Consider the following 104,908-nt stretch of genomic DNA (forward strand, 5'->3'; position numbering starts at 1 on the left):
CACTGGGCGAGTGGATATATTGCCACTCTAGCAGACCATAACATTGCACTAGGCGATGAAAACGGTAATTTTAGACCAAATGAAAACTTAACACGCGCACAATTTACAGCGTTTATGTACCGAGCACTTGGTTTATAAAACGAGAAAAAGAGAGATGTATCGTATATTCGATATATCTCTCTTTCGATTTTTAGACAAAGGTACAAAAAATGGATAAGATCCCGATGCTTTTGCGAATAAACTGAGAAGTCACAGTAAGATATTGGGAGTCTTTTTATCATAAATTTGTAACTATCTTCATATAGTATTAGTAAGCCTACGAAAGGAGTCGTTATCATGCGCATGCCGGCACTACCTAAAAAGAAGTCTCCTCCAAGGGAAGCACCAAGGTCATGGTGGAAAGTTGTGAAAGCGTACTTATCCAGAGGGAGGTTTTACCGTATACCGCCTCGGAATCGATAAATGAGATTTAAATGCAAAAAAGTCGCCTTAATAGCGACTTTTTTATCTTCTTTCAGTAAATGTTTTTTTGTAGAGAAAGTAGAGCGGCAGCTATAATTACGCCAAGCCGAAATTGATTATTGCATCTGTTCATTTTCTAATAGAAATGTATTTTTTGTTGGGCCGATTAAATAAAGCTCATGCATAGCTCGAGTGAGTGCCACATAAAGTAGCTTGCGATCGACCTTCGTATCGTAGAAAGGTGTATCGAAGGCAGCTACGATAACAGCATCAAATTCAAGGCCTTTTGCTAAATGACTCGGAACAACGAGCAATAATTCCTGATTGATGGACTCATTTTCAGTTAGGAGCTGCGAAGCAATTTTTTTGTCTTTTAATGCTCGCTGCATTGTAATCGCCTCTGCAGTCGTTTTACAAATTAAAGCAACGGAATGATGTCCATTGGCTCGAATGGCTTCAAAAATTTCTTGTATTTGCAGGGCATCAAATGATGCAGCCTGTATATAGGTTGGTACATTGCCATGGCGAACTACTGGCTCTACTAATGGAAGTTGTTCATCCATTTGGGCTAAAATCTTGTTCGCAACTTCCATAATTTCAATTGTCGTTCGGTAGCTTTTTTGCAGTGTTCTAAAGCTTGCTCTAGGAAATAGATTTTGGACAGGTTCCCAGGCAGTGAGAGAACGATAGCTGTGAATTCCTTGTGCTAAATCACCGACCATTGTAAACATATCTGTTTCAAGCCCAGTTTTTAAAGCAGCAAGCTGAAATAAACTATAGTCCTGTACTTCATCGATAAAAACAACTCGCATTTTCCATTCATCTGGAATGCCCTTTATACGAGCTTGTAAATAATAAAGTGCAGCTAAATCTTCAAGGACCCATTGTTCTTTAGCGTGTGCTTGTAAAAATTGCTGTTGCTCAAGATAATGCCATTCCGGAGCAAGCTCTGCTAAAAGCTCTGCATTTGTTAGAAGCGTACGATAGAGAGTCTTGATGTTATGTTTAGAAAAGCGTCGCATATAAACAGTTGCGGTTGACTTTGCCTCTTTTTCAATGGCAGGAATTCGTTCATCACGCTCATCAATAAACTTCGTGACAACACGACGTCGTTTGTCATCATCACGAAATCCATCAAGTGCTCTGCCAAGTGCTTCATCATATTTTTTATGGAGCGTATTTAAAATAGCCTGTTTCTTTTGACGTGCATGGCTTGCAAGCACTTTTTTAATATGTGCTAGTCGTTTTTCAATCGGCATATAAGAAAATTCATATAAAAATAGCTTCTTTAAATGGGAAGCGCGCATTATGCAATATTTTTCAATGAAAACATCCTCAAATTGATTGGCAATTTCCTGCTCGATCTTTTGAATATAACGTTCTATTACATCACGGTAATAAAGAGAGCCCTTCATTTCAGATATCCAAGAAGCTGCCTGTTGAGGTTCTCCTGCAACAAGAGATTCTAATTGCTCATTTGGATTTTGAAGTTTCAGTTTTAGCTTCGTCGCGGCTAAAACGTAATCGCTAAAGGTTGTTTGGCAAATTTTATCGACACCAAGCTCTGGTAAAACATCACCAATATAATCGATAAATAACTTATTTGGTGCTAAAATCATGAGCTGCTCAGGGTTGAAATGCTCGCCCATCGTGTAGAGGAAGTAAGATATTCGGTGTAGGGCAATGGTTGTTTTTCCACTACCAGCAGCACCTTGTACAATAATAGGCTGACGGAGATGTGCTCGAATAATTTCGTTTTGCTCCTTTTGAATGGTGGAGACGATTTCTGTCAAACGTACATCTGCCTTTCCTGCTAATGCCTCTTGCAGTAATTCATCGTTTGTTGTTAAATCAATATCCCGTAAATCAAGCAATTCACCATCATTAATTTTATATTGTCGCTTGGCAAATAAGTGTCCTTTATGGATTTCTCCGCGAACATCATATTCCATATCCCCAAGACGACCATCATAATAGACGTTTGCTACCGGTGAACGCCAATCGACGATAATAGGCTCGTGGGTTTCTCGGTGAAACAAAGAAGTTTTTCCGATATAAAGAAATTCTTCAGGATCACCTGTCTTTTGAAAATGAATTCGGGCAAAGTATGGCTTTTTTTGAATAGCCTCTAAGCCTTCCTTTTGGTTTCGAGCCATTTCAAAGAAGCGGGCGTTTGCTAAGATATTAATATAGCCCAAACTGGAATCTAAATAATCAAGATCTGCCATCGACTTACGAATATTCTCCTGAGCAGATTGCAAACCTCTTTGTGATTCATTTAAAATTTGCTGCATGTAATTTTTAGTGTAAGCTAGCCGCTCCACTTCAGCCTGAAAATCTGGATGTTGTGCAGTCATTTTTTAGCACCTCCTAAGTACTTACATTTTCAAGTAGATTCTCATACTACTATATATAATATTTACCATCAAGTGAAATTGTAATAGGCTATTAAGGGAGAAGGAAAATCGAAATATAATGGCCCACCAACTACTCTATTGAGAGGTGGGCGAAACAGGAGGTTATCGAATTTGGATATTTTTGCCCATAGAGGCGTTTCGGCACATTACCCAGAAAATACAATGGCTGCTTTTGTGGCCGCATCAAAACTACCGATTACAGGGATTGAACTAGATGTTCATTTAACCGCGGATAGGGAGTTAGTCGTTATTCATGATGAAACAATCGATCGCACTTCTAACGGCTCTGGCTTCGTAAAGGATTATACGCTACAAGAGCTTCGTGCATTTGATTTTGGTTCATGGCTTTCTTCTAAATTTGAAGGTGAAAGCATTCCAACACTAGGAGACGTTTTAGAGCTATTTGCGGGCACAAATCATCGCATTAATATTGAGCTTAAAACCGATGTATTTCCTTATAACGGGATAGAAGCTCTTGTTATTAAGGAAGTTGCTGCATATCAAATGACAGAGAGAGTAATCATTTCCTCTTTTAATCATGAATCTATTCGGATTGTCGCACAAAGAGCGCCGTACATTGAAAAAGCAGCGCTGTTTGCAGAAATTTTAGTTGATTTTAATGGCTATACAGCACAAATCCCGGCAGATGCTATACATGTCAGCTTACCTGCAGCGTATCGAAGATCAGTTCAGGAAGCTCTTAATGAAAGAGCAACTGTACGTGTGTATACAGTTAATGATGTCGAGCACGCAAAGCAATTACAGAAGCTCGATGTACAGGCAATATTTACAGATGACCCGGAAAAGATAGTGTCGGGATTGACTGAATAAAATTGGATAGAATGCCCGGGGTGGGGATAGAAATTAGAGCGATGGAAAGAAAGGTTAAAGTGGCGGATAGGAAGTCGAGAGCGACGGAAAGAGTAGCCAAGGTGACGGATAGAAATCAGAGCGACGGAAAGAAGAGTCGAAGCTACGCAAAGAATGGTCAGAGCGACGGATAAAAGTGCCGAATCTGCGGATAGAATCCCCAAAGTCGTGGATAAAACAGCCAAAATCGTGGATAGCCCGACAGATTGATGGCTAGAACCAGTCAAAGCAACGGATAAAACCGCTAAATCGCCGATAAAGGCGTTATTCAAGGGCTTTTTCGGATTTAACGCACTGAGAATGTGCGAATGTCAGTGCGTTAAATCCAAGTATGAGAAAGAATATAGCAAGATAATTTTCTGTTTCTACCATTTGACGCGATTTTCTTCGATGCTGCCTAGCATTTGTTTGATTACAAGTGTTTCTCCATTGTCTAGTAGCACGGAGCCGTCGTAATAGCCAAACATTTGATGTACTTCAGATTTTATGAGACCAGCTTTTGTGACGGATACACGCTCGAAGAATGGGGAGAATGTTAATGAAACTTGGTTAGTGAATTTAGTTTTAATTTTCCATCGTTGCATTAAATCCTCTTGATCATAATTGAACAGTACATCCTCATGTATTTTTGTCATTTTACCTTCAACGAAAACAGCATTTTCGGTCATGCCAGTTCCGTCTGTCCATTTACCACCTAAATTGAGTCCAATTCGTCTACCTCGAACTCGTTGTGAGGCCATTCCCCAATTCCATGTGAATGTACGTGGCCAAACGCCACGACTGTATTCTAAGACAGAGAAGTTTTCCTCAGGGGAAAATGTGAAGCGGCGATTACCAATTGTTACAAATCCAGAAGTAGGGAGTATATGATGCTTACCTGTAAATTGGAATGTTTTACGGTTCCAAGGGATGACTACATTCAATGATTCATCTGTAGGCGGATGCTGAATGACAAGTTTTGCACGTAAAACATCTCCATCGAAGTCAGGGATCGAAACTGATAGATGTGTTTCATTTTGTACATATGTCATATCAATCATCATGTCACTATTTTTGAAGGATACTGAATCTAGCACCTGTGTAGGCATTTTTAACTTCCCACCCAATGGAATGGTAATTGTTTTTTCAAAGTAGCGCTGTGTTTCATATTCAAGGAAATAGACGAAGCAGACCGCTGCATAATCTAGATGGCTAATAGTAGCTGAGAAGATGATCTCATCACCGTAGACACACCAATAATTCCATTTCTTTTTGCGCATGATATGGCCACTTAAATTGCTGTTTATAAGAGGTTTACGTGCAAATCCGATGGCAGCTGGATTTAAATTACCTTTTTTATCGCATAAAAGAGTAGGTTGTATAATTTCTTTCTCAGCATGCTGCTTCAATTTCAACATCCCTTCTGATTCATAAAATAAAAATCTATAATTCCTTACCCTTATTGTAGCAAAAACTATCTTAGAATTGGCAAAGTTAGTTCCAATTAAGACCACATTCGACATTTTTATGAATAAGGACCTAACTAATAGAAACCACTCTTTGTACATATGTTGAACATAAGGAGGAGGAGTGTGGCAAAAATGTATAACAGACAGGCCGCTGTACAGTATGCGAACTTGTGGTGGAATAGGCGTAATCCAGCATTTCCGAATTTTACTGTTGATTGTACGAACTATATATCTCAATGTTTACTTGCCGGAGGTGCACCGATGAGAGGTGCACCAAACAGAGGGAAGGGTTGGTGGCTTCAGCATGGAAATTGGAGCTTTAGCTGGTCTGTTGCACATTCCCTTAGATGGTATTTGGAAGGCTCTACAACTGGGTTGAAGGGTAGGCGTGTACAATCTGCTGAAGAATTAGATCTTGGAGATATTGTTTTTTTGGATTTTCAAGGGGATGGAAGGATTGATCATTCCTTACTTGTGACAAGTATTAAAAATGGTATCCCATATGTTAATGCACATACTTCCGATAGTATTAATCGGCCGTATTTTTATGAAGATTCAACAGCCTATACGCCAAGCATGACTTATCATTTCATTCATATAGACGATAGTTTTGCTTAAGGAGATAGCAGTGTTAAAGCTCATCATTTTATGATAATGTGAAGGATAGAAGATATACATTTTAATTATTGTATAGTTATAGAAGGAGAAATGAGTATATGAGCGAAAAATTTTTGTCTGTTAGGGACGCGATTATTGCGCGTCGTTCTATTAAAAAATTTAATGGCCAGCCTGTAGATCGTGAAGATTTAATGGCCATTATTGACGATGCCGTATGGGCACCTAATCATGGGAATCGAGAGCCTTGGCGTTTAGTCGTTGCTTGTGGTGAGGAGTTATCTGCTCTTCATAATTTATTGCGTGATCTAGCGATACCGAAATGGCAGGAGCTTTCAAGTGAAGATTTAGCGAAGCAAATGACGAAATTTACATTACCGGGTGGCTATGCTTTTGTAATCGTTCCTGAGGATGCTCGACAAAAAGAGCGATTAGAAGATTACGCAGCTGCAAGTATTTTTATTCAAAATATTCAATTGTTAGCTTGGGATAAAGGAATAGGCTCATGCTGGAAAACGCCTGGCTTCCTAGATAATCCGAAATTCCGTGAAGCCTTAAAGGTTCAGCCGGGTGAGCGCGTAATCGCGATGCTACAAGTTGGCTATTTTGATGAAGTACCAAAAGGGAAAGAACGTAAAGCATCAGCAGATGTTGTTACGATTTTTGGAGAATAATATAGCAAAATCCCCTCGTTACAAGAAACGAGGGGATTTGTAGTTTTACTTTTGTAATTCAGCTACCTCGAATAAATAATCACTTAAAACACGTAATCCTTTATCGAAGTTTTCTAAATGGAAGTGTTCATTTGGTGCATGGAAGTTTTCGCTTGATAAGCCGAAGCCCATTAGCACTACTGGCAATTCTAAAATTTCATCAAAGGCAGCCACGATAGGGATTGATCCTCCTCCACGTGTGTAAGCAGTTGGCACATTATATACTTTTTCGTATGAGCGGCCAGCAGCTTGGATAAATGGATGATCAAATGGTGTTAAGAATGGACGACCTTTATCGAATTCAGAGATAGTCACTTCAACGCCAGTTGGCTTATGTTTTTCAATATGTGCTTTTAATAGTGCTACAATTTCATTTGGCTCTTGATTAGGTACTAGACGGCATGTGATTTTTGCGCCAGCCTCAGCAGGAAGTACGGTTTTAATTCCTTCGCCAGAGAAGCCACCGAACACACCATTAACCTCTAATGTTGGGCGTGCCCAAGTACGTTCTAAGTATGAATAGCCAGCTTCACCGAATAATTCCTTCACGCCAACTTCTTCTTTCACGGATTCTTCATCAAAACCAAGCGCACGATAAGCTTCGCGTTCCTCTTCAGATAATGGTAAAACTTTATCGTAGAAGCCTTCAACTTGAATTGTGCCATGCTCATCACGGAAGGATGCTAAAATATCAGCTAATGCATGAATAGCGTTTTGAACACCGCCTCCGTAAAGACCGGAGTGAAGGTCTCCTTTTGCACCACGAACATCAATTTGAACCCCTGTTAAGCCACGCAATCCATAGCAAACAGCAGGCTTACCAGGACCGTATAAACCTGTATCAGAAATTAAAATTAAGTCTGCAGCTAGTTTCTTCTTATGCTCTTCAACATAGGCAGGAAGGTTAGGACTACCAATCTCTTCTTCACCTTCATAGATGAACTTCACGTTCACAGGTAAAGTTCCAGTTGTCGCAAATAATGCTTCAATCATTTTTAAGTGCATAAACACTTGTCCTTTATCGTCACTAGCACCACGAGCGAATAGTTTGTTATCTCGGATTGTAGGGTTGAATGGCTCAGTTTCCCATAAATTTAATGGGTCAACCGGCTGTACATCATAATGACCGTAAAATAGAATAGTTGGTTTACCCTCTGCATGTAACCAATCAGCATAAACAACAGGATGACCTGCAGTTTGCGTAATAGAGATATTCTCAAGATTTAGCTTTTTAAAAGCGTTTGCCAGCCACTCAGCAGCATTTTGTATATCTCCTTTATGCTCTGATAAAGAACTAATACTTGGAATACGTAAAAATTCATTTAATTCACTTAAGTGTGCTTCACGATGTTCTGAGAAATACGCATCTAATTGCTGTAAATTTGTCATCTAGCATCCCTCTTTTCAAATATTTCGATAATAGAAATAGTATAGCATAATGTGGTTGGGGAATCTTGTTATAGCAATGGGTTCTGACTTTTTTTATTAATGATTAGCCCCAATTTTAGCTCCACTATCTTGTGAAATTTGACCAAGGAGTGATACAGATTCAGCCTCAAATCATCTTTGGTGTAACTTTCACATTGAGTTCACGATTTAATAAGATGCTACAGTATGTATGCCTTAAACCATGTATCGTTGTTTTTGGCAGTACAGTCCAATCTAAAAGTTCAAAAAAAGCAATGCCCTCCAAATGCATTCAAGGACATTGCTAAAATCGATCGTTATTTATTGAAACGTACAAGGCGCTCAATTGGAAGACGTGAAGAACCATAAGCTGGTCCAGCTGCCTCGCCAATCGCTAGTAATAAAATAGGCACTTCGTTCGATGGTAATTCCATATATTCAGCAAATTTTGATTTGTCGAAGCCTCCCATTGGGACTGTATCATAGCCCATTTCCTTCGCTAATAGCATAATTTGCATTGAAATTAAGCCTGCGTCAAAGTGAACGATATTTAGTAGCGCCTCTTTTGGGATCGCACCATACATTGCTAGAGAATCCTGAGCAAGCTTACTTGCAATTTCTTCAGGCATATAGCCCAGCTCAACATTTTTCGCATAAATTTCCTCTGCATTTAGATACATTTCTGTATCTCCAATGACAGCGATAATGGCAGATGCTGTTTCGATTTGTTCTTGATTAAATGAAAAAATATTAATGTTCTTTTGGATTTCTTTATCATCGATGACGATAAAGCGCCATGGCTGCATATTACTTGAAGATGGGGATGAGGTTGCATCTTCTAACAGTTGCATAATCGTTTCACGAGAAATCGTTGTGTTAGCATTGTATTTACGAACCGATTTACGTTCGTGCATAATTTGTTTTACTGGTGTAGTTGTCATTTTATTTCCCTCTTTTACTAAATATAAATTAAACCGCTTTAATTGTTACATTGATATTACCCATTGTGGCTTTTGAATATGGACAAACGGTATGTGTAATCTCTAATAATTGTTGTGCTTCTTCAATCGATAAGCCTTCAATATGCCCTTCGATGTCGACAGCAAGCACGTAGTCAAATGCAGCTTGCTCCATTAGTTTAACCGTTGCTTTAATTGTTGATGCCCCTTGAATTTTCTTTTGGCGTTTAATTAAATCTAACGCGCTATTAAAGCAAGCACTATAACCTGCTGCAAATAGTTGTTCTGGATTTGTAACATCTGCTAATTTCGAGCCAGGTGGTGCAATATTTAATGATAACGATTGATCCTCTGCATACGATTTACCATTACGCCCACCGTTATTAATCATTGTTGTTGTATATAATTCTTTCATAAGATAAAACTCCTTTCTATGGCACTCTTTAATTAGATTGTATACAATTTAATTGTGCAATATTGATTGTATACAATTTAATTGTGTTTGACAAGTAGAAACTTTATTTTTAATATGAATAGTATCAAAAGTACTTAAAGAGGGGATTCCTATGCCGAATCATTTAGATAATCAACTATGCTTTCTTTTGTATGCGACTTCAAAGGAAATCATTCGTCAATATACGATGTTATTAAAGCCATACGATTTAACATATACAGGTTATATCGCCATACTAGCCCTAGAGGACGATGAGCAAATTACGGTGAAGGAATTGGGGCAACGTTTATTTTTAGACTCTGGTACATTAACACCGGTACTAAAAAAGTTAGAGGTAACAGGCTACGTCTGTCGTGAGCGTTCCAAGGAAGACGAGCGACAAATGAATATCTATTTAACACAAGCAGGAGTTGAAGTACGCCAAAAGCTACCTGAAGTGTCACGTCAAGTAATGAAGCAAACGAATATTTCAGAGCAGCAGTATATGCAGCTGAAAATCGTCCTTCAAGATATATTACAAAACGACTTGCCAGTTAAGGATAGAAAGCTGGGGAAATAAACTGATTTTTGACATTGAATCAACCCACACAGGATTCAGCCCCAAAATAATCAAATTGTATTATTTAGTAACGCCAGCTATCAAGTTGGCGTTTTTCTATTTTATATAATAAAAATAGGGATAAGCAGGTGTTTTTAAGAAATGCGGACACTCTGGTAATTCATCAGAACCATATATTCATTTTCAGGTAATGGATTTCCCTGATATTGTATATGGAAAGTCATTCGTATTCTTTTCAAAGATGGTAAGGAATCAATACAAGGGGATACGATATCTAATATCTAGGAATATAAATGATGAACAGCTTGTAAAACAGAGAAATCATTAATCTCAAGTGCAATAGGTAGGTTCTTTAAATAACGGGGCTGTATTAACGAGTCGTATGAAAAGATAGTTAAAGCAGTAAGCAGTGCCAATATTATAAATAACTTGATCATTACCTAATTATGGTATAATTACCTTGATATATATGATGGAAAGTTGTGAGAAGATGAAGAATAAAAATAAAAAAGGAATAGTCGTTGCTTGTATAATATTTTGTTACTGTGTAATTTCTGTTATCTATACGCTTTTCTTAGATGGGAAAATCGACTGGTCACTATTATTTTTAGCTTTATGTATGATTGGTCTAATAGAAGTTGCTATATCTAATAATAAATTACTTAACAAGAAAATGAATAAGTAAGCATGAAAGCATATTCTTTTTAAAGATGGTAATAAAGTGTCAGTTACAGATTTCTTTTGTACCTGTCGCTACGCTTTCGGTGCAAAAGACATTTTCTCAAAGAAGTTAAAAAAGATCACCTTACAATAGGTGATCTTGCTTTGTTTTTAGAGGTTGCTGCTATTACCAAATAAAAGGAATTAGCTTTTTAGTTTTCTGTTTATATAGTGTAAATTGTTCTCCGTACTTGTTTTGTAAGTAATCATCAGATTTTGGAATATAGCCAAAAACAAATACTAAGAATAAACCTAGAGGGATAAGCAAACTATAAATATTGTTAGATATTAGCGCTAAGCCTAGTACCCAAAGGCAATCTCCAAGATAATTAATATGAATCGCATATTTAAATAAACCGCCTGTATAGAGTTTACCTTGGTTTAAAGGATTGTCTTTAAAAGGTTTTCTAAGTAACTCTGAAACTGTATTTAACAAACTGCCTCCTAAAAACAATATCCAACCTACAGTAAGTACCGTTAAGTTTGGATCTTGATTACTAGAAATCATTAAAATGGGGAAACCTAAATAGTAAATCCCAAAAGCTATACTGTTCATGATCGCTTCTTGCCATGCAATACCTCTAGGCAACCATATAAACATCATAGCTGTTAATCGTAAAGCTGTAATAATTAGAGCAATAAAAAGTCCTAGTGAAATGCCCGATTTGTCATATGTAATGAAAAGCAAATAATAGGCAATGATTAAATAAATAATCTCAGCAACCAAAATTAATATCTTTTCTTTTATCGTTGATTTGTTTATACCATACATTTTAAGACGCTCCTTCATTTTTTATTTAATGGGAAAATACACCTCTATGATATTATTCACCTCTGGTGTGCTATAAGGATCCGTTTGGTAAATTTCAAACGGAGCACCGTTCAGTTTATAGTTATTTTCAGCAATCCAAACATGCAGCTTTGTATGAATAGAAGGTAATTCATCGTAAGAGCCAATAAGTGTAGCCATTGCGCAAAGACCGGGATTAAACACTTTTGTTTTATTTGTGGCAATCGCAAGAGGAATGGCAATTTCTACATCATAATTTTCAGGTTCATATTCTGAACTATGGAAAATAGCGAGTGGTTTAGCAATAGGTGATAAATTCTCAAACAAAATTTTACTAAACAGCTCATTAAAGTGAATTAGAAAATCAGCGGTATTCATTTGTTTTCGTTGAGATAGTATATTATAGGTTACGTGATCAACAAGTTTAATCTCAATCTGATCTAAATAACCCATGATATTTTCCTCTTCATCTATCAGTTGAATATCAATCTTTAATTTTTTTAACAATGAAGAATAAAATGTAATCTGTTGTGTCAGATTTTCTTGTTTGGCTTTCATTTTAGAGTGAAGAAGTTCGGTATCCTCCCAATTAGCTAAAATAACCTTGATTTCATCTAACGAAAATAAATAGCTTTTTAAGCGTGCGATCAATAAAGCTGTTTCTAATTGAGAAATATTATAATAGCGATAGTTGTTTTTAGTGTCTATGAAAGCAGGTTTTAAAAGTCCAATCTCATCATAGTAGCGAAGAGTCTTCAATGTGAGATGTGAGATCTTTGAAAACTCACCGATTGTAAGCATAACAATCACCTCCTGTTATAAATATAATGTTTCCTGTAAGGGGAGGGTCAATCAATGTAGCTAAATTTTTTATAGTCATATAAGAGGAATTGGGGAGTAATAGATTGTGTGACTGCATTAGGGGGGAGTAGTTCAATGAATTTGATTTAAACCTCAAATTTTTTGACCAAAACGGACTATTTATATAGTTAAAAAATTCCGAATTTTAAGTTTTCTGTTAATATATATACTGAACTATATTTTATGAGGGGGTTTTTAAATGTCTTCTACGACGACTTTAATCGAAGATTTTCAAAGTTTTTTTAATCGTTTTCAAAAAGTATGGAATGGTTGCAGCGCAGATGAGATGAATGCTTTGATTTCACCGGATATAGAAGTACGGTGGGTAGGTCCTGGTACTGATATTGCAGATTGGGGATATGAAGAGACTTGTAATGGTTGGGTAGAGGCATATAAACAGTATGAAGGTCATGAACCAAAATGGCACTTTAAAGAATTGCACATTACACCTGCATCTGAAAATGAAGTGATTGCAACGTTTTGGGTAACCTTTGAAATGGATGGGAAATTTATAGATGTAGTGAAATTATTTGTTCAGAGATTTAGGAGAGAACAAAATGATGAATGGAAATTAATAAGGGAATATTGTGAGCACCTGAATTCGGAATCTTTTATTTCTAACTAACCTCGAGTCGCTCTAAGTAACTTCTTATAAAAAGCTGAATGAGAGAGTGATCTGCCCCGTAAAAGTTAGACATCAATCTAACTTTTTTTGGCCAGATCAGAGATCATTCAGCTTTTAGTATGCTTATTCACGAATAACCAATAGTACACCGCTAAAGATTAAAGCAGTTCCAACCCAAAAGGATACGCCTATTTGTTCGCCTAGTAATAGCCATCCTAGGAAGGTACCGACGATTGGTTGAAAGAAGAAAAATAAACCGCCACTTGCAGCATTGAGCATCTGTAATCCACGATTCCAAAGTAAGAAGCCACACGCTGTAGAGATCACGCCTAAGTAGAGTAGGCCACCCCAGATTGAAGGTTCTACCATAGCATGGAAGTCTAATTTTATTAGTCGCGGAATGGCTAAAGGTGTTAAGACAATGATAGCGACAAGTGTTCCGTAGCTAGTGACAACAATTTGTGAATACTGCTCCGGTACCCGTTTAATAAGGACAGACATCAGTGACCAGGTTAGGGCCGCGATTAGTAGAGCAACTCCACCTAATTGATGGGAGGAATCGATATGTGCACTACCGACGATCATATAGACTCCGAATGTCGCGAGAATAATAGAAACGGCTTTTTTTAAGGTGATTTTTTCTTTTAAAATGAATCTCGCAAAAACAACCATAAATGCCGGTGTCGTTGCAGTAATGATGGCGCCCATTTGAGCAGTAGACAGCATAGTACCTACCTCTTGGGCAACGATAGAAATCGTATTGCCAATTAGCCCAATCATAAAAATTAACAGCCAGTCCCGTTTATCAATTCGCCAGGATTGTTTTGTAATAGTGCCAATGATGAACAAAGCGATTATGGCAATCATATAGCGTAGCCATACTAATTCTATCGGTGGTATGGTATCGACAACTACTTTAACTACTACATACATGCCACCCCAAATGCTAGCAGCAAGTGATAAATATAAGGAACCTAATAAGGTGTTTTTCATTTTTTCCCCTCCGTTATCTCTAGACAATTCCTGTCCTTAACGGAGATATGAAGATTCTCCGTTAAGGGAGAATAACTTCAGGTACATCCTGTTCAAATAATGGTGAGAAGATCATAATACCCAGCCCCTTTTAATAGTATTTCATTTATCATATAACATTTTTTTGAATTTGATTAGTAAAAAATGGTCTGAGCTCGATAAAGTATACCGAATTCAGACCATGTAATAGATTATTGAGCTGTATAACCGCCATCGACAAGAAGAGTAGTACCATTGACAAAGCTTGCATCATCGCTAGCTAAAAATAGCACAGCTTTTGCTATTTCCTCTGGTTTACCAAGTCTACCTTGTGGATGAAGTGAAGCTAAATATTCTTTCTGTTGAGCATCTACTTCAGAGAGTAGGGGAGTGTCGATGTATCCCGGACATACGGCATTAACACGAATGCCTTCCTTTGCATAAGTAGTACATAAGTTTTGTGTTAACAGTTTTACGCCTCCTTTTGCAGAGGAGTAGGCTGTTGGAGCTGGTAAGGAAACAAAACTATGAATGGAACCAGCATTAACGATGACACCGCCTGTACCTTGTTTAAGAAATTGTTCAATGGCATATTTATCAGAAAGAAATACACCTGATAAATTAATATCAATCGTTCTTTTCCATTTTTCGTAGGATAATTCATGTGCTGGAGCATCATCAGCTACGCCAGCATTTGCATACATAATATTTAGCTTACCGTATTTATTGACCGTTTCATTAATCATGTTTTGGATGTCTTCTTCTTTTGTTACATCTGTTTTGATGAAAAGAGTATCGTATCCATTACTATTTAATTCTTCTGAGATGCTTTGTCCACGATCTGAGAAATCAGCAATAACTACTTTTGCTCCTTCTTCAACAAATAGGCGAACAGTTGCTTCGCCAATGCCGCTTGCGCCACCTGTTACGATTGCTACTTTATCTTTTAATTTCATTTTTTATCCCGCCTTTTATTTTGCTGTTGCTCCACCATCAATGACGAATTCGGCTCCTGTTGAGAAAGAAGACTCATCAGAGGCTAAAAACAATACCATCTTAGCCACTTCGTTGACAGAGCCTAAACGTCCTAATGGGAAGAGGTTTTTACCTAATTGCTCTTTAGAGTTACCTGTTGTTTCTGATGCATAGTCCGCCATCCCAGTATCGATGTAACCTGGATGAATAGAGTTTACTCTAACACCAGCGTCGGCATATTCCATCGCAGCATCCTTTGTCATAATACGAACTGCACCTTTACTAGCTCCATATAAAACATGTCCAGCTGCTCCGGTTAAACCTGCTATCGATGATGCATTAATGACAGAGCCTTTATTTTGTTTAGCCATTAGTGGCATAATATGTTTCATTCCAAGGAATACACCTGTCACATTAATGGACATTAAACGATTCCATTCGGCTAATTCAATTTCTGCCATAGGCTTAATAATATAAATACCAGCATTGTTGAATAGAACATCAACTTTGCCAAAAGTATGGATTGTTTCATCTGCAACCTTTTTCCAATCATCTTCGTTGCCCACATCATGACGTACGAAAAGTGCTTCTCTACCAATTGCTTGGATATCCTTTACTGTTGCATTTCCTGATTGTTCGTTAATATCTGTAATAACTACTTTTGCTCCTTCTTTAGCAAATAATAGTGCAGTCTCTTTACCAATTCCTGTACCGCCACCTGTAATAATGGCTACTTTATTTTCTAGTCTCATAACAAGCACGTACCTTTCTTATCATAGTTTTATGATTACCTCAGGCTTCAAAAGTATTCACTAATATCTAGTGATACTTCCATCATACTCGTTTCATTTTGAAATACTATCCTATAAGGTGCTGTATAATATTGAGTTAATATCGTCCATTTATAGGGTAATGGATTGTGAAGGAGTAGGATTTATATGACCCATTCATATGAAGAAGTTACATTCCAAGAATTCGTCTTGTTCATTAAAATTTATAGCAAACAGCTAGAAGAAAATATAAATATCTATCTTAATCTAGAGCCTTCTATTTCTGAGTCGGATCGAAAAAGGACTAAGATGCTGCTGTATTCGTTTATTCTTCTGTTAACTCATATTGAAATTGAAGATATCAATGAAGAATATGGAGGTTATTTAGATACGTGGCTTCAATCACAATTATCCATTATAGATATGGGAAGCTTTAACCTGTTTCAATTAATATTTGAGAAATCCTTGATTACCTTTATGATTCAACAGAAACATAGCCGAATGAACGCAATAGTCATGTTTTTACTATCGCTGTTTACTTATCTTGTTCAAAGTTATAACAAATGTGAGGAAGAGCATAAGACAAAGTCTGATTCACATGAAAGTTTAGAACTGAAAAACCTCCTATTGTTAGATCAACTTAATAAGCTACTGATTCGTTGTTCTGGATATCAAGATTTAGCCTTTATATTAAAAAAATGTGAAGAGTATTTTCAATATAAAAGATGTGTCTTTTACGCATATGTCCCATGGTCAAATCAATTTTACGGGGTCATTGGTGCAGAGCTTTCAAAAGTACAGAGCATGAAGGGCCAGCTCACTGCACAACATTTAGTTTTTGGCTCCAAGAAACCGATTTATTTAAGAGACCCTAAAAATTATGTAAAAGAAGAGCATATAAAATTATTTGATTTGTCCTCGGTGATTTTTATACCGATTATTCATGAAGATCAATTGTTTGGATGGCTGACATTTGATCAGCTAGGAGAAGAATTTGATTGCACCAAAGATGAATTACAGTTACTTGAACAAGTTGGGAAACGCTTGGGGTTATTTTTATCAAGAAAAGGTGAAAAAACGGAGAACGCCTCTGAGCTTCACTTAACAGAACGAGAATCAATGATTTTGGGCTTACTAGCAGAAGGGTATGACAATAAAAAAATAGGTAGCTTACTGTTTTTAAGTGAGCATACAGTAAGAGATTATGTCAGTAGTCTAATGACAAAGCTAAAAGCAAAGAACCGCACTCAAGTTGTCGCTTCTGCCTTTCGATTGGGGCTATTGAAATAAGTGTTTGAAATACATGAAAAATCAGAATTATTTTATGTTAGGAAATTTAAGGGAATGCTATTGGTTATACAATAAAAAAAGGAGGTAGGGGCGTGTTATAAAGCTTTTCCTCGAAAAATAAATATAGTAATAAAACATTATTTACGAATATTACAAGTGAAAGCATTTAAGCTTACACGATTGTAATGTAATTGAAAGCCAATACGATAGAGTGTAATACATTATTTTGCGAGAATGTGTATAGAAGCAAGAACAAGAAGCGGAGGAATACACAATGAATGAAAAATTAGAAGGCGTATATGAGGAATACAATCGTTACATATACCACCTATGTTTAAAACTTACTCGCAATAATGTAGAAGCTGAAGATTTAATGCAAGAAGTATGGGTAAAAGTTGTGCGCTATGAAGATAGCGTTGCCGAGGTAGAGCATATTAAAGCTTGGCTAACAACAATTACAATGAATACATTTAGAGATCGCTATCGTAAAAAAACACGACGTAGTAAATACATGATGAACCAACCTGAAACATTAGACGTACCGATTTTAGATTTGGTTCCCAACAATGACATTTCAACAGAAGAAAAAATCGAAAAAGATATTGTTACTAAATTAGTACAGGATAAAATGGGTCAATTAGATACAATCTATCGTAAAACATTATGGTATTTCTACATAGACCAATTTTCACTTGCAGAAATCTCTTCAATTATGAAAGTTTCAATTGGAACTGTGAAATCTCGCTTATTCCGTGCAAAAGCTCGTTTAAAAGAAATGCTAATGGCCGATGCATCCATAGTAGAGTCTGTGCTACCAGCATAATTAAATGCATTGGTCGCACTAGCATAATTACTTAGACGGAAGTATTCGCTCGGCCAATCCCAAAAAAGATGCATTGCAAAATTACTTTGCGATGCATCTTTTTTGATGATATTTATCGCCGGAAGAATGGACATCGCTGATAAAAGAGCAGGAATCGCTGATAGACCATTGAATATCGCTGATAAAAGATGCGGAATCGCTGATAGACCATCAAACATCGCTGATAAAAGTGAGGGGGGAGGGGGGCAGTCATCCGAAAATCGCGCCAAAAGAAAAACACCTTAAAAAGTTAGATGCATATCTAACTTTTTAAGGTGTGAAAATGAAACTTTTACTCAGGTCGATTAGGTTCGGCGTTGAGTAATTTTACAAAAATATCTCGTAATGTTTGTACCTCATCAGCTGACAGCATACCAAACAAATTTTGTATAAGTTCGGTAACTTGCTGGCGGGAATCTTCTAAAATATTTTCGCCATCAGCAGTAATTTTCAATTGGGATGCTCGTCGATCTGTTGCATGCTGTGTCTTTTCAATAAAGCCAGCATTAATGAGCTTAGTTGTTAAAACAGTGACACCACCTGTCGTCACTTTTAACCGATCAGCAATGGCAGAAGGGCGTTTCGGTCCCTCCTGCGATAAGTAGTCTAAAATTAAAATATGGGATTTTGAAAAGCCGAGTACATTATGATTATTCCACTCGTTTGCCCACTTACGCTCAATGGAAGATACTACTTCAAACAACGAGGTAATGGCTCTTTCTTTTTCTTGATCCATATAAGGTCAACTCCAAAACTGTTTTAACTTTCTTGTGCCAATCTTGTCATCGCGTTTAACTCATAAGCACGTACTCTACGTGGAATAAAACGACGAATGTCCATCTCATTGTACCCAACTTGTATACGTTTTTCATCTATTAAGATCGGGCTACGTAACATTCTTGGGTGAGCTTGGATGATGGCAAACAACTCTTGAATAGAGAGCTGATCAATATCAACATTTAAATTTTTAAAATCATTTGAGTTAGTTGCAATGATTTCGTCTGTTCCATCTTCTGTCATGCTTAAAATTTCTTTAAATTCAGCAAGTGTTAGTGGATGTGAAGTAATACGTTTTTCTTTATATTCGATTTTGTGATCTTTTAACCATTTTAATGCTTTTCTGGATGAAGAACAGCTCGCTTGTGAATAAATTGTAACTGTCATTCTTCATTCCCCGCTTTCTTTTTTAGGATTATATTTAATATATATCTTATTAGTAAGTTAATTAGGTTATACATATATCTTACTAGTAAGCTATATATAAATCAATAGTTAATTTGAAAATTTTTAAACAGAAATGAATTTTTTTTACTACACTAAAATATACGCACAAAAGAGCGAAAAGTTTCGTAAATTCAGCTTACAATGATGTAAGTTTACTCAATATTAATAATAGAAGTTCGTAGAATAAAGAGAGCTACTCTAATATAGAGAGAAATAGTCTGAATTAATGGAGATAGATATATTGTTAATCCACTCATTATTAATATGATTGAATACAGGTTTTTATTCCTAAATAAATAAATTTTTGTTTTGTGGGCTGTGAAGAGGACCATTTCCAAAAGCTCGAGTAGGTTAGGGAAATGCTCGGGTATGCCGGGGAACTGATCAGGTAAGTAGGAGAAGTGATCGGGTATGCCGGAGAAGTGATCAGGTAAGAAGGAAAAGTGATCAGGTAAGTAAGAGAAGTGATCGGGTAAGTAGTAGAAGTGATCAGGTAAGTAGGAGAAGTGATCGGGTAAGCCGGAGAAGTGATCAGGTAAGTAGTAGAAGTGATCGGGTAAGCCGGAGAAGTGATCAGGTAAGTAAGAGAAGTGATCAGGTAAGCCGGAGAAGTGATCAGGTAAGTAGTAGAAGTGATCGGGTAAACCGAAGAATTGATCAGGTAAGTAAGAGAAGTGATCGGGTAAGTCGGGGAAGTGATCAGGTAAGTAGTAGAAGTGATCGGGTAAGCCGGATAACTGATCAGGTAAGTAGTAGAAGTGATCGGGTAAACCGAAGAATTGATCAGGTAAGTAAGAGAAGTGATCGGGTAAGTCGGGGAACTGATCAGGTAAGTAGTAGAAGTGATCGGGTAAGCCGGAGAACTGATCAGGTAAGTAGTAGAAGTGCTCAGGTAAGCGAGAGAACTGCTCGGGTACCATGGAAAAGTGCTCAGGTACTCCAAAGAACTGGTCAAATACGCAAGTGTAGTCCCGGAAACCTTACCCACGGCAAATGTTAAACACAAAAAAAGGGCAGCCCCGAGTAATCCATGAATCACACCGGTAACTGCCCATATTAATAATATTTCTAGCTTTGTTGTCCTGAAGTAAACCAGTCTTGGACATTCCAAACCTTTGTTGCTAAACCTTCATAGAATTCAGGTTCATGGCTTACTAGTACGATTGTGCCTTTAAATTCTTTCATAGCACGCTTTAGCTCATCTTTTGCATCGACATCCAAGTGGTTCGTCGGTTCGTCAAATAGAAGCCAGTTTGTTTCATCCATCATTAACTTACATAAACGTACCTTTGCTTGCTCACCACCAGATAAAGAATTAAGTGGGCGAGTAATATGATCTGTTTTTAGTCCTGCGCGAGCTAATGCTGCACGTACTTGTGCTTGCTCCATAGAAGGGAAGGCATTCCACACATCATCAATAGGTGTAATCTTTTCAGCTTTTACTTCTTGTTCGAAGTAAGATGGGTAAAGATAGTCACCGCGAATCACTTTTCCATCTAGTGGATTTATTTTGCCTAACATCGTTTTTAATAATGTTGATTTACCGACACCATTCATACCGACTAGGGCAATTTTTTCCCCACGTTCAATCTCAAATGTAAGTGGGGGAAGTAACGGCTTGTCCTTGTCGTATCCAATGACTAAGTTTTCAGCCTCTACTACATAACGACTTGAAGAACGTGCCTCTTTAAAACCGAATTCAGGCTTTACAGCTGTTTCAGGGCGATCGATACGCTCTAAGCGGTCAAGTTGTTTGGCGCGAGATTTTGCACGGCCAGTAGTTGAGTAGCGAGCTTTATTTTTCGCGATAAAATCTTCTTGCTTTTTAATGAATTCTTGTTGTTTTTCATAAGCATCAATATGCTGGCGTTTATTGATTTCAGCAAGCTCTAAAAACTTTTCATATGTCGCTGTATAGCGAGTTAATTTTGAGAATTCTAGTTGGAAGATAACATCCACCGTGTCGTTCATAAACTCTGTGTCGTGCGAAATTAATAAGAAAGCGTGTGGGTAGTTCTTTAAATAGTTTTTTAACCATGTAATATGTTCTTCATCCAAATAGTTCGTCGGCTCATCTAGTAATAATACTTTTGGTTTTTCAAGTAATAGCTTGGCTAGTAAAACCTTTGTACGTTGACCACCTGAAAGGGCAGCAACATCACGTTCTAAGCCGATTGCATCAAGACCAAGACCTCGTGCAACCTCTTCAATTTTCATATCAAGAGAATAGAAATCACCTGCATCCAGCGCATCTTGCACCTCTGCCATTTGTTCTAGTAAAACTTCTAATTCTTCAGGTGTTGCTTCAGCCATTTTTCCTGTAATTTCATTAAGCTCTTCTTCTTTTTTATATAAAGGAAGAAAAGCGTCACGTAATGCATCACGCATAGTTCGACCAGCTGTCAAAACAGTGTGCTGATCTAAATAACCGTAATGTGTTCCTGGAAGCCATTCAACCTTCCCAGTATCGTGGATTGTTTGGCCTGTAATGATGCCCATTAATGTTGACTTACCAACACCGTTTGCACCTACAAGACCAATATGATCACCTTCAACTAGACGAAAAGAGACATCTTTAAAAAGCGTGCGGTCACCGAAAGAATGACCTAAATTTTCCACTGTTAATATTGCCATATATGTTCCTCCGAGATAGCGGCTAAGCTTTTTTTATGACCGCTAATATCATTTTTATAGTTCTGCTAATTGTTTATTCAATTCCGCTAGTGTTGCTTCCATATTTGCAAGGCGTTGCTCAGCTTTTGCTACTTGATCATTATGACCTGTAGATTCAAGTTTTTCGATATCGCCTTGTAAATTCATATAATCCATTTTAAGCTCTTTAATTTGATATTCAATATCGCTTTTTGATGGCATGATAATTGCTCCTTTATGTGTGTTTATTTGTATAACGAATGCGTATCAATTTATGCCTCGGCATAATTGCGTCCGGAATCGGCTTTGTGCTTAGGCCTGCAGATGTTTTTTGTGCGAAAGCGTAGTGCTAACGCAGCGTCAGCAGCACCGACGCAGGCCAGTTAGCCGTTATCGCATGATGTGATGATTTTAGGCTAACATCCTCTGTGAACTCCTTTTCGAATCTGTGACATCCGCCGGAGGCTTTAACTTCTTTCAGCGGGTGTTTGGACGCCCACTGAAAGAAGTAAAAGCGATGGAGGTTTTTTTATCCCCCACCGCTTATTAGTTACTATCAATCGGGTACTTATGGTGCTTGAATTCACTTCTTGTAATTACAGATAAGTGAAAGTGAAATTTCTACTATATTGTATCATATCCACCTGCAAAGAATCACTAAGTAGAAGCGATATTATGTCGATCATAAGCGAAATCTAAAAGCAATGACTGTAGTGCTTCATTGTTACTTGCTAGATTGAGCTGTCGTTGTTTTTTAACAGCGCGTTCGCTTCGGGCCTCATGTAATAAAAATTCCATGACAGCGTTTTGAATTTGTGATTGCTTCATTTTGCGACCAAGTCCAAGATGAATAAAGCCGTTCTGTTCGCGAGGGAAGGCATGTAATAGCTCAGCCTCAGTTTGTGCAAGAGTAATACAAGGAACACCATAAGAGGCGATTTTATAAGGCGTGTAGTTAGCATTACAAATAATAATATCTGCTTTAGGTAATAGTTTTAGGAGTGCGTTTTTATCACGAAGAATGGCAGTATTACGACGACTAAGTACCATCATTTGCAAATCATCTGTTGCATGTCGATAGCTATCATCAATCATTACTGTAATTTGTAGTGGGATTTGTAGCTGCGTTAAGTGACGAAGAGTTCGGTAGGTTAAGTTATGCTCGTCCCCATCCTCAAAAGCAACAACAATATGAGGCGGATCTTCAGGTATTTTACTGTCTGGTCGATCATCAAAATTCTGAAAAGCTTGTGGTAATGCGAAATTGAAACTACCACCAATATAATGAGATGGTAAATAATCTTTAACTTCTTGATAGAGTGCTAGCAATACACAGTCACAGGCTTGGCCACCTTCACCCAAATCATCAAAATGAATGATTGTTTTGCAGAACGGTCGTAAATTTTGTACTTGCCAGCTTTCGGAGTTACGACCATCTCTTACAATTAAATCAGGCTGAATACCTTTCATTTGCTTCGGTAGCTCATCGAAATGTTCAAATAAGATTGGCGAGAGATTTTCATTCATTAAAATTTGAATTCCATCATTTGAAGGGGTCTTTACAAATATGAAAACTTTTTCATTTGTAAGTAGCTTTGCCAGCGTTGCAACCCGTTCAAAAGGATACAGCCCTTTATCGATACAGCTTTCAATAATGAAAACTATCGTCTTTTTTAGTTCCATTGCTTGAGTTTCGTTTTGCAAATGTATCCCATCCTTTCATCCGTCTATTTAAACTATGGTGAATGATGGGCAAGTATGTGTAAAAAATTAGGATTAGATAAATTATGACAAATATCAATTATGCCTCGGCATAATTGTAGCTGTCGCTTCGCTTTCGCTACAGAAAACATTTGCCACTGACGCTGCGCTTTCGCACAGATAAATTGCCACAGGACGTGGCGTTCTTAGACTGAGTTCCTCTTTTTCAGCGGATGTTTGGGCACCCCTGAAAAGTGGCTTAAAACCGCATTCATCTCGCTACCTATAGAGATGGGAGACTGCTGAAAGAAGTTAAATTGTGGTGATCTCCTTAAAATGGTTTTTCAAAACTCTTAAAATTAAATGAGTAAGAGCTCCTTCTTTGGTCGATAAATAAAGTAGAGTTTGTGGAAAGATACATAGGATTGTTTCAGCTTTTCAATAAAAATAGAAGCTAGCAGATTTTGTTCCGGCAGTTAGATTCGGAGCAAATGAGCTTTGAAGGGGGTACAAACCAATGGGAATGCGCGCAGCGATTGTTGTAGGGGCTACTGGATTAACAGGTACCGCTCTTGTAGAACAACTATGTGAAAATGATGAATATGTTTCGGTTACGGTTATTGCACGAAGAGCACCAGCATTTACGCATCCGAAGCTAGAAGTGAAAATTCGTAATTTTGATACTTTAGAGGAAAAAGATATTGAATTTGCACATGAGCTTTATTGTTGTTTAGGAACAACGATTAAAAAAGCAGGATCTCGTGAGGAATTTGAGAAAGTTGATTTTGAATATCCGCTAACGATTGCCTCGTTAGCAAAAAATCGAGGAATCCCACATATGTTAGTTATTACAGCAATGGGGGCAAATGAAAAATCTCCAATTTACTATAATCGAGTAAAAGGAAAGCTTGAACATGATCTTATAGAGCTAGGCTTACAGAGACTTTCAATTATTCGGCCATCTTTATTGGTTGGTGAGAGAGAGGAATTTCGCTTAGGTGAAAAGGCGGGAGAGAAAGTTTTAAAACTCGCAAAGCCACTATTAGTTGGGCCATTAAAGCGTTCAAGAGCTATAGAAGCCTCCCAGGTTGCAAAGGCGATGATAGTTATTGCACTGTATGGCGATAAACAGCCGGTTACAATTTATCAATCTCAAGATTTGGCTAAATTAGATTTTCCAGAAATGCAGGATGAAGATGTTTCAAGGGAGCAATTATTTAATTGGGACAAGCGCAATTTATCTAGTTCTAGCAATGAAGAAGATAAAGTAAATCGTGAAGTCGTGATTAATCGAGATAAATTTAAAATAGAGGAAACCGTTGTAGACAAAGAAGTAAAATTCCAACGTCGTGAGGATAAATAAAGGTTCATTGATAGGAGTGGAGGTTGGGCGACTCCTTGCGGCTCATCGGACGCCCCCCAGCCGGAACGGAAATCAACTCCACGTGAGCCAAATATTATTTTAATAACTTTTAGAAAGCATATTTCTTAAGCAGACTACGTTCCGCCTAAAGACTGAAATTACGGTTTTAACCACTACATTTCTTTCCGTGCCTCTTTTCATTTGTTACAATATTATTGTAGAAGATGAATGTGGAGGCAAAGTGATAATGAAAATTTTACTCGTTGATGGCACGATGTTTGGTCGTAAAACTGGTGCTATTTTAGAGCAAGTGGAGCAATATATTAAAGAATTAGATGCAAGTTTCGAGTTAGAAATTATGCATTTTAGTCAATATAAGCATCAAATTGTAGACGGTTCACCGTTAAATGATGACATGAAAGAAATGATTAAAAAGTTCGAAGAAGCGGATGCGTATATTATCGCTACACCGATTTTCCAAGCATCAATTCCGGGCGTTTTAAAAAATGCATTTGACTTCTTGCATCCAAAAACAATGCGCTATAAGCCAGTATCGATTGTGGCAAATGGTGGCACGTATCAGCACCATTTAGTAGTAGAAAATCAGTTAAAACCAATTTTAGACTACTTCCGTGCACTTGTAACGCCGAACTATGTATACACACACACATCTCATTTTGATGCAGATAACAAGATTGTCGACGAAGATGTTCATAATCGTTTACGTGAATTGGCTCGTGTTTTTGTTCAATATTGTGAAATGAGCAAAACATTGCCGAAAGAACCCATTGATCAACATTAAAATAAAATTCATCCCTTGTGCAGTGGAAGGAAATCACTGTGCAGGGGATTTTTCTTTTCAAGAATTCTTTTACGATGTGATAAAATAGAATTTTAGTGAAACGGAAGGGAGGGCTGCTCATGCAGGACATCGCTATACTAGAAAAACAACGCTGTAGTCTAATATTGACTAATAAGGCGAAGGAAGCGGTAGAGGAATGCTCAGCAAATGAGCATGCCTTTTTTGCCTTACAGAAAACGTTCACCGTCTATATCGAAAAGCGCAAAGCAAAAACGGTTGGTGAAACATTTTTATCGATTTATTTTAATGCGGAGCAAAATGAAAAGTTATCCGACGTGATTGCTGAGAAAACAGCCATTATGGATTGTGTGTTAAAGGTTGAAGGATTGTTAGCTACAAATATTCGTTTTGTACATATGCGAGGCCCAATCAATACAAACCGACGCTTACCAGCAGCGTTGGAATTTGTCACAAGACCTAATAATGGAGCAGGGATTCCGCTGGATCTTCATACAAAAATAAGAGGGCTACCGATAGCCGAGGAACGCACAGAATATGTGAAAAAGCGTATCTCGAGCTGGGAAGGCTATTTAAAAATTCAAGAACGCGATGCGACCATTGATGATATTCATACAGAGTTTAAGCAAAGCTATTTTAATGAAGATTTTACTAGGCTGACAATTGTCTGCCCGTATATAAAATCGAAGGAATGGAAGAAGCTTGAAGGGTTAAGTGTAAGCATTCAAGGGGTACGCGGTGAAATTGGACAAGTTTTAAAGGCTAATGCAGGGAAGCAGACGATAGAAATTGACTTAAAGCCTTTTGTGCAAGATTTAGCACGTAAAGATCAACTTAATCTTCGTTCAAAGCAGGCGAGCTTTAGTAACTTTGCGACATTGAGTCAAATTAGACGATTACGCAATGGTTTTACGAAGTTAGAAAAAGGCGAGGCAGTTAACCCTAATTTAGAGACAATACTATTTGAAAAACGTCCAACAGTCCGAGCATCAAAGCTTCGTGAGGATATTGTTTTTCACAATAATTTAAACGAATATCAACGCCGCGCTGTTTTAGGAGCATTGTCTGTTGAAGATTTGTATGTAATTCAAGGACCTCCTGGCACAGGGAAGACAACCGTTATTTCTGAAATTTGTCAGCAAAATGTTAAAGCTGGCTTAAAAACACTCGTGGCTTCTCAATCAAACCTAGCCGTGGATAATGCATTAGGAAGACTTCTTTCTAATCAAGAAATTCGAATTTTACGCTATGGTAGAACGGAAAGCATTGAAGAAGAGGGTAAAAAATTTATTGAGGAAAATGTTGCGCTTCATTGGCGTGAGCAAACTCTTGCAGCGATTGAAGAGGAAATCATAGCCTTTACAGAACGTGAACAAGAACTAAAATTAAGTATTACCAAGGCTGAGGAAGAGCTAGAAAAGCTTGAGGCATGGCTTGAGGAGCTAGCAAAAGAAATAGCTGCAAAAGAACAGGCTGCAATTGACGAGCCAATTTTACAGCAGGAAATACAAGCGTTAAAGAAAGAATTAAAGGCTGCAAAAACTGAGCAGCAGGAGAACGAGGCGCATAAAGAACATTACGAAAAACAGTTGGCGCAAATCGAGCCTGCTGTAAAGTCGCTTGAGCAGACCCTTACTGAAAGCCCATCTTTAGAGCAGTTAAAGCTTACTATAGAGGAAACTACTCAAAAGATTGAGCAATTGGAAGCAGGTGCTCAATATAAGGAGCTGCAAGAGCAAAAGCAACATCTAGAACTGCAGTTCAAAGATATCCAATCGAAATATGAAGAGGAAAATAATCGTCTTCGATTAATGAAGGATGCCGAACAATATATTGATACTTTAACGTCGTATGAGCGAATCCAACGATTTTTACAACATTATCAAATTCGCCCATCCTATGTGCTTTCACAGCAAATTAATCGATTGCAGCATTTAGAGGATGCTAAAGATTTAGAGGCATGGGCAACCATCAATTCACGTTTACAAAAAGCGATCGCAAAGCTTGAGGCATTTGTATCTGATGAAGAAAAAGAACGTGCCCTTGCTAAAAGTAGAGTGCAGCCAGTTCAATCGTTTTCTTTGCAAAATCTAACAGGTGTTTTTGCACAACTCAATACAGCCTTTCAAGATGATCAAACACCACCTACCGAGCAAATTGAGAGTTTCTTGCTCGGATTATATATGCGTCGTGATTTTGTCTGGCAAAAAGGTGTAGCCCTTAAACAACAACAAGATCATAAAGATCAAGAATTTGAGTCGTTACGTAAAGGTATTGGTGGCTTATTACATCAAGAATGTGCAATTACAAGCTTTGATGTTCAAAGCATACAGCGACAATTACAACCATTTTTACAGCATACAGAACGACTGCAGCAGCTAGCTGAGACATTCCAAATTGATGCTGAGCCAGAAGAGTCTGTAGAGCATTTAAAAATGCTTGTATCGCAATCAAAATCTTCTCTTCAAATAGCATGTCAACAGCTTGAGGCAGTAGAGCATGCTCATACACAGCTCCTACCAAAGAAAGCGGCACTTCAAACAGCGCAGATTAGCTTACAAGAGGTTGAGCAGCAGTTAACACAATTAGAAGAAAATATTAAAGAAATTAATATAGCTGGATTGAAGAAGGAGAAGCAGCTCACAGCATGCACAAAACTTCTACAATCAACACCAGAGCGCACTTCCGAGGAAGTAGTGGAAGCAATTGCAACCTCGAAAACATCAATTGTGGAATTACAGCGCAAGGAACAGCAGCTACCTCTTCGAAAAAAATTACAAGAGCAATGGCGTGACAAGCTGCAAAATGCTACTGAATATGATTTAGATGAAATTCGTAAATTATATGTGCGTCATGCGAATGTTATCGGTACAACATGCGTTGCTTCAGCGAGTAAGGAATTTATGGAGAACTACCCGACGTTTGATGTTGTCATTATTGATGAAGTATCAAAGGCAACACCACCAGAGCTATTATTACCGATGCTTAAGGGTAAAAAAGTTATTTTAGTAGGCGATCATCATCAGCTACCTCCACTACTTGGAGACGATACATTGGAGGAAACGTTAAAGGCGATGCTCGATGAAAATCCAGACTTCGATGGTGCGCAGGAATTAAAAAATTTGCTGCGTGAATCACTGTTTGAACGTTTATTTAATAACTTACCGCAAACACATAAGCAAATGCTGGCATTGCAGTACCGAATGCATGAAAAAATTATGCACAGTATTACACCATTTTACGCGAAAGAGGAAAATGGCCTGCAATGTGGCTTACCAGATTCAGATGCGGCACGAGATCATTGCCTAGAAGGTCAATTTATGAACCGTGATGATCATCTGCTATGGGTTGATATTCCGACCGAAAAGCCTTATTTAGAGGAGCAAGTAAAGGGCGGAACGAGTCGTTACAATGAGGGTGAATTACAAACAATTCGACGTATTTTAATAGATTTGAATAAGTCTGTTATTGAAGCTAAAGAAGCAGGACGCATGCCTCAAGATGCGCAAAAAAGCGTTGGGGTTATTAGCTTCTACGGGGAGCAAGTAAAGAAAATCAATCGCCTTCTGCAACAGGAATTACAGCTACCACATCTTCAATTTAGAACAGGGACAGTCGATAAGTTCCAAGGTATGGAGATGGACGTCATATTAGTTAGTATGGTACGTAATACTCCTAAAGGGGGAGACGTTGGCTTTGCAAGAGATTATCGTCGCTTAAATGTTGCCTTATCTCGTGCGCGCGAGCTATTACTACTTGTCGGAAGTGCTGAAATGTTTGCCAAACGTGCGAAGCATCAAGATACACGAGAGATGTACAGCAATCTGTTAGAGACAGTAAAATCCTATAACGGCTTGCGTAATCACGAAGGACAGGTGATATAGATTGTCAAAATTACAGCAGCGCTTAATGCGTGAACTTCAGCAAAATCGAAACATTAAAATCGTCAAGACCGATGAATGGTGTATTCCCATTCGAACAGTAGAAGTGACCTATGAGCCAGTACGTCGTTCTACTATGGATGTCTTGATGACAATGCTGTTAATGAGCATACAGGAAGCAGATTTTGCAAATGCACAAGAATTAAGTGAGCTATTACTAGTCGATCCGTTATTTATTGAGGATTTAGTATCGTTAATGTCTCGAGTAAGTCTTATTGAGCAAACGGAAGGCTTCTATAGATTAACCTCTAAAGGGCAGCAGCAATTGGAACGTGGTATCTTTGAAGAGGAGTTAGAAGTAGAAATGGCCAACCTCTACTATAGCCCTTGCCATCTTGCATTTCTTGCCGTCGACGAGGACAATATAGAAGAATATGATGATCTACCAGAGTTATATCGCTATGTGGATGAAAGGGCTGAGAAGCAGGAACATTTCGAAGAAGCAATGTTAATAGAAGCGCTACAACAAGAGGATGAAGAAAAAGCTGGAGCTGGAGCATCTCAAAAAATAATTTCAAAAATTGTTCAAACAGACGCAAAACAAATTAATGATATCCCGTGTCTTGAATTCGTCTTACACAATAAAGAGCAAGATATCTTGTTCGTTCGTGTATGGAATGCGCTGTTAAATCAATGGGATTCACACTTAGAACAACAGCTCACAGAAAAAGAACAACTAAAGTGGCGTGAACAATACTTATAAAACAAAAAGACGAACGTGTGCAACGTTCGTTTTTTGTTTATGTAGATAAAAAATGAAAGCTGGGCGACAAATTCAAAAAGTTGAGCGATAAAATGATAAAAAACATCGATAAATTTTTAAGCTCGCATATATTATTACAAAAAAAGGAGGGGACCGATGTTTACGATTAGTTTATGTATGATTGTCAAAAATGAAGAATGTATTATTGAAAGATGCCTAGATTCCGTTCAACATATAGTGGATGAAATCAATATTATAGATACAGGTTCAACTGATCGTACAAAAGATATCGTCCGAAACTATACCTCTCGAATTTTTGATTTTACCTGGTGTGACGACTTTGCCAAAGCCCGTAACTTTTCCTTTCAACAAGCCACGAAAGATTTTATTTTATGGCTCGATGCAGATGATGTAATTACCACAGAACATCAGCAAAAGTTTCTACAGCTTAAGCAGTCACTTTATCATCCAAATGTCGATGCTGTTTCAATGGATTATTACGTAACGTTGGATGCTAATGGCTGTGTAGAATCGAGTGAAAAAAGGTTTCGCCTCGTAAAACGTGCAAATAATTTTCAGTGGCGGGGTGCCGTCCATGAGTATTTAGATGTAACAGGCCAGCTTTATCATAGCGATATAGCAGTTACACATTTGCCAAGAAAAAGTGATATTCATCGCAATATTCGTATTTATGAACGTTTAATGAAAGAAGGGCACCCATTTTCAGCTAGAGAAACTTTTCATTACGCAAATGAACTAAAAAATCATCAGCGATATTTAGAAGCTATCAATCACTATAATATTTTCCTTGATTCCACAAAAGGCACTGCTGATGAAAATATAGAAGCCTGTTTAAATTTAGCAGGTTGCTACCAACAGCTACACGATTCAAAACAAGCAACACAAGCTATATTACAATCATTATTATATGATCGACCAAGACCAGAAACATGCTGTCGAATCGGTCATTTTTTTATGGAGCAATCGAAAAATAAAGAGGCTATTTATTGGTATTCACAAGCATTACAGCAACCTTTAGCAACAATGGGTATTCAAAAGCATGCTTATTCTACATGGCTTCCTCATTTACAGTTAAGTTTGTTATACAATCGCTTACGTCTCTATGAAAATGCATATCAGCATAATGAGACAGCACGTAAATTTAAGCCAAACGATCAACGCATACTAGACAACCGAAAATACTTGTTAAGTCAGTTAAAGAAATAAGGCGTCATGGAAAGGGAACATCAATAAAATTTATATATATACCGTACCCAATTAACACCGATATAAAAACGATAATGGCCATACAAATCACATTCCGAGGTCTGAAAGTTCGAGCATCCATCTATTCATCTCCCTTCTGTTTTGTGAACATTCTGTTAACTCAACATATGTTTTGGGAGTTTGAGTATGCAGTTCATCGTAAACATTTTTTTGAACCATGGAAAAAGAGCAAATTCACAATTAACGTGAATTTGCTCTTTAAATTAGGCAATTTTCCAATTGCTGCTCTTCAACTAACTGAGCTGGTTATTTGAAGAGTTAATGTTATAATTCGAATATTTAAATATTGAATATATTGGAGTGTGATTATGCAAAAATTAAGTTTGATTTTCGCGGTGTTAATTTGTTTAGTATTACTAACAGCATGTAATGATAAAGCACCACTGATAGAAATTGAAGCCAAAGTTTCTCCAGTAAGTGATGAAGAATACAGAAAAATTGGGGCTACTAAAGATTTAATAGAACCAAAGCAGGAAGACTTTAAAATTTTTGAGTTTAATTTCAATATGAAACATACTGATTCAGTGAAAGAAAGAAAAATCGAAATGTATAAATTTGAGAATCTGCCGCAAGTGTTGAATGGGATAGATGACATCACACGATATTGGAATGGTAGATGGTATAGTCAGGATAATGACAGCGGAAATTCTGCAACATACCACCACGAATTTGTTTTTTATACAAAAGGTTTGAATGATGATGATATTAGAAAAGCGTTTAATAATGAAAAAATCACAGTGTCATGGACTAACAATAAAAATGAACAAATAGAAAAAGAATACAATATATCTAATTTAATAGAGTTTAGTTCAATCAATTAAATTCCTATTGAACTAACGGGGCAGGATAGTTGAATAAGGAACAATTTAACAATGTGAATGTTTTGATATTTTGAGATAATCAAAAGGCATCAAGACTTTGAAGGTAAGGGATGAAAATATGAAGAAATATATTTCTTTAAACTTAATTTTGTTTATAGTATTTTTGACAGGAACCATACTTTCGATATTTATTATATATAAAGATATTGATACTTCGTTTTCTCTTAAATTAATTACAGGGTATGTAATTTATCTACTTCTATATGGCATATTTATCATCGCAATGGTTACTGCAAATATGAGGAAGTTAAATTGGATTCAAATAAGAAAAAGGGTTTTTACACTTATTATTTGGTTTATTTTTATAAGTGTTGCACACTATCTTGTTTTTTATATTTTAAATAAGAAAATGGATGTGTGGGATTTAGGTGTTCCTTTGGCGACATCATTTGGATTGTCTTTTTCTGATTTAATGTTTAAGAAAAAGAAGACAAAAAAATTAGTTGTTTCGCTAATGAACGATAAGGATTAATGCCTTTTTGTTCTTGACTAACAGCGTGCTTTACTTGAAGAAGAAGGTTACTTTAAACAGATATACCAATGCGGAATTTTAAATTCCATTACTACATTGAATGAATATCTGAAGGATATTGTTCAGTAGCAATAAGAAAAGCGATGCAATAAAGCAACGCTAAGTTTGTTTAATCCTAGACAACTTTACAACACTAAAAACAAAGCCTATCGATCCAGTAATAAAGAAAATATATGCTACTAGTATTGACATAGCTTCTATGTTGTTTGTAAAGATTCTATATCCTCCTAATGAACCTAATGCCAAACAATAAACCGAGCTAAGCAATGTTCTATTCTTTTCAGTCAAAAAAACACCTCCAAATAATGAGATTTATAATATGTTAACACTAATTCAATTTTTAGTTAACTAATATTTGGTGGTTTTAATGTCATGAAACAAAGAATCTTAATGAACAATATGAGGAAATTAATTTGCGGATATCTAGGAATTTGCGAAGAATCGCACTTACACTAACGGGTGCGTTACTTGAAGATCATTGAGTTGCATATGCAGCTCTTTCTTACGATTAGTCAAGTATCTATAATAACTTTACTTTCTTAACTCTCTGATATTATTTTGATAAATTGGGCCATGCTGAATAAGCCTAGTGATTTTTCGATTTTTCATAAGGCTTTAGTATGTTAAACTGATGCTACGACTGTACTAGGGAGCCAACCTGTAGTCGTAGTTTTGATTATGTGTGACAAGAAAGAAGATCGTTTTCAATAACTTGTTTACACATGCGACGGAGGCAACCTTATGACATTTGTTATAGGGTTGCGTTTTTAATTTATCGTAGTACTCAACGATGTGATTTCCACCAAATCGTCGCTGTCTAATCATGTTCTGAATGGTTAGATACATTATTTTACGTAGGTGTTTATTGCCGCGTTTATTAATCTTGTCTTTAGCTATAAACTTCCCGGATTGATACCGCCTAATATCAATACCTGTATAGGCATTCAACTGTCTGTTGTTGTCAAACCTCTGAATGTTCCCAATTTCTGCTATGATTCTGACAGCTGAGTTAGCTCCAATAGCCGGAATACTACGTATTATGCTATACTCTTCAAGCCTTTCGGCTATCGACTCCATTTTACTGATACATTGTTCTTTCAGAAGGAGAAGCTCTTGAAACCGTTTAGCATATACACGAACTTGATCACAAACCACATCTGTTGAAGACGCGGCGGGGTAAGATTGCTTTGCGGCCTCTATTAATTCAACAGCTTTTTCCTCTGCTTTGTTTACTGCCATTCGTTTATTTGTATTTGTGAGTATTCGATTTTTAATGATTGTTTTTGAATGATTCAAGACTAGATCTGAATGAGGGTATAATTGTACTACGTTTAGGAACAGTTCAGACTTGGTCGTGAAGATATTCTCGAGTTCAGGAAATGTTTCCTGGACGACCTTATGCAATCGACTGCGGGTGACGCTCAATTCATCATCCAATTCGCTGTAGTGTCTCGATAATCGTTTTAACTGACGGTAAACATCATTGGAATCTGTTTCAATCCGTCTTTCGTGCGTAAAGTGTGTGAGTGCCAATCGATGTGCATCACTTCGGTCCGTTTTGTGAATCCGTAAGGAATCACATTGGAGTTTTGCTTCCAAGGGATTTAATAGGCAATAACTATAGTTGTTCTCTTGCATGAAACGTTCCAGTGTTCTTGAATAGACTCCTGTAGATTCAAATACGATATGAGGTTGCTCATCATATCCTTCAATTAAGTCATCAATTAACTTTTTAAGGTCCATAAATCCCGGACGATTGTGCGCAATTTCCTTTTCCAACTGACATTTTTTCAGCGCGTTATAGACAACCATATAACTCTTTCCCATACTAATATCAAAGGCGATGACATGTTTCATGTTCTCCCTCCCTATGTGTTTTGAAGTCTTCACATTAGCCTTATTGATTCCCATTTCTTATACACGATCTCAAAGGATCCAACATCTTAAACCTGATTCAAATAAGGTTGTGAAGTAGGTCAGTTTTTTTTTACGGATTCAAGATCCAAAGAGCTGCCCGACCTATTCTTCACCTCTACTATATAAAAAAATAGTAGTACGAACCAATGCCTTGGTCTGCACTACTAATCTTAGTATGTTTTTTCTTTATTGAACTAACGGAGCAGGTTAGTTCAATAAGAAGGATTGCTTCTTACTTTATAGAATACATATAATATGTATTATTTTAGGAGGTAAATAGATGATTTTTGAAATAACTAATCAAGTTCGTGTTACTGATTTTAAAGAAGGATATAAGTGGTATGAAGCACTACTAAGCAAAAAAGCTGATTTCATTCCACACGACGGATTTGCTGAATGGGAGATAATCCCTGGTTGCTGGTTGCAAGTTGCTGAAGGAACACCATCAGAAGAATGTGGACCTTTACGCTTAGGGGTAACTGATATAATAGCTGAAAGAGATAGACTAGTAAATTTGTTGGAAATTGATGAATTTGAGATTTACTCCCGTGAAGAAGTTTCTGCAAAATGGGGAACTTTCACTGACCCTTGGGGAAATCGACTTGGACTATTTGAGTATTTGGATAAGAAAGAGGAAAATGACCGTATAAAAACAATTTTGGGAGTTTAAATGTTTTGCTTGTTATACTAACGTGGTGCTTTTCTTGAAGATCATTGAGTTGCATATGCAGCTCTTTTTTTCTTTTTTCTTATTAAATTAACGGAGCAGGATAGTTTAATATGATATGTTAAACTTAATGATTCAGATGGGCTATTTTTATCTATATAGTAATATGTGGATAAGAACGATTGGGAGTGTTAATTTGATAGAACAAATTTTAAAAAAGTATTTGAAAGATAAATATGGTGATTTTACACCTGTTCGTTTAACTGGGGGATATACTAATGCAACATTTTTATTAAATGGAACGAATCTTCCTTTAGTTGTTAAAGTGGCAAATTCTTTCAACAAGGATATTAAAAATGAGGTCAATTGTTTAAAAATCACTCAAAAAACAGGTGTAGTTCCGAAAATTTATGACTTTATTGAAACAGATAATGTTCAGTTAGTTGTAATGGAGTACCGAAAAGGTAAAAATGGACAATCTATTTTAGACAACAATGAGTTAGAACGAACCAAAGATTTGTATAAAAGTTTAGGGGAGTCTCTTTCTAAAAGTACCCACTCCATAAAATATAATTTTGTCTCAAAAGGAATAAAGGAATGTAATTTACAAGACCTAAACTTAAACTTAGATTTTGTCCCTGAAAACCTCAAACAAATTTCACAAGGGGTATTAATAAAAATCAACGATACAAAGGAAGAATGGGTATTAACACATGGGGATTATGGAATGCACAATGTTTTATATACAGACAATAATAGCCTTACCGTCTTAGATTGGGAATGGTCTGAATGGGCAAATCCATTAACAGATATTGGCTGGGTATGCTGGTTTACTAAACTTCATTATCCTAAACATGCTCCTTTATTGAACTCCTTGTTTATTGAAGCGTATAAAATAAATACTCCTATTGAATTATCTCCTGAAAAACTAAAAGCATATTGTGTATATAAAGTTTGGAATGTATTAAATAAAGTCAAAAATGCACAACAAGATGTAAAGCAGGAATGGATTAGACGTTTAAAGTGGACAATTGAATCAGATATTTTTTAATTCCGATTTATTCGACTAACGGGGTGCTTTACTTGAAGAACATTGAGTTGCATTAGCAGCCCTTTTTTTCTTAGGTTGTTTTCGTAAAGTTTGTTGCTTCTGCAAACTAAATGGTTTTGCGGAAAGGCATTTTCATTTCCCCTTATATTAGTACACAAGATTTCTAATTTTCTTTAAATGGAAGTGTTATAATTTGTAAAAGCAGAAGGGGATGATATCCAGGATGATATTTTTTCTAATTCTATTATCTATATTTTGTATAATAACGGCTTTTAGTCTTGCTTATAAACGTTCTTGGCAAGCTAAGATTATTATATGGGGACTGTTCTCTGTACTACTTTTTTCCCCTATAATCAGCTTTTTCCTTATAAGAATAACTCAGTATGTAACACAAGATTCGTGGTCAGGTATACTTGGTGTGTATGCTTTTCCGCTTCTTGAAATAATTTCAATCCTTATGATTGCTATTGGTTGTATAGGCTTAATAAAGAAAAAGGTAACTAAAAAATTAGAACATCGTGAAAATTAGTTTAAACTCTTTCTTTAAATATTTACTTAAATCAATATTATTTGTTTTAGCAACAATCTTTGAGAAAACAGCCTTTTCTTATTGAACTATCGGAGCAGTTTAATTGAAGAAGGAAAATAATTGTTTTACATAGAAGTAAATAAAATGTCTTAAAAAATAATGGGGTGTATAAACGGTGGTTATTATTAGAAATCTAAAAAAAGTGAATTTGATTTTTTGATATAAAAGTAGCAAAGGGGATATTAAATGGTAAGTAAAATAGAATTATACGAAAAAGAGTCTCAGAAATTCAAACCTTTTAAACACTTTATTTCACGCATTCAAGTAATGCGGAAAGAATCCAGCTATGGGGCTGAAGTTGCCTCAAAATGGACTGATATTTTAAACCAAACTCTTGTAGATGAAACTTACCCAGTGATACATCCAATTGGTCAGGAGACATTCTCGTTATATGCAGAGTTCACGACTGGGGTATTTGAGTATACCTTAGACATAGACGGGGCTACTACATTTATAAAAGAAAAAAACATTAAACCCATAAAGACTTCTCCATCGAATATAATTGAAGCTGTTGACCAAGGTAACATAAATAAAGACCCAAACCGAATAAAACCCAATCATAAAAATCCTGTAATGGTACTTCAGAGTCGATATTTAACCAACAACAAACCTTATTGTATCAATGGAAACCATCGTGTATTTGAAGCATATAGAAATAATGATGAACAAATAGAAGTTTATGTTTTTAAAGATTTGGAGTTTGTTCCTTTCTTTTATGACGTTCTAAGTAAAGCAACATATTTTTTAGAAATTGATTACCATAATGTAGTTAATGATAAAAGATATTTATTGCATAACGAAAATGGTGCATTTGCAAATGAATTTAAGTAGATACGTTTCTTCAACTAACGGAGTGCGTTACTTGAAGATCATTGAGTTGCATATGCAGCTCTTTTTTTCTTATTGAACTGATGGGGCAGGTTAGTCGAACAGTGTTGTTTGACTTGTGTTAAACAATCGGGTCACTTTATGGAACAAATAGGTAACTTAATTAACCTTTATCCGTCTAACAATCCGAGGAGGGATAACATGAAAGTGTCAAGATTATTTTTGGGTTTGGTTATGTTCGTTTTATTAACTGCTGTCGGATGTTCTAATTCATCGGATAAAGGTAAAGTAGAAGTTCATGAAACTGAAAATCCTAATGCAGAAGAGGTTTTAAAATTAGACCCTGAAGCCGATATATTTCAGTTCAATGGAGTGATTTATCAGACTGGAATTGATTGGGTTGAAGAACTAACCTTAACAAAAGGCGAACAGGTAGGAGAAATAAAAACAAAAAACGATACAGATACAAACTTTAAAGACGAAATGTCGAACAAATTGCCTGTTGGTGCAAAAGTCTTTTCGGTTAAAGAAAAAGAAGAAATTGGAGGACCAATTTTACTCGTAGAATCAGAAGGTAAACTTTATAAATATTATGGGCTTGTTGAGGGTTAATCAATTTTCATATATCCGCAAACGGGTGTGATTGTTGAATAAGAATCGCTTTTGTTCTTCAACTAACGAGGACTTTAGTTAAAGTTTGATTCACCAAATATCAAACCAAAAAGACAAGATTTAATCTACACGTGGTCCTGCACCCCTAAAGTTAGAGTCAAAAATCTAACTTTAGGGGTGTTTTTATATGGCGAAATACAGTGAAGAATTCAAAATAAATGTGGTTAATGAATATATGAAAGGTCCAAATTAATGGGATCCATTCCTGTGACCGAGGCAAAGGATATTTTTTATTTAACAAATAAACATATAAAAATAGTAAACCTCCAGCGATCTTGTACTAACGGAGCAGGATAGCCAATAAGAATATACATCATACTCTTTTATAAATTGAATAAAATGGTTGTAAAAAGAAACTGGAGGGGTTCTATGAAGCTAGTAGGGGAACAAATTTATCTTCGACTTTACAAAATCTCTGACGCCAGAGAGTTAGCTAGATTGCATAATAGAAATCGTGAATTTTTTCAACGAGTTTGCCCATTACTCCCAGAGACCTTTTATACAGAGGAATATCAAAAACAACGCCTTCAACAGGCATTGAAGAAAACAGATGAAGGACAATTATATCCCTTTGGAATCTTTTTAAAAGCAACTGATAAACTTATCGGAGACATTTCATTAACTCAAATTTCAAGGGGAGACCTCCAAAGCTGTACTACGGGATTTACTTTAGATAAGGGGTATAATGGAAAGGGCTATACAACTGAAGCTCTAAAACTTGTTGTAGACTTTGCTTTTACAGAATTAAAATTACACAGAATTGAAGCAGGAGCTATGCTTGACAACATAGCATCTATTCGTGTATTAGAAAAAGTCGGGTTTGAAAAAGAAGGTATAGCTAAAGAAAATCTGAAGATTAATGGCAAATGGACAGATCATCAAATATTGGCTATTATCAACAGCTTGGATGTGTAAGCTCTTTTCACTTCATTATGTAAATAAGATCTCTCTTTCCTGTTAATTGGAAGCTTAGTGCTCAAATGCCCTTTGGCAATCCGACGTAACACCAGGTGAAAAAAATTCCGACTACTTGAAGAGTGAATGAAATTTTATAAGTAATTTATACCAAACCAGTACCTTAATGGAACTGGTTTTTTTATGGAGAAAAACTCTGTAGATACAGTAGTGCCTTTAAATTTGGAAGTATTCAATTAAACTTTATTCTAAACCAACAAATTTTCTTTCGGCTTCAAGAAACAAAATTACAAATTAAATTATTGACAAATTTGTGACATAGGAATATGATTTATTTCGTAAATGATATCTTGAATTCAAGATATTCACTAATAAACATCTCGAATTCGAGATTTTTTAGAAGGGAGTTATGGTTATCGATTGCACAGTATCAGCAGGTCTATAACACAATTATGTTGGTTTCAACTAGAATTGGGTTTTTACTAATTCTTTGATTTGGTTCCCATTTAGCTAATGAAAAGTTACTTTTTCAAGTAACGTATTTATACCAATGGTGAAATGGCCAATCAAAAAAATTTATTATAGATAGGGGAGCAAAAGATGGATATTTTCCTAGCGATTTTACCAGCTCTGTTTTGGGGAAGTATTGTGCTCTTTAATGTCAAGCTTGGTGGCGGTCCTTATAGTCAAGTGCTTGGAACAACAATTGGAGCACTGCTCTTCTCCATAGGAGTTTATTTTGTTGTTAAACCTGAGTTGACACCTATAGTTTTGGGAGTCGGAATTGTATCAGGCCTTTTTTGGGCATTAGGGCAAGCAAATCAATTGAAAAGTATTGATTTAATGGGAGTTTCCAAAACAATGCCCATTTCGACAGGGCTACAATTAGTATCCACAACTTTATTTGGCGTAATTGTGTTCCATGAATGGTCGACAACAATGTCGGTAATATTAGGTGTGCTTGCACTTATTAGTATTATTGTTGGGATCGTTCTTACATCTCTTCCAAATCCAGAAGAGAAAAAAGAAGAACACGGAAGCAACTTGAAGAAAGGGATTTTAATTTTACTTGTTTCAACATTCGGATATTTAGTATATGTGGTCATAATACGCTTATTTAATGTAAGCGGATGGTCTGCTTTATTGCCACAAGCAATCGGGATGGTAATAGGTGGAGTTTTATTAACCTTTAAGCATAAACCATTTAACAAATATGCATTTCGTAATATTATCCCAGGCTTAATTTGGGCTGCTGGGAATATGTTTTTATTTATCTCTCAGCCACGTGTTGGGGTAGCCACAAGTTTTTCTCTTTCCCAAATGGGGATTGTGATTTCAACTTTAGGCGGAATTTTTATTATAGGTGAGAAAAAAACAAAACAACAACTTATAGCAATTTTCATTGGGATTATCTTTATAGTCGCTGCTGGAATTATGTTAGGGTTGGCGAAAGTATAAGAAGGAGGAATTTTACATGTATTCAGATTTAGAAGGAAAAGTTATTGTTATTACAGGTGCTTCAACAGGATTAGGAAAAGCAATGGCGTTGCGTTTTGGCGAGGAGAAAGCAAAAGTTATCGTTAATTTCCATTCAAATGAACAAGAGGCAAATACTGTTGTTGAAGAAGTGAAAAAAGCAGGTGGGGAAGCCATAGCTGTAAAAGGAGATGTATCAGTTGAAGGGGATGTCATCAACCTCGTTCAGACTGCTGTAAAAGAGTTTGGAACCCTGGATGTAATGATTAATAATGCTGGTATTGAAAATCCAGTAGCTTCTCATGAGATGCCATTAAGCGACTGGAATAGAGTCATCAATACAAATTTAACGGGTGCGTTTTTAGGAAGTCGTGAAGCGATTAAATATTTCGTGGAGAACGATATTAAAGGTTCTGTTATCAATATGTCTAGTGTTCATCAGCAAATTCCTTGGCCTTTATTCGTGCATTACGCCGCTAGTAAAGGGGGCATTAAATTAATGACTGAAACTTTAGCGTTAGAATATGCTCCTAAAGGAATTCGTGTCAATAATATCGGGCCTGGTGCGATCAATACACCTATTAATGCTGAAAAATTTGCAGATCCAGCAAAACGTGCTGATGTAGAAAGTATGGTTCCTATGGGCTATATTGGAAAACCGGAGGAGATTGCTGCAGTAGCAGCATGGCTTGCTTCATCACAGGCTAGTTATGTAACAGGTACTACTCTATTTGCGGATGGTGGTATGACTTTATATCCTGAATTCCAAGCTGGTCGTGGGTGAGTAGCAGTAATAGAGATGGAGTTATTCTCCTCGTACAGAGTAGTTAAATTCTTATACCATCTTCATTGATGCATTAGAGATTTAATTAAAAAATAGCATAAATAAAAACTGGCATTGGAACTTAACGGGCATTTATACCCCCTCCAATGCCTTTTTTATTTTTCTAGGAAAAAGGGAAGAAAACACCTTCATTTTCAAATGAAATTGTATTGTATTTATCACTCGCATTTAGAAACAGATGAGGAAATATACAAGCTTCGAAGAATATATTTATTTTTACAACTCAAACGTTTTCAAAAACGACTCAGCCATCTAAAACCAATTGAATATCAAAAAAGATAGCTGCATAGTTCTTTTCTAGATTTCTACTTGAATAGGGGTAAGATTGTCTTACAACGACAGGTCAGGTTGCTAGAGCAATTGATTTGATTAGAGATAATAATAGGGGATTAAATACAAATAAAATGATTTTAGGTATTATTCAACTAATGAAGCAGTTTAGTTCAATAAGCACTGACGTAGTATTTGTGTATTTTTACATATACTGTATAATTTAGAGTTAGAATATTTAACTTTGAGTATTTCTAAAGAATTACTTTGGGAGGGGAGAATTTGTTATATTTAGCTTTATTTATTGGTGTCGTTTCAATTGTAATTACGGATAAGCTTACTCAAGCTTTTAAATTATCAAGCATTTGGGGGATGCTTGGTCAAATCAGTGCGTCACTTGTAATCATAATGGTCGGAAACCTCGAGGTTAATCATATTAGTCTAGGTAATAACTTTGAATTAGGATATTTGACGGTTCCATTTACTTTATTACTTCTTGTAAGTTTTACAAATGTAATGAATATAGAAAAAGTGCAAAATCCTTCAATATTGCTGTTGCCATTCGTTTCTTTAGTTTTTTTCTCAATAGCAGCTTTCGTCATAGGTCATCCATTTGTTTTAATAACGGGGATTTGTTCTAGTTTAACGCTTATGTTTATTCTGCTATACGGCTATTTTACTGGTAAAGTATTTGTGGGAAGAACGCTTACTACGTCAATAGGTTTCATAATAGCCGTGCTTTCAATATCCCTCATTGAATCATCTATTGTAACAATTTATATTCCGTTATTTACTTTAGCACTACCACTCACTTTATATTATTTTATTAAAGATAAATTTACGAGTATACAATTAATTACAGTTAGCACTTTAACAGCTATTTTATTTGGAGTATTAATGTTCATAGTTCCTTTTCATATAATGTGGTATCTCGTTGTGGGGTTAACGATTATTTTGGTTATCACGCAATTTTCAAGTAAATATCGCTTTATTTAGAAGCTAAAGTTCTTTTTAAACTAACGGGGCAGTTTAGAGTGTTGTTCAACAATCGGGCCATTTAATGGGGTAAGGCTTATTGAACTACCGGGCAGATTTGCTCAACAAATAAGTGTAGGTTTATTCCAGTGCCCGGTTATAGCTCAGTAAGGTGGCGCAATTCATTAAGTTTAAGGCCATACTTATATTGGAGCTTCGTAACTCCCTTTGGAAAGCTCGAGATAAACGGCTAGCTTCTCTTTTGTAAGTGAAATCATGTGATCTAATTCCTGCTGCTTTGCTTCCAGATCCAACAGATATTTCGAAAGTATTTCGGTTCGTTTTAACTTTGTTTCAAAACAGTTGGTGGACGAGTCGTTTATTTTTAAATAATGAACATATGCTTCATAGTATTGAACAAGTAAGAATACTTTTACAATATTACTCAGAAAAGAACCAGAGTTAAGCAATTAACTTCAATTGGTTCTTTTTTTCGGAAATAGATAGTTTTTCTCTGAAAATGGGTTTAAGGAAAAGTTGATACACTCACGAATTCAGAAGTTTCGATTTAGTTTGGTGTTGACTAAAGTATAGAGATAAACTACAAGTATGATTTTTATTTCAAATCTACATCTATGTATTATTGATCGTTATAGTAGCCACTTGCAGAACTATTTGTAAGATTTTAAACTCGTTAAAGAATATTACAAAGTAATGAACCTTCAATATTCTAGATTGTAACACGGAAGAGAATATAGTATGTTAAATCAGACCGGACAGTCCGGTCTGGTGAATTTATCAAAATTATTAAAGTTTCAGTTTTGGGAAGGAGTCTAAAAATTATGAGGAAAATACTGATAGGTGCCTTATTTTTTATTTCTTTTGCCTGGACGCTTCACACGTTTTCGAAAAATTTCATCGTCGATCCTATCTTTTCGAATTTTTTATCTCATAAAACGTTTTCAATCAATCAAGATATATGGTTTATAGTGCTACGTCTCCACATTGTATTAGCCTTAGTGTCTCTATTTATTGGCCCGTTTGGATTTGTGTATAAGATAAGAAAAAAGAAAATAAACTTTCACAGAATCTCAGGAAAAATATACATAGCATCCATAGTTCTAAATTTTGTTCCGTCGCTTTACTTGGCCTTTTATGCGACGGGAGGGCTAATAAGTACACTAGGTTTTATTCTTTTGGACATAAGCTGGCTAATTGCAACTTGGATGGCCTATATGACAATCCGTAAGAAAATAGTACAAGAACATCGAAAATGGATGATTCGTAGCTACACACTTACATTAGCGAATACAGAGTTATATGTTTTAAAAACGATTTTTAATAGTGGTCTGGGTATAAATGTTGAAATAGCTTATCAAATATCTATATGGTTATGTTTGTTGTTAAGTTTACTAATGGCTGAATTGTTTATAAGAAGGAGGTAATTAATTATCTTCTTTTCGTTTTCTCTTAACAGCAATCATACTTCTAGAAACAATACAAACAAATAAAAGAAAAAGCTAATGATAAAAATGTTAAAGAACAATTAAATACAATGACACCTTCTCAAATAAAAGCTATTGGCCTATACACAGTGTTGTTAGATTTTGTACTAGTTGGGGCTACAAAAGAAGAGCATGTTGAAATGCTGATAGAGGATATTAAGGAATTAGAATCGGAATCTGTGAAGGGTGTATTGACTTGAACCAATAGTTTTTCAATTGAAGGGATAAAAATTCAGATTCTCTAACCTGTTGTATTTTAAATGTATCGCGATGTTGTACTTTGTGAGGGAATGCACTTAAACTAACGGGGGCTTGAGTTTAGCATTGCTGAGTGGTGTGGAATGACCAACCCACTATAAGCGAAATAATAAAAAGAATAAATTAGTTCTTATAAGAGAAATAACAAGGGAAGAAGTTTCCGATTGGGCTACTTTATATGTGATAGATGATGGATTTGCTAATTTTACTTAGTGGAATAGACATATTAGATTCACCAACAAATTATCTTCATAATGAAGAGGATATAAATGATTGGATAAAACAAGCAACTGAATCCTCATCGAAGTAACAGGTCTTTAGTTAAATATTGATTTAAGAAATATCAAACTAAAAAACAGAGTTGATTTTACACATTTTGTAGATTTACTCTGTTTTTTGTTTTAACAGCAACAATCTTTTAGAAAACAGCCTTCAACCCAGCTCTGAGGGAACTTGATCATTTTGCCTTGCTTACCTAATCAGTTTTCCGGCAATGACATTAAGGAGACTAAGAAGGTAGATCTAATCAATTTCTGCCCCGAACTTATGGTATATTAGACAGTACATAGTTAGTAAAGGAGTACGAAAATATATGGTTAAAAGTGTAGTTATTGCTGAAAAACCTTCAGTTGCACGTGATATAGCAAATGTTTTGAAATGTAATAAAAAAGGGAACGGATTTTTAGAAGGTGACAAATATATAGTTACTTGGGCGTTAGGGCACTTAGTAACATTGGCCGATCCAGAAGCCTACGATAATAAATATAAAACATGGAATTTAGAAGACCTTCCAATGTTGCCAGACCGAATGAAGCTAGTAGTGATGAAGCAAACAGGCAAGCAATATAATGCAGTCAAATCACAATTAACACGTAATGATGTCAATGAAATCATTGTGGCTACGGATGCTGGGCGTGAAGGTGAATTAGTTGCTCGATGGATTATTGACAAAGCAAATGTGAAAAAGCCAATTAAACGTTTATGGATTTCATCTGTCACAGATAAAGCGATCAAAGAAGGATTCGCTAATTTAAAACCGGGTAAAAATTACGATAATTTATATGCTGCTGCTGTTGCTCGTTCTGAAGCGGATTGGTATATCGGATTAAACGCGACACGAGCATTAACAACAAGATTTAATGCACAGCTGAATTGTGGCCGTGTTCAAACTCCAACTGTTGCGATTATTGCTGCACGCGAAGATGAAATTAAAAACTTCAAACCACAAACGTACTACGGTATTGAAGCACAAACAGATTCATTAAAGCTTACATGGCAAGATGCAAATGGTAATTCACGTAGCTTTAATAAAGAAAAAGTCGACGTTATTGTTAAAGCGTTAGGCAACCAAGATGCAAAAATCGTGTCAATTGACCGCAAGCCAAAAAAATCATTTGCCCCAGGTCTTTATGATTTAACAGAATTACAACGAGATGCTAATAAATTATTTGGCTATTCGGCAAAAGAAACATTAAATATTATGCAAAAGCTATATGAATCTCATAAAGTGCTAACATACCCTCGTACAGATTCACGCTATTTATCATCTGATATTGTAGGCACATTACCTGAGCGTCTAAAAGCATGTGGCATCGGCGAATATCGTACATTAACGAATAAAATTTTAACAAAGCCAATTAAAGCGAATAAATCATTTGTAGATGACAGTAAAGTGTCTGATCACCATGCCATCATTCCAACTGAAGGCTATGTGAACTTTTCTGCATTCAATGATAAAGAGCGTAAAATATATGATTTAGTAGTAAAACGATTTTTAGCTGTATTATTCCCAGCACAAGAGTATGAGCAATTAACAGTACAAGCTCAAATCGGCAATGAGAAATTTATTGCTAAAGGGAAAACAGTCACTATAGCTGGTTGGAAAGAAGTATATCAAAATCGTTTTGATGATGAGGAATCAACGGATGATGTCAAAGAGCAGCTGCTTCCTCGTTTAGAACAAGGACAAGTGTTAAAAACAAAGCTAATTGCCCAAACATCTGGTCAAACAAAGCCACCAGCACGTTTTACAGAAGCGACATTACTATCAGCGATGGAAAACCCTACGAAGTATATGGAAACGAACGACAAGAAGCTTGTAGATACGTTGAAATCAACAGGCGGGCTAGGGACAGTTGCAACACGAGCAGATATTATTGAGAAGTTATTTAATTCATTCTTAATCGAAAAACGTGGCGGCAAAGAAATTTATATTACATCCAAAGGTCGTCAATTACTTGACTTAGTGCCTGAAGAATTACGTTCCCCTGCGACAACAGCCGAGTGGGAGCAAAAGCTTGAGTTAATTTCAAAAGGTAAGTTGAAAAAAGACGTGTTCATCAATGAAATGAAACAGCACACTAAAGAAATTGTCGCTGAAATTAAAGCAAGTGATAAAAAGTATAAGCATGACAATATCTCAACAAAATCATGTCCTGATTGCGGCAAGCCAATGCTTGAAGTCAACGGCAAAAAAGGTAAAATGCTTGTCTGCCAAGACCGTGATTGTGGACATCGTAAAAACGTATCACGCGTTACAAACGCACGTTGCCCACAATGTAAGAAAAAGTTAGAACTACGTGGTGAAGGTGATGGCCAAATCTTCGTATGTAAATGTGGTTATCGTGAAAAGTTATCTGCGTTCGAAGCCCGTCGTAAAAAAGAAGGCGGTGGCAAAGTAGATAAGCGTAGCGTACAGAAATATATGAAACAGCAAGAAAAAGAAGCTGAACCAATTAACAATGCGTTTGCGGATTTGTTAAAAGGATTTAAATTAGATAAATAAAATTTTTTTATTGCACAAATGTTATCAAAATAACATTTGTGCATTTTTTAGTTTTCACTAGATAAATGAGCGCCATTTTGTGACATCGTGCGATTCGGATTATGAAAAGAGTGGAGACTGGGCGCCCCCAGGAAGCTCTGCTCTGCGCGAAAGCGAAGCGTCAGCAACAACAAATTGAAGAATTTCTATATTCATATATAAACAGAAATTTCAGAAAATATATTGAATTGTGAAAATATTTGTGCTACTGTATGTAACATGAAAATGAAGTTTAAACTTCAAAAACTAAAATAAAAAGGATGTACTTCTTTGATGGATAATCAAACAATTCAACAAGTCATTCAACATAAATACCAGGAGCTTTCGAAGAGTCAGCAAAAGGTAGCGATCTTTATCCTCAAAAATTTGCAGACTGTTGGTGTTCATTCAGCTGCATATGTGGGGGAAAAGGCGGGGGTTAGTGAAACGACGGTTATCCGCTTTTGCTACGCTATAGGATTATCGGGGTATGCTGAGTTGCAGCGGGAGATTACGATGCATCTATTCAATGAAGGCCATACTAGTAGTTTGCACAATTATTTGCAATCAAAGCAGGTACTTTTTGAAACGCCACGTTTTTATGAAAAAACGATGGAAAAGGATGCATCGAGCATTTTAAATGTTGCTAAGAACATTAACGAGGAAGATTTTAATCGTGCTTCCAACCTGCTACATACGAAGAAAAAAATCTATATTGCTGGGAATGGTTCTTCCCATTTAGCGGCACAATGGCTGTATTTTACGTTAAATATGCTACGTCCTAACGTAATGCTTTTGGATTTTGAAACTAGTGAAATCATTAGAGCTTTACAAGAAATCGATGAGGATAGTGTGGTCATTATTTTATCGTTCCATCGCTATTTTAAAGAGCCGATTCAATTTGCAGCAGAAATTCAGGAAAAAAATTGTGAGATTATTGGTATTACAGATTCTAAAATTGCGCCTATTACGCAATATGCAACGATTACCTTTGTGAATGAACAACAAGAAATGTCTACGATTGATGCAATGCCAGCACTGATTTCATTTTTAAATACACTAATTGCAGGCATGACTGTACAAGATCACGACTATTATGAAAATCAACGCGTAAAATATGATGATTTCCAAAATAGCTTTTTAGCAAATCGATGGAGTTGAATACAATGAATCAAGTTTTACAAAACTTACAGCCGAGATTGGCTGATATTTTTACACATCTACATGAGAATCCAGAGATTAGTTGGCAGGAAAAGAAGACAACGCAATACATCGCCAATTTATTGAAGGAGGCACAGATGGAGCCTCAGTTGTTCGAGGATATGACGGGACTTTATGTAGATATTGGGGAGGGGATACCGACAGTCGGATTTCGTACGGATATTGATGCACTATGGCAAGAAGTAGATGGTGAATTTAAGGCCAATCATTCTTGTGGCCATGATGGTCACATGACGATGGCAATCGGGGTGGCACTAGTGTTAAAGGATATGGAGCATTTACTCTCCGGCGCAGTACGTATTCTTTTTCAGCCTGCTGAAGAAAAGGCGCAGGGAGCTCGCTCATTCGTTCAGAAGGGGCTTATTGATAATCTAGAATACTTATTTGGTGTCCATGTTCGTCCGGTAAAAGAATTACAGGACGGAACGTATGCCCCAGCATTGTACCATGGTGCGGCAAAGCTTTTCACTGGGACTATTATTGGAGAAGAGGCACACGGCGCACGACCTGAACTTGGCATTAATGCTATTGAGGTAGGGGCAGCGATTGTCGAAGGCTTGCAAAAAATTTGGACGGACCCCAATGTCTCAGCGTCAGTTAAAATGACACAATTTAATGCAGGAGGTACTGCTACAAATATTATTCCTGGAAGAGCAACATTTAGCATTGATGCACGGGCACAAACAAATGAAGTAATGCAAGCTATCACAGATGGTATTGAACGTGTAAAGGCATCGGTAGAAGCGATGTATGGTGCGAAAATTTCTTTAAACGTAGATGCACATATTGTTGCAGCGTTAGTGAATGATGAGGCATTACAACATATGAATGCAGCTATTGTTGACGTAGTTGGTGAAAAAGCATGCGCTTCACCAGTCGTCACTCCTGGAGGAGAGGATTTCCATTTTTATACGTATGAGCGTCCAAATCTTAAAGCAACAATGCTTGGCCTTGGTTGTGGTGTAACACCAGGATTACATCATCCGAAAATGACGTTTAATCGAGAGCGGCTTATAACAGGTGTGAACATTATCACGAGAGCTATTTTACGAGCATTGTAGAATAGGGATAAAGAATAGAAAGAAGTGATAGTAATGATTGATATAAGGGAAATAAAGACAATCGAACGACTAGAGCAAGTTCAGCAATTGGAATATAACGTTTGGGGCATGCCATCTATTCCAATTCATCAAACTTTAACAGCTGTGAAAAATGGCGGTATCGTTGTTGGTGCCTATGATGGTGATCAATTAGTTGGCTTTAGCTATGGCTTTTCGGGATTTCGAGAGGGCAAAAGTTATTTATGTTCCCATATGTTAGGGATAGACGAAAATTACCGCTCCCAAGGAATAGGTGAAAAACTAAAATATGCCCAGCAAGCTATTGCTATTGAACGAGGCTATGATTTAATGGTGTGGACCTTTGATCCGCTGGAAACACGAAATGGTTTTCTCAATCTCTCCAAATTAAATGGTATTTGTTATACGTATATAGAAAATTGCTACGGTGAAATGCAGGATGGCTTAAATAAGGGACTCCCTTCAGATCGTTTTGAGGTGTGCTGGTATATCACCTCTGATTACGTAAGTAAAAGTGTTTCAATAGATGCAACTGATGCCATACGAGTGGCAAGTTGTGTACCAAATGAACAAGGCTTTCCATGCTTAAAAATAATTGAAAATTTAAAATATAACGAAGATTTATACACATTGCCTGTACCGAAGGATTTTCAAGCATTGAAGCTGCAAGATCCAACATTAGCATTGGACTGGCGTTTTAAAACGAGATATTTATTACAACGATTATTTGCACAAGGTTATGCGGCAGTTCAATTGCAGCAGCAAGAACAATACAACGAGTACGTTCTCGTAAAATTAGAAACTTTAGGTTTGGAAGGAGCAAATGAATATGAAGATTGCAGAAATTACAATTAGACATTTAAAAATGAAATTAAAAGAACCATTTACAACTAGCTTTGGCACATTTGATGATAGAGATTTTTTAGTTTTAGAGGCAAAGGATGAAGCTGGAATAATCGGTTGGGGAGAATCTGTAGCATTCCATTCACCTTGGTACAATGAGGAAACATTGCAAACGAACTGGCATATGCTAGAAGATTTTTTAATTCCTCTTATTCTAAATAAAGATCTTCAACATCCGGATGAGGTCAATGATTTATTTAAACCGATTCGTAAAAATAATATGGCGAAATCAACGATAGAAGGTGCTATTTGGGATATTTATGCTCAACAGACGAATCAATCACTGGCAGCTGCACTCGGTGGCAAAAAGGACAACATTGAAGTAGGAATCAGTATCGGTATTCAAAAATCAATCGAGGACTTAGTAGCGTTAGTAGATGGTTTTGTTAAAGAAGGCTATAAACGAATGAAAATCAAAATCAAGCCAGGTTGGGATGTAGAAGTAATGCGTACATTACGTGAAGCGTTCCCCGATGTGGCATTTATGGCAGATGCGAACTCAGCTTATCGTCTCGAAGATGCTGAAACACTCAAGCAACTAGATGCTTTTAATTTAACGATGATCGAGCAGCCATTGGCGTCAGATGACATCATTGACCACGCAGCATTACAAAAATTAATCGATACGCCAATTTGCTTGGATGAAAGTATCCATTCGTTAGAGGATGCACGTAAAGCGGTTGAGTTAGGCAGTACCAAAATTATTAACATTAAAATTGGACGTGTTGGTGGCTTAACAGAAGCGAAGAAAATACATGATTATTGTGAAGCAAATAACATTCCGGTTTGGTGTGGCGGCATGCTGGAGTCTGGTATTGGTCGTGCACATAATGTGGCATTAACTACATTATCGAATTTTATTTTACCTGGAGATACTGCAGGCTCAAGTCGTTATTGGGAAAAAGATATTATCGATCCAGAAGTTGTAGTAAAGGACGGCTATATTGAAGTGCCCCAAAAAGCGGGTATCGGTTATGAAGTGAACAGGGAGACAATCGATTTATTCACAGTAGCGCAGAAAACATATAAATAGCGTGACCTGAGTAGTACAAGAAGTATATTTCGTTAGGAAGCCTATGAATATAATTGATTAGATAAGCAGGTGTTCTATGAAAAAAAGTTGGCAAATAGGTGGCGCATTTGTAGGATTAATTGTTGGTGCTGGCTTTGCATCAGGACAAGAAATTATGCAATACTTTACGAGCTTTGGCCTTTACGGTATAGCGGGGGGAATTGTTGCAACAATCGCATTTGCCTTTTTAGGGATGAGTCTAGCGCAATTAGGAGCGGATTCACAAACGACATCCCATAAAGAGGTTATATATCAAATTGGTGGACGTTATGTTGGGGTTATATTAGACATTGTCATTACATTCTTCTTATTTGGTGTGGCGGTTGTTATGTTTGCTGGATCGGGGTCAACATTCGAGCAAATGTTTAATATAAATGCGATGATTGGCAGTATTTTTATGGTAATCGTTACGATTTTGACATTGCTATTAAATGTAAAAAATATTATTAATATAATAGCTTTAGTGACACCATATTTAATGGGGATCGTTTTTATTATTTTAATATACTCCATTTTTACAATGGACTTAACAATTGCAGAACAGAATGTGTTAGCTAAAGAGCAAACATCTGCGGCTTCAAATTGGATATTGGGCGCACTTCTCTATGTATCTTATAACATAGCTGCTGGTACTGCGATGTTAATTGTAATGGGGGGAACAGTAAAAGAGCGTAAGATTGCTGGTTTAGGCGGTCTTCTTGGGGGCTTAATGCTCGGTGTTTTAATCATACTTATTAATATTGCTTTGTTCGTTAAAATGGATGTAGTTGGTGGGGCAGCAATGCCAACATTAGAGCTAGCAAAACAAATTCATCCTGTAGTGGGTATTTTAATGTCTATTGCTTTGTTAGGCATGATGTACAATACTGCTGTTGGGATGCTTTATGCATTTACAGTACGTTTTATAGCGCCTGACCATCAATATTTTAAATTAGGCATTGTAGCCATTGGTTTAATAGGCTTTTTCGCAAGCTTAGTAGGGTTCACGACATTAGTTGGAAAGGTTTATTCGACAATGGGGTATTTAGGCTTTGCATTAATCATTGCCATCATCATTTCATGGCTACGTAAAATACCAAAGGCTTCATAACCATGTTTTTGAGATTCTCTAGTGTTTATATACAGCGCTAGGGAATTTTTTTTGATTTTAGTAATGAAAATAAGGTGGAAATCATACAGTAATTGTATGTTTGATAGCCTTTGGTGATTTATAAAATTCTGCTTTATGTAAAATAAATTCTCGTAATTTTAAATAATATCTATCTAGATGCTAGACACTAATTTTTGCGAATGCTATATTAATGATGTCATAGTTTTTTTATAATTAAGAAAAATCAGGTTTCATCACCAGGAGATGGGATGGCATTTTGCTAAAACATATGCCATGTGCGTAAGTTGATTGGAGTGGAGGCTGGGCGACTCCTCGGGGCTCATCGGACGCCCCCAGGAAGCTCTGCTCTGTGCGAAAGCGTAGCGTCAGCAACAAAGCGCCCAGCCGGAACGGAAATCAACCACACATTTTGATGATGACCTAAAACTTTTTCTAATTATAAAGAGTAATGGAGCAAAGAGTTATAAGAAGGATGATAGATCTATGGTAAAAAAAACGTTAAAACAACGCATAGTTGACGCTTCTGTAGTGCTATTTCAGCAAGATGGCTATCACAACGTAACTGTTGATCGCATTGTTGAATACATTGGTGCATCAAAGGGTGGGTTTTATCATAACTTTAAATCGAAAGATGAACTGTTGTATGAAATTCACGATGTATTTATTTCATATGTTATTAAACAGTCACAGGAGGCATATGACAAATACGATACGCCGATTACACGTTTATGTGCAATGCTGCGAACACTAACCCAAGTATTTGATATGTATCAAGCACATATTACTGTTTTTTATGAGGAAAGTCGTTCATTGTCAGAGGAATATAGTGAAATTATTCATAAAAAACGAGATCAATATCGGGATATTTTACAAAAAGTCATAGCGGGAGGCCAGCAAACAAAGGATTTTCGCACAGAACTACCTTGTACTATTGTAACGATGGCTATTGTTGGGATGATTAACTGGACATATAAATGGTTTAAACAATCAGGTCCATTAACAATGGAGGAAATTACAGAAGTATTTACGGATATGGTGTTGCGTGCGATTGTCACTGAACAAGCAATGGAAGAAGCGGTTCAATTTATGGTCAAGGAGAAGCCAGCAGAAGGAAGAGACTGGTTTTATTAATATTTAAAACAAACCGACTAGTCGGTATTAACTTCTTTCAATGAATGTCCAAACACCCGTTGAAATAAATAAAGGAACTCAGTCTAAGAACGCCACGTTCTGTGGCAATTTATCTGTGCGAAAGCGAAGCGACAGCAACACGGTTTTATCTGTGCGAAAGCGAAGCGACAGCAACAACACACGACTGAGTGACCAACATCATGCTGCTGACGCTGCGTTAGCACTACGCTTTCGCGCAAAAAACATCTGCCGCTGGCGCTACGCTTTCGCGCAAAAAACATCTGTTGGGCAAAGCCTCTGGCAGATGTCACGGAATCGGAAAGTAGTTCACAAAGGATGTTAGCCTAATATCATCGCTTCCATGCGATAACGGCTAACTGACCTGCATCGGTAAAAGCGCCACGTCCTGTGGCATTACCGAAATGACCGACATCGTGTCGGCCCTCACGCAGGCTCAAGCACAAAGCCGATTCCGGACGCAATTATATGCCGAGGCATAATTGATTTTTTGAACTATCATCTGAACGAAATCCGCTATGGCACATTAAACATTAGGGGGACTGGGGATGAACTTTGAACTAACGAAAGAGCAAGCGATGATTCGAGACATGGTGCGTGATTTTGCTGAAAATGAAATTAAACCGTATGCTCGTGAGGTTGACGAGACATCGACGATGAGAATAGAGAGCTTTAAAAAGATGGCAGAGCTAGGCTTACTAGGTATTCCGTTCCCTGAAGAGTACGGCGGTTCAGGCGGAGATACTGTTTCTTACGCACTTGCTGTTGAAGAAATCGGTCGTGCGTGTGGCGGCACAGGATTAAGCTATGCAGCAGCAGTAAGCTTAGGTGCTTCGCCTATTTATAATTTCGGTACAGAGGAGCAAAAGCAGGAATGGCTTGTTCCGTTAGCGAAGGGGGAAACATTAGGGTCGTTTGGTCTAACAGAGCCCAATGCAGGTTCAGATGCTGGTGGGACACGTACAACAGCCGTAATTGATGGTGATGATTACATCATTAATGGTGAAAAATGCTGGATCACAAATGCTGGCCATGCACGTCAAATTATTGTGACAGCAGTGACAGGTAAACGTGAAGATGGTAAAAAAATTATCTCAGCTATCATTGTACCGACTAATACTCCTGGCGTAACGATCAACTGCAATTACGACAAAATGGGCGTACGTGGCTCCAATACATGTGAGATTATTTTGCAAAATGTTCGTGTACCAAGAGCTAATCTTTTAGGGGATGAAAAACGAGGATTTAGTCAATTTTTAAATACTTTAGACGGTGGGCGGATTTCCATTGCTGCATTATCTGTAGGAATTGCACAGGCAGCTTATGAGAAATCATTAAAATATGCAAAAGAACGTGAACAATTTGGTGCACCAATATCAAAACTTCAGGCAATACAATTTAAATTAGCCGATATGGCAATGGAGATAGAGCTTGCACGTACGTTAGTACATAAGGCGGCATGGCTTAAAGATCAAAAGAAACCATTTGGGAAGGAAGCCGCAATGGCAAAATTATTTGCTTCTGAAATGGGCTTCCGTACTTGTAATCAAGCCATTCAAATTCACGGCGGTTCAGGCTATATGAAAGAATACGACGTAGAGCGTCATCTGCGTGACATAAAGTTAATGGAAATCGGTGAAGGAACATCTGAAATTCAACGTCTCGTTATTTCTCGTTTAATAGGCTGTTAATCATCTTAAATAGCATAAATAAGGGGGATTTTCATGGCAGAACTTGTGTATCAAACTATTGGTCAATTGCTAGATGAACAATCTGAAAAGTATCCACAACGCGAAGCATTAGTGTATGCAGATAGGGATTTACGGATGACCTATGAGGAGCTCAATCGGCAAAGTCGTTTAGTTGCTAGAGGGTTGATGGCTCTTGGAATAGAGAAGGGCGAGCATATTGCAGTATGGACGACTAATGTCCCAGAATGGGTACAGCTGCAATTTGGTACAGGTAAAATGGGAGCTCCAATCGTCACTGTCAACACTAATTATCGCTCAAGTGAATTGGAATATTTATTGAAGCAATCTGATGCAAAAACGATTATTTTAATTGAAAATTATCGAGGCCATTCTTTTCTGAATACACTGCAAGAGTTATGTCCAGAGCTTGAACATTGTGAACCAGGTAATTTGCAATCAAAGCGACTACCTTTATTGAAAAATGTTATTTTAATTGGCGAGACAAAATATCCTGGAGTTTTAAACTGGTCCGATGTTTTATCTGCTGCAGAGCAAATAACAGAGGAGCAATTAGACCAAAGACAGCAAACACTTCATTATGATGATGTTATTAATATCCAATATACGTCGGGAACAACAGGTTTTCCGAAAGGTGTTATGTTAACACATTATAACTTAGTCAATAATGCGATTAATATTGCAGAATGTATGCGTTTAACTTATGAAGATCGCTTGTGCATCCCTGTCCCATTCTTCCATTGCTTTGGCTGTGTAATCGGAACATTAGCGATTACAACTAGTGGTGGGACGATGGTGCCAGTACAGGAATTTTCACCAACTGAGGTACTACAAACAGTTGAAAAAGAGAAATGTACAGCGTTACATGGCGTACCAACGATGTTCATTAGTGAACTTAATTTACCGAATTTTTCGTCTTTCAATCTATCAACATTGCGTACTGGAGTAATGGCGGGCTCTAACTGTCCTATTGAGGTGATGAAGGCTGTTATCGACAAAATGGGTATGAAGGATATTACTATCTGTTATGGGCAAACAGAATCTTCACCTGTTATTACACAAACGAGAACTGATGACCCGCTATTGTTAAAGGTAGAAACGGTTGGCCGTGCATTACCTAATCTGGAAGTTAAAATCGTCGTTCCAGGTACAAATGAAGAGACTGCGCCGAATGAGCAAGGCGAGCTATGTACAAGAGGTTACCATGTCATGAAAGGTTATTATAAAAACCAAGAGGAAACGCTTCTTGCAATTGACGAGGATGGTTGGCTGCACACTGGGGATTTGGCAACGATGGATGAGGCCGGCTATATACGTGTAACAGGACGCTTAAAAGATATGATTATTCGTGGCGGTGAAAATGTATCTCCTCGAGAAATTGAAGAATTCCTTTACAAGCACCCGAAAATTGCTGATGTACAGGTTGCGGGCGTCCCTGATCCTGTTTTTGGAGAGGAAGCGGCAGCTTGGATCATTTTGCGTGAAGGAGAGCAGGCGACAGAGGAAGAAATTCGGGATTATTGTCGGGATAAAATCTCTAGACATAAAATACCACGACATATTTTCTTCATCGACGACTATCCAATGACTGCATCAGGAAAAGTTCAAAAGTATAGATTACGAGAGAGTTTTCTTCCAACAGTGAAGTAAGAAGGGGGCCGGTGTTATGTTCAAGAAGGTTTTAATTGCAAATCGTGGAGAGATAGCAAGGCGTGTTATAAGAACATGCAAACGACTAAATGTTCAAACAGTTGCGGTGTATTCCGAGGCAGACGCTGAAAGTTTACACGTTAAAGATGCTGATGAGGCGTTCTGTATCGGAAAACCACCTGTTGCGCAAAGCTATTTAAATATTGATCGTATTCTTGAAGTGGCGAAGGAAAGCGGTGCTGACGCTGTTCATCCCGGCTATGGTTTATTATCAGAAAACGCTGAGTTTGCTAAACGTTGTACAGAGGCGGGCTTAGTTTTTATTGGACCTAGCGCAGACGTTATTGCTTCGATGGGTAGTAAATTAGAAGCCCGTAAAACAATGAAGGCGGCTGGTGTACCAATCGTTGAAGGCGTAGAGGCACCGGTGAAAGATGTAACAGAAGCTATTGAAATTGCTTCCCGTCTAGGCTATCCGATTATGTTAAAAGCTTCTGCTGGCGGCGGGGGTATCGGAATGCAACTCGCAGAAAATGAAGAGGAATTGGCAAAAGCCTTTGAAGGAAATCAAAAGCGTGCACAGTCATTCTTTGGTGATGGCACGATGTATATGGAACGATTTATTGCTAATCCTCATCACGTCGAGGTACAAATTATTGCGGACCATGATGGTAATGTCGTACCGCTATTTGAACGTGAGTGTTCAATTCAACGCAGAAATCAAAAAGTAGTTGAGGAAGCACCCTCTCCTTTCATTTCTGAAGAAACAAGAAGAAGTATGCTAGATGCATCAGTCAAGGCAGTGGAGCATATTGGCTATGTGAATGTTGGAACGATTGAGTATTTAGTAGATGCAGAGCAAAACTTTTATTTCTTAGAGATGAATACTCGTCTACAGGTGGAGCATCCAGTGACCGAGGAAATTACAAAGCTGGATCTTGTAGAGGAGCAATTAAAGATTGCGGCTAAACAACCATTAGCATTTACTCGCGATAGCATAGAAAGAAAAGGGCATGCGATTGAAGTACGCATCTATGCTGAAAACCCATCGACCTTTTTCCCTTCCCCAGGCACAATTACGACTTTTGAATTACCTATAGGTGAAGGTATTCGCCATGAATGTGGAGTTGAGGCTGGCACTACGGTAACACCTTTTTACGATCCTATGATTAGCAAATTAGTAGTGTGGGGAGAAACACGATCAATTGCGTGTGAAAGACTTATTGAGGCACTTAAAGCGTATAAAGTAGAAGGAATTCAAACAAATATTCCGATGCTGTTAAAAACAGTTACACATGAACAATTTTTAAAGGGCTATACAACGACTAAATTTGTAGATGAATTTTATCTACCTCAATTAGCAGAGACGAAATAAATAAAGGCATTCGCACTTAAATATTAGTGCGAATGCGTTAACCGTACATTCAAACACTTGGAGGGATTTACAATGGCAACAGTTAAAGCGAGCATGGCAGGAACAGTATGGAAAATCGTTGTAGCAGAGGGCGAGAAAGTGACAGCAGGACAAGATGTTGCAATTTTAGAGTCGATGAAAATGGAGATTCCTATTGCCGCTGAAGAAGATGGCGTAGTCACAAAAATCATTGCGAACGAAGGGGATTTCATAAACGTTGACGATGATATTTTAGAAATCGAATAAGGAGGCTTCTTTATGCAGCTACCAAAGCATGTAACGTTAAAGGAAGTAGGTCCTCGTGACGGTTTGCAAAATGAGAAAATACATCTTGCAACAGTCGATAAAGTACAGCTAGTGAATTTACTTAGCCAAACTGGATTAAATTATATCGAGGTAACGTCTTTTGTGCATCCTAAGTGGATTCCGCAGCTGGCAGATGCAGTGGAGGTACTTCAAGCGATTAAACGCCAAACAAATATTACGTATGCGGCACTAGTACCTAATATGCGTGGCTTAGAACGTGCATTGCAGGCTGAAGTAGATGAAGTGAGCGTTTTTATGTCGGCAAGTGAAAGCCACAATCAAAGCAATATAAATAAAGCGATTAATGAAACATTTCCGATATTAGAGGAAGTAGTTATAGGGGCAAAGGCAGCACATAAAAATGTCCGAGGCTATATCTCAACGGTGATTGGGTGTCCATATGAAGGCTACATACAACCAGAAAAGGTTTTGCGAGTAACAGAAAAATTATTAGAAATGGGTGTCGATGAAATTTCGCTTGGTGACACGATTGGTATTGGTGTACCGACGCAGGTGGAAAGTCTTTTAGAAGAATTGTTAAAAAGATACCCTGCTGAAAATTTTGCGATGCATTTTCATGATACACGTGGCACGGCACTAGCGAATATTGTTCAATCTTTAGAAATGGGAATTACGAAGTTTGATAGCGCACTTGGTGGGCTTGGAGGATGTCCATACGCCAAAGGAGCATCAGGTAATGTAGCCACGGAAGATTTATTGTATTTATTAGATGGAATGGGTATTAACACGGGTGTAGAACTGAATAAAGTGCTAGAGGCGGCGCTATTTATTGAACAGAAACTAGGGAAGGCAGTTGCCTCTAAACAAATGGCGATTGCCCGTAATGAAAGGAGTACGAGTCAATTATGACGCAACTCGTTCGTTTTGAATTATTAGATGGTTGCATTGGGCTTATTACACTTTCCAGACCTGAAGCTGCGAATGCAATGTCTGTACAATTACTCCAAGAATTGAGCACGACACTCGACAACATAAATGGTGATCCAGCAGTGCGAGTCGTCCTACTAACAGGAGCAGGGGAAAAAGCATTTTGCGCAGGAGCAGATTTAAAAGAGCGTAAAGGGATGCTGGACCGACAAGTAAAGCAGATTGTGCAGTTAATCGGAGCAACAGTAGCGAAAGTAGAGGCACTCGCGCAACCAGTTATCGCTGTATTAAATGGTGTTGCTTTTGGTGGAGGGCTCGAACTTGCGTTAGCCTGTGATTTACGTATTGCAGCTGCACATACAAAGATAGGCCTTACAGAAACCTCTCTCGGCATCATCCCAGGGGCAGGAGGCACACAACGACTTCCGCGACTAATTGGCATTGGAAAGGCGAAGGAATTAATTTATACAGCACGTCGATTAAATGCAGAGGAAGCAAGAAGCTACGGTATTGTAGAGTATGTTCACGAGGGACATGAAGTACTTGAAAAGGCTCAGCAGCTTGCGCTCGAAATGGCAAAAAATGCTCCGCTTTCTTTAGTACAAGCGAAAATCGCAATGAATCAAGGTGTTGAAGTAGATTTAGCTACTGGTTTAAAAATCGAATCACTTGCATATAATGCTCTGATTCCTACAGAAGATCGATTAGAGGGCTTACTAGCTTTCCAGGAAAAGCGAACACCGCAATACTCAGGGAAATAAAGGCTCTGATGAAGGATTTTGAATGGTTTTAAAGTAGGATTCTACAAAAATAAAATCCAAGCACATCATCAAAATTTGGGGCTATATTTTTTAAAAGTATGCCACATGTATAAGTTGATTGGGTTGGGGGATCAGCGATATAGAGGAACGAAGGCTAAAAGCATCACGTCCTGTGATAACGCCTTCGTGACCAACAGCGTGTTGGCCCAAGCTGCTCATCGGACGCCCCCAGGAAGCTCTGCGCGAAAGCGAAGCGTCAGCAAAAAAGCGCCCAACCAGAACGGAAATCAACCCCACACTATGGTGATGAACAGATTATTGTAATGTAAGGAAGAAGTTATTCGAAGTGCTATCGCAATTATGCTAAGGCGTAACCGATTGGGCAAAAGGAGGAATTTAAAATGAGCAATGTACCGACAGAAAATACGACTAAAACAATGAAGGAACAAATTTTAGCAGGTGGTCTGCCAAAATATCACGATAAAAATGCACAACAAGGAAAGCTATTTGTACGTGAACGACTCGAATTATTATTAGATGATGGGCTGCAATCAGAGGATGGTTTGTACGCGAACTGCCTAGCGGGTGACTTACCGGCAGATGGCGTTGTAACAGGAATCGGTAAAATCCATGGCCGTACTGTTTGTGTTTTAGCAAACGATTCGACGATTAAAGCTGGCTCTTGGGGGAAACGTACAGTAGAAAAAATGATTCGTATTCAAGAAACAGCAGAAAAGCTAAATTGCCCATTACTGTATCTAGTCGATTCAGCAGGTGCGCGTATTACAGATCAATTAGAAATGTTCCCTGGACGAAGAGGAGCAGGACGTATTTTTTATAATCAGGTAAAGCTTTCAGGTAAAATTCCTCAAATATGCTTACTGTTTGGACCTTCGGCAGCAGGAGGTGCATATATCCCTGCGTTCTGCGATATTGTAGTGATGGTAGAGGGCAATGCATCGATGTATTTAGGATCCCCACGTATGGCAGAAATGGTAATAGGCGAGAAGGTAGATTTGGAAACAATGGGTGGAGCAAAAATGCATTGTTCTGTTTCTGGTTGCGGAGATGTGCTTGCTAAAACGGAACAGGAAGCGATTTCCTATGCTCGTAAATATTTAAGCTATTTCCCAAACAACTATGCAGAGCGCAGTAAGGTAGAGGCTCCAAAATCACCAGCGGCATTTGAGAAATCGATTGAGGAACTAATACCAAAAAATCAAAACGTACCTTTTGATATGTATAAGTTAATTGAACGTATTATTGATGAAGATTCGTTTTGTGAAGTAAAGAAATTATTCGCTTCAGAATTAATTACAGGACTTGGACGCATTAATGGGCAACCCGTTGGAATTATCGCCAATCAACCGCGCGTAAAGGGGGGCGTTTTGTTCCACGATTCAGCTGATAAAGCGGCAAAGTTCATTTCACTTTGTGATGCGTTTAATATTCCGCTTCTTTTCCTTGCAGACGTACCAGGCTTTATGATTGGTACGCAAGTTGAAAAAGCTGGGATTATACGCCATGGTGCGAAAATGATTTTTGCCATGAGCGAGGCGACCGTTCCTAAATTAACAGTCATTGTTCGTAAGGCATATGGTGCAGGGCTGTATGCGATGGCAGGTCCTGCTTTTGAGCCAGACTGCTGTATTGCGCTATCCAACGCGCAAATTGCTGTAATGGGCCCAGAAGCTGCGGTCAACGCAGTATACGCAAATAAAATTGCTGAACTCCCAAAAGAGGAACAGGCAAACTTTATTGCAGAGAAACGTAAAGAATATCAAGAGGAAATCGATGTCTATCGTCTAGCTTCAGAGATGATCATTGACGATGTTATTGAGCCAAATGATTTAAGAAAAGCACTTGAATCACGTTTAGAGCTCTATATGTCGAAATATTTATTATTCTCAGAACGAAAGCATGGGGTAAATCCAGTATAAAGTTTGAAATAAAGCTGTCTCAGTTTAATTGAGGCAGCTTTTTTGTTATCAATTTTTTATTAAAATTTGTTTGTTTATCTCTTTTCTAATTGAACCTGGACATACGTATAGTATAGGGGGACAAAGTACTCCTAATGTGCTGGTATGCTTTAAAACGCTTTCCCCATCTTATTATTACCACTTGCATGGTGCGGTGGGGCATATTAAAATTGTGAAAGGATACAGGGAAGTAGGTGGTGTAGGCATGACAAAAAATAATATACAAGGTAATGCCAAACTACCATTACCTTATCGTTCATTAATAGATACATATTATTTACCAATCAAAATAACAGGTTGGATATTTTTTTGTATTTACTCCATTATAGCTTTTTATAAACTGGTCATTGATCGTCTAGTCAATGTAGTCATTATTTTAATTAAAGACGAATATTCTTTTGATGAATTAGGGTTGTTTGATTATAGTGACTGGCGATTAACTACAAATTTTGTGCCCTTTGATACAATCCTTCGCTATATAAATTACTCTCAGTATTTTAATTTTGATATCATTATCGTTAATTTACTCGGCAATTTATTAATATTTACCCCAATGGGCTTTTTACTTCCATTATTATCGAAAAAGTTTCGTAAAGCTAGGACAGTTATTTGTGCAGGTTTTTTCTCTAGCTTAGCGGTAGAAACTATCCAATTTATTTTTACAGTTGGGTCAGCAGATGTAGATGATTTAATTTTAAATACACTCGGAGCATGGCTTGGTTACTTAGCTTATAAAAGTATACTTATTAAACCTAAAAAAGATAGATAGAAACAGTCCTTGCCAAAGGGCTGTTTTTTAGTGGTGAATTAACACCATTTATAAAGTGATAATAGTAATAATTTTTATTGAAATTAAATATTACAGTAATAAATGAACGAAAAAACAAATTCTGGTATAGGTCTTAATGCCTGATTCGTCGAAAATGGATTATTCGATTAGGAGCTTAGTATTGATTTACCTCTTGAATTTAATAATGAAAATTCCGATAATTAGGGTACAGAAACTATTTCAGAGAAGAAATTATCATATCTATTATTTAACTTGCATATTAAATAAGAAAGCCGAGGTGAATCTATATGAAACTATCAAGTTTAATAGAACAAGAAAGAATTTCATCACAGTATAATCGTAAAAAGATTTTACAGCGAAAACAAGCGGGTGATGCATATCGAAAAAACTCACTGTATTTTCAGCCAAAGAAAAATCCGTTATTGCTTGAGCTAGAAAATTTACTTTTAGGGCATACAGATCAAGAACTCTATGAGCAACAAAAAGAGGAATCCAAAGAAGTCACGCCTCAACAACAAGCAATCATTCAAGATTTGCAAAAAACGAAAAAGAATGCGCTTGCTCATGAGCAATTGCAAAATCCTGAAACTCTTGAGAATTCCCAGCTAGAGCATGTAGATGAGGAGACGTTACAAATTTTAGATCAGGTGAGGAATACAGCGCTAACACCCGCGCAGCCATCACCACAAGATCTACGTGTAGCGGTAAGTGCAAATGCTCAAATACAAAGAATGCAAGCACAATTAAATGGTCAAGAGCTATATGAAAGTGAACTAGATGAGCCTGCCTTTGTACGTGAAGTAATTGAAGTTAAAGTTCCAGAACGTTTTTCGAAGGAATTGAAATTAAATCCATTTGCGGATACAATTTTCGGTAAGAGTTATGCGGAGGCATATAAGGCGCGAACATTTAAATACGCTTCTGAAAAATATGCCACTCATATTCAAATGGCGAAAGACGGCTATCGACCAGGAAATGACCCTATGTTCTCCATGATAGCCTAATGCTGCAGATAGGAGTTTTTATACATGGCTAAGGCAAAACATGCGAAAACGAATGCTATAAGATTATTGGAGCAACAAAAAATACAGTTCGAAGTAATTGAATATGAGACTGGCGACGGCCAAGTTGACGGAATTTCAGTTGCCGAAAAAATTGGTCATCCAGTTTCCCGTGTTTTCAAAACATTAGTAGCGAAGGCAAGTGCACAAAAGCTTTTTGTATTTGTTATTCCTGTAGCAGATGAGCTTGATTTAAAAGCTGCTGCAAAGGTTGTAGGAGAGAAGAAAATCGACATGCTCCCTGTCAAGGAGTTGCTCGGCTATACAGGCTATGTACGAGGCGGATGCTCTCCAGTCGGCATGAAGAAGCTTTATCCAACTGTCATCGACGCGTCGGCTCAAGAGCAAGGAAAAATTATTGTGAGTGCCGGAAAAATCGGCATGCAAATCCACGTTCAGCTAGATGATTTAGTCGCTGTGACAAAGGCAAAGCTTGCACCAATTACCACTACCCAAGGATGATAAACTGGGTAGTTTTTTTATTTAGGTTGTCAGGAAGTAAGAGTAGGATTTTTATAGAAAATAAGGTACTGTTAGAGCAATATTATACATCGGGAGAAGGATGGAATGAGGAAAATTACGGGGTGGCGTTGGACGTTTTTTATTGGTGGCTTAATAGTGATGTCACTTGGAATTACAATGTCCATTAAAGGGAAAATCGTAGGAACGAGCCCTTGGGATGTGTTGCATGTGGGTTTATTTCAGAATTTAGGTTTATCAATTGGTACTTGGTCTATTTTAACAGGGCTATTAATTGTTGTTTCAACCTCAATTGTTTTACGAGAATGGCCAAAAATCGGGACATGGCTCAATATGCTACTTATCGGATCTTTTATAGATGCTTTTAATTGGCTATTGCCGTCAACAAATATTTATGGCTTACAAATAACTTATTTTGTGGTAGGTTTAATTGTTTTAAGCTTTGGCTGTGGTATGTATATTGCACCGAATATGGGGGCAGGGCCACGAGATACATTAATGATGATTCTTGTTGAAAAATTTGGCGGAACGATTAAAACAGCACGAATGGGTATCGAGGTGCTTGTAACAATTCTTGGCTGGTTACTCGGAGGTCCTGTTGGCGTTGGTACTGTGGTCATTGCTTTAACATCAGGCTATATTGTGCAATATTCGTTACCTTATTGTCGAAAGGTATTAATGAAGTGTATCGGCGATATAGAGGACATGAAGCCATTCTATTAAAATAAGAAGCTACTTTTATTTGTAAAAAATAAAAGTAGCTCTTCATTTTTTTTAAGGTCCCTTCATATAATGCAGGGCATAAGATAAAGGGGGATCGAAAATTGAACGGAAATGTGACCTATTATTATGGACACGCACTGACTGGGCAAGGAGTTAAACATTTATATGAAGAAATGATGGATGAGGCTGAATTAGTTTATATTTTACAGGGTGCACCTACGTTTAAAGGATCAGAACTTCTTAAAGAGCTTGGGTATTTTTATGTGAAGCAAGGCTTTGCTGTGGAGTGGTTTAAGCATGCTTTGCTGGAGGATATTGTTGAGGCGGTGTATGTTCAAGGATGTAATCGATTATTTGTATGGTCATCGGGGTGGGGGATTGAACCGATTTTCCTTGGCACAAAGCATCGGGTGATGTCATTTTATGATTGCTTAGAAGAAATCCAGCTTGAAAGGGTTGGCGAACAGCTCGCTGATGCAATGACGGAACGAGAGTCTTGGCGTGAGAAGTGTATTTCGAAGCTGAATAGTGCTATAAAAATCCATGATGATTGGGAAGTAGTCACACAGGGCTGTATGAACTGGCAGGCATTAAATGACCAGGTTGAAAATTTGAAAACAGATGTTTTCCAATCGATCGTCTTAAATAAAACAGGAATACGCACGCATCGCTTACTCGGAACATTGACACCGAGAGGGGCAGAAAATACAGTAGATAGCATAACAAAAAATGTATCTCGAAGATTGATGATCAAAGGAAAGCCAGGTACAGGTAAATCTTCTTTAATGAAAGGTTTAGCAGACGAAGCAAATTCGAGAGGGCTCGATGCGCAAATTATTTGGTGTGGCTTGGATTCAAACTCTGTTGATATGGTTATTATCCCAGAATTGAATTTCTGTATCTTTGATAGTACAGAGCCTCATATCTTTGAGCCTCAGGACGGAAGACTAGGGGATGAAATTTTCGATATAGGGCAACATTGCGCAATTTCACAGGAAGCAGGAGTTCAAATTGAAGATATTCGGGCAAAGTATAAAGAGGCGATGCAGGATGCAATGGGTTATTCGAAGCGTTATGCGGAAGCGGAATATACGGTCCGTCGATTATTAGATAATTGTATATCGTCATCTCTCTGGCGAGAAAAAACTGCCCCACTATTCGAAAGATTAACAAAGTAATTTTTCTAATAGCATCCTTGTGCTACACTAGTAACTAGAATAGTGTTCCCAGGGAAGGATGATACGCTTGTCAAAAGTATTGAATGCATTTTTAGATGAAAACCTAAAAGCCTTACACGATCAAGGCCTATACAATGAAATTGATCCAGTAGAGGGAGCAAACGGCCCAATTATTCAGGTACGTGGCAAAAATCTAATTAATCTATCCTCAAACAACTATCTTGGCTTAGCAACGAATGAAGAATTAAAGCGTATTGCTAAAGAAACAATTGAGAAATACGGTGTGGGGGCTGGAGCAGTCCGTACGATTAATGGCACACTTGATCTACACGTAAAATTAGAGGAAAAGCTTGCTGAATTTAAAGGAACAGAAGCGGCTATCTCTTACCAATCAGGTTTTAACTGTAATATGGCAGCTATTTCAGCTGTTATGGATAAAAATGATGCGATTCTTTCAGACCAACTAAACCATGCATCGATTATTGATGGTTGCCGTTTATCACGTGCAAAAATCATTGCCTATAATCACTCAGATATGGATGATTTACGTGCGAAGGCGAAGGAAGCAAAAGAATCAGGCTTATACAATAAAGTCATGGTCATTACTGATGGTGTATTCTCAATGGACGGTGATATTGCAAAATTACCAGAAATCGTTGAGATTGCGAAAGAGTTTGATTTAATAACATATGTCGATGATGCGCACGGTTCAGGCGTAACGGGTAAAGGAAAGGGTACTGTGAAGCATTTCGGTTTAGAAAAAGAAATCGACTTCCAAATTGGTACACTTTCTAAAGCAATTGGTGTTGTTGGTGGATATGTAGCTGGTAAGAAAAATTTAATTGACTGGCTGAAAGTGCGTTCTCGTCCATTTTTATTCTCAACAGCATTACCACCAGGTGATGTTGCTGCGATTACAGCTGCAGTACAAATGCTGATTGACTCAACAGAGCTTCACGATAAGCTATGGGAAAATGGTGATTATCTAAAAGCCGGTCTTGCTAAGTTAGGCTTTAATATAGGCGAATCAGAAACGCCAATTACACCATGTATTATTGGTGATGAAAAGCTTACACAGGAATTTTCACGTCGCCTATTTGAAGAGGGCGTTTACGCTAAATCAATCGTTTTCCCAACGGTTCCAAAAGGTACTGGACGTGTTCGTAACATGCCTACTGCGGCACATACAAAAGAAATGCTGGACGACGCTCTAGCAATCTATGAAAAAGTAGGTCGTGAACTAGGCGTTATTCAATAAAAAATTGGGCTACCTCAATAGCGAGGTAGCCCTTTTTGAGATTTAGACGGATAGGAAGGTAGAAGTGATGGAAAGAAGGCAGGGCTGCGGATAGAAGAGTCAAAGTGACGGAAAGAAACGTCAAAGTGACGGAAAGAACCAACGAAGCGATGGATAAAAGAGCCAAGGTGACGGATAGAAACATCAAAGTCGTGGATAGAGCAGCCAAAATCATGGATAGCCCCGACAGAGTGATGGAAAGAAGAGTCAAAGCGACGGATAGAAACGTCAAAGTCGTGGATAGAGCAGCCAAAATCGTGGATAGCCCCGATAGAGTGATGGAAAGAAGAGTCAAAGTGATGGAAAGAACCGCCAAAGTGACGGATCGCCCCGCCAAAGCGACGGATAGAATGTCTATAACGACGGAAAGCCCCGCCTCGAAATGCCGAATAAAACAGTCGGAGTGACGGATCGCCACCCCGAAATGCAGGACTGCTTTATTTGAATGTATGACTTTCGCTGCGTTTAGCTGTTCGATACGTTCACCAGTATTAATTCATTAATTATAGGCTCCATCTTTTTTCACCAATGTGATATCACGTAGTCCCTTTATAGATATTGCCCCCGCTAATGCGATAGAAACTTTTAATTCATCATATAAATTCGTCATTACTTTTTCGACTCCTTGCTGACCTTCTAATGCAAGTCCGTAGACGAAAGGACGACCAATGGCAACAGCATCTGCTCCTAAAGCAAGTGCCTTAAGAGCATCCATACCACGATATACACCGCTATCTAAAATAACAGGAATTTGTCCTTTTACAGCTTTCACAATGCTAGGAAGTGCATCAAGTGAAGCAATTACGCCATCCAGTTGGCGGCCACCATGGTTTGATACGATAATACCGTCAATGCCGTTTTCTATAGCTAATTTTGCGTCCTCAGGATGTAAGATTCCCTTCAGTAAAATAGGGAGATTTGAACGGCGCTTTAATTCACGTACATTGTCCCAATTTAACGTTGGATGGAAAACATTTTGCAAAACGCCCTGTACATATGACTCAAATGAATCATCTGGTAAGGAAGCAGTAAAAACAGGGTCATTCATATAGTTTCCTCGTGCATACCCAAGCTTTAATGGTGAAAATTGATTGCGCACATCTTCTTCACGCCAGCCAAGCATGACTGTATCTACAGTTAAAACAATAGCCTCAAAACCAGCAGCCTCAGCTCGAGCGGCCATGCTATAGGCAATTTCCTCATTTGTTGACCAATATAATTGAAACCACTTAGTAGCGGTGGGAGCTGTTTGTGCCACATCCTCGAGTGCATAGCTTGAAACTGTACTTTGAATATAAGGGATTTTTAACTGATCAGCTGCGCGTGCAACGGCAAGCTCTCCATCGTCATGCGCCATTTTGTTCATGCCAACTGGAGCAAATAAGAACGGAGTTGGATGAGCTTTTCCGAACAGTTCAATCGATGTATCAATACTTGAAACATCTTGTAAAAAGCGTGGAACAATAGAGTATTTTTCAAAGGCTGCACGGTTATTTCGTAATGTTTGCTCACCACCAGCACCTGAACGGATGTAACCAAACGGACCAGCTTCCATTTTTTCTGCAACTGCCTTTTCTAAATCTGCAAAGCAAATAGGGAAGGGGGCTTGTGCATTAATATTTTTTAATAGTAGATCGCCATCTGTTTTCTTTGTCATCGTAATCCTCCTACTAATCTTTCTTTAGTTTCGCAGCAACGCGGTTACCTATTGATTGAATACTCTGAACAAGAATGATTAAGATAAACACTGTCGCATACATCACATCGACCTCATAGCGTAAATGTCCATAACGGTATGCGAGATCACCTAAACCACCGGCACCAACCATTCCTGCCATTGCTGTTGCTCCGATAAGACCGATTGTGGCAATCGTTAAACCTAAAATAATGGATGGGCGTGCCTCACGTAGTAAGACATTCCAAATAATATGACGACGTTTAATACCCATTGCTGTATAAGCTTCCACAACACCTGGATCAACTTCTAAAAGTGCAGTTTCCATAAGTCGCGCAATATAAGGCGCTGTATAGACAACAAGCGGCACGATAACACCTTTTACACCAATAGTTGTGCCGACGATTAGCTTCGTAAACGGTAAAATGAAGAATAGTAAAATAATGAATGGTACAGAGCGGATAATATTAATAAATAAATTGAAAAATTGATAGAGAAATTTATTTTCAAACGATTGCCCCGGACGAGTTAAAACGATTAAAAGCCCTAATGGGATCCCTATTAAAATAGAGAAAAACAATGAAATCCCGACCATTTGAAAGGTTTCGATAATAGATTTCCAAATAACATCTGACCAATCTGCAAAGAAGCTTTGAATGCTATTCATTTAATTCGCCTCCTAATTCCTCAACGCTTACCCCGTTTTCTGTAAAATACTTAAGTGCTTTTTCAACGATATGTGACTCACCGTGTAGATGCACGACAATATTACCAACAATGCCGTTTTTTAATTCAATGATATTGGCTGTTAAAATATTTGGTTGAACATCATACACTTTGCTCACTTCTGCAAGTAATGGTTTCCCAGTACTTTCACCAAGGAATGTTAAACGAATAACACTCCCCGAAACATTTAATTGCTCGATAAGGGAAGGCGATAAATTACGTTGAGAAATGGTATTTAAAAACTTTCGGGTCGTTGGATGCTGAGGCTTCGAAAATAGTTCTATAGCAGAGCCATATTCCACAACCTTCCCTGATTCAAGAACAGATACATCATCGCAAATTTTTTGAATAACATTCATTTCATGTGTAATGAGTAAAATAGTGATGCCTAGCTCACGATTAATCTTCAAGAGAAGCTCAAGAATAGCGTCAGTTGTTTCAGGGTCGAGTGCACTTGTTGCTTCATCACTGAGCAAAATCTCAGGCTCTTGGGCAAGGGCACGTGCAATAGCGACACGTTGTTTTTGACCACCTGAAAGCTGGCTAGGATAACTATCTAATTTCTCTGTTAGGCCAACAATTTCTGCATATTTTGCAACGCGTTTTTTCACTTCGGAGTCGTTATAGCCAAGGAGCTTTAATGGTACCGATATATTGTTGTACACAGTCGCTGTTTTTAAGAGGTTAAAATGCTGGAAGATCATCCCGATTTTTTGGCGGGTTTTGCGAAGGTCGTTTAGAGAAAGGGAAGTAATATCTACATGATCGATTAATACCTTTCCTGTTGTTGGACGCTCTAATAAATTGACACAGCGAATAAGGGTACTTTTTCCTGCACCACTATAGCCGATAACCCCATGAATTTCACCTTTTTTGACATGTAAGTTAATACCATCTACTGCTTTGACGATACCTTTTTTAGTTTTAAATTCTTTTGTTATATTTTCTAATTGAATCATACTGTGATATCTCCTTTCTAAGTCCTTCTATAAAGCAAGAATCTGCTAGCTTTCCTGTAGGAGTCTCGCAGATTCTCGATTTTATGAAAGGTTCTTAATCGTTACTTACCAGCTTGGAATTATAGAACCTTTGAATTCCTCTTCAATAAATTTGCGTACTTCATCAGATTGATAAGCTTCAACGAATTTCTTAATAGTTGGGTCGTCCTTGTTTTCAGCACGTACAGCAATGTAATTTACATATGGAGAGTCTGTAGATTCTAAAAGAATGGCGTCTTTTTTAGGGTTAATGCCAGCATCAAGTGCGAAGTTCGTATTAATAGCTGCTACATCTACTTCACTAAGTTGTTTTGGAATTTGTGCAGCCTCTAATTCAATGAATTTCAAATTCTTTTTGTTTTCTTCCACATCGCGGATAGATGCTGTTAAATCTGCTCCGTCTTTTAATTTAATATAGCCCGCCTCTTGAAGGACAAATAGGGCACGTGCTCCGTTTGTTGGATCATTTGGTAATCCGAATGTTGCACCATCAGGAACGTCACCGAATGATTTGTATTTCTCAGAGTATATGCCCATAGGAGTTAAAATTGTTTTTCCAACTGGCACTAAATCTGTATTGTGATCTTTGTTAAAGGCATCGAGGAATGGCTTGTGTTGATAGCTGTTTACATCAAGATCACCCTCGGCTAACGATGTATTTGGTAAAACATAATCAGAGAAAGATTTTACTTCTACCTCTAAGCCCTTTTCTTTGGCAACTTTTGCTGCAACCTCTGCAATTTGCTCGTGTGGACCAGAAGTTACACCTACTACAATTTTATGTTCATTAATAGCCTTACTTTGACTATCTTTACTATCTTCTTTAGTACCGCAGCCTACTAATGCTGCTACCAATGTGAGACCCGCTAAACCTAATAAAAATTTGTTTTTCTTTTTCATGAAACATACCTCCAAAGTTGTGTTTTATCGGTTTGTATAAAAAAACAATTTCGCCTTGGCGTAATTGCCGTACGGATTTTGAATTGTGCTAGCACAATTCAAAATGCCGGAGGCTTTTATCTTCATGTAAATGAAAATAAAAAAAACTCTCTTAAAAAAATTAAGAGAGGCTCATGAAAAAGTGTCCTCTCTTATCTTTCAAACGATGGTCGTTTGCAGGATTTAGCACCTTCCTTAAAAAAGGAGGTTGCCGAGCTTCATAGGGCCAGTCCCTCAGCTACTCTTGATAAGAGATTTATAATATTTTTTTGTAAATCCGATAGAACTAATATAAATTATAGGATATAGTAAGTCAATCGAATTTTTAAAATTTTTTATTTTATTATAATATTTAGTCGCGATAGAATCCGTTAGAAGAAGGGTTAGAGCAACCAAAAAAGAGTGTGAAATAAAAAACTGTTCCCATAGCAAGTTTGAGCAGTTTAATCTACTCAGGTAGGGGGATTGAGATGTTCATGAGCTAAATAAGTTTAATTTTTCAATTCTGCTAATCGCTTCGCGTAAACGGTCTTCGCTAACAAGTAAACCAACCCGCACATAGCCTTCACCATATTGACCGAAGCCATTGCCTGCAGCAACTGCGATATCAGCTTTGTCAAGTAATAAATCGGCAAATTGTTCACTCGTAAAACCTAACGGAACAGGGAGCCATGCAAAGAAAGAGCCTTTCGGAGCTGTTACTTGCCAGCCAATTCGCTGAGCTTCTTCAATCAGGACATTTCGTCGACGCTCATAAGTCGCTCTTAGCTCATCCGCGCAACTTTGAGAAGCAGTAAGCGCAACTGCCGCGGCTTGTTGCACTGCCGGGAATTGACTACAAAATAGATGATCTTGAATAAGGTTAATGGCTGCAACAATATCAGGGTTACCAACTGCAAAACCAATACGCCAGCCCGCCATATTATATGTTTTGGATAATGTATACATTTCGATACCGACATCTTTCGCACCGTCCGCTTGCAAGAAGCTGATAGGTTTATTGCCGTCAAATCCAATTGCCCCGTAGGCAAAATCATGTGATACGATAATGTTGTGTTCTTTTGCAAAGCGTACTGTTTCCTCGAAAAATTCAAGTGTTGCAGTACCACCAGTTGGATTATTCGGGTAATTCAAGTAAAGCAGCTTCGCCTTTTCTTTTACTGCATCGGATAAAGCATTATAATCAGGCAGGAAATTATTTTCTGCAAAAAGTGGCATGACTTCAAAATTAACATCACCTAATACGACTCCGGATAAGTAATCTGGATATCCGGGATCCGGCAATAACATTGTATCACCGGGATTTAATACTGCTAACGGTAGCTCAACAAGACCAATTTTCGTACCACCGAGAATAGCTACCTCTGTTTCAGGATCAATGTCAACATTGAATTCACGTTTGTAGAAGCTTGCTGCTGCTTGGCGTAATTCAGCTATGCCACGAAATGGAGAGTATTTATGATTTTGAGGATTTTCTGCCGCCTCCTGTAATGCTTTAATAATGTGAGGGGGAGTGGGTTGATCTGGATTACCTTGACCAAGATTGATAACATCACGCCCTTCAGCAAGAGCGGCGTTTACTTTTTGTACAAGTGCTGCAAAAAATTGAGTTGGGAGTTGCTGTAGTTTTTTTGAGAATTCCATGCGCGTTCACCTTTTTCAGAATATAATAATTATTAAAGATATGATGCACATAATATTACTTTTTCTGGTAATTGTCTAGAGCCCAATAGTATATGAGGTGAGGAAAATTGAACAAAGTCTCGTATTTTATCATCAATGCTTTTACTACAGAGCTTTACAAGGGAAATCCCGCAGCAGTCTGTTTACTTGATTCAGCAATACCTGAGTCGACTATGCAAAAAATCGCTCAGGAGATTCCCGTACCAACAACAGCTTTTGTCCAAAAAAGAGGTAATGATTTTTTTCTTAGATGGTTTACACCAACAAAGGAAATACCGATTTGTGGACATGGAACAATCGCTAGTGCTTTTTTACTCTGGAAACAAGGGATTGTACCCATCAATTCTACGATTACATTCCAGACTGTAAGTGGCCCTTTGCAAGCAAATTGGTTGAATGAACTAGTTGAAATAACAATTAAGAAGTATCAGTTAGAAGAGATTGAATGTCCTTTGGAGCTTGAAGAATGGCTTGGGTTGAAACCTACATATGTAGGAAAAACAGAATTGGATTATATAGTGGAGCTAAGTCACGAAGAGTATATTGCAGATTTCAAAGCTGATTTTCCCGCGATGAAACAATTCCCTGTACGTGGTGTTTGTATTACAAGTATTTCTAAAAATGATGGAATTGATATTGTCTCTAGATTTTTTTCCCCAGCACAAGGCATTGATGAAGACCATGTAAATGGTTCCTCTCATGGTGCGTTAGGACCTTACTGGTGTGCAAAATTATCAAAAGAAAGCATCGTTAGCAAACAGCTTTCAAAACGTGGAGGATTATTGCACGTTACACCGAAAATAAAAGATGTTGCTATTGCGGGTTCGGCGGTTCAAGTATTAAGTGGTGAAATATTAATCTAAATATTGAGCTTAAACCATGGAAGTAAGGTTGATTTATTGTAGTATAAATACAGAACAGTACTGTCTAGAGGAGGAATAGCTATGAAGATTGGTTGTATTCAATTAAATGTAGGCTTTGGGAAAGTAGAAGAAAATTTTGCTCGTGCTGAGGACAAGATTCGTGAAGCGGCAAAACAAGGTGCAGAAATTATTGTACTACCAGAAATGTGGAATACAGGCTATGCACTTGAAAAACTACCAGAGCTAGCAGATGTTAATGGAGAGCGTTCAAAAGCATTTTTATCAAATCTAGCGAAAGAGCTTGGCGTACATATTGTTGGTGGCTCTGTTTCAACGAAGAAGGGCGATAAATTTTATAACACGATGTATACGTTTGATAAAAAAGGTGAGTTAGTAGGTGAATATAACAAGGCACATCTTTTCCGTTTGATGGACGAGCATTTATATTTAGAAGCAGGGGATGAAATGAATCGCTTTGCCCTTGGAGATATCGAGGCTGCAGGAGTGATTTGCTATGATATTCGCTTCCCTGAATGGCTACGTGCTCACGCCTTAGAAGGTGCAAAGGTATTGTTTGTACCGGCGCAATGGCCGACACCACGTATCGACCATTGGAAAACATTGTTGCAAGCACGTGCCATCGAAAATCAATGCTTTGTGATCGCTGTTAACCGTATTTCTAGAAAGGTAGAAAACTTCAATGGTCAATCAATGATCATTCAACCGTGGGGCGAAGTGCTGTGGGTTGGCGCAGAGGACGAAGAAGTAGCTGTCATCGACGTGGACTTTTCGATTGTCGATGAAGTACGAGGCCGAATTCCTGTTTATGACGACCGCAGACCTGGATTATATAGCGGAGTAGTTACCGAAAACTAAAATTTGATAGCACGCTCAGGGAGCAAAGCGATGTTGAGCGTGCTAACATGGCGAACACCGCTGATAGACCGGCGAACATCGCTGATAGACCGGCGAACACCGCTGATACCCAGCGAACATCGCTGATACCCCAGCGAACATCGCTGATAAACCGATGAACACCGCTGATAGACCGGCGAACAACGCTGATAAACCGACGAACACCGCTGATACCCCAGCGAACATCGCTGATAAACCGATGAACATCGCCGCTAACCCAGCCAACAACTAAGAAATTAGCTTTTATCCTCAATTAAAGAATTAGCGAGCAGCATAAATTCAAGTGTAATCCGATTGTGGCCCTTCATGAAATTTTCCCCTAAGAGACTTTCAAGCTTTTTTAAACGATGGTAGAGCGTTTGGCGAACGATGAACAGTTGATTGGCTGTTTGCTGTTTGGAGCCATTCGTTTGCAAGTATACTTGTAGAGTTTCTAGTAGCTTACTGTTATATTTTTTGTCGTATTCAATAACGGGCTGCAAATAATCTTGAATTACTTCCTGTAAATTGACTTGCATCTGTAATTTATAGATGAGGTGATACAGATGTAAATCATCGTAAAAATAAGATGTTGTTTGTACTTTACTGCAAATATACAATGTTTCGAGTGCCGTTTGATAGCTCTTTGGTATTTCTTCTACGTCTGCAACGACTTTACCAATGGCTACTTGATAACCTTGGGCTATTTGTTTTTTATAAAAATCAGTTTTCTGAACGGAAGAAACTAACGTATTTAATAATTCGCGACTCGATTTACTATCCTTCGTATGGAGTAAAATAAAAATGACATAGCTTTTTCTTTCAAATAAAAATGGTATAAATCCATTTTGCTCAAAAAGATTGCGATAGTAGAGCTTACTATAAATAATATCCTCTTGCACTTTAGAGATGGCATTAGGAGTTGCTAAAATAAAAACAGCCCCGCTAGAAAGTTTATAGTTAGAATGATAGGTTACGATAAATTTATAAATTTCCTCTTTCGATAGTTTTTGATCGATCCAATCCGCTAAAATAGAGGCATCCTCAATGTCCCTTTTCTCTTCGATATAAAATTCTCTCATTAACAGCTGTGCTAATGCAGTAGCTGTACGGTCTAAAATAAGTAATTCAAATTCTGAGAACAGGCCATCCTCTCTATAGAGCGTTAAATCTGCATAATGCTGGTCAAAAATAAAGATTGGTTCATTTTTAAATACTGATGCTGATTTTTTCATCGATAACAGTTGATGGCGCTTATTATGAGTCATATTTGGAGAGAAGATAGGCTCTCGACCTTTAATAGAAAAGATAATTTGTGTCATTAATTCATTATGCATATTTTCTAAAATTTCTTCTGCTGTTTGCCCTAATAGAGCATTTTTATTTAATGTTTGAGAGTAGGATTCTAAAGTGGAGATCATTAAATATTGTTGATTCATAATTTGACTATGTAAATCTTGTGTAATGCGGACAAAAGGGACAGTGTCATGAAAAACGATAATAGGGAAGCTGTGACGGTTAGCAAGAGCTACAATCACTTCTGGGATTGTTTGTATGGAAGTCCCATATTCAATGCATAATGCAGCACAATTTTTGTTGATTAAGGATTCTACAAAAAAGATAAAATCCTCTATGCTATGCTGAAGGCTTATCCCTGTTGTTAAAACCAGTTCATCACCAGCTAGAAAATTATCTACTTGTATAATTTCAATGACATGGGCCCACTTTACAATTCGTAATAATCCATCCTCACCAGCTACGACCTCCGCACTTTGAAAGTATGTATTTTCTAATACATCCTTCACTTGAAGCTTAAATTGACTCATTTTTATCCTCCCTCCTTTTAACATAGATCATTTTCCAATTTTCTTATTGATGTCCGATTTTTACTTAAATAAACGAAAATATTATATTTTTTGAATGTTTAGTCTATTTTACATTATGTTCAAAACAAATGTATAGAATTTTACAGTTTGTCTATTACTTCATTTCTATGTAACATGTAAAATTTTTGTAAGCGGTATCCAATTTAACTTCTTTCAGCGGGTGTCCAACATCCGCTGGAATAGAGGAACTCAGTCTAAGAACGCCACGTCCTGTGGCAATTATCTGTGCGAAAGCGAAGCGACAGCAACAAATGTTTTCTGTAGCGAAAGCAAAGCGTCAGCAACAAATGTTTTCTGTAGCGAAAGCAAAGCGTCAGCTACAATTATGCCGAGGCAAAAATTGATTAAAAGAGGTGAGCTAATATGGAGCAACAAACGCATTTACAAAGAGGGTTAAAGAAAAGGCATATGACGATGATCGCTATTGCAGGGGTTATCGGAGCCGGTCTATTTATGGGGAGTGGCTCAGTGATTAACTTAGCCGGCCCTGGAGCGATTTTATCTTATATATTCGCGGGTATTATCGTTATTCTTGTCATGCGAATGCTTGGAGAAATGGCAGCTGTCAATCCAACAAGTGGATCTTTTGCGCATTATGCACATGAAGCAATTGGTCCGTGGGCTGGTTTTATGATTGGCTGGTTATATTGGTTTTTCTGGGTTGTAGCAATTGCTTTAGAGGCAACGGCAGCAGCGGCGATTATTCAATATTGGTATGATGGAATTCCTTTATGGCTACTAAGTCTTTTATTAACGGTAGCACTTACCTTAACAAATGCTCTTTCTGTAAAAGCTTTTGGTGAATTTGAATATTGGTTCTCTCTTATTAAGGTTGCAAGTATTATAGCTTTCCTAGCGCTTGGTGCATTTATTATCTTTGGTATCGCACCTAACTTTGATGCGGTAGGTACTGCCAATTTAATCGGTGAGGGTGGCTTTTTGCCAAATGGTTTTGGTGCTGTCTTGATGGGTGTAGTCATTGTTATTTTCTCCTTTATGGGCACGGAGATTGTTGCCATTGCAGCTGGGGAATCTGACGAACCGTTAGCAGCGGTGACAAAAGCTACAAATTCAATTACTTGGCGTATTTTGATTTTCTATGTCGGATCGATAACGGTAGTTGTCACTTTATTACCTTGGCATTCCTCAAGTATTTTAACGAGTCCCTATGTAGCGGTATTGGATTACATCGGTATTCCAGCAGCTGCACAAATCATGAATTTTGTTGTCTTAACGGCAGTTTTGTCGTGTTTAAACTCCGCGCTTTACGCAACTTCTCGAATGGTATTTTCTTTAGCTGAGAAGGGGGAGGCCCCAAAAGCATTTTTAAAATTAAATAAAAAGGGTGCACCTGTTAACGCCATATTAACAGCGACATTCTTCTCTTATATTGCCGTTATTATGAACTATGTTTCACCAGATAAAGTATTTATGTTTTTACTTAGTTCATGTAGTGCAATCACATTGATTCTTTACTTAATCATTGCATTTTCACAATTAAAAATGCGCCGGAAAATTGAGAAAGAAAATCCCGAGCTTTTAAAAGTGAAAATGTGGTTATTCCCGTATTTAACGTATTTCACAATATTGGCTACAACAGCATTACTGATCGCTATGTTCTTTATTGAATCGATGCGCTCACAAATTTTATTTACATGTGTTGTAGTGGCAGTAGTGATGATTTTCTATTTAGTTACACAAAGGAAAAAGTCGTCACACCCAGTGGAGGAAGCAAATTCTATTTTCCAAAAGGAAGAATTGGATTTTGAATAATGATAAATAAGGAGTGGGGAATTATGACAGTTCAGCAAAAATTGAAAACGCTATCACATTTTATCAATGGTGTAGAAACAGCAGGTACTAGTGGCCGTTACTCGGAAGTATATAATCCAACAACAGGAGAGGTCATTGCGCAAGTTCCATTAGCGACTAGAGATGAGGTGAAACAGGCGATCCAGCTAGCGAAGGCAGCTTTCCCATCATGGAAAAAGACATCGATTGGTAAACGGGTCGAGGTTTTGCATCGTTTCCGTCAGTTATTAGTAGAAAGACAGGATGAGCTTATTGAAGCGATTTGTGAGGAAAGTGGGAAAACGAAAGAAGATGCTAAGGGGGAAATTGTTCGTGGCATTGAATCTGTAGATATGGCAATAAGTGCTCCGCAAATGCTGAAGGGAGAATACTCGGTTAATGTGGGCGGCAATATTAATGCCTTCTCTGCAAAAGCCCCACTTGGCGTTGTTGCAACAATTGCGCCATTTAATTTCCCTGTTATGGTTCCACTGGCAATTACAAGTATGGCGGTAGCGGTAGGAAATGCAGTTATTTTAAAGCCGTCTGAGCGTGTGCCGATCTCAGCATTATTTTTAAGTAACCTATGGAAAGAGGCAGGACTGCCAGATGGGATATGGACAGTCGTGAATGGCGATAAAGAGGCGGTCAATGAACTGCTTGAAAATAAAGAGATACAAGCAATTTCGTTTGTTGGATCCACACCTGTTGCGGAGTATATTTACCAAACAGGGACAAAGCACAATAAGCGTGTCGCTGCGTTTGGTGGCGGAAAGAACTTTATGATTGTCATGCCAGATGCAAATCTAGAGCAAACGGCTAATGCCTTTTTAGGTGCGGCATATGGAGCAGCGTCTCAGCGTTGTATGGCTATTTCAGGAGCGATCGTCGTTGGGAAAGATACTGAACAACGCTTTACAGAAATATTAAAAGAAAAAATCTTGAAATTAAAGGTTGGTCCATATACAGATGACGAGGTAGACTTTGGTCCAGTCATTACGCAGCAATCAAAAGATACTATTCTTCGATATATCGATGGTGCTATTGCGGAAGGAGCAAATCTTGTAACGGACGGCCGAAATCCCAAAATATGCGAAACATCTAAAGGCTTCTATCTTGGCCCGACATTGATAAATAATGTAACTCCAGAAATGACTATTTTTAAAGAGGAAGTTTTTGGTCCCGCGCGCATTGTTGTAGGCGTTGAGACCTTACAAGAAGCTATTGATTTAATTAATGACCATGAACTTGGGAATGGTGTCACGATGTTTACGAGCAGCGGTTCGTCGGCGCGTAAATTCCAAGAAGAAATTGAAGTAGGTATGGTAGGCGTTAATGTTCCGATTCCGATTCCAGTTGGCTATCACAATTTTGGCGGATGGAAGCGCTCTAAGTTTGGTGAAGGGCATATGTTTGGACCGGACCAAGCACGATTCTTCACGAAAGCGAAAACGATTTCTGAACGCTGGCCGGATGAAACAGAGGATACGACAAGTTCATTTGCGTTCCCAAGTAATAACGATGTGAATAAGTGAAAAAACATAAAGGGGTGTATAGATATGGTTCAAGTAAATCTTAAAAATGATATTTTAAAGAAAGATGAACAATATGTATGGCATTCAATGAAACCTTACAATCCACAAGCGACGTATGTAGTAGAAAAATCAAATGGTGCGAGGATTGTTGATACAGATGGAGTTGAATATATCGATGCAATGGCAGGATTGTGGTGTGTAAATGTAGGCTATGGACGCAAGGAATTAGCAGATGTTGCACATGAGCAGATGATGAAAAATGCATATGCTCCTTTATCACAGGGACATTTACCAGCAGTTGAACTGGCTGAAAAGATTAATGAAATGCTTGGTGGAGATTATGTTATTTTCTTCTCTAATAGTGGATCAGAGGCTAATGAAACTGCGTTTAAAATTGCGCGTCAGTATCATCAACAAAAAGGAGAAAGCTCTCGCTATAAAATTATTTCTCGCTACCGTGCATATCACGGAAGTTCTTTTGGCGCATTGGCTGCGACAGGGCAAGCAGAACGAAAATATAAATATGAACCATTATCTCCTGGCTTCATCCATGTAGCTCCACCTGATCAATATAGAGAACATGAAAGTGATACACTTGCCCCAACAGATTTAGCCAGCGTCAAGGCAGTAGATAAGACAATGACATGGGAGTTAAGTGAAACAGTAGCCGCAATGATTTTAGAGCCAATTATTACAGGTGGGGGCGTCATCATGCCTCCGGAAAATTACTTAAGGGGCATTGAAGAGGTGTGTAAAAAACATGGAGCTTTAATGATTGTAGACGAAGTAATTTGTGGCTTTGGTCGAACAGGTAAGCCATTTGGATTTATGAACTACGGTGTAAAACCAGATATTATTACAATGGCAAAAGGAATTACAAGTGCCTATTTACCATTATCAGCTACAGCGGTAAAACGAGAAATTTATGAGGCATTTACTGAGTCTGATGCATATGGTTATTTCCGACATGTCAATACATTTGGTGGATCACCAGTTGCATGTGCGGTCGCACTGAAAAATATTGAGATTCTTCAGCGAGAAGCATTATTTGAAAGATCTAGTGAGGTTGGGGCTGCTACTTTAAAAACACTTCAGCAAGCATTGAGTAATCACCCGAATGTTGGGAATGTTCGAGGCAAAGGTTTATTGATTGGCATCGAGTTAGTTTCAGATAAAACGTCGAAGGATCCTTTACCGGTAGATAAAGTAAATGCTGTTATTGCTGCATGTAAGGAGCAGGGTGTTATTATCGGTAAAAATGGTGCCACTGTTGCAGGCTTTAATAACGTATTAACATTATCTCCGCCACTTAATATTGTACAAGAGGATCTTGATACAATCATAAAAGTTGTCATTGATAGTATTCATAAAGTGAAGCTTTAATTAGTAGGAACTTTCTAACTCATTTTCTGTTCTACCAAAAAGCTGTCTCTTAAGTAAACTTTAGAGACAGCTTTTTGAATGTGTTATAGCATGAGAAAGGCGAGGCGCACTATGAGTATGAGCAAAACTCCTCCTGTTAGGAACAGCAACAATAAAATTCTCTTTTTTAAAGTATCATCCATACAAACCTTCACCTTACTCCTTTGTTGTTTTAAACATGTAGCCGCTATAAGAATTGTAGATAATCATTACGATACCTATTAACATGAAATTGGAAATGAGAGAACTTCCCCCATAGCTTAAAAATGGCAATGTCATACCTGTTACAGGTAAAAGTCCAATTGTCATACCGACATTTTGTGTGATTTGGAAGGCTAATAAACTAGAAATACCTGCTCCCATCAGCGTCATAAATGGGTCCTTTGCTTCTACTGTAATGAGAACGATACGGTAAATAACAAAAAATAAAAGAGTGATGACAAATGCCCCTCCAATAAACCCGGCCTCTTCAGCGATGTTAGCAAAAATGAAATCTGTATGCTTTTCCACGACATAGACATTATTCTTCATGTAACCTTTTCCGGTAAACTGTCCTGAACCAATTGCCGAAAATCCTTGCCTAGTTTGATAAGATGAATCTAGATGCTCATTAGGTTGCAACCAACCGTAAATTCGAGAAATTTGATGCCCTGATAATTTATTTAAAATTTTATCTGTGAAAAATTCATTGAATTTTACATAAAGAATAACCACAATGCTGAGAATTGATACAGGAATAGCTGTAAAGATGATTAGCAATTTTTTTTGTATACCTGAAAAGAAAATCATCGGTATAATCATCGACATATAAATCATTGCCATGCCCGTATCAGGCTGCTTATAAACAGCAAGTGTAGGCGGAAGGGTGATAGCAGCAATTATGAAGAGGAGTCGCATATCCGTTAAAAAGGTAGGGCGCGCATACTTCTCTCGATGTGCAACAATGACCTTACTGACAACAATTAAAAGTGCGAACTTTAAAAACTCTGACGGCTGAAATGATCCTAACACTGGAATTTGATACCAACGCTTCGCCTCATTAACAGTCCGAGCTATACTTTCGGGTGCAATAAATAAAGCAAATGTTAACAAGACCATCACCCAATAAAACGGCCAACCAATTTTTTGTAGTTGTTCAATATCAAGCATTGCTACTCCATACATAACTAAAAATCCGATTAGGTAATAAAAAAATTGCTTTATAATAAATGAGCTTGTATATTGCTCAAACACCGTACTGCTGGAATGAACAAAGAGACAACTAATAATACCGAGCAATGACAAGCTAATGACTAAACTTTTATCTAATTTATTAAACTGTAACATTCAAACACCTCCTTTTTCTGAACTATTAATAGACAACGATAGGGAATGCAGAAGGTTGCAAGTTAAATGATTATTACAAAAATTGAAAATCGTAAACCAATTTTACTAATATATTAATTTTACATTTGATTCTATAGGGTAGATTTAGAGGATACTACAATTGTTTTTAGTTTATTTCATTAGTTCTTCCGATGAGTGATCTTAGGGTTACAACTGTGTTATATGCAAAAGCGAAACGCTGAAATAGAATGTGCTGTTCAATATGATAACTTTGTGTTGGAGTAAATAGGTATAATTTCGCAACTCTTCGTGCAATCTTTACAAAAACATAACACTGGCTTTATATCTTCATATTATCATTATTGGTAAGAGTTGGAGAAGGAGCCAAGGATGATGCATTTTTTTCGATACATAATGGTGAAAGACAAGTTACTTGTGCTAATGATAGTTTGTGTACTTTCGAACGTGTTGCTAGGTATTTTTAGTGTTGATTATTTACGGAAAATGTCATGGCATGCAAGTGAAAGTTATACAGAAGGACTTGTACCGATCGGATCGTTAAATCAACTAGAGGAATCACAACGACAATTAGATTATTTAGTGGATTCAGCTGGAGTTTATCAAGAAATGACTGCCATTTTAAAAAACGCTGAGCAGTCCTTGAATCATTTAGAAAGTCTAGAGATTGATAAAAAGATGAATCATCAGATGAATAAATTTAAGACCTTACTAGCACAGCAAATAGAATTGATTGATGGCTATAAGCAAATGGGTAAAAGTGAACAACAACAATTTTATGTTCAGTCTTATTTACCTTTAAGCAAGCAAAGTCATTCATTATTAGAAGAAACTCAAAGTTATTTGGTTCAAAGAGCTAAGGAGCAGCAGCAGACATATCAGAAAGATGTGCAATTCGGTTATTGGCTATTAGGAGGAGTATGTTTATTTGTTGTTTTATTAGTAATTTGTATAGGATATATAGCAACAAAAGCTGTGAATATACCAACACGTCAATTGAAGTCATTATTAAAGCGTGCAGAGCAGGGTGATTTCACTGCGAATGCCAGTTATGTGGCGAAGGATGAGCTTGGCGAGGTAGTATTGTCTTACAATCAAATGGTAACAGAGATGAAAAGACTACTTCATACAGTATCAAAAAGTGCGCATGAGGTTGAAGAAATGACCGGGAAACTGCAGGGATCCTCCGAGCAATCATCTAACACGACGCGCAAAATTGCAAAGGATGTACAGTCCATTTCAGACTCAACTGCTGCTTCTACAAAAAAATTAGCTTCTAATACAGCATCTCTAGAGGAAGTGCTAAATGATGTGCAAGTAATTTTAGAAAAAGTACAAGTTGTAGAAAATTTTGCTCATAAAACTGCACGAGATGCAGAGAGTGGTACGGAAATTGTACAGGCAAATTTAACACAAATACAGGCTATTAAACTTGCAGTTGAAAAATCGAATACAGCCATTTTCAATCTTGTAGAGAGAGCGGCTACAATTGATCAAATGGTTGAGGTGATTGAAAAAATTACCGCGCAAACCAATCTTCTAGCCTTAAATGCATCTATTGAGGCTGCTAGAGCAGGTGAGCATGGCAAAGGATTTGCGGTAGTGGCTAATGAAGTACGCAAGCTCGCGGAGCAAACCGTCCATTCAACCCAAACGATTACGTCCATTGTACAAAACATTCATTTAGATTCTAACTATGCTGTGCAAATGATGGAAGGCGTGCTAGTGGCAACTGAAAAGGGTGTGCAAGTTACAGGAGATACGGCAACAAGCTTTGATCAAATTTTAGAAAAAGTACATACAATGAAGCCCTATATAATGGAAGTATCTGCAACCGTTCAAGAAATTGCCGACCATACGAAAAAAGTTAGTGAAGATGCTGTTATGTTAACATCATTTTCTGATACGAATGCAGCATCAACTAAACATGTAGCTAATTTAACAGCCGATCAATTAAACGCGCAGCAGCAAGTCCATGATTATATTAGAGAGCTACATAAAGTATCAAAAGTTTTACAAATAGCCGTAAAGCGTTTCTCAATTTAAAACAAATGGAACCTTCTTTGTATACAAAGAAGGTTCTTTTTGGGGCTAGCGGATGCAAGAATCATTTCATCGGACAAAATTATTACTAATCCTATGTGGAAAAATGAATAAATGTCTTTTTGAGAAGTACATATGTATTTTATTTGTTTTACCAGCACAATATTTTATAGGTCTCATATACTGATGATAAAGGGTTTTATATTCTAATTCCAAAAATTTAAAATATTATGGTTGTGTTTTTAATATGAACAAATTATAATGAGATTCATTGGAAGTGTTATTAAATCAATGTTTATTTATATATTATTGTACATTCCAAAAGTACAATTGTTCATAGGTGGAGGTTTGGAGAAATGAAAAAGATAATGGTTACAGGAGCACTAGGTCAAATAGGTTCTGAACTTGTTGAAAAACTTCGTAGTGTTTATGGAGAGGACAATGTGTTAGCGACTGATATTCGGAAGCTTGAGCATTCTAATGGTCCATTTGAAGTATTGGACGTGACGGATGGACAAAGAATGCATGAATTAGCGAATGATTTTGGTGCAGATACAATGATGCATTTAGCGGCGTTATTATCAGCTACAGCAGAAAGAAATCCGTTGCTTGCGTGGAATTTAAATATGGGTGGTTTAATGAATGCGTTGGAGGTATCGCGTGATTTAAACTTGCAATTTTTTACGCCAAGTTCAATAGGAGCGTTCGGTCCATCGACACCGAAGGATAATACGCCACAAGATACATTACAGCGTCCAACAACTATGTATGGGGTAAATAAAGTTGCTGGTGAGCTATTATGTGATTATTATTTCAATCGTTTTGGAGTAGATACTCGCGGTGTACGCTTCCCAGGGTTAATTTCATACGTAACTCCTCCAGGAGGTGGTACGACAGACTATGCAGTAGAGATCTTCTATGAGGCGATCGAGCAAGGTAAGTACACATCTTATATTCAAGAGGGTACGAAGATGGACATGATGTACATGCCAGATGCATTGCAGGCTATTGTAGATTTAATGGAAGCAGATAGTAGCAAACTAATACATCGCAATGCCTTTAATATCACTGCAATGAGCTTCGAGCCATCTGAAATTGCTGCGGAAATTAAAAAGCATTTGCCACATTTCCGTATGGATTATAATGTAGATCCAGTACGTCAAGCGATAGCAGATAGTTGGCCAGATTCTTTAAATATAGAAGCGGCACAGAAAGAATGGGGCTTTAAAGCACAGTACGACTTAGCAAAAATGACAATTGATATGCTAGAAAAATTAAAAATCAAGCTACAAACGAAAGCCTGTTCATAAATCATACTTGTAAAATAGAACGGATGAAGAAAACAATTTAGTTTTCTTCATCTTTTTGTGTTGGAACACAAAATGGTCAGGGAAATCTCTGTGAATGCTGGGGCACTTTAAATGGGATATTTTCGTTTTAGACACCACACTTTCCTATAGGAGCGATATTCTCAAGTTGTTATCAGCGATTATTGACATTTTATCAGCGATTCTTATATTGTTATCAGCGATCGGCATTTTGTAGCATCGAGTCGCTTCCTTCACTTTGAGCTGTCGCTATCGCTTTCGCGCAGAAAACATCTGTTTGCTCAGCGCCCCCAGGAAGCTCTGCTCTGCGCGAAAGCGAAGCGCTCAGCCGGAACCCCACGTTTTGCCAAAGAGCCATACTTTATTTAATATGGAGCCATGATTTCATTGACACAACAGCTTTTCAAAAAAACGGATGAAGAAAACAATTTAGTTTTCTTCATCTCTTTTTTTATTTCTAATAGTTATTTTAGAAAAAAGTTAACAATAAAAAGAAAATTATTGGAATATATAGCTTAATTTATGGTTTTTAAATATAATTATATTCGGAATATTAATATTTTTCAGTTAAATCATTTATTAATATTTCACAAGGGTAAAGAGAGGGAGTTCACAAGCGAAAGGATGGATGGTATTTATGATGCAAACGCCGTTAGTATTAACAAGCTTTTTTAAAAGAGCAGAAAGCTATTTTGCTAGAAAGACTATTGTTTCAAGGACGAGCCCACAGAAGATTCATCGTTTAACATATGAGGAATGGGCGAAAAGAACACGTCGCTTAGCAGATGCGCTCACAAAGTTGGGGATGACAAGAGGGATGAAGATTGGCTCCTTTGCTTGGAATCAACATCGCCACTTAGAGGCTTATTTTGCGGTACCATGTTCTGGCGCTATTTTGCACATGGTGAATATTCGTTTATCAGAAGAGCATTTAATTTATATTATTAATCATGCAGAAGATGAAATTTTAATAATTGATGTGGACTTGCTACCAATTATTGAAAACATTGCGCCGGAGCTCAAGACAGTAAAACATTATATTATTATGACGGATGAGGATACTTTACCAGAAACGACATTACCGAATGCATTATCCTATGAGGATTTATTAGCAGTAGCAGATGAAAACTATCAGTTCCCAGAGGATATTGGGGAAGAGGAGCCTGCTGGCATGTGCTATACAAGCGCTACAACAGGAAATCCAAAAGGGGTTGTTTATTCACATCGAGGCCTAGTGCTACATAGTATGATGCTGAGTATGTCTGATTCAATGGGCATTTCTGAGCGTGATGTCGTGATGCCGATTGTACCAATGTTTCATGCAAATGCATGGGGCTTACCATTTGCAAGTGTCAATGTAGGTGCTACACAAGTATTGCCTGGTCCACAATTCACATCAGCAATTATTTTGGATTTAGTAGAGCAGGAGAAGGTTACATTAACAGCTGGAGTGCCAACCATTTGGATCGGTGCGTTGCAGGAACAGGAAAAGCGTGAGCGAGATATAAGTTCGCTACGTGCTATTTGTTGTGGCGGCTCTGCTTCACCTACTCGACTTATTCGTACATTTGAAGAGCAGTATGGCATTCCATATATAGTCGTGTATGGAATGACTGAAACAACACCGATTGTAGCGTTATCAAATTATATGTCTTGGATGGATGAATGGCCAATTGAAAAGCGTATTGAATCACGAGCGATGCAAGGAATGACGATGGCCGGTATTGAATCGAGTATTATTAATGACAATGGCGAAGTGCCATGGGATGGAGAGACTATGGGTGAGTTACGCTTACGAGGTCCATGGATTTCCCACGAGTACTATCGGGATGATCGTACAAATGATGCCTATCGTGGCGGCTGGTTATATACAGGGGACATTGCGGTACGAACAGAAGATGGCTTTATCAAAATAACAGATCGTACAAAGGATTTAATTAAATCAGGCGGGGAGTGGATTTCCTCAGTGGATTTAGAAAATACGTTAATGACCCATGATGCTGTTTTGGAAGCAGCAGTAATTGCAATTCCACATATTAAATGGCAAGAACGCCCGCTAGCTTGTGTAGTATTGAAAGTAGGAATGTCAGCAAGTGAAGAGGAGCTTCTTGCATTTTTAGAAAGTCAATTCGCAAAATGGTGGGTACCAGATGATGTGGTATTTTTAGATGAAATTCCAAAAACATCAGTTGGAAAGTTTTTGAAAGCTAAGCTTCGAGATAATGTAGCAGAAATTTATCCGAAATTAGGTTCATTCGTATAGTTAAAAGAGCGATTTCCACAAAAGGAAGTCGCTCTTTCATTTCGTTATTTATTTAACATTTGAAATACTTGTTCTACGTCTTTGTCTCCACGGCCAGAGATATTGATAATAATGCTCTCTCTCGGAGATAATGTTGGCGCAAGCTTTAGTGCATGAGCAACTGCATGGGAGCTTTCAAGTGCAGGTATAATTCCTTCAACCTTTGACAGCACTTGGAATGCTTCAAGCACCTCTTCATTCGTCACCGTTACATATTCTCCACGACCGATTGTTTTTAAATAGCTATGCTCTGGACCGGCTCCAGGATAATCTAGTCCAGCGGCAATCGAATATGTTGGTAGTGGATTGCCCTCTGCATCTTGCAGTACTAAGCATTTGAAGCCATGTAATTCACCTGGTGTTCCTTCATTTAACGTTGCAGCCTTATCGGGTTCGATACCGATGAGGCGAACATTGTCATCTGCAATATACTCTGCAAACGCACCGATCGCATTACTACCGCCACCGACACAAGCGAGTACTGCTGCTGGTAGCTTACCTTCTTTTTCTAAAATTTGTTCGCGACTTTCACGGCTAATGACTGATTGGAAATGTTTGACCATTGAAGGGAATGGGTGAGGCCCCACTGCAGAACCTAGTAAATAGAAAGTCGTCTCATAGCTTTCAACTAAATCAGCAAATGCTTCATCCACTGCATCCTTTAGTCGCCCCTGACCTTTATCAACAGCTACTACCTTTGCACCAAGAAGCTCCATACGGAAGACGTTTAATGCTTGACGCTTTGTATCCTCTAAACCCATATAAATTGTGCAATCCATCCCGAACATTGCACAAGCAGTTGCTGTTGCTACACCATGCTGACCTGCACCTGTTTCGGCGATCACACGATTAGCACCCATGCGCTTGGCCAATAAAATCTGACCTAGAACGTTATTAATTTTATGAGAACCTGTATGGTTAAGATCTTCACGCTTTAAATAAATTTTTGCGCCACCTAATTGTTTTGTTAAATTTTCAGCAAAATAAAGTGGAGATTTGCGTCCAACATATTCATGGAAATAATAATCTAGCTCTTTATTAAAGTCTTCATCGTCTTTATATTTTTGGAAGTTTTCATCTAAAATATTTAATACATTTTGAAGCTCATCAGGAACAAAGCTACCGCCAAATTCACCAAAATATCCTTTTTTCTCTACTACTATACTCATCTTCTCTCGACTCCTCTTATCTAATTTTTCCATAAAAAAAAGTCACTACAATCCTTCTGTAAAAAGGACGAGTAACCGTGGTGCCACCTTCATTCGCAAACATTGCGCTCTTTCGTACTCCGGTAACGGGGAGTAAATTCGTCCTCACATTTGATGAGGCTGCTCCAAAGTCCATTCACAAGTATGTACTACTGATTTGCACCAACCATCAGCTCTCTTTAAGTACTACAGCTTGCTACTATTCTTTTTCCTAGCGTTTATTGAAATGAATTGTAAAGTATTTTCAGAATAGTGTCAATGTGTGCTGGTACCAAGAAAATAAAAAAGACGAATCTGATAAGACTCGTCTGTGTTTAAATTAAATTTTTGAAGTTTAAGCGTTTATTCAATATATACATAATTGGTGCACCGACTGCTAAGACAACAAATTCACCTACAGCAACAGTTAACCATGTCCAGAAGAATGGTAATTCTAATGCTAGGTTCAATTCAAATGCAATGATAAACATGGTGCATGTAAATAAAAATGTATTGATGACTAAGCGTGCCCAAATATTTTTAACAAATTTACAAATAAGAATGAGCAACCCAAGGGTAATCATCGAATGGCCAACACCAAAAATTAAATCGTAGATACCGAGTGGTGAAAATATGTTGGAGATAAATACACCAATAATAATCCCAACGGCAAAACGGGGGTTAAAGGCAACTAAATGGTTAAACATTTCGGATAGACGGAACTGCACCTCTGTAAAGCCAAATGATCCGACTAATAATGTAACAGCAATGTAGAACGCTGCAATAATGCCACTCATTGCTAAAAATTTTACTTTCATATTCATTTCTCCTTAGTTTTTTTGCGTGGGATGGTTACGAACCACGTAGAGCAAGTGCAATCATATCAATGTTCATGCTTATTTGTAAATAGCGATGAGTAAAAAAAGCGCAGAAATTCATAGCGCTAACGGTAATATTTAGCTCTTGTTCGTTGCTCATTAATGTGTGCGTAATCAGTATTCGAATTTGGAATCCATAAGAAGGGGAGCTTGTACACTTGCTTCTTTACATATGGAATGAAAACTTAAGGAGAGCCCAGCCATATCAAAAAAGAACTGTTTCTAAGCAGTTCTTTTAACAAGTGTAGTTATCGGTAGTTTTTTAAAACACTAAAAGCTTGAGCAAATTTTTGGGCAAAGAATAATGGGGGTTCTATTGATTGAAAGTGAACGTATAAAATAGCTGGGTCTGAAAAGATCCAGTGATTATGAACGGCACTTATAATCAAATTATTTTCTGCAAGTACCTTAACAAATGGAGTTAATTCTTCTTGAAGTACTACCACTTCACCTAAGTTAAGTGCATTTCCATACATATCGAGTGATTCGAATGTTATCCCAGCATGAAGTGCACTACGACTTGGGCGACCTTGAATCATAACATTAAGATTTCGATTAAGTTTTACTGAGCATACGCCATGTTCGACAGAAGCTTTTCCGTTTGCAATCTGAGCAAATTTTGTACACATATCTTGGGGATTTTGCATTTAGACACCTCTACTTCTTAATATTTGAGATATCTTGGTGCGAAAGTAGTAAGGGTTTCTAATTTGAAACTACTCATCTAAAACATTTCTAATTTCTTCTATTTCTAAAATTAAATCGTCCAGTTGCTTTTTAAATTCATCCGTATATTCTAGTTCTTCATCTAAGTCTTTTGTATATTCTAAGGCGTTTAAGGCAAAATCTAGAGCGAATTCGAATAGACTGTCACAAAGATTAGAAATGATTGTGTCAATATCTCCTGTTTTTGCATTTTGGTTCTCTTTTGAATAAGAAGGTTGATGATTTAAATCCCTTTCATTATTATTCATGGTATTCCTCCTTTTTGGGAACAGCACTGTCTCATTTGCATCATATGCATTAAATGTAAAAAAGGAGACTGAAAACATAAAGGGAATAAAATGAGCTGATGATTTTAAAGTACTCGCAGGTTGTCTTTATTCAGCCATTCAAGGTGCTGCTCCAACGTACGTATGCTTCCCAGATATCCCGATACCTCAAAGTAGTTGGTTATTAGATATCGTGAAAGAAGTAAAAGCAAATACTGTTATGAAGGCTGACAGTTCTTATGGGGGAATGTAGGGTTTTGGAGTTTTACATAAATTATTAAAAAATAAAATGACAGAAAAATAACTTCGCAAAATTGTCAAAAAAATTTCTGCTATGTTAGAAAAAGAAATCAATTTATACAAACAGCGTAGTTTAGCGGTTTAAAGCGACAAATTGAATGAAAAGATAAAATATTTAGCTAACTTAAAGAGTCAGAACATTCATAATGTTGTTGACGAACCCCGATAATAACGATAATATAGCGATACGTTCACACTTCGTTTGGATAAAGTGTGATAAATATTAGAGATAATATCGGGGGGATTATTTGTGAAAAGCAATTTAAAAAAGCTTTCGTTCCTGTTATTTGGGTTAGTTTTAATGCTTGCTGCTTGCGGTAGCAGTGGCTCTAGTTCATCGGATTCGAAAGGAAACGAAACGAATAATGCAAGTGAAAGCGGCAATGCCGGTGACAAAACATATAAAATCGGAATCACTCAAATTGTTGAGCATCCTTCTTTAAATGCTGCAACGGATGGTTTTAAAAAGGCAATTGAAGATTCAGGATTAAAAGTTGAGTACGATTCACAAATAGCGCAAGGAGATAACAGCCTTAACACGACGATCGCAAACAATCTAGTAAGTGCTAACGTAGATTTAATTTTTGCTAATTCTACGCCGTCTGCACAAGCGGCAGCGACAGCTACTAGTGATATTCCTATTGTCTTCACTTCTGTAACAGATGCTGTTGGCGCACAGCTAGTAGATTCTATGGAGAAGCCAGGGAAAAATGTAACAGGAACGATTGATTTACATCCTGATACTATTTCGAAAACAGTGGGATTCTTAAAGGAATTAGGCGCGAAAAAAGTAGGTATGGTTTACAACGCTGGTGAGCAAAACTCAGTAGCACAAGTAAAAGAAGTGAAAAAGGTTATGGGCGAGCAAGGGCTAACAGTAGTTGAAGCATCTGCGGCAACTTCTGCAGAAGTAAAACAAGCTGCTGAATCATTAATCGGTAAAGCAGATGCATTCTATATCATTACTGATAATACAGTAGTTTCAGCTCTTGAGTCTGTAATTGATGTAGCGAATGCTAATAAATTACCACTAGTTGTTGGAGAACTTGACTCTGTGGCACGTGGTGGCTTAGCGGCATATGGATTCGAATATTATGACATCGGTTATGAAGCGGGGCAAATGGCTGTGAAGATTCTAAAAGGTGAAGCAACACCTGCTGATATACCAGCTCAATACCCACAAAAGCTAAAACTATTAATTAATAAAAAAGTAGCTGAAGATTTAGGAATCGAAATTAAAGATTCTTGGGGTGCAGAGCTTTTAGAAAAGTAATGACCTAATATGATTATCTTATGAAACGAAGCGGGGGAGAACTAAACTGCCCCCGCTTTATCTACTTTTAGAGTAAAAATTGAATTCATTTATGAGGAAGAATCACCGCTCTGTTTGTGGATAGAATATATTAAAGAATTATGTAGTGTTCACAATTATGGTGGGGTAATCCTTTCGAGTTACATTTTATTTGAATACTAGTTTCCTAGAAGGTTATGATTCATCATCGAAAGTCTTGTTAAAAGTATGACATGTGGATAAGTTGATTGGAGTGGAGGTTGGGCGACTCCTTGGGGATTAGCGATAGAGGAACGAAGGCTAAAAGCATCTCGTCCTGTGATAACTCCTTCGTGACCAACATCTTGTTGGCCCGGGATCCAGCAGCGAAGCGTGCGGCTCATCGGACGCCCCCAGGAAGCTTTGCTCTGTGCGAAAGCGTAGTGCTAACGTAGCGGCAGCAACAAAGCGCCCAGCCGGAACGGAAATCAACTTCAAGTTATAGTGATGAGCTAAATTATTTATTAAGAAATTATTAGGAGATGATTCAACTATGTTTATAGCAATATTTGGCGCGATGGAGCAAGGAATCATCTATGCAATTATGGCACTTGGTGTGTATTTAACATTCCGCGTGTTAGATTTTCCGGATTTAACGGTTGATGGAAGCTTTGTAACAGGGGCGGCTACAGCGGCGACGATGATTCTGCTTGGCTACCACCCAATCTTAGCGACTTTAGTGGCAATTGTTGCTGGATTTATTGCTGGATGTATGACAGGAATTCTTCACACAAAAGGGAAAATTAATCCTCTATTATCGGGGATTTTAATGATGATTGCTTTGTATTCTATTAACCTACGTATTATGGGATCAACTGCAGAAAATACGATAGGTCGTCCGAATATTCCACTATTGAATTCAGAGACTTTATTTTCAAAGTTTCAAGCATTTTGGAGTAATTTAGGTATCGATACGGCATTAAATAATCTATTAAAAGGCATCGGCGTTCAGACACTACCTTCAACATGGAGTACGATAATCGTCGTATTAATCATCACGATTTTAATTAAGCTCATTGTAGACTGGTTCTTAAAAACAGAGGTTGGATTGGCTATTCGAGCAACTGGTGATAATAAGCGTATGATTCGTAGCTTCTCGGCAAATACAGATACACTTATAATTTTAGGACTAGGACTTTCTAATGCACTTGTTGCATTTTCTGGAGCTTTAATCGCACAATATTCGAAGTTCTCAGATGTCAGTATGGGGATAGGGATGATTGTAATCGGTCTTGCATCTGTTATTATCGGCGAAGCAATCTTCGGTACAAAAACGATTATGCGCACAACTTTCGCTGTCATTGCTGGAGCGATCATTTACCGTATTATTTTAGCATTAGCATTACGAGTAGATTTCCTTGATTCAGGCGATATGAAATTAATAACAGCGATTATTGTTATTATAGCGTTGATTTTACCTCAATTTATTAATAAGAGTAAGGAGCGCAAACGTAAGGTGAAGCGCGCAGCAGAGAGGACACGAGTAAAGCCGGTTGAGCAGGGAGGGAAGGACCTTGCTTAAATTAAACGGCATTAATAAGATTTTTAATGAAGGTACGCCTGATGAAAAAATAGCACTTGCAGAAATTAATTTGCACTTAAAGCCAGGAGATTTCGTCACAATTATCGGCAGTAATGGTGCCGGTAAATCGACCATGATGAATATGATTTCTGGCGCGTTAACACCAGACTTCGGCACGGTTTCAATTGATGGAAATGAGGTTACGACTTTACCAGAATATAAGCGCTCCCACTATATCGGTCGCGTATTCCAAGATCCGATGGCTGGTACAGCACCAACAATGACGATTGAGGAAAATTTAGCATTAGCTTACTCACGTAATAAGAGTAGAGGCATGCGTATCGGTGTTGATAAAAAACGTCGGGAATTTTTCAAGGAATCATTGCAGATGCTGGGCTTAAATCTAGAAAATCGATTGTCTGCAAAAGTCGGCTTACTTTCAGGAGGAGAGCGTCAAGCGCTGTCTCTTTTAATGGCAACATTTACGAAGCCTTCGATTTTATTGCTAGACGAGCATACGGCGGCACTAGACCCATCTCGGGCAGAGTTAATCACACGTATTACGAAATATTTAGTTGAGAAAGACAACTTAACGACATTGATGGTCACGCACAATATGCAACAAGCATTAGACTTAGGAAATCGACTGATTATGATGGATAAAGGCCAAATCATTCTAGAGGTTGGGGAGGAACGCAAGCATGAATTAACCATCCCAGATTTAATGGCCGAGTTCGAACGTATCCGAGGTGAGAAAATGAACTCAGACCGTGCACTACTAGGATAAATGATGGCAAAACGCTCATACATAGGTATGGGCGTTTTTTTAATGTCGATATTTTTCTAAGGCTGTTTTCTATAGATTGTTGCTGCTAATACATAAAGGCTAAATTGAATCTACACAGCACTTGAAGACTCATACAAACTACCAAGTTAAATCATTTAAAAATGTAAGAATATCTTTATTTAGGTCGTTAATGTCCGTGCCTAATGTCATTAAATGTTTAGAGTTCGGATACCCTTTCATTGTTTTTTGATTCGTCGCAACGCTTTGAAAAATTACCTCTGCACTCTCTTTATACAATGGTTCATCTAATTCACCGTATAATATACGAATTGGTGACGTTAAAAGTGCTAATTTATCCATCGTTATATCAATTAACTGTTGGAACTCAACTAATGAATCGATAGACATAGTTTGAAGACGTTTCATTTCTAAATTTATTTGTTCTTCATTTTTCCCTTCAAGTTGTTTGTATCCTTTTGCATAATGAAAGACACGCTTTTGTAGAAAAGTTGCTTCCCTTTGTATTGGAACTGACATTGTCACGACACCATTTATCTCCAACTCTTGACCAACTTTTAATGCAAACACACCACCAAGAGAAAGACCAATCACAGCTATTTTTTGAAAACCTTCATCCTTCATCAACTGGTAACCGTTCAGTACATCTTGCCACCAATCTGATGGTCTATATGTGAGAAGTTTTTCTGCTGTTAAACCGTGTCCACTGTATAAAGGTGCATAGCAAGAATAATTGTTCTTTTGCAAATACTTACCTAACTTTTTCATATCAATTGTATTGCTTGTGAAAGAATGTAATAGTAAAACGGCTTTATCTCCACCTTTATAGAAAAAAGGCTTAGGGGGTACTATTTTCAGCATTATTTTGAATACCTCACTAATTTATTCTTAGACTTTAATTAAATTTCTGAACATCGTAGTTATATAATTCCTTTAAAGTATAACATTCATTCGTAATTGAACTAAACTGAGTAGTTAGTTGAATAGCAACAATATTTTCGAAAACAGCCTTTTCTAAAGTTGGATGATAAAAAATAAAAGTTTTCGATAAAGTCCATTATAATCTAGCTAAAGGAGGTGAAAATATGTTACTAAAAAAGCGCGAAGTTTCATCGAAGCAACTCACATTAGAAATGCTTGAAAGGCGGCTACCGAAATCTCACCCAAAGTTTACTTACTATCAAGAAATGCTAAATAGAACAAGGGCAGGGTATGCAGGTGAGCAAAGGGTAGATCAGGAATGGCAGGAAATCCATTGGGAGCATGTGCATTATTTATTGCATGATGTACAACTTAAAGCTGAAGGTGGATCAATACATCAAATAGATACATTATTTATGTCGCAAAATTTTATTTTAATAGTAGAAATCAAAAATATCGTTGGGCATGTAGAATATATGGAAGATAACCATCAATTTATTCGAATTACTTCTGATGGCAAAGTAGATGGCTTTAGAAATCCCTTTGATCAAGTGAAGCGACATTCTAGGTTTTTACATCAGATTTTTCAAAAGGGTGGCTATCATATACCTATTATTTATATGATTGTCTCTGCAAATCCGAATATGATTATGACGTCAAGTTTGTCGGCTCAACCGATTATTCATGTAAGTGGGTTGGCTGAGAAGGTAGAACAGCTGTTTTTACGATATTCACAAGTTTGTTTGAGTGATAAAGATTTGAGACAAACCGCTGAGCACATTATAATGAAGCATGAACCAACACAATGGTTACCAGAGATCGATTGGGGTGTACTAAGAAAAGGGGCATTATGTTCACAATGTGAGTATCAGCATAAAGTGCAGTATTTCTTTGGGAAATGGCGTTGTAGCAATTGTCAACGGACAGATAATAAATCGATGCTAGTAGCATTACAAGATTATCAGCATATGATGGGAAACAATATTTCTAATTCTCAATTTCGTAATTTTTTTGATATTGACTCAGAGAAGGTAGCTTATTACTTATTGAAAAAGTTAAAGTTTGAAGTCATTGGTGGAAATAAAAATAGAAAATATATAATTCCTGCCAATTTATTGGATTAAATGTAAGTGGCGTACATTATCAGTGCGGTCAGATAGTGTCGCATACAAGGTAGATGTCGATATTTTTGGAAAGTTGGGTGATAAATTAAAAAAGTTGGGTGATAAATTGATAAAGTTGGTCGATAAATAATCAAAAGTTATCGATAAATCTCAAAAGTTTTCCGATAAACCTCTCATCCCCACAAAAAAGCCACACTTACATAGCAAGTGTGACTCTTTATCCTAGACTAGTAGGCCAAATAGTTGAATGTCGTTGTTGACTTCTTTGTATTTGAAGCCGAATTCATTCATGCGTGCTAGTAATCCTTCGTAGTCTTCACGGTTTCCAAGCTCGATACCGACTAGGGCAGGACCACTTTCTTTGTTGTTTTTCTTTGTATATTCGAAAGTTGTAATGTCATCATTTGGACCTAGAACGCTTGTTAAGAATTGGCGAAGTGCTCCTGCACGCTGTGGGAAGCTTACGATGAAGTAGTATAGTAAGCCTTCGTGAATTAAAGATTTTTCTTTAATCTCCTGCATACGACCGATGTCATTATTACCGCCACTAATGATAACAACGACTGATTTTCCTTTAATCTCCTCTTTATAAGAGTCGAGTGCTGCTACTGATAATGCTCCAGCAGGCTCCGCGATAATGGCATGTTTATTGTAGAGATCTAAAATCGTTGTACATACTTTTCCTTCTGGTACTAGTACGATGTCGTCTAAGTAGCGACGACAAACATCATATGTGTGGTTACCGACGCATTTTACGGCAGCACCGTCTACAAATTTGTCAATCCAATCAAGTGCCACTGCACCGCCTTCTGCAAAAGCAGCCTTCATACTGCCCGCCCCGCTAGGCTCAACACCGATGATTTTGCTAGTAGGGGAAAGGTTTTTCACATAGGCAGAAACGCCTGACATTAGGCCTCCGCCGCCAATACTACCAAACACGTAATCAATCGGTTCCTCCATGTCATTCATAATTTCAACTGCGACCGTTCCTTGTCCAGCAATGACATCAAAATCATCAAATGGGTGAATAAAGATTTTATCGTGTTCATCACAGTAAGCTAATGCACTTTCTGCAGAATCATCAAAGGTATCACCAGCTAAAATAATTTCTACATATTCACGACCAAACATACGCACTTGGTCAATTTTTTGCTTAGGTGTTGTTTGAGGCATAAAAATACTTGCTTGAATTTTTAATTGTGCACAGGCATAGGCAACACCTTGGGCATGATTGCCCGCACTTGCACAAACAACACCAACTTTACGAGCATCTTCTTCAATTTTTTTAATCTTATAATAGGCACCACGAAGTTTAAATGAGCGTACATGTTGTAAATCTTCGCGTTTAAAATAAATATTAGCTCCGTATTTCTCGGATAAATAATCATTTTTTTGTAGTGGCGTGTGTACCACTACGTCTTTTAAGAAATGATGTGCAATCAAGATATTTTCTACTTGCACAGTTCTAGTGTCAGCAGCTTCCATAATATTCATCCTCCGTTATACGTATAAAACATTTATCTATGATAGCACATATTATAATCTTTTTGTTATTAATTTTTAGTAAATTCTAAATTTTCGGTGTCTATTTCATACAAAACGAACAATAATTAAATTTCTTCGAGAATATTTTGTAGAAATAAAGGAAGCACACATTTCCTCATAACGAAAATGGTCAAGCATATACTAGAATACCTTAGGTCAAGTAGGAGGGTATGTAATTGGAAATCATTCAAGGAATTCTATCTACATACATTCAATTTTTCGATTGGGAAATGTGGAAAGAGATCTTAACTGACCCTGTATCTTGGGGGTTAATATCAACATTAATTATAATAGAAGGGTTACTTTCAGCAGATAACGCACTTGTATTAGCAGTGCTAGTCAAGCATTTGCCAAACAAGCAACGCAAACGAGCATTAATGTACGGTATGTTTGGAGCCTATTTTTTCCGATTTTTATTTATTGGGATAGGTGTTTATTTGGTAGAGTTTTGGTTTATCAAATTGCTAGGAGCCCTGTATTTAGGTTGGCTATGTGTCGCTCATTTCCTACAGATTGGGGAAGCGGATAGTGCTAAGGAGATGAAAAAAACAGGGTTGATCGTTCGTCTTTTTGGAACGTTTTGGGCAACGGTTATTTCTGTAGAACTGATGGATATTGCTTTTTCAATTGACGCGATTTTTGCTGCTTTTGCGATATCCAATCAAATTTGGATATTACTAATCGGGGGAATGCTAGGTATTTTAATGATGAGAACTATTGCAGGCTTATTTTTAATTATTATTGAAAAAATACCAGAATTAGAGGCAACAGCATTTATTATTATTGGGATTATTGCACTGAAAATGTTAGCCAGTGTCATCGGGATTCACGTTCCGCATTATATGTTTTTTGTTGTGTTAATTATTATTTTTGCGATCACTTTCATTATTCATTTTTTGAAAAAAATGAAAGTCGCTTAATATAAAACGGTTCTGTTCTCAATTAGGAAAGAGGACAGAACCGTTTTATTGTTATTTTACATATTGATCAGGATTTACAATATAGAATTTTTCAATATTAAGCCAGCTTTCACTCATCGGCTCACCGTCATCAATACGTTTTTCTGTTTCTTGCATCATCCATGCAGTTTGAGATGCATGTGCTTGTAATGCTTTAATTTTATCCATCTTCATTTCACGGATATCGTTGATAACATGCGGTTCTCCATTTTTTTCAATTGTATCATTTGCAAAGGCACAGCCTAACACTTGTGGGCGTGCGGCTTTTGGCATACGACGAACAGCTTCTACTACAGCACGTGCTGTTGCCTCGTGGTCAGGATGAACTGCAAAGCCAGGTAAGAATGTAATGATAAGAGAAGGCATTAACTCCTCTATTAAACCTTCAACAAGCTTTACCATTTTTTCATCGTCTTCAAATTCAATTGTTTTATCACGGAAACCAAGCATACGCAAATCTTGTATTCCCATAGCCTCTGCTGCTGCGATAAGCTCCTTGCGTCGAATTTCTGGCAAGGATTCACGTGTTGCAAACGGTGGATTTCCTAAATTACGCCCCATTTCGCCTAAAGTTAAGCAGGCATATGTAACAGGTGTATTCATTTTCTTTGTATAGTAGGCAATTGTTCCAGCAACTGAAAAAGCCTCATCATCTGGGTGAGGGTAAACAATTAAAATATGACGTTGTGGTTGTAAATTCAAAAAGTCGTCCCCCTTAGTAAGTAAACGGCGTTTCGCTAATTTCAAGTGCAATCGCCAATTTACCTGAGTAGTCTAGTCCAGCCATTAATAAACGGCCTAAATCATCTAATTCAAAATGTGTGATGCCTTGAGCATAAACCCAGCCATGTGCCATTTTTAATCCGACACGATGAGGTGAATCATCTACCACTTTAGCAAGCTCATAGTTGATTTTAGCATTACGAATAAAAGCACCTGCATTAAAAAATTTCTCATCAAAGTGTGCTGCATAAGAACCGTTCGTCGTCTCAAGATGAATATAAACGTCTTTGTTGGCGAAAGAATTCAATAATTCCTGCAACGTCTTTACTTGTACTTCTTGCATCTTAACACTCCTCTCGATTTTTTCTATTTTAAGTATAGTCAAAAAAGATGACAAAGGGAAATTGAAAGACTTTGTTGCTAACCTAATCATAAATGTTATCAATAAAATACAGAAATTTCTTTATTTTGAAATAACTATTATTCACTATATAGAGGGTGAATTACTTGAAAAAACTATTCTGATGTATCAATATAGGACACATGAAGCGGATTAATATAAATTGTGTCGTTATAATTTGTATGCGGTTTCATAAATAAAATATGGGGAGATTGATACTATGATTTATGCAAATCCTAATACTCCGGGGGCAGTAGTAAGTTTCAAAGAAAAATATGATAACTTTATCGGCGGCGAATGGGTTCCTCCTGTAAAAGGTCAATACTTTGAAAATAAAACACCAGTAACAGGTCAAGTTTTCACAAAAGCAGCTCGTTCAACAGTTGAAGATATTGAGCTTGCTCTTGATGCAGCACACGCAGCAAAAGATGCATGGGGTAAAACAAGCGCAACTGAGCGTGCATCTATTTTAAATAAAATCGCAGATCGTATTGAAGAAAACTTAGAAATGATTGCTGTTGCAGAAACATGGGATAATGGTAAAGCAGTTCGCGAAACTTTAAACGCAGATATTCCTTTAGCAATTGATCACTTCCGTTATTTTGCAGGTGTTATCCGCGCACAAGAAGGGCGTACAACACAATTAGATAACGACACTGTTGCATATCACTTCCAAGAGCCACTAGGTGTGGTCGGCCAAATCATTCCTTGGAACTTCCCAATTTTAATGGCTGCTTGGAAAATTGCTCCTGCACTTGCAGCAGGTAACTGTATCGTGATGAAACCAGCTGAGCAAACGCCAGTTTCATTATTAGTGTTAATTGAAACAATTCAAGACATCCTACCAAAAGGCGTACTTAACATTGTAAACGGCTTTGGTGTTGAAGTTGGTAAACCACTTGCAACGAATAAACGAATTGCAAAAATTGCTTTTACAGGTTCAACAGCTGTTGGTCGCCAAATTATGCAATATGCAACTGAAAATATTATTCCTGTGACGTTAGAGCTAGGTGGTAAATCACCAAACGTATTCTTCGAGGACGTAATGGATTCGGATGATGAATATTTAAATAAAGCAATTGAAGGCTTTGTGATGTTCGCTTTAAACTCAGGTGAAATTTGTACTTGTCCTTCACGTGCACTTGTTCAAGAATCTATTTACGATAAATTCATTGAACTTGCATTAGAACGTGTGAAAGCTATTAAAATTGGTAATCCATTAGATACAGAAGTAATGATGGGTGCCCAAGCTTCTAACGAACAAAAACAAAAAATCCTTTCTTACTTAAAACTTGGTAAAGAAGAAGGTGCTGAGTGCTTAATAGGTGGAGAAGAAAATATTCTTGAAGGCGACCTTGCAGGAGGTAACTACATTAAACCGACAGTTTTCAAAGGTCATAATAAAATGCGAATCTTCCAAGAAGAAATTTTTGGCCCAGTGCTTGGCGTGACTACATTCAAAGATTTCGATGAAGCTATAGAAATTGCAAATGATACAGAATATGGTTTAGGTGCTGGTGTTTGGTCACGTTCTGGTGACATCGCTTACCGTGCAGGTCGAGCTATTCAAGCTGGTCGTGTGTGGACAAACACTTATCATCAATACCCAGCAGGTGCTGCATTTGGTGGATTTAAACTTTCTGGTATCGGTCGTGAAAATCACGCAATGATGTTAGATCACTACCAACAAACTAAATGTCTTTTAGTGAGCTATAAAAAAGAAGCACAAGGATTTTTCTAATAACAAAGGATGAATAACAGCATGGTAGAACGATTGATTGCAACAAAAGAGGCTTTAAATTTGATAGATTTAATTAAGAGTCAGCATGGCGCTATCATGTTTTATCAATCTGGGGGTTGCTGTGATGGCTCTGCACCGATGTGTTATGTAGAAGGAGATTTTAAAATTGGTGAAAACGATATCTATCTTGGTAAAATAGGTGACGTTCCTTTTTACATTCATAGAGCGCAGTATGAATATTTTAAGCATACGCAATTGATTATTCATGCGATTGAGGGCAGAGGTGCAAGTTTTTCTTTAGATAGTGTTGAAAATATGCATTTCATTACGAACTCTAGAGTATTCACAACAGAAGAGTACTAAGAAGTACTTATAGAGAAATTCAGTCTAAAAACGCCATGTCCTGTGGCATTAGCGAAAGGACCGACATCGTGTCGGCCCTTTTGTTGTTACCGCTATGTTAGCACTGCGCTTTCGCACAAAAAACATATGTTGCTGTCGCTACGCTTTCGCACAAAAAACATATGTTGCTGTCGCTACGCTTTCGCACAAAAAACATATGTTGCTGTCGCTACGCTTTCGCACAAAAAACATATGTT

General features: G+C 37.5%; 94 protein-coding genes, 2 riboswitches and 1 other annotated feature. Of the genes, 62 read left to right on the forward strand and 32 right to left on the reverse strand.

Translation table 11 applies throughout. The features are described from left to right. Positions 1-138 (forward strand): S-layer homology domain-containing protein (locus ACFVT8_RS21750; RefSeq protein ID WP_387084187.1); only part of this gene is annotated, 138 nt, incomplete at its 5' end. Between the two features lie 440 nt (positions 139-578). Here the strand turns inward: ACFVT8_RS21750 and helD are convergent. Then, on the reverse strand, positions 579-2,819 hold the full coding sequence (gene helD / locus ACFVT8_RS21755) for an RNA polymerase recycling motor HelD (protein ID WP_387084169.1): 2,241 nt from the start codon (positions 2,817-2,819) through the stop codon (positions 579-581). A gap of 171 nt (positions 2,820-2,990) precedes the next feature. Between helD and ACFVT8_RS21760 the strand changes: the two genes are divergently transcribed. Next, positions 2,991-3,710 carry a glycerophosphodiester phosphodiesterase gene (locus ACFVT8_RS21760; protein WP_387084167.1) on the forward strand — a complete coding sequence of 240 codons (720 nt, stop codon included), beginning with the start codon at positions 2,991-2,993 and terminating at the stop codon, positions 3,708-3,710. 404 nt (positions 3,711-4,114) lie between these two features. Here the strand turns inward: ACFVT8_RS21760 and ACFVT8_RS21765 are convergent, their stop codons facing one another. Then, complete coding sequence (locus tag ACFVT8_RS21765; protein ID WP_387084165.1) at positions 4,115-5,137, reverse strand: DUF2804 domain-containing protein; 1,023 nt, start codon at positions 5,135-5,137, stop codon at positions 4,115-4,117. A gap of 183 nt (positions 5,138-5,320) precedes the next feature. Between ACFVT8_RS21765 and ACFVT8_RS21770 the strand changes: the two genes are divergently transcribed. Further along, positions 5,321-5,815, forward strand: a complete 495-nt coding sequence (locus ACFVT8_RS21770) for an amidase domain-containing protein (protein WP_387084163.1) — start codon at positions 5,321-5,323, stop codon at positions 5,813-5,815. Positions 5,816-5,913: 98 nt separating this feature from the next. Beyond that, positions 5,914-6,486, forward strand: coding sequence for a nitroreductase family protein (locus ACFVT8_RS21775; protein ID WP_387084157.1), 573 nt, complete (start codon positions 5,914-5,916; stop codon positions 6,484-6,486). Positions 6,487-6,531: 45 nt separating this feature from the next. Here the strand turns inward: ACFVT8_RS21775 and ACFVT8_RS21780 are convergent, their stop codons facing one another. The 3 genes from ACFVT8_RS21780 to ACFVT8_RS21795 form a co-directional block, all read right to left on the reverse strand. Next, positions 6,532-7,914, reverse strand: a complete 1,383-nt coding sequence (locus ACFVT8_RS21780; protein ID WP_387084155.1) for a dipeptidase — start codon at positions 7,912-7,914, stop codon at positions 6,532-6,534. A gap of 335 nt (positions 7,915-8,249) precedes the next feature. Further along, on the reverse strand, positions 8,250-8,873 hold the full coding sequence (locus tag ACFVT8_RS21790) for a nitroreductase family protein (RefSeq protein ID WP_387084153.1): 624 nt from the start codon (positions 8,871-8,873) through the stop codon (positions 8,250-8,252). Positions 8,874-8,901: 28 nt separating this feature from the next. Then, on the reverse strand, positions 8,902-9,306 hold the full coding sequence (locus tag ACFVT8_RS21795) for an Ohr family peroxiredoxin (protein WP_049667871.1): 405 nt from the start codon (positions 9,304-9,306) through the stop codon (positions 8,902-8,904). Positions 9,307-9,457: 151 nt separating this feature from the next. Here ACFVT8_RS21795 and ACFVT8_RS21800 point away from each other — a divergent pair, with 151 nt between their 5' ends. After that, complete coding sequence (locus ACFVT8_RS21800) at positions 9,458-9,904, forward strand: MarR family winged helix-turn-helix transcriptional regulator (RefSeq protein WP_387084151.1); 447 nt, start codon at positions 9,458-9,460, stop codon at positions 9,902-9,904. 847 nt (positions 9,905-10,751) lie between these two features. Here ACFVT8_RS21800 and ACFVT8_RS21805 read toward each other — a convergent pair. Next, on the reverse strand, positions 10,752-11,396 hold the full coding sequence (locus ACFVT8_RS21805; protein WP_387084149.1) for a methyltransferase family protein: 645 nt from the start codon (positions 11,394-11,396) through the stop codon (positions 10,752-10,754). A gap of 21 nt (positions 11,397-11,417) precedes the next feature. After that, complete coding sequence (locus tag ACFVT8_RS21810) at positions 11,418-12,215, reverse strand: MerR family transcriptional regulator (RefSeq protein ID WP_387084147.1); 798 nt, start codon at positions 12,213-12,215, stop codon at positions 11,418-11,420. Between the two features lie 259 nt (positions 12,216-12,474). On the opposite strand from ACFVT8_RS21810, the gene ACFVT8_RS21815 reads away from it, so the two are divergent. Continuing rightward, positions 12,475-12,900: a DUF4440 domain-containing protein gene (locus ACFVT8_RS21815; protein ID WP_387084146.1), complete on the forward strand. Its 426-nt coding sequence runs from the start codon at positions 12,475-12,477 to the stop codon at positions 12,898-12,900. A gap of 123 nt (positions 12,901-13,023) precedes the next feature. Here the strand turns inward: ACFVT8_RS21815 and ACFVT8_RS21820 are convergent, their stop codons facing one another. The 3 genes from ACFVT8_RS21820 to ACFVT8_RS21830 all read right to left on the reverse strand — a co-directional run bounded on the left by ACFVT8_RS21820 (position 13,024) and on the right by ACFVT8_RS21830 (position 15,638). After that, complete coding sequence (locus tag ACFVT8_RS21820; protein ID WP_387084144.1) at positions 13,024-13,893, reverse strand: DMT family transporter; 870 nt, start codon at positions 13,891-13,893, stop codon at positions 13,024-13,026. A gap of 230 nt (positions 13,894-14,123) precedes the next feature. Further along, on the reverse strand, positions 14,124-14,867 hold the full coding sequence (locus ACFVT8_RS21825; protein ID WP_387084142.1) for an SDR family NAD(P)-dependent oxidoreductase: 744 nt from the start codon (positions 14,865-14,867) through the stop codon (positions 14,124-14,126). Between the two features lie 15 nt (positions 14,868-14,882). Beyond that, positions 14,883-15,638 (reverse strand): SDR family NAD(P)-dependent oxidoreductase, encoded by a 756-nt coding sequence (locus tag ACFVT8_RS21830; RefSeq protein ID WP_387084140.1) that lies wholly within the window; start codon positions 15,636-15,638, stop codon positions 14,883-14,885. 186 nt (positions 15,639-15,824) lie between these two features. Between ACFVT8_RS21830 and ACFVT8_RS21835 the strand changes: the two genes are divergently transcribed. Beyond that, positions 15,825-16,946 (forward strand): LuxR C-terminal-related transcriptional regulator, encoded by a 1,122-nt coding sequence (locus ACFVT8_RS21835; protein WP_387084138.1) that lies wholly within the window; start codon positions 15,825-15,827, stop codon positions 16,944-16,946. A gap of 274 nt (positions 16,947-17,220) precedes the next feature. Next, positions 17,221-17,769 carry an RNA polymerase sigma factor gene (locus ACFVT8_RS21840; protein ID WP_132360114.1) on the forward strand — a complete coding sequence of 183 codons (549 nt, stop codon included), beginning with the start codon at positions 17,221-17,223 and terminating at the stop codon, positions 17,767-17,769. Positions 17,770-18,100: 331 nt separating this feature from the next. Here the strand turns inward: ACFVT8_RS21840 and ACFVT8_RS21845 are convergent, their stop codons facing one another. The 6 genes from ACFVT8_RS21845 to ACFVT8_RS21870 form a co-directional block, all read right to left on the reverse strand. Then, positions 18,101-18,544 (reverse strand): MarR family winged helix-turn-helix transcriptional regulator, encoded by a 444-nt coding sequence (locus ACFVT8_RS21845; RefSeq protein WP_387084135.1) that lies wholly within the window; start codon positions 18,542-18,544, stop codon positions 18,101-18,103. A gap of 23 nt (positions 18,545-18,567) precedes the next feature. After that, the gene (spx, locus tag ACFVT8_RS21850; protein ID WP_053484570.1) at positions 18,568-18,972 is read right to left on the reverse strand and encodes a transcriptional regulator Spx; all 405 of its coding nucleotides are present in this window, start codon (positions 18,970-18,972) and stop codon (positions 18,568-18,570) included. A gap of 212 nt (positions 18,973-19,184) precedes the next feature. Continuing rightward, a complete protein-coding gene (locus ACFVT8_RS21855) occupies positions 19,185-19,952 on the reverse strand; it encodes a hypothetical protein (protein ID WP_387084133.1) in 768 nt (255 codons plus the stop codon). Positions 19,953-20,100: 148 nt separating this feature from the next. Further along, positions 20,101-21,666, reverse strand: a complete 1,566-nt coding sequence (locus ACFVT8_RS21860; protein ID WP_387084131.1) for an ABC-F family ATP-binding cassette domain-containing protein — start codon at positions 21,664-21,666, stop codon at positions 20,101-20,103. Between the two features lie 54 nt (positions 21,667-21,720). Continuing rightward, positions 21,721-21,906, reverse strand: coding sequence for an SE1832 family protein (locus ACFVT8_RS21865; RefSeq protein WP_285397488.1), 186 nt, complete (start codon positions 21,904-21,906; stop codon positions 21,721-21,723). Positions 21,907-22,341: 435 nt separating this feature from the next. After that, positions 22,342-23,388, reverse strand: a complete 1,047-nt coding sequence (locus tag ACFVT8_RS21870) for a PseG/SpsG family protein (protein WP_387084129.1) — start codon at positions 23,386-23,388, stop codon at positions 22,342-22,344. A gap of 514 nt (positions 23,389-23,902) precedes the next feature. On the opposite strand from ACFVT8_RS21870, the gene ACFVT8_RS21875 reads away from it, so the two are divergent. The 7 genes from ACFVT8_RS21875 (at position 23,903) to ACFVT8_RS21905 (ending at position 32,852) form a co-directional block, all read left to right on the forward strand. Then, positions 23,903-24,748, forward strand: a complete 846-nt coding sequence (locus ACFVT8_RS21875) for an NAD(P)H-binding protein (protein ID WP_387084127.1) — start codon at positions 23,903-23,905, stop codon at positions 24,746-24,748. Positions 24,749-24,995: 247 nt separating this feature from the next. After that, entirely contained in the window at positions 24,996-25,550 is a 555-nt protein-coding gene (locus tag ACFVT8_RS21880; RefSeq protein ID WP_387084126.1) for an NADPH-dependent FMN reductase, read from the forward strand. Between the two features lie 119 nt (positions 25,551-25,669). Then, positions 25,670-29,452: a DEAD/DEAH box helicase gene (locus tag ACFVT8_RS21885; protein WP_387084123.1), complete on the forward strand. Its 3,783-nt coding sequence runs from the start codon at positions 25,670-25,672 to the stop codon at positions 29,450-29,452. Between the two features lies 1 nt (position 29,453). Then, positions 29,454-30,212 (forward strand): hypothetical protein, encoded by a 759-nt coding sequence (locus ACFVT8_RS21890; protein ID WP_387084121.1) that lies wholly within the window; start codon positions 29,454-29,456, stop codon positions 30,210-30,212. A gap of 156 nt (positions 30,213-30,368) precedes the next feature. Continuing rightward, the gene (locus tag ACFVT8_RS21895) at positions 30,369-31,439 is read left to right on the forward strand and encodes a glycosyltransferase (protein WP_387084119.1); all 1,071 of its coding nucleotides are present in this window, start codon (positions 30,369-30,371) and stop codon (positions 31,437-31,439) included. Between the two features lie 368 nt (positions 31,440-31,807). Then, positions 31,808-32,320, forward strand: a complete 513-nt coding sequence (locus ACFVT8_RS21900) for a hypothetical protein (protein WP_387084117.1) — start codon at positions 31,808-31,810, stop codon at positions 32,318-32,320. Positions 32,321-32,438: 118 nt separating this feature from the next. Then, on the forward strand, positions 32,439-32,852 hold the full coding sequence (locus ACFVT8_RS21905; RefSeq protein WP_387084115.1) for a hypothetical protein: 414 nt from the start codon (positions 32,439-32,441) through the stop codon (positions 32,850-32,852). 705 nt (positions 32,853-33,557) lie between these two features. On the opposite strand, the gene ACFVT8_RS21910 is transcribed toward ACFVT8_RS21905, so the two are convergent. Continuing rightward, positions 33,558-34,769, reverse strand: coding sequence for an IS110 family RNA-guided transposase (locus ACFVT8_RS21910; protein ID WP_387084113.1), 1,212 nt, complete (start codon positions 34,767-34,769; stop codon positions 33,558-33,560). A 340-nt stretch (positions 34,770-35,109) separates the two neighbouring features. On the opposite strand from ACFVT8_RS21910, the gene ACFVT8_RS21915 reads away from it, so the two are divergent. From ACFVT8_RS21915 to ACFVT8_RS22065, 31 genes are all read left to right on the forward strand, one after another. Beyond that, entirely contained in the window at positions 35,110-35,499 is a 390-nt protein-coding gene (locus ACFVT8_RS21915; RefSeq protein WP_387084111.1) for a VOC family protein, read from the forward strand. 193 nt (positions 35,500-35,692) lie between these two features. After that, a complete protein-coding gene (locus ACFVT8_RS21920; protein ID WP_386831002.1) occupies positions 35,693-36,547 on the forward strand; it encodes a phosphotransferase in 855 nt (284 codons plus the stop codon). Between the two features lie 775 nt (positions 36,548-37,322). Continuing rightward, the gene (locus ACFVT8_RS21925; protein WP_387084109.1) at positions 37,323-37,967 is read left to right on the forward strand and encodes a hypothetical protein; all 645 of its coding nucleotides are present in this window, start codon (positions 37,323-37,325) and stop codon (positions 37,965-37,967) included. Positions 37,968-38,165: 198 nt separating this feature from the next. Further along, complete coding sequence (locus ACFVT8_RS21930) at positions 38,166-38,576, forward strand: hypothetical protein (RefSeq protein WP_387084107.1); 411 nt, start codon at positions 38,166-38,168, stop codon at positions 38,574-38,576. A gap of 429 nt (positions 38,577-39,005) precedes the next feature. Next, complete coding sequence (locus ACFVT8_RS21935; protein WP_387084105.1) at positions 39,006-39,551, forward strand: GNAT family N-acetyltransferase; 546 nt, start codon at positions 39,006-39,008, stop codon at positions 39,549-39,551. Between the two features lie 600 nt (positions 39,552-40,151). Then, positions 40,152-41,009, forward strand: coding sequence for a RhaT/GlcU family sugar-proton symporter (locus ACFVT8_RS21940; protein WP_387084103.1), 858 nt, complete (start codon positions 40,152-40,154; stop codon positions 41,007-41,009). 16 nt (positions 41,010-41,025) lie between these two features. Beyond that, a complete protein-coding gene (gene gdh, locus ACFVT8_RS21945; RefSeq protein WP_387084101.1) occupies positions 41,026-41,811 on the forward strand; it encodes a glucose 1-dehydrogenase in 786 nt (261 codons plus the stop codon). 612 nt (positions 41,812-42,423) lie between these two features. Then, positions 42,424-43,137, forward strand: coding sequence for an MraY family glycosyltransferase (locus ACFVT8_RS21950; protein ID WP_387084099.1), 714 nt, complete (start codon positions 42,424-42,426; stop codon positions 43,135-43,137). Between the two features lie 821 nt (positions 43,138-43,958). Then, positions 43,959-44,561, forward strand: coding sequence for a DUF2306 domain-containing protein (locus tag ACFVT8_RS21955; protein ID WP_387084097.1), 603 nt, complete (start codon positions 43,959-43,961; stop codon positions 44,559-44,561). A gap of 110 nt (positions 44,562-44,671) precedes the next feature. Beyond that, entirely contained in the window at positions 44,672-44,821 is a 150-nt protein-coding gene (locus tag ACFVT8_RS21960) for a hypothetical protein (RefSeq protein ID WP_387084095.1), read from the forward strand. A 650-nt stretch (positions 44,822-45,471) separates the two neighbouring features. After that, positions 45,472-47,664, forward strand: coding sequence for a DNA topoisomerase III (locus ACFVT8_RS21965; protein ID WP_387084093.1), 2,193 nt, complete (start codon positions 45,472-45,474; stop codon positions 47,662-47,664). A gap of 312 nt (positions 47,665-47,976) precedes the next feature. Then, positions 47,977-48,843 carry a MurR/RpiR family transcriptional regulator gene (locus tag ACFVT8_RS21970; protein ID WP_387084185.1) on the forward strand — a complete coding sequence of 289 codons (867 nt, stop codon included), beginning with the start codon at positions 47,977-47,979 and terminating at the stop codon, positions 48,841-48,843. A gap of 5 nt (positions 48,844-48,848) precedes the next feature. Beyond that, complete coding sequence (locus tag ACFVT8_RS21975; protein WP_387084091.1) at positions 48,849-49,964, forward strand: M20 peptidase aminoacylase family protein; 1,116 nt, start codon at positions 48,849-48,851, stop codon at positions 49,962-49,964. Between the two features lie 33 nt (positions 49,965-49,997). Further along, a complete protein-coding gene (locus ACFVT8_RS21980; RefSeq protein ID WP_387084089.1) occupies positions 49,998-50,837 on the forward strand; it encodes a GNAT family N-acetyltransferase in 840 nt (279 codons plus the stop codon). Next, complete coding sequence (menC, locus tag ACFVT8_RS21985; protein WP_387084087.1) at positions 50,812-51,918, forward strand: o-succinylbenzoate synthase; 1,107 nt, start codon at positions 50,812-50,814, stop codon at positions 51,916-51,918. Before ACFVT8_RS21980 ends, menC begins: the two co-directional genes overlap by 26 nt. A 76-nt stretch (positions 51,919-51,994) precedes the next feature. Then, positions 51,995-53,047 (forward strand): YkvI family membrane protein, encoded by a 1,053-nt coding sequence (locus ACFVT8_RS21990; RefSeq protein ID WP_387084085.1) that lies wholly within the window; start codon positions 51,995-51,997, stop codon positions 53,045-53,047. Between the two features lie 504 nt (positions 53,048-53,551). Further along, positions 53,552-54,199, forward strand: a complete 648-nt coding sequence (locus ACFVT8_RS21995; RefSeq protein WP_387084083.1) for a TetR/AcrR family transcriptional regulator — start codon at positions 53,552-53,554, stop codon at positions 54,197-54,199. A gap of 566 nt (positions 54,200-54,765) precedes the next feature. Further along, on the forward strand, positions 54,766-55,908 hold the full coding sequence (locus ACFVT8_RS22000; protein ID WP_387084081.1) for an acyl-CoA dehydrogenase: 1,143 nt from the start codon (positions 54,766-54,768) through the stop codon (positions 55,906-55,908). Between the two features lie 33 nt (positions 55,909-55,941). After that, the gene (locus ACFVT8_RS22005; RefSeq protein ID WP_387084079.1) at positions 55,942-57,576 is read left to right on the forward strand and encodes an AMP-binding protein; all 1,635 of its coding nucleotides are present in this window, start codon (positions 55,942-55,944) and stop codon (positions 57,574-57,576) included. A 16-nt stretch (positions 57,577-57,592) separates the two neighbouring features. Further along, the gene (locus tag ACFVT8_RS22010) at positions 57,593-58,951 is read left to right on the forward strand and encodes an acetyl-CoA carboxylase biotin carboxylase subunit (protein WP_387084077.1); all 1,359 of its coding nucleotides are present in this window, start codon (positions 57,593-57,595) and stop codon (positions 58,949-58,951) included. A 72-nt stretch (positions 58,952-59,023) separates the two neighbouring features. Further along, complete coding sequence (locus ACFVT8_RS22015) at positions 59,024-59,236, forward strand: acetyl-CoA carboxylase biotin carboxyl carrier protein subunit (protein ID WP_031418413.1); 213 nt, start codon at positions 59,024-59,026, stop codon at positions 59,234-59,236. A 12-nt stretch (positions 59,237-59,248) separates the two neighbouring features. Beyond that, positions 59,249-60,166 (forward strand): hydroxymethylglutaryl-CoA lyase, encoded by a 918-nt coding sequence (locus ACFVT8_RS22020; protein ID WP_387084075.1) that lies wholly within the window; start codon positions 59,249-59,251, stop codon positions 60,164-60,166. Then, the gene (locus tag ACFVT8_RS22025) at positions 60,163-60,945 is read left to right on the forward strand and encodes an enoyl-CoA hydratase (protein ID WP_387084073.1); all 783 of its coding nucleotides are present in this window, start codon (positions 60,163-60,165) and stop codon (positions 60,943-60,945) included. Before ACFVT8_RS22020 ends, ACFVT8_RS22025 begins: the two co-directional genes overlap by 4 nt. A 401-nt stretch (positions 60,946-61,346) precedes the next feature. Continuing rightward, positions 61,347-62,885, forward strand: coding sequence for an acyl-CoA carboxylase subunit beta (locus ACFVT8_RS22030; RefSeq protein ID WP_387084071.1), 1,539 nt, complete (start codon positions 61,347-61,349; stop codon positions 62,883-62,885). A 211-nt stretch (positions 62,886-63,096) separates the two neighbouring features. Then, positions 63,097-63,693, forward strand: coding sequence for a VanZ family protein (locus ACFVT8_RS22035; RefSeq protein WP_387084069.1), 597 nt, complete (start codon positions 63,097-63,099; stop codon positions 63,691-63,693). 308 nt (positions 63,694-64,001) lie between these two features. After that, a complete protein-coding gene (locus ACFVT8_RS22040; protein WP_387084068.1) occupies positions 64,002-64,718 on the forward strand; it encodes a hypothetical protein in 717 nt (238 codons plus the stop codon). 24 nt (positions 64,719-64,742) lie between these two features. Continuing rightward, positions 64,743-65,237, forward strand: coding sequence for a Cys-tRNA(Pro) deacylase (ybaK, locus tag ACFVT8_RS22045; protein WP_387084066.1), 495 nt, complete (start codon positions 64,743-64,745; stop codon positions 65,235-65,237). 105 nt (positions 65,238-65,342) lie between these two features. After that, positions 65,343-65,978 (forward strand): YczE/YyaS/YitT family protein, encoded by a 636-nt coding sequence (locus ACFVT8_RS22050; RefSeq protein ID WP_387084064.1) that lies wholly within the window; start codon positions 65,343-65,345, stop codon positions 65,976-65,978. A 101-nt stretch (positions 65,979-66,079) separates the two neighbouring features. Further along, positions 66,080-67,156 carry a nucleotide kinase gene (locus ACFVT8_RS22055; protein ID WP_387084062.1) on the forward strand — a complete coding sequence of 359 codons (1,077 nt, stop codon included), beginning with the start codon at positions 66,080-66,082 and terminating at the stop codon, positions 67,154-67,156. A gap of 58 nt (positions 67,157-67,214) precedes the next feature. Then, positions 67,215-68,414 (forward strand): glycine C-acetyltransferase, encoded by a 1,200-nt coding sequence (locus tag ACFVT8_RS22060; RefSeq protein ID WP_387084060.1) that lies wholly within the window; start codon positions 67,215-67,217, stop codon positions 68,412-68,414. Positions 68,415-68,518: 104 nt separating this feature from the next. After that, on the forward strand, positions 68,519-68,860 hold the full coding sequence (locus tag ACFVT8_RS22065) for a hypothetical protein (protein ID WP_387084058.1): 342 nt from the start codon (positions 68,519-68,521) through the stop codon (positions 68,858-68,860). 92 nt (positions 68,861-68,952) lie between these two features. Here ACFVT8_RS22065 and ACFVT8_RS22070 read toward each other — a convergent pair whose 3' ends face one another. From ACFVT8_RS22070 to ACFVT8_RS22090, 5 genes are all read right to left on the reverse strand, one after another. Next, entirely contained in the window at positions 68,953-70,110 is a 1,158-nt protein-coding gene (locus ACFVT8_RS22070) for an alpha-hydroxy acid oxidase (RefSeq protein ID WP_387084056.1), read from the reverse strand. Positions 70,111-70,123: 13 nt separating this feature from the next. Beyond that, positions 70,124-70,795: a methionine ABC transporter permease gene (locus tag ACFVT8_RS22075; RefSeq protein WP_387084055.1), complete on the reverse strand. Its 672-nt coding sequence runs from the start codon at positions 70,793-70,795 to the stop codon at positions 70,124-70,126. After that, positions 70,788-71,813 (reverse strand): methionine ABC transporter ATP-binding protein, encoded by a 1,026-nt coding sequence (locus tag ACFVT8_RS22080; RefSeq protein ID WP_387084053.1) that lies wholly within the window; start codon positions 71,811-71,813, stop codon positions 70,788-70,790. Before ACFVT8_RS22080 ends, ACFVT8_RS22075 begins: the two co-directional genes overlap by 8 nt. Before the next feature lie 105 nt (positions 71,814-71,918). Further along, positions 71,919-72,752: a MetQ/NlpA family ABC transporter substrate-binding protein gene (locus ACFVT8_RS22085; RefSeq protein ID WP_387084051.1), complete on the reverse strand. Its 834-nt coding sequence runs from the start codon at positions 72,750-72,752 to the stop codon at positions 71,919-71,921. A 188-nt stretch (positions 72,753-72,940) separates the two neighbouring features. Continuing rightward, a riboswitch (SAM riboswitch) is annotated at positions 72,941-73,045 on the reverse strand. Positions 73,046-73,265: 220 nt separating this feature from the next. After that, positions 73,266-74,435: a pyridoxal phosphate-dependent aminotransferase gene (locus ACFVT8_RS22090; RefSeq protein WP_387084049.1), complete on the reverse strand. Its 1,170-nt coding sequence runs from the start codon at positions 74,433-74,435 to the stop codon at positions 73,266-73,268. Between the two features lie 107 nt (positions 74,436-74,542). Between ACFVT8_RS22090 and ACFVT8_RS22095 the strand changes: the two genes are divergently transcribed. Continuing rightward, positions 74,543-75,337 carry a PhzF family phenazine biosynthesis protein gene (locus ACFVT8_RS22095; protein WP_387084047.1) on the forward strand — a complete coding sequence of 265 codons (795 nt, stop codon included), beginning with the start codon at positions 74,543-74,545 and terminating at the stop codon, positions 75,335-75,337. 81 nt (positions 75,338-75,418) lie between these two features. After that, entirely contained in the window at positions 75,419-76,213 is a 795-nt protein-coding gene (locus tag ACFVT8_RS22100) for a carbon-nitrogen family hydrolase (RefSeq protein ID WP_387084045.1), read from the forward strand. Between the two features lie 275 nt (positions 76,214-76,488). On the opposite strand, the gene ACFVT8_RS22105 is transcribed toward ACFVT8_RS22100, so the two are convergent. Then, positions 76,489-78,057, reverse strand: a complete 1,569-nt coding sequence (locus ACFVT8_RS22105; protein ID WP_387084043.1) for a PucR family transcriptional regulator — start codon at positions 78,055-78,057, stop codon at positions 76,489-76,491. A gap of 272 nt (positions 78,058-78,329) precedes the next feature. Between ACFVT8_RS22105 and ACFVT8_RS22110 the strand changes: the two genes are divergently transcribed. The 4 genes from ACFVT8_RS22110 to ACFVT8_RS22125 are packed head-to-tail and all read left to right on the forward strand — an operon-like array spanning position 78,330 to position 82,826. After that, entirely contained in the window at positions 78,330-78,461 is a 132-nt protein-coding gene (locus tag ACFVT8_RS22110) for a hypothetical protein (RefSeq protein ID WP_387084041.1), read from the forward strand. 19 nt (positions 78,462-78,480) lie between these two features. Next, a complete protein-coding gene (locus tag ACFVT8_RS22115; protein WP_387084039.1) occupies positions 78,481-79,890 on the forward strand; it encodes an amino acid permease in 1,410 nt (469 codons plus the stop codon). Positions 79,891-79,913: 23 nt separating this feature from the next. Beyond that, the gene (locus ACFVT8_RS22120; protein WP_387084038.1) at positions 79,914-81,443 is read left to right on the forward strand and encodes a CoA-acylating methylmalonate-semialdehyde dehydrogenase; all 1,530 of its coding nucleotides are present in this window, start codon (positions 79,914-79,916) and stop codon (positions 81,441-81,443) included. Positions 81,444-81,467: 24 nt separating this feature from the next. Beyond that, entirely contained in the window at positions 81,468-82,826 is a 1,359-nt protein-coding gene (locus ACFVT8_RS22125) for an aspartate aminotransferase family protein (protein WP_387084036.1), read from the forward strand. Between the two features lie 195 nt (positions 82,827-83,021). Here ACFVT8_RS22125 and ACFVT8_RS22130 read toward each other — a convergent pair whose 3' ends face one another. After that, complete coding sequence (locus tag ACFVT8_RS22130) at positions 83,022-84,191, reverse strand: FtsW/RodA/SpoVE family cell cycle protein (protein ID WP_387084034.1); 1,170 nt, start codon at positions 84,189-84,191, stop codon at positions 83,022-83,024. A 390-nt stretch (positions 84,192-84,581) separates the two neighbouring features. On the opposite strand from ACFVT8_RS22130, the gene ACFVT8_RS22135 reads away from it, so the two are divergent. The 3 genes from ACFVT8_RS22135 (at position 84,582) to ACFVT8_RS22145 (ending at position 89,843) form a co-directional block, all read left to right on the forward strand. Then, positions 84,582-86,255 (forward strand): methyl-accepting chemotaxis protein, encoded by a 1,674-nt coding sequence (locus ACFVT8_RS22135; RefSeq protein ID WP_387084032.1) that lies wholly within the window; start codon positions 84,582-84,584, stop codon positions 86,253-86,255. Positions 86,256-86,608: 353 nt separating this feature from the next. Next, on the forward strand, positions 86,609-87,562 hold the full coding sequence (locus tag ACFVT8_RS22140) for an L-threonine 3-dehydrogenase (protein ID WP_387084030.1): 954 nt from the start codon (positions 86,609-86,611) through the stop codon (positions 87,560-87,562). A gap of 655 nt (positions 87,563-88,217) precedes the next feature. Then, positions 88,218-89,843 carry a long-chain fatty acid--CoA ligase gene (locus ACFVT8_RS22145; RefSeq protein WP_387084028.1) on the forward strand — a complete coding sequence of 542 codons (1,626 nt, stop codon included), beginning with the start codon at positions 88,218-88,220 and terminating at the stop codon, positions 89,841-89,843. 44 nt (positions 89,844-89,887) lie between these two features. Here ACFVT8_RS22145 and trpB read toward each other — a convergent pair whose 3' ends face one another. From trpB to ACFVT8_RS22165, 4 genes are all read right to left on the reverse strand, one after another. After that, positions 89,888-91,051: a tryptophan synthase subunit beta gene (gene trpB / locus ACFVT8_RS22150; protein WP_387084026.1), complete on the reverse strand. Its 1,164-nt coding sequence runs from the start codon at positions 91,049-91,051 to the stop codon at positions 89,888-89,890. Between the two features lie 60 nt (positions 91,052-91,111). Further along, positions 91,112-91,312: a binding site (T-box leader), on the reverse strand. A 92-nt stretch (positions 91,313-91,404) separates the two neighbouring features. Continuing rightward, complete coding sequence (locus ACFVT8_RS22155; protein WP_387084024.1) at positions 91,405-91,887, reverse strand: QueT transporter family protein; 483 nt, start codon at positions 91,885-91,887, stop codon at positions 91,405-91,407. Between the two features lie 6 nt (positions 91,888-91,893). Next, a riboswitch (PreQ1 riboswitch) is annotated at positions 91,894-91,938 on the reverse strand. A 257-nt stretch (positions 91,939-92,195) separates the two neighbouring features. Beyond that, positions 92,196-92,594, reverse strand: a complete 399-nt coding sequence (locus tag ACFVT8_RS22160) for a DUF1259 domain-containing protein (RefSeq protein ID WP_387084022.1) — start codon at positions 92,592-92,594, stop codon at positions 92,196-92,198. 69 nt (positions 92,595-92,663) lie between these two features. Further along, positions 92,664-92,921, reverse strand: coding sequence for a hypothetical protein (locus ACFVT8_RS22165; protein WP_387084020.1), 258 nt, complete (start codon positions 92,919-92,921; stop codon positions 92,664-92,666). Between the two features lie 568 nt (positions 92,922-93,489). On the opposite strand from ACFVT8_RS22165, the gene ACFVT8_RS22170 reads away from it, so the two are divergent. The 3 genes from ACFVT8_RS22170 to ACFVT8_RS22180 all read left to right on the forward strand — a co-directional run bounded on the left by ACFVT8_RS22170 (position 93,490) and on the right by ACFVT8_RS22180 (position 96,878). Further along, the gene (locus ACFVT8_RS22170; RefSeq protein WP_387084018.1) at positions 93,490-94,512 is read left to right on the forward strand and encodes an ABC transporter substrate-binding protein; all 1,023 of its coding nucleotides are present in this window, start codon (positions 93,490-93,492) and stop codon (positions 94,510-94,512) included. A 550-nt stretch (positions 94,513-95,062) separates the two neighbouring features. Continuing rightward, on the forward strand, positions 95,063-96,091 hold the full coding sequence (locus ACFVT8_RS22175) for an ABC transporter permease (protein ID WP_387084016.1): 1,029 nt from the start codon (positions 95,063-95,065) through the stop codon (positions 96,089-96,091). After that, a complete protein-coding gene (locus ACFVT8_RS22180; RefSeq protein WP_387084014.1) occupies positions 96,084-96,878 on the forward strand; it encodes an ABC transporter ATP-binding protein in 795 nt (264 codons plus the stop codon). The genes ACFVT8_RS22175 and ACFVT8_RS22180 overlap by 8 nt, the downstream gene beginning before the upstream one ends. 138 nt (positions 96,879-97,016) lie before the next feature. Here ACFVT8_RS22180 and ACFVT8_RS22185 read toward each other — a convergent pair whose 3' ends face one another. Next, on the reverse strand, positions 97,017-97,757 hold the full coding sequence (locus ACFVT8_RS22185) for an alpha/beta hydrolase (RefSeq protein ID WP_387084012.1): 741 nt from the start codon (positions 97,755-97,757) through the stop codon (positions 97,017-97,019). 224 nt (positions 97,758-97,981) lie between these two features. Here ACFVT8_RS22185 and ACFVT8_RS22190 point away from each other — a divergent pair, with 224 nt between their 5' ends. Then, positions 97,982-98,941, forward strand: a complete 960-nt coding sequence (locus ACFVT8_RS22190; protein ID WP_387084010.1) for a nuclease-related domain-containing protein — start codon at positions 97,982-97,984, stop codon at positions 98,939-98,941. A gap of 222 nt (positions 98,942-99,163) precedes the next feature. Here ACFVT8_RS22190 and ilvA read toward each other — a convergent pair whose 3' ends face one another. Next, a complete protein-coding gene (ilvA, locus tag ACFVT8_RS22195) occupies positions 99,164-100,426 on the reverse strand; it encodes a threonine ammonia-lyase IlvA (RefSeq protein WP_387084008.1) in 1,263 nt (420 codons plus the stop codon). Between the two features lie 236 nt (positions 100,427-100,662). On the opposite strand from ilvA, the gene ACFVT8_RS22200 reads away from it, so the two are divergent. Further along, positions 100,663-101,406: a TerC family protein gene (locus tag ACFVT8_RS22200; protein ID WP_387084006.1), complete on the forward strand. Its 744-nt coding sequence runs from the start codon at positions 100,663-100,665 to the stop codon at positions 101,404-101,406. A gap of 51 nt (positions 101,407-101,457) precedes the next feature. Here the strand turns inward: ACFVT8_RS22200 and bshB2 are convergent, their stop codons facing one another. Together bshB2 and ACFVT8_RS22210 are read right to left on the reverse strand one after the other, a co-directional pair. After that, positions 101,458-102,147, reverse strand: a complete 690-nt coding sequence (gene bshB2 / locus ACFVT8_RS22205) for a bacillithiol biosynthesis deacetylase BshB2 (protein WP_387084004.1) — start codon at positions 102,145-102,147, stop codon at positions 101,458-101,460. Between the two features lie 13 nt (positions 102,148-102,160). Continuing rightward, the gene (locus ACFVT8_RS22210; RefSeq protein ID WP_053484519.1) at positions 102,161-102,511 is read right to left on the reverse strand and encodes a YojF family protein; all 351 of its coding nucleotides are present in this window, start codon (positions 102,509-102,511) and stop codon (positions 102,161-102,163) included. Positions 102,512-102,788: 277 nt separating this feature from the next. Between ACFVT8_RS22210 and exaC the strand changes: the two genes are divergently transcribed. Together exaC and ACFVT8_RS22220 are read left to right on the forward strand one after the other, a co-directional pair. After that, the gene (gene exaC, locus ACFVT8_RS22215) at positions 102,789-104,309 is read left to right on the forward strand and encodes an acetaldehyde dehydrogenase ExaC (protein WP_387084002.1); all 1,521 of its coding nucleotides are present in this window, start codon (positions 102,789-102,791) and stop codon (positions 104,307-104,309) included. 21 nt (positions 104,310-104,330) lie between these two features. Beyond that, positions 104,331-104,672 carry a DUF779 domain-containing protein gene (locus tag ACFVT8_RS22220; RefSeq protein ID WP_387084000.1) on the forward strand — a complete coding sequence of 114 codons (342 nt, stop codon included), beginning with the start codon at positions 104,331-104,333 and terminating at the stop codon, positions 104,670-104,672. The last annotated feature ends 236 nt before the right edge of the window (positions 104,673-104,908 follow it).

This window comes from Lysinibacillus sp. NPDC058147 (assembly GCF_042884205.1).
GTDB lineage: Bacteria > Bacillota > Bacilli > Bacillales_A > Planococcaceae > Lysinibacillus.

What these genes read in the sequence shown, in the direction of transcription:
- helD (WP_387084169.1), bottom strand. Translation starts at nt 2,819, where the DNA reads ATGACTGCACAACATCCAGATTTTCAGGCTGAAGTGGAGCGGCTAGCT.
- ACFVT8_RS21775 (WP_387084157.1), top strand. Translation starts at nt 5,914, where the DNA reads ATGAGCGAAAAATTTTTGTCTGTTAGGGACGCGATTATTGCGCGTCGT.
- ACFVT8_RS21780 (WP_387084155.1), bottom strand. Translation starts at nt 7,914, where the DNA reads ATGACAAATTTACAGCAATTAGATGCGTATTTCTCAGAACATCGTGAA.
- ACFVT8_RS21790 (WP_387084153.1), bottom strand. Translation starts at nt 8,873, where the DNA reads ATGACAACTACACCAGTAAAACAAATTATGCACGAACGTAAATCGGTT.
- ACFVT8_RS21795 (WP_049667871.1), bottom strand. Translation starts at nt 9,306, where the DNA reads ATGAAAGAATTATATACAACAACAATGATTAATAACGGTGGGCGTAAT.
- ACFVT8_RS21800 (WP_387084151.1), top strand. Translation starts at nt 9,458, where the DNA reads ATGCCGAATCATTTAGATAATCAACTATGCTTTCTTTTGTATGCGACT.
- ACFVT8_RS21805 (WP_387084149.1), bottom strand. Translation starts at nt 11,396, where the DNA reads ATGTATGGTATAAACAAATCAACGATAAAAGAAAAGATATTAATTTTG.
- ACFVT8_RS21810 (WP_387084147.1), bottom strand. Translation starts at nt 12,215, where the DNA reads ATGCTTACAATCGGTGAGTTTTCAAAGATCTCACATCTCACATTGAAG.
- ACFVT8_RS21815 (WP_387084146.1), top strand. Translation starts at nt 12,475, where the DNA reads ATGTCTTCTACGACGACTTTAATCGAAGATTTTCAAAGTTTTTTTAAT.
- ACFVT8_RS21820 (WP_387084144.1), bottom strand. Translation starts at nt 13,893, where the DNA reads ATGAAAAACACCTTATTAGGTTCCTTATATTTATCACTTGCTGCTAGC.
- ACFVT8_RS21825 (WP_387084142.1), bottom strand. Translation starts at nt 14,867, where the DNA reads ATGAAATTAAAAGATAAAGTAGCAATCGTAACAGGTGGCGCAAGCGGC.
- ACFVT8_RS21830 (WP_387084140.1), bottom strand. Translation starts at nt 15,638, where the DNA reads ATGAGACTAGAAAATAAAGTAGCCATTATTACAGGTGGCGGTACAGGA.
- ACFVT8_RS21835 (WP_387084138.1), top strand. Translation starts at nt 15,825, where the DNA reads ATGACCCATTCATATGAAGAAGTTACATTCCAAGAATTCGTCTTGTTC.
- ACFVT8_RS21840 (WP_132360114.1), top strand. Translation starts at nt 17,221, where the DNA reads ATGAATGAAAAATTAGAAGGCGTATATGAGGAATACAATCGTTACATA.
- ACFVT8_RS21845 (WP_387084135.1), bottom strand. Translation starts at nt 18,544, where the DNA reads ATGGATCAAGAAAAAGAAAGAGCCATTACCTCGTTGTTTGAAGTAGTA.
- spx (WP_053484570.1), bottom strand. Translation starts at nt 18,972, where the DNA reads ATGACAGTTACAATTTATTCACAAGCGAGCTGTTCTTCATCCAGAAAA.
- ACFVT8_RS21855 (WP_387084133.1), bottom strand. Translation starts at nt 19,952, where the DNA reads ATGGTACCCGAGCAGTTCTCTCGCTTACCTGAGCACTTCTACTACTTA.
- ACFVT8_RS21860 (WP_387084131.1), bottom strand. Translation starts at nt 21,666, where the DNA reads ATGGCAATATTAACAGTGGAAAATTTAGGTCATTCTTTCGGTGACCGC.
- ACFVT8_RS21865 (WP_285397488.1), bottom strand. Translation starts at nt 21,906, where the DNA reads ATGCCATCAAAAAGCGATATTGAATATCAAATTAAAGAGCTTAAAATG.
- ACFVT8_RS21875 (WP_387084127.1), top strand. Translation starts at nt 23,903, where the DNA reads ATGGGAATGCGCGCAGCGATTGTTGTAGGGGCTACTGGATTAACAGGT.
- ACFVT8_RS21880 (WP_387084126.1), top strand. Translation starts at nt 24,996, where the DNA reads ATGAAAATTTTACTCGTTGATGGCACGATGTTTGGTCGTAAAACTGGT.
- ACFVT8_RS21885 (WP_387084123.1), top strand. Translation starts at nt 25,670, where the DNA reads ATGCAGGACATCGCTATACTAGAAAAACAACGCTGTAGTCTAATATTG.
- ACFVT8_RS21895 (WP_387084119.1), top strand. Translation starts at nt 30,369, where the DNA reads ATGTTTACGATTAGTTTATGTATGATTGTCAAAAATGAAGAATGTATT.
- ACFVT8_RS21900 (WP_387084117.1), top strand. Translation starts at nt 31,808, where the DNA reads ATGCAAAAATTAAGTTTGATTTTCGCGGTGTTAATTTGTTTAGTATTA.
- ACFVT8_RS21905 (WP_387084115.1), top strand. Translation starts at nt 32,439, where the DNA reads ATGAAGAAATATATTTCTTTAAACTTAATTTTGTTTATAGTATTTTTG.
- ACFVT8_RS21910 (WP_387084113.1), bottom strand. Translation starts at nt 34,769, where the DNA reads ATGAAACATGTCATCGCCTTTGATATTAGTATGGGAAAGAGTTATATG.
- ACFVT8_RS21915 (WP_387084111.1), top strand. Translation starts at nt 35,110, where the DNA reads ATGATTTTTGAAATAACTAATCAAGTTCGTGTTACTGATTTTAAAGAA.
- ACFVT8_RS21925 (WP_387084109.1), top strand. Translation starts at nt 37,323, where the DNA reads ATGGTAAGTAAAATAGAATTATACGAAAAAGAGTCTCAGAAATTCAAA.
- ACFVT8_RS21930 (WP_387084107.1), top strand. Translation starts at nt 38,166, where the DNA reads ATGAAAGTGTCAAGATTATTTTTGGGTTTGGTTATGTTCGTTTTATTA.
- ACFVT8_RS21935 (WP_387084105.1), top strand. Translation starts at nt 39,006, where the DNA reads ATGAAGCTAGTAGGGGAACAAATTTATCTTCGACTTTACAAAATCTCT.
- ACFVT8_RS21940 (WP_387084103.1), top strand. Translation starts at nt 40,152, where the DNA reads ATGGATATTTTCCTAGCGATTTTACCAGCTCTGTTTTGGGGAAGTATT.
- gdh (WP_387084101.1), top strand. Translation starts at nt 41,026, where the DNA reads ATGTATTCAGATTTAGAAGGAAAAGTTATTGTTATTACAGGTGCTTCA.
- ACFVT8_RS21955 (WP_387084097.1), top strand. Translation starts at nt 43,959, where the DNA reads ATGAGGAAAATACTGATAGGTGCCTTATTTTTTATTTCTTTTGCCTGG.
- ACFVT8_RS21960 (WP_387084095.1), top strand. Translation starts at nt 44,672, where the DNA reads ATGACACCTTCTCAAATAAAAGCTATTGGCCTATACACAGTGTTGTTA.
- ACFVT8_RS21965 (WP_387084093.1), top strand. Translation starts at nt 45,472, where the DNA reads ATGGTTAAAAGTGTAGTTATTGCTGAAAAACCTTCAGTTGCACGTGAT.
- ACFVT8_RS21970 (WP_387084185.1), top strand. Translation starts at nt 47,977, where the DNA reads ATGGATAATCAAACAATTCAACAAGTCATTCAACATAAATACCAGGAG.
- ACFVT8_RS21975 (WP_387084091.1), top strand. Translation starts at nt 48,849, where the DNA reads ATGAATCAAGTTTTACAAAACTTACAGCCGAGATTGGCTGATATTTTT.
- ACFVT8_RS21980 (WP_387084089.1), top strand. Translation starts at nt 49,998, where the DNA reads ATGATTGATATAAGGGAAATAAAGACAATCGAACGACTAGAGCAAGTT.
- menC (WP_387084087.1), top strand. Translation starts at nt 50,812, where the DNA reads ATGAAGATTGCAGAAATTACAATTAGACATTTAAAAATGAAATTAAAA.
- ACFVT8_RS21990 (WP_387084085.1), top strand. Translation starts at nt 51,995, where the DNA reads ATGAAAAAAAGTTGGCAAATAGGTGGCGCATTTGTAGGATTAATTGTT.
- ACFVT8_RS21995 (WP_387084083.1), top strand. Translation starts at nt 53,552, where the DNA reads ATGGTAAAAAAAACGTTAAAACAACGCATAGTTGACGCTTCTGTAGTG.
- ACFVT8_RS22000 (WP_387084081.1), top strand. Translation starts at nt 54,766, where the DNA reads ATGAACTTTGAACTAACGAAAGAGCAAGCGATGATTCGAGACATGGTG.
- ACFVT8_RS22005 (WP_387084079.1), top strand. Translation starts at nt 55,942, where the DNA reads ATGGCAGAACTTGTGTATCAAACTATTGGTCAATTGCTAGATGAACAA.
- ACFVT8_RS22010 (WP_387084077.1), top strand. Translation starts at nt 57,593, where the DNA reads ATGTTCAAGAAGGTTTTAATTGCAAATCGTGGAGAGATAGCAAGGCGT.
- ACFVT8_RS22015 (WP_031418413.1), top strand. Translation starts at nt 59,024, where the DNA reads ATGGCAACAGTTAAAGCGAGCATGGCAGGAACAGTATGGAAAATCGTT.
- ACFVT8_RS22020 (WP_387084075.1), top strand. Translation starts at nt 59,249, where the DNA reads ATGCAGCTACCAAAGCATGTAACGTTAAAGGAAGTAGGTCCTCGTGAC.
- ACFVT8_RS22025 (WP_387084073.1), top strand. Translation starts at nt 60,163, where the DNA reads ATGACGCAACTCGTTCGTTTTGAATTATTAGATGGTTGCATTGGGCTT.
- ACFVT8_RS22030 (WP_387084071.1), top strand. Translation starts at nt 61,347, where the DNA reads ATGAGCAATGTACCGACAGAAAATACGACTAAAACAATGAAGGAACAA.
- ACFVT8_RS22040 (WP_387084068.1), top strand. Translation starts at nt 64,002, where the DNA reads ATGAAACTATCAAGTTTAATAGAACAAGAAAGAATTTCATCACAGTAT.
- ybaK (WP_387084066.1), top strand. Translation starts at nt 64,743, where the DNA reads ATGGCTAAGGCAAAACATGCGAAAACGAATGCTATAAGATTATTGGAG.
- ACFVT8_RS22050 (WP_387084064.1), top strand. Translation starts at nt 65,343, where the DNA reads ATGAGGAAAATTACGGGGTGGCGTTGGACGTTTTTTATTGGTGGCTTA.
- ACFVT8_RS22060 (WP_387084060.1), top strand. Translation starts at nt 67,215, where the DNA reads ATGATACGCTTGTCAAAAGTATTGAATGCATTTTTAGATGAAAACCTA.
- ACFVT8_RS22070 (WP_387084056.1), bottom strand. Translation starts at nt 70,110, where the DNA reads ATGACAAAGAAAACAGATGGCGATCTACTATTAAAAAATATTAATGCA.
- ACFVT8_RS22075 (WP_387084055.1), bottom strand. Translation starts at nt 70,795, where the DNA reads ATGAATAGCATTCAAAGCTTCTTTGCAGATTGGTCAGATGTTATTTGG.
- ACFVT8_RS22080 (WP_387084053.1), bottom strand. Translation starts at nt 71,813, where the DNA reads ATGATTCAATTAGAAAATATAACAAAAGAATTTAAAACTAAAAAAGGT.
- ACFVT8_RS22085 (WP_387084051.1), bottom strand. Translation starts at nt 72,752, where the DNA reads ATGAAAAAGAAAAACAAATTTTTATTAGGTTTAGCGGGTCTCACATTG.
- ACFVT8_RS22090 (WP_387084049.1), bottom strand. Translation starts at nt 74,435, where the DNA reads ATGGAATTCTCAAAAAAACTACAGCAACTCCCAACTCAATTTTTTGCA.
- ACFVT8_RS22100 (WP_387084045.1), top strand. Translation starts at nt 75,419, where the DNA reads ATGAAGATTGGTTGTATTCAATTAAATGTAGGCTTTGGGAAAGTAGAA.
- ACFVT8_RS22105 (WP_387084043.1), bottom strand. Translation starts at nt 78,057, where the DNA reads ATGAGTCAATTTAAGCTTCAAGTGAAGGATGTATTAGAAAATACATAC.
- ACFVT8_RS22115 (WP_387084039.1), top strand. Translation starts at nt 78,481, where the DNA reads ATGGAGCAACAAACGCATTTACAAAGAGGGTTAAAGAAAAGGCATATG.
- ACFVT8_RS22120 (WP_387084038.1), top strand. Translation starts at nt 79,914, where the DNA reads ATGACAGTTCAGCAAAAATTGAAAACGCTATCACATTTTATCAATGGT.
- ACFVT8_RS22125 (WP_387084036.1), top strand. Translation starts at nt 81,468, where the DNA reads ATGGTTCAAGTAAATCTTAAAAATGATATTTTAAAGAAAGATGAACAA.
- ACFVT8_RS22130 (WP_387084034.1), bottom strand. Translation starts at nt 84,191, where the DNA reads ATGTTACAGTTTAATAAATTAGATAAAAGTTTAGTCATTAGCTTGTCA.
- ACFVT8_RS22135 (WP_387084032.1), top strand. Translation starts at nt 84,582, where the DNA reads ATGATGCATTTTTTTCGATACATAATGGTGAAAGACAAGTTACTTGTG.
- ACFVT8_RS22140 (WP_387084030.1), top strand. Translation starts at nt 86,609, where the DNA reads ATGAAAAAGATAATGGTTACAGGAGCACTAGGTCAAATAGGTTCTGAA.
- ACFVT8_RS22145 (WP_387084028.1), top strand. Translation starts at nt 88,218, where the DNA reads ATGATGCAAACGCCGTTAGTATTAACAAGCTTTTTTAAAAGAGCAGAA.
- trpB (WP_387084026.1), bottom strand. Translation starts at nt 91,051, where the DNA reads ATGAGTATAGTAGTAGAGAAAAAAGGATATTTTGGTGAATTTGGCGGT.
- ACFVT8_RS22155 (WP_387084024.1), bottom strand. Translation starts at nt 91,887, where the DNA reads ATGAAAGTAAAATTTTTAGCAATGAGTGGCATTATTGCAGCGTTCTAC.
- ACFVT8_RS22160 (WP_387084022.1), bottom strand. Translation starts at nt 92,594, where the DNA reads ATGCAAAATCCCCAAGATATGTGTACAAAATTTGCTCAGATTGCAAAC.
- ACFVT8_RS22165 (WP_387084020.1), bottom strand. Translation starts at nt 92,921, where the DNA reads ATGAATAATAATGAAAGGGATTTAAATCATCAACCTTCTTATTCAAAA.
- ACFVT8_RS22175 (WP_387084016.1), top strand. Translation starts at nt 95,063, where the DNA reads ATGTTTATAGCAATATTTGGCGCGATGGAGCAAGGAATCATCTATGCA.
- ACFVT8_RS22185 (WP_387084012.1), bottom strand. Translation starts at nt 97,757, where the DNA reads ATGCTGAAAATAGTACCCCCTAAGCCTTTTTTCTATAAAGGTGGAGAT.
- ACFVT8_RS22190 (WP_387084010.1), top strand. Translation starts at nt 97,982, where the DNA reads ATGTTACTAAAAAAGCGCGAAGTTTCATCGAAGCAACTCACATTAGAA.
- ilvA (WP_387084008.1), bottom strand. Translation starts at nt 100,426, where the DNA reads ATGGAAGCTGCTGACACTAGAACTGTGCAAGTAGAAAATATCTTGATT.
- ACFVT8_RS22210 (WP_053484519.1), bottom strand. Translation starts at nt 102,511, where the DNA reads ATGCAAGAAGTACAAGTAAAGACGTTGCAGGAATTATTGAATTCTTTC.
- exaC (WP_387084002.1), top strand. Translation starts at nt 102,789, where the DNA reads ATGATTTATGCAAATCCTAATACTCCGGGGGCAGTAGTAAGTTTCAAA.
- ACFVT8_RS22220 (WP_387084000.1), top strand. Translation starts at nt 104,331, where the DNA reads ATGGTAGAACGATTGATTGCAACAAAAGAGGCTTTAAATTTGATAGAT.